General features: G+C 42.1%; 90 protein-coding genes, 3 pseudogenes and 1 riboswitch. Of the genes and pseudogenes, 34 read left to right on the plus strand and 59 right to left on the minus strand.

Going from position 1 to position 105,968, the window contains the following annotated elements; all coding sequences use genetic code 11:
- On the minus strand, positions 1-196 hold a 196-nt coding region (locus tag HWQ36_RS11035; protein ID WP_292701952.1), incomplete at its 3' end, for a hypothetical protein.
- Between the two features lie 64 nt (positions 197-260).
- On the opposite strand from HWQ36_RS11035, the gene HWQ36_RS11040 reads away from it, so the two are divergent.
- A complete protein-coding gene (locus tag HWQ36_RS11040) occupies positions 261-1,427 on the plus strand; it encodes an AI-2E family transporter (RefSeq protein WP_292701954.1) in 1,167 nt (388 codons plus the stop codon).
- A 24-nt stretch (positions 1,428-1,451) separates the two neighbouring features.
- Here HWQ36_RS11040 and HWQ36_RS11045 read toward each other — a convergent pair whose 3' ends face one another.
- Both HWQ36_RS11045 and HWQ36_RS11050 read right to left on the minus strand, forming a co-directional pair.
- Positions 1,452-2,783 carry a serpin family protein gene (locus HWQ36_RS11045; RefSeq protein ID WP_292701956.1) on the minus strand — a complete coding sequence of 444 codons (1,332 nt, stop codon included), beginning with the start codon at positions 2,781-2,783 and terminating at the stop codon, positions 1,452-1,454.
- A gap of 540 nt (positions 2,784-3,323) precedes the next feature.
- Positions 3,324-4,919 (minus strand): S8 family serine peptidase, encoded by a 1,596-nt coding sequence (locus HWQ36_RS11050; protein ID WP_292701959.1) that lies wholly within the window; start codon positions 4,917-4,919, stop codon positions 3,324-3,326.
- A 152-nt stretch (positions 4,920-5,071) separates the two neighbouring features.
- Between HWQ36_RS11050 and rpe the strand changes: the two genes are divergently transcribed.
- The gene (gene rpe, locus HWQ36_RS11055; protein WP_292701961.1) at positions 5,072-5,779 is read left to right on the plus strand and encodes a ribulose-phosphate 3-epimerase; all 708 of its coding nucleotides are present in this window, start codon (positions 5,072-5,074) and stop codon (positions 5,777-5,779) included.
- 420 nt (positions 5,780-6,199) lie between these two features.
- Here rpe and HWQ36_RS11060 read toward each other — a convergent pair whose 3' ends face one another.
- The 4 genes from HWQ36_RS11060 to HWQ36_RS11075 form a co-directional block, all read right to left on the minus strand.
- Positions 6,200-6,385, minus strand: coding sequence for a hypothetical protein (locus HWQ36_RS11060; RefSeq protein ID WP_292701964.1), 186 nt, complete (start codon positions 6,383-6,385; stop codon positions 6,200-6,202).
- A gap of 405 nt (positions 6,386-6,790) precedes the next feature.
- Positions 6,791-7,132, minus strand: a complete 342-nt coding sequence (locus HWQ36_RS11065; protein WP_292701967.1) for a HetP family heterocyst commitment protein — start codon at positions 7,130-7,132, stop codon at positions 6,791-6,793.
- 169 nt (positions 7,133-7,301) lie between these two features.
- Positions 7,302-7,508 (minus strand): hypothetical protein, encoded by a 207-nt coding sequence (locus tag HWQ36_RS11070; RefSeq protein WP_292701970.1) that lies wholly within the window; start codon positions 7,506-7,508, stop codon positions 7,302-7,304.
- Between the two features lie 1,659 nt (positions 7,509-9,167).
- Positions 9,168-11,591: a GH116 family glycosyl hydrolase gene (locus HWQ36_RS11075; RefSeq protein ID WP_292701973.1), complete on the minus strand. Its 2,424-nt coding sequence runs from the start codon at positions 11,589-11,591 to the stop codon at positions 9,168-9,170.
- Positions 11,592-11,979: 388 nt separating this feature from the next.
- Between HWQ36_RS11075 and HWQ36_RS11080 the strand changes: the two genes are divergently transcribed.
- A complete protein-coding gene (locus HWQ36_RS11080; protein WP_292701976.1) occupies positions 11,980-13,212 on the plus strand; it encodes a peptidase in 1,233 nt (410 codons plus the stop codon).
- A gap of 83 nt (positions 13,213-13,295) precedes the next feature.
- On the opposite strand, the gene HWQ36_RS11085 is transcribed toward HWQ36_RS11080, so the two are convergent.
- From HWQ36_RS11085 to HWQ36_RS11110, 6 genes are all read right to left on the minus strand, one after another.
- Positions 13,296-15,332 (minus strand): serine/threonine-protein kinase, encoded by a 2,037-nt coding sequence (locus HWQ36_RS11085; RefSeq protein ID WP_292701979.1) that lies wholly within the window; start codon positions 15,330-15,332, stop codon positions 13,296-13,298.
- A gap of 575 nt (positions 15,333-15,907) precedes the next feature.
- Positions 15,908-16,960 (minus strand): serine/threonine-protein kinase, encoded by a 1,053-nt coding sequence (locus tag HWQ36_RS11090; RefSeq protein ID WP_292701982.1) that lies wholly within the window; start codon positions 16,958-16,960, stop codon positions 15,908-15,910.
- Positions 16,961-17,354: 394 nt separating this feature from the next.
- On the minus strand, positions 17,355-19,589 hold the full coding sequence (locus tag HWQ36_RS11095; RefSeq protein WP_292701985.1) for a glycoside hydrolase: 2,235 nt from the start codon (positions 19,587-19,589) through the stop codon (positions 17,355-17,357).
- Between the two features lie 78 nt (positions 19,590-19,667).
- On the minus strand, positions 19,668-19,898 hold the full coding sequence (locus tag HWQ36_RS11100; protein ID WP_012408256.1) for a NifU family protein: 231 nt from the start codon (positions 19,896-19,898) through the stop codon (positions 19,668-19,670).
- Positions 19,899-20,853: 955 nt separating this feature from the next.
- Positions 20,854-22,647 (minus strand): ATP-binding protein, encoded by a 1,794-nt coding sequence (locus HWQ36_RS11105; protein WP_292701992.1) that lies wholly within the window; start codon positions 22,645-22,647, stop codon positions 20,854-20,856.
- Between the two features lie 172 nt (positions 22,648-22,819).
- Entirely contained in the window at positions 22,820-23,056 is a 237-nt protein-coding gene (locus tag HWQ36_RS11110) for a hypothetical protein (RefSeq protein ID WP_012408258.1), read from the minus strand.
- A gap of 589 nt (positions 23,057-23,645) precedes the next feature.
- Here HWQ36_RS11110 and lepA point away from each other — a divergent pair.
- Positions 23,646-25,457 (plus strand): translation elongation factor 4, encoded by a 1,812-nt coding sequence (gene lepA, locus HWQ36_RS11115; protein WP_292701994.1) that lies wholly within the window; start codon positions 23,646-23,648, stop codon positions 25,455-25,457.
- Positions 25,458-26,437: 980 nt separating this feature from the next.
- Positions 26,438-27,625, plus strand: a complete 1,188-nt coding sequence (locus HWQ36_RS11120) for a glycosyltransferase family 4 protein (protein WP_292701995.1) — start codon at positions 26,438-26,440, stop codon at positions 27,623-27,625.
- Between the two features lie 81 nt (positions 27,626-27,706).
- Here the strand turns inward: HWQ36_RS11120 and HWQ36_RS11125 are convergent, their stop codons facing one another.
- Together HWQ36_RS11125 and HWQ36_RS11130 are read right to left on the minus strand one after the other, a co-directional pair.
- Positions 27,707-28,513 carry a pentapeptide repeat-containing protein gene (locus HWQ36_RS11125; protein ID WP_292701996.1) on the minus strand — a complete coding sequence of 269 codons (807 nt, stop codon included), beginning with the start codon at positions 28,511-28,513 and terminating at the stop codon, positions 27,707-27,709.
- Positions 28,514-28,523: 10 nt separating this feature from the next.
- Positions 28,524-29,165 (minus strand): hypothetical protein, encoded by a 642-nt coding sequence (locus HWQ36_RS11130; RefSeq protein WP_094341021.1) that lies wholly within the window; start codon positions 29,163-29,165, stop codon positions 28,524-28,526.
- A 704-nt stretch (positions 29,166-29,869) separates the two neighbouring features.
- Between HWQ36_RS11130 and HWQ36_RS11135 the strand changes: the two genes are divergently transcribed.
- Complete coding sequence (locus HWQ36_RS11135) at positions 29,870-30,094, plus strand: hypothetical protein (RefSeq protein WP_292702000.1); 225 nt, start codon at positions 29,870-29,872, stop codon at positions 30,092-30,094.
- A gap of 59 nt (positions 30,095-30,153) precedes the next feature.
- On the opposite strand, the pseudogene HWQ36_RS11140 reads toward HWQ36_RS11135, so the two are convergent.
- The 3 genes and pseudogenes from HWQ36_RS11140 to HWQ36_RS11150 all read right to left on the minus strand — a co-directional run bounded on the left by HWQ36_RS11140 (position 30,154) and on the right by HWQ36_RS11150 (position 34,520).
- Positions 30,154-31,450: pseudogene (locus HWQ36_RS11140) on the minus strand (transposase).
- 294 nt (positions 31,451-31,744) lie between these two features.
- Positions 31,745-33,016: a glycosyltransferase gene (locus HWQ36_RS11145; RefSeq protein WP_292702002.1), complete on the minus strand. Its 1,272-nt coding sequence runs from the start codon at positions 33,014-33,016 to the stop codon at positions 31,745-31,747.
- A 161-nt stretch (positions 33,017-33,177) separates the two neighbouring features.
- Positions 33,178-33,392, minus strand: a riboswitch (cyclic di-AMP (ydaO/yuaA leader).
- 234 nt (positions 33,393-33,626) lie between these two features.
- Positions 33,627-34,520 carry an NmrA/HSCARG family protein gene (locus HWQ36_RS11150; protein ID WP_292702004.1) on the minus strand — a complete coding sequence of 298 codons (894 nt, stop codon included), beginning with the start codon at positions 34,518-34,520 and terminating at the stop codon, positions 33,627-33,629.
- A 151-nt stretch (positions 34,521-34,671) separates the two neighbouring features.
- Between HWQ36_RS11150 and HWQ36_RS11155 the strand changes: the two are divergent.
- Positions 34,672-35,568: pseudogene (locus tag HWQ36_RS11155) on the plus strand (LysR family transcriptional regulator).
- Between the two features lie 376 nt (positions 35,569-35,944).
- On the opposite strand, the gene HWQ36_RS11160 reads toward HWQ36_RS11155, so the two are convergent.
- Positions 35,945-37,033, minus strand: a complete 1,089-nt coding sequence (locus HWQ36_RS11160; protein WP_292702006.1) for an aromatic ring-hydroxylating dioxygenase subunit alpha — start codon at positions 37,031-37,033, stop codon at positions 35,945-35,947.
- A 1,638-nt stretch (positions 37,034-38,671) separates the two neighbouring features.
- On the opposite strand from HWQ36_RS11160, the gene HWQ36_RS11165 reads away from it, so the two are divergent.
- On the plus strand, positions 38,672-41,032 hold the full coding sequence (locus tag HWQ36_RS11165; protein WP_292702008.1) for a DNRLRE domain-containing protein: 2,361 nt from the start codon (positions 38,672-38,674) through the stop codon (positions 41,030-41,032).
- A gap of 280 nt (positions 41,033-41,312) precedes the next feature.
- On the opposite strand, the gene HWQ36_RS11170 is transcribed toward HWQ36_RS11165, so the two are convergent.
- Complete coding sequence (locus HWQ36_RS11170) at positions 41,313-42,116, minus strand: SAM-dependent chlorinase/fluorinase (protein WP_292702010.1); 804 nt, start codon at positions 42,114-42,116, stop codon at positions 41,313-41,315.
- 111 nt (positions 42,117-42,227) lie between these two features.
- On the opposite strand from HWQ36_RS11170, the gene HWQ36_RS11175 reads away from it, so the two are divergent.
- Positions 42,228-42,383: a hypothetical protein gene (locus HWQ36_RS11175; RefSeq protein WP_292702013.1), complete on the plus strand. Its 156-nt coding sequence runs from the start codon at positions 42,228-42,230 to the stop codon at positions 42,381-42,383.
- A gap of 269 nt (positions 42,384-42,652) precedes the next feature.
- Here the strand turns inward: HWQ36_RS11175 and HWQ36_RS11180 are convergent, their stop codons facing one another.
- Positions 42,653-44,038: an MFS transporter gene (locus tag HWQ36_RS11180; protein WP_292702173.1), complete on the minus strand. Its 1,386-nt coding sequence runs from the start codon at positions 44,036-44,038 to the stop codon at positions 42,653-42,655.
- Positions 44,039-44,224: 186 nt separating this feature from the next.
- On the opposite strand from HWQ36_RS11180, the gene HWQ36_RS11185 reads away from it, so the two are divergent.
- From HWQ36_RS11185 to HWQ36_RS11205, 5 genes are all read left to right on the plus strand, one after another.
- The gene (locus HWQ36_RS11185; RefSeq protein ID WP_292702016.1) at positions 44,225-44,488 is read left to right on the plus strand and encodes a metal-sensing transcriptional repressor; all 264 of its coding nucleotides are present in this window, start codon (positions 44,225-44,227) and stop codon (positions 44,486-44,488) included.
- Positions 44,489-44,801: 313 nt separating this feature from the next.
- Positions 44,802-45,482, plus strand: a complete 681-nt coding sequence (locus tag HWQ36_RS11190; RefSeq protein ID WP_292702019.1) for a hypothetical protein — start codon at positions 44,802-44,804, stop codon at positions 45,480-45,482.
- A gap of 37 nt (positions 45,483-45,519) precedes the next feature.
- Positions 45,520-45,756: a hypothetical protein gene (locus HWQ36_RS11195; protein ID WP_292702021.1), complete on the plus strand. Its 237-nt coding sequence runs from the start codon at positions 45,520-45,522 to the stop codon at positions 45,754-45,756.
- Complete coding sequence (locus HWQ36_RS11200) at positions 45,729-46,142, plus strand: NAD(P)H-dependent oxidoreductase (RefSeq protein WP_292702023.1); 414 nt, start codon at positions 45,729-45,731, stop codon at positions 46,140-46,142. The genes HWQ36_RS11195 and HWQ36_RS11200 overlap by 28 nt, the downstream gene beginning before the upstream one ends.
- A gap of 3 nt (positions 46,143-46,145) precedes the next feature.
- On the plus strand, positions 46,146-47,006 hold the full coding sequence (locus tag HWQ36_RS11205) for an RNA polymerase sigma-70 factor (RefSeq protein WP_292702026.1): 861 nt from the start codon (positions 46,146-46,148) through the stop codon (positions 47,004-47,006).
- A 105-nt stretch (positions 47,007-47,111) separates the two neighbouring features.
- Here HWQ36_RS11205 and HWQ36_RS11210 read toward each other — a convergent pair whose 3' ends face one another.
- The 4 genes from HWQ36_RS11210 to HWQ36_RS11225 form a co-directional block, all read right to left on the minus strand.
- Positions 47,112-47,861 carry a Uma2 family endonuclease gene (locus HWQ36_RS11210; protein WP_292702029.1) on the minus strand — a complete coding sequence of 250 codons (750 nt, stop codon included), beginning with the start codon at positions 47,859-47,861 and terminating at the stop codon, positions 47,112-47,114.
- A gap of 414 nt (positions 47,862-48,275) precedes the next feature.
- Positions 48,276-50,063: an aspartate--tRNA ligase gene (aspS, locus tag HWQ36_RS11215; protein ID WP_292702031.1), complete on the minus strand. Its 1,788-nt coding sequence runs from the start codon at positions 50,061-50,063 to the stop codon at positions 48,276-48,278.
- A 168-nt stretch (positions 50,064-50,231) separates the two neighbouring features.
- A complete protein-coding gene (locus tag HWQ36_RS11220) occupies positions 50,232-50,384 on the minus strand; it encodes a type II toxin-antitoxin system HicA family toxin (protein WP_292702033.1) in 153 nt (50 codons plus the stop codon).
- Positions 50,385-50,681: 297 nt separating this feature from the next.
- Entirely contained in the window at positions 50,682-50,891 is a 210-nt protein-coding gene (locus tag HWQ36_RS11225) for a type II toxin-antitoxin system HicB family antitoxin (protein WP_292702036.1), read from the minus strand.
- A 142-nt stretch (positions 50,892-51,033) separates the two neighbouring features.
- Here HWQ36_RS11225 and HWQ36_RS11230 point away from each other — a divergent pair, with 142 nt between their 5' ends.
- The 5 genes and pseudogenes from HWQ36_RS11230 (at position 51,034) to HWQ36_RS11250 (ending at position 55,987) form a co-directional block, all read left to right on the plus strand.
- On the plus strand, positions 51,034-51,675 hold the full coding sequence (locus tag HWQ36_RS11230; protein WP_292702039.1) for a type I restriction endonuclease: 642 nt from the start codon (positions 51,034-51,036) through the stop codon (positions 51,673-51,675).
- 264 nt (positions 51,676-51,939) lie between these two features.
- A pseudogene (locus tag HWQ36_RS11235) lies at positions 51,940-52,254 on the plus strand (hypothetical protein); the annotation flags it as partial.
- A gap of 253 nt (positions 52,255-52,507) precedes the next feature.
- Positions 52,508-54,058, plus strand: coding sequence for a C-3',4' desaturase CrtD (gene crtD / locus HWQ36_RS11240; protein WP_292702042.1), 1,551 nt, complete (start codon positions 52,508-52,510; stop codon positions 54,056-54,058).
- A 261-nt stretch (positions 54,059-54,319) separates the two neighbouring features.
- Positions 54,320-55,426, plus strand: a complete 1,107-nt coding sequence (locus HWQ36_RS11245) for a saccharopine dehydrogenase NADP-binding domain-containing protein (protein ID WP_292702045.1) — start codon at positions 54,320-54,322, stop codon at positions 55,424-55,426.
- A gap of 174 nt (positions 55,427-55,600) precedes the next feature.
- Entirely contained in the window at positions 55,601-55,987 is a 387-nt protein-coding gene (locus HWQ36_RS11250; RefSeq protein WP_292702047.1) for a hypothetical protein, read from the plus strand.
- 260 nt (positions 55,988-56,247) lie between these two features.
- Here the strand turns inward: HWQ36_RS11250 and HWQ36_RS11255 are convergent, their stop codons facing one another.
- Positions 56,248-57,546, minus strand: coding sequence for a sodium:proton antiporter (locus HWQ36_RS11255; RefSeq protein ID WP_292702050.1), 1,299 nt, complete (start codon positions 57,544-57,546; stop codon positions 56,248-56,250).
- Positions 57,547-57,972: 426 nt separating this feature from the next.
- On the opposite strand from HWQ36_RS11255, the gene HWQ36_RS11260 reads away from it, so the two are divergent.
- The gene (locus tag HWQ36_RS11260; RefSeq protein ID WP_069069307.1) at positions 57,973-58,242 is read left to right on the plus strand and encodes a hypothetical protein; all 270 of its coding nucleotides are present in this window, start codon (positions 57,973-57,975) and stop codon (positions 58,240-58,242) included.
- Between the two features lie 90 nt (positions 58,243-58,332).
- Here HWQ36_RS11260 and HWQ36_RS11265 read toward each other — a convergent pair whose 3' ends face one another.
- Both HWQ36_RS11265 and HWQ36_RS11270 read right to left on the minus strand, forming a co-directional pair.
- Entirely contained in the window at positions 58,333-59,472 is a 1,140-nt protein-coding gene (locus tag HWQ36_RS11265) for a glycosyltransferase family 4 protein (protein WP_292702057.1), read from the minus strand.
- Positions 59,473-59,550: 78 nt separating this feature from the next.
- A complete protein-coding gene (locus HWQ36_RS11270) occupies positions 59,551-60,720 on the minus strand; it encodes a glycosyltransferase family 4 protein (RefSeq protein WP_292702059.1) in 1,170 nt (389 codons plus the stop codon).
- Positions 60,721-61,368: 648 nt separating this feature from the next.
- Here HWQ36_RS11270 and HWQ36_RS11275 point away from each other — a divergent pair.
- Together HWQ36_RS11275 and HWQ36_RS11280 are read left to right on the plus strand one after the other, a co-directional pair.
- The gene (locus tag HWQ36_RS11275) at positions 61,369-63,666 is read left to right on the plus strand and encodes a hypothetical protein (RefSeq protein WP_292702062.1); all 2,298 of its coding nucleotides are present in this window, start codon (positions 61,369-61,371) and stop codon (positions 63,664-63,666) included.
- 174 nt (positions 63,667-63,840) lie between these two features.
- Positions 63,841-64,179, plus strand: a complete 339-nt coding sequence (locus HWQ36_RS11280) for a DUF2887 domain-containing protein (RefSeq protein WP_292702064.1) — start codon at positions 63,841-63,843, stop codon at positions 64,177-64,179.
- Here HWQ36_RS11280 and HWQ36_RS11285 read toward each other — a convergent pair.
- Positions 64,176-65,054 (minus strand): aspartoacylase, encoded by an 879-nt coding sequence (locus HWQ36_RS11285; RefSeq protein WP_292702067.1) that lies wholly within the window; start codon positions 65,052-65,054, stop codon positions 64,176-64,178. The two genes, HWQ36_RS11280 and HWQ36_RS11285, sit on opposite strands and share 4 nt — an antisense overlap.
- A 220-nt stretch (positions 65,055-65,274) precedes the next feature.
- Between HWQ36_RS11285 and HWQ36_RS11290 the strand changes: the two genes are divergently transcribed.
- Positions 65,275-66,459 carry an AGE family epimerase/isomerase gene (locus tag HWQ36_RS11290; RefSeq protein ID WP_292702176.1) on the plus strand — a complete coding sequence of 395 codons (1,185 nt, stop codon included), beginning with the start codon at positions 65,275-65,277 and terminating at the stop codon, positions 66,457-66,459.
- Positions 66,460-66,824: 365 nt separating this feature from the next.
- Here the strand turns inward: HWQ36_RS11290 and HWQ36_RS11295 are convergent, their stop codons facing one another.
- Positions 66,825-67,178, minus strand: a complete 354-nt coding sequence (locus HWQ36_RS11295) for a Spx/MgsR family RNA polymerase-binding regulatory protein (protein WP_292702070.1) — start codon at positions 67,176-67,178, stop codon at positions 66,825-66,827.
- Positions 67,179-67,321: 143 nt separating this feature from the next.
- On the opposite strand from HWQ36_RS11295, the gene HWQ36_RS11300 reads away from it, so the two are divergent.
- Both HWQ36_RS11300 and HWQ36_RS11305 read left to right on the plus strand, forming a co-directional pair.
- The gene (locus HWQ36_RS11300; protein WP_292702073.1) at positions 67,322-67,834 is read left to right on the plus strand and encodes a hypothetical protein; all 513 of its coding nucleotides are present in this window, start codon (positions 67,322-67,324) and stop codon (positions 67,832-67,834) included.
- A 309-nt stretch (positions 67,835-68,143) separates the two neighbouring features.
- Entirely contained in the window at positions 68,144-68,326 is a 183-nt protein-coding gene (locus HWQ36_RS11305; RefSeq protein WP_041565423.1) for a hypothetical protein, read from the plus strand.
- 227 nt (positions 68,327-68,553) lie between these two features.
- On the opposite strand, the gene HWQ36_RS11310 is transcribed toward HWQ36_RS11305, so the two are convergent.
- From HWQ36_RS11310 to HWQ36_RS11360, 11 genes are all read right to left on the minus strand, one after another.
- Positions 68,554-69,042 carry a hypothetical protein gene (locus HWQ36_RS11310; RefSeq protein WP_292702079.1) on the minus strand — a complete coding sequence of 163 codons (489 nt, stop codon included), beginning with the start codon at positions 69,040-69,042 and terminating at the stop codon, positions 68,554-68,556.
- Between the two features lie 243 nt (positions 69,043-69,285).
- Positions 69,286-69,972 carry a magnesium protoporphyrin IX methyltransferase gene (gene bchM / locus HWQ36_RS11315; RefSeq protein ID WP_292702082.1) on the minus strand — a complete coding sequence of 229 codons (687 nt, stop codon included), beginning with the start codon at positions 69,970-69,972 and terminating at the stop codon, positions 69,286-69,288.
- A 167-nt stretch (positions 69,973-70,139) separates the two neighbouring features.
- Entirely contained in the window at positions 70,140-70,544 is a 405-nt protein-coding gene (locus HWQ36_RS11320; RefSeq protein ID WP_292702085.1) for a DUF4288 domain-containing protein, read from the minus strand.
- Positions 70,522-70,869, minus strand: coding sequence for a DUF5615 family PIN-like protein (locus HWQ36_RS11325; protein WP_292702086.1), 348 nt, complete (start codon positions 70,867-70,869; stop codon positions 70,522-70,524). Before HWQ36_RS11325 ends, HWQ36_RS11320 begins: the two co-directional genes overlap by 23 nt.
- Positions 70,866-71,186, minus strand: coding sequence for a DUF433 domain-containing protein (locus HWQ36_RS11330; protein WP_292702088.1), 321 nt, complete (start codon positions 71,184-71,186; stop codon positions 70,866-70,868). Before HWQ36_RS11330 ends, HWQ36_RS11325 begins: the two co-directional genes overlap by 4 nt.
- 250 nt (positions 71,187-71,436) lie before the next feature.
- Positions 71,437-71,808, minus strand: a complete 372-nt coding sequence (locus tag HWQ36_RS11335) for a hypothetical protein (RefSeq protein WP_292702090.1) — start codon at positions 71,806-71,808, stop codon at positions 71,437-71,439.
- Between the two features lie 3 nt (positions 71,809-71,811).
- Positions 71,812-71,958 carry a hypothetical protein gene (locus HWQ36_RS11340; protein WP_292702092.1) on the minus strand — a complete coding sequence of 49 codons (147 nt, stop codon included), beginning with the start codon at positions 71,956-71,958 and terminating at the stop codon, positions 71,812-71,814.
- Between the two features lie 5 nt (positions 71,959-71,963).
- The gene (locus tag HWQ36_RS11345; protein ID WP_292702095.1) at positions 71,964-74,237 is read right to left on the minus strand and encodes a tetratricopeptide repeat protein; all 2,274 of its coding nucleotides are present in this window, start codon (positions 74,235-74,237) and stop codon (positions 71,964-71,966) included.
- Positions 74,215-74,796, minus strand: coding sequence for an NB-ARC domain-containing protein (locus HWQ36_RS11350; protein WP_292702097.1), 582 nt, complete (start codon positions 74,794-74,796; stop codon positions 74,215-74,217). Before HWQ36_RS11350 ends, HWQ36_RS11345 begins: the two co-directional genes overlap by 23 nt.
- 1 nt (position 74,797) lies before the next feature.
- Positions 74,798-75,154: a hypothetical protein gene (locus HWQ36_RS11355; RefSeq protein ID WP_292702099.1), complete on the minus strand. Its 357-nt coding sequence runs from the start codon at positions 75,152-75,154 to the stop codon at positions 74,798-74,800.
- Positions 75,155-75,297: 143 nt separating this feature from the next.
- Positions 75,298-75,705 carry a hypothetical protein gene (locus tag HWQ36_RS11360; protein WP_292702101.1) on the minus strand — a complete coding sequence of 136 codons (408 nt, stop codon included), beginning with the start codon at positions 75,703-75,705 and terminating at the stop codon, positions 75,298-75,300.
- Positions 75,706-76,051: 346 nt separating this feature from the next.
- Here HWQ36_RS11360 and HWQ36_RS11365 point away from each other — a divergent pair, with 346 nt between their 5' ends.
- Positions 76,052-79,078, plus strand: coding sequence for an SMC family ATPase (locus tag HWQ36_RS11365; RefSeq protein ID WP_292702103.1), 3,027 nt, complete (start codon positions 76,052-76,054; stop codon positions 79,076-79,078).
- Positions 79,079-79,279: 201 nt separating this feature from the next.
- On the opposite strand, the gene HWQ36_RS11370 is transcribed toward HWQ36_RS11365, so the two are convergent.
- The 3 genes from HWQ36_RS11370 to HWQ36_RS11380 all read right to left on the minus strand — a co-directional run bounded on the left by HWQ36_RS11370 (position 79,280) and on the right by HWQ36_RS11380 (position 83,171).
- The gene (locus HWQ36_RS11370; protein ID WP_292702106.1) at positions 79,280-80,758 is read right to left on the minus strand and encodes a peptidoglycan-binding protein; all 1,479 of its coding nucleotides are present in this window, start codon (positions 80,756-80,758) and stop codon (positions 79,280-79,282) included.
- A 116-nt stretch (positions 80,759-80,874) separates the two neighbouring features.
- On the minus strand, positions 80,875-81,414 hold the full coding sequence (locus HWQ36_RS11375) for an SH3 domain-containing protein (protein WP_292702109.1): 540 nt from the start codon (positions 81,412-81,414) through the stop codon (positions 80,875-80,877).
- A gap of 245 nt (positions 81,415-81,659) precedes the next feature.
- Entirely contained in the window at positions 81,660-83,171 is a 1,512-nt protein-coding gene (locus HWQ36_RS11380) for an AAA family ATPase (protein ID WP_292702112.1), read from the minus strand.
- A 657-nt stretch (positions 83,172-83,828) separates the two neighbouring features.
- Between HWQ36_RS11380 and HWQ36_RS11385 the strand changes: the two genes are divergently transcribed.
- Positions 83,829-84,281 (plus strand): hypothetical protein, encoded by a 453-nt coding sequence (locus HWQ36_RS11385; RefSeq protein ID WP_292702114.1) that lies wholly within the window; start codon positions 83,829-83,831, stop codon positions 84,279-84,281.
- A gap of 9 nt (positions 84,282-84,290) precedes the next feature.
- Complete coding sequence (locus HWQ36_RS11390) at positions 84,291-86,372, plus strand: NACHT domain-containing protein (RefSeq protein ID WP_292702117.1); 2,082 nt, start codon at positions 84,291-84,293, stop codon at positions 86,370-86,372.
- A gap of 98 nt (positions 86,373-86,470) precedes the next feature.
- On the opposite strand, the gene HWQ36_RS11395 is transcribed toward HWQ36_RS11390, so the two are convergent.
- The 7 genes from HWQ36_RS11395 to HWQ36_RS11425 all read right to left on the minus strand — a co-directional run bounded on the left by HWQ36_RS11395 (position 86,471) and on the right by HWQ36_RS11425 (position 90,591).
- Positions 86,471-86,992: a DUF177 domain-containing protein gene (locus HWQ36_RS11395; RefSeq protein WP_292702119.1), complete on the minus strand. Its 522-nt coding sequence runs from the start codon at positions 86,990-86,992 to the stop codon at positions 86,471-86,473.
- A 165-nt stretch (positions 86,993-87,157) separates the two neighbouring features.
- On the minus strand, positions 87,158-87,685 hold the full coding sequence (locus HWQ36_RS11400) for a R3H domain-containing nucleic acid-binding protein (protein WP_292702122.1): 528 nt from the start codon (positions 87,683-87,685) through the stop codon (positions 87,158-87,160).
- Positions 87,682-88,833 carry a membrane protein insertase YidC gene (yidC, locus tag HWQ36_RS11405; protein ID WP_292702125.1) on the minus strand — a complete coding sequence of 384 codons (1,152 nt, stop codon included), beginning with the start codon at positions 88,831-88,833 and terminating at the stop codon, positions 87,682-87,684. Before yidC ends, HWQ36_RS11400 begins: the two co-directional genes overlap by 4 nt.
- Before the next feature lie 149 nt (positions 88,834-88,982).
- Positions 88,983-89,375, minus strand: coding sequence for a PH domain-containing protein (locus HWQ36_RS11410; protein ID WP_292702128.1), 393 nt, complete (start codon positions 89,373-89,375; stop codon positions 88,983-88,985).
- A complete protein-coding gene (gene rnpA / locus HWQ36_RS11415; protein WP_292702130.1) occupies positions 89,362-89,784 on the minus strand; it encodes a ribonuclease P protein component in 423 nt (140 codons plus the stop codon). The genes HWQ36_RS11410 and rnpA overlap by 14 nt, the downstream gene beginning before the upstream one ends.
- Before the next feature lie 25 nt (positions 89,785-89,809).
- Positions 89,810-89,944, minus strand: coding sequence for a 50S ribosomal protein L34 (rpmH, locus tag HWQ36_RS11420; protein ID WP_012408291.1), 135 nt, complete (start codon positions 89,942-89,944; stop codon positions 89,810-89,812).
- Positions 89,945-90,078: 134 nt separating this feature from the next.
- Positions 90,079-90,591: a DUF2808 domain-containing protein gene (locus HWQ36_RS11425; RefSeq protein ID WP_292702134.1), complete on the minus strand. Its 513-nt coding sequence runs from the start codon at positions 90,589-90,591 to the stop codon at positions 90,079-90,081.
- Between the two features lie 761 nt (positions 90,592-91,352).
- On the opposite strand from HWQ36_RS11425, the gene HWQ36_RS11430 reads away from it, so the two are divergent.
- The 4 genes from HWQ36_RS11430 to HWQ36_RS11445 all read left to right on the plus strand — a co-directional run bounded on the left by HWQ36_RS11430 (position 91,353) and on the right by HWQ36_RS11445 (position 96,553).
- The gene (locus tag HWQ36_RS11430) at positions 91,353-92,525 is read left to right on the plus strand and encodes a Re/Si-specific NAD(P)(+) transhydrogenase subunit alpha (RefSeq protein ID WP_292702137.1); all 1,173 of its coding nucleotides are present in this window, start codon (positions 91,353-91,355) and stop codon (positions 92,523-92,525) included.
- Positions 92,526-92,644: 119 nt separating this feature from the next.
- Entirely contained in the window at positions 92,645-92,938 is a 294-nt protein-coding gene (locus HWQ36_RS11435; RefSeq protein WP_012408294.1) for an NAD(P) transhydrogenase subunit alpha, read from the plus strand.
- Positions 92,935-94,341 (plus strand): NAD(P)(+) transhydrogenase (Re/Si-specific) subunit beta, encoded by a 1,407-nt coding sequence (locus HWQ36_RS11440; RefSeq protein WP_292702140.1) that lies wholly within the window; start codon positions 92,935-92,937, stop codon positions 94,339-94,341. The genes HWQ36_RS11435 and HWQ36_RS11440 overlap by 4 nt, the downstream gene beginning before the upstream one ends.
- A gap of 208 nt (positions 94,342-94,549) precedes the next feature.
- On the plus strand, positions 94,550-96,553 hold the full coding sequence (locus HWQ36_RS11445; RefSeq protein ID WP_292702143.1) for a pentapeptide repeat-containing protein: 2,004 nt from the start codon (positions 94,550-94,552) through the stop codon (positions 96,551-96,553).
- 12 nt (positions 96,554-96,565) lie between these two features.
- On the opposite strand, the gene HWQ36_RS11450 is transcribed toward HWQ36_RS11445, so the two are convergent.
- The 8 genes from HWQ36_RS11450 to petN form a co-directional block, all read right to left on the minus strand.
- On the minus strand, positions 96,566-96,769 hold the full coding sequence (locus HWQ36_RS11450) for a hypothetical protein (RefSeq protein WP_292702148.1): 204 nt from the start codon (positions 96,767-96,769) through the stop codon (positions 96,566-96,568).
- Entirely contained in the window at positions 96,750-97,199 is a 450-nt protein-coding gene (locus HWQ36_RS11455) for a type II toxin-antitoxin system VapC family toxin (RefSeq protein ID WP_292702151.1), read from the minus strand. The genes HWQ36_RS11450 and HWQ36_RS11455 overlap by 20 nt, the downstream gene beginning before the upstream one ends.
- Positions 97,196-97,474 carry a hypothetical protein gene (locus HWQ36_RS11460; RefSeq protein WP_292702154.1) on the minus strand — a complete coding sequence of 93 codons (279 nt, stop codon included), beginning with the start codon at positions 97,472-97,474 and terminating at the stop codon, positions 97,196-97,198. Before HWQ36_RS11460 ends, HWQ36_RS11455 begins: the two co-directional genes overlap by 4 nt.
- A 10-nt stretch (positions 97,475-97,484) precedes the next feature.
- Complete coding sequence (locus tag HWQ36_RS11465) at positions 97,485-97,745, minus strand: hypothetical protein (RefSeq protein ID WP_292702157.1); 261 nt, start codon at positions 97,743-97,745, stop codon at positions 97,485-97,487.
- A gap of 154 nt (positions 97,746-97,899) precedes the next feature.
- Entirely contained in the window at positions 97,900-98,355 is a 456-nt protein-coding gene (locus HWQ36_RS11470) for a DUF29 domain-containing protein (protein ID WP_229497034.1), read from the minus strand.
- 174 nt (positions 98,356-98,529) lie between these two features.
- On the minus strand, positions 98,530-101,634 hold the full coding sequence (locus HWQ36_RS11475; protein WP_292702161.1) for a GAF domain-containing protein: 3,105 nt from the start codon (positions 101,632-101,634) through the stop codon (positions 98,530-98,532).
- 152 nt (positions 101,635-101,786) lie between these two features.
- Complete coding sequence (locus HWQ36_RS11480; protein ID WP_292702163.1) at positions 101,787-101,948, minus strand: hypothetical protein; 162 nt, start codon at positions 101,946-101,948, stop codon at positions 101,787-101,789.
- A 7-nt stretch (positions 101,949-101,955) separates the two neighbouring features.
- Positions 101,956-102,045: a cytochrome b6-f complex subunit PetN gene (gene petN / locus HWQ36_RS11485; protein WP_017322509.1), complete on the minus strand. Its 90-nt coding sequence runs from the start codon at positions 102,043-102,045 to the stop codon at positions 101,956-101,958.
- A 444-nt stretch (positions 102,046-102,489) separates the two neighbouring features.
- Between petN and HWQ36_RS11490 the strand changes: the two genes are divergently transcribed.
- Together HWQ36_RS11490 and HWQ36_RS11495 are read left to right on the plus strand one after the other, a co-directional pair.
- Positions 102,490-104,376, plus strand: a complete 1,887-nt coding sequence (locus tag HWQ36_RS11490; protein ID WP_292702169.1) for an ATP-binding protein — start codon at positions 102,490-102,492, stop codon at positions 104,374-104,376.
- Positions 104,377-104,406: 30 nt separating this feature from the next.
- Positions 104,407-105,672, plus strand: a complete 1,266-nt coding sequence (locus tag HWQ36_RS11495) for a response regulator (protein ID WP_292702171.1) — start codon at positions 104,407-104,409, stop codon at positions 105,670-105,672.
- Positions 105,673-105,968: the final 296 nt, after the last annotated feature.

A 105,968-nucleotide genomic window follows, 5' to 3' on the forward strand; every position in this document is an offset into this window, starting at 1 on the left:
GCTCCCCTGCTCCCCCGGTTACTGAGCGTAGTCGAAGTATGCTCCCCTGCTCCCCCTGCTCCCCTGCTCCCCTGCTCCCCTGCTCCCCTGCTCCCCACTCCCCACTCCCCATTCCCCACTCCCTATTCTCTTTCGATTCAAAATTCTTCATTGGGGTTAATATAACTCCTAAACTAGAAGGATGAATAAGACTCATATAGTTAGAGATAATAAGCTGTAAAGAAAGATTTAACTTAGTTCTATCCCGCAATTAGCTCAAAATGCAGACACGCAAGCTACTCGACTGGTGGCAAACATTCACACCAATAGCGCGAATCGGGGCGATCGCGTTATTCGTTCCACTGCTAGTTCTAAATGGTTGGGCACTTTCGGTATTTTTCAATTATTTCCATTCTCTCATAGTCATTTTAGTCGGAGCCTCAGTTTTAGCATTTCTGCTCAACTACCCCGTGAGTTGGATGGAACATCATGGTGCTAAACGAGAGCAAGTTGCTATCCTAGTATTTCTCTTGGCTTTATCGATTTTATTGGCGTTGGGGGTAACGCTTGTGCCGTTGGCCCTTACCCAAGCTCAACAACTGGTGGCTCGGTTGCCAGAGTTGATCGACTCTGGACGCTCTCAGCTAATGATATTAAACGAAAAAGCGGAGACTTTTGGCTTACCGATTAACCTCGATGCTCTAGTGGTACAAATCAACGATCGCGTCAAGGGACAATTACAAGCGATCGCTGGACAAGTTTTAAATCTGGCAGTAGTTACAGTCACTAGTCTTCTAGATATCCTCTTGACGATGGTTTTGACTTTCTACCTTTTACAGCATGGGAGTGAACTCTGGGAAAGTTTAGTAGAATGGCTACCCTCTAAATTTCGCGATCCTTTCTCTAAAACAGTCCGCCTGAGCTTTCAAAATTTCTTTATCACCCAGTTGATTTTATCTACCTGCATGGCATCAGCCCTCATTCCTACCTTTTTGTGGCTGAAAGTACCATTTGGACTGCTATTTGGGCTAACTATTGGTCTAATGGCTCTCGTCCCCTTTGGTGGTTCTGTGGGCATCGCTCTGACTACACTATTGGTAGCACTGCAAGATTTCTCAATGGGTGTGAGAGTTTTGATAGCAGCAGTAATCGTACAGCAAATTCTCGAAAACTTAATTGCCCCCCGAATTTTAGGCAGTTTTACTGGTTTAAATCCAGTTTGGATTTTAATTTCAGTTTTAACAGGGGCAAGAATTGGCGGACTTTTGGGTGTAATTGTGGCAGTACCCACAGCTGTTGTGATTAAAACCGCTTTAAGTGCGTTGCGTCCTGGTGGCGAGACAAACGATAGCGGCACGGGAGAGATAACTGTACCCGTTGCAGCCAACGAGTCCTCGAAAGCAAACGCCAAAAACACTCTGAGTATTTCTGAAGCGACATTACCTTAAGGAGGCAGGAGGTTTCCTGCCTCCTCATTGTGGCTCAATGATGGAACCCATAAACAAAACGTTTCCCGTCTGATTATCCCTAATAGCACTAAAAAAGGGACGGTCAACAATCATCTTGAATGGTTCTGGTTCTTGTCTCAAAGATGTTGTTACTATTCCCACAGAAGTAGCCGCAGCCGCTTCGGTGCCTTCTTCATTCACTTCGACAAAAGTTTTATGCTTAACTTGGCTAATGGCAAAATTTTTACCCATGCCAGAAAAATTGGCTTTGCTGCTGAAAGCCTCTTCCATGCCTAAACTTTTCAAGGCATCATTGAGTGTAACTTCGTAATCTGTTTTGAAGCGAGGTAGACGAATAAATCCTTTTTGTTTGTTGAACTGAGTCATCCATTTTTCCCAGTTTTCAATATTCAAGTTCTGATAAAAGGCTTTGAGATTAGAGTTCTGTTTGGGTAGGAAGATATAAAAACTGATTTTCCCATCTTTACCGTAAGGTAAACTAACTGCCTGAAATTGTTCGCTTTCATAGTATTTATAGTCACCTTCTTGTGACATCATTGGGTGTTGCTTTCGTCTGCCAGGTGTTATGTAAAAAGGATATTGAGCAGTTTTACCTTTGTCAAATTCGTTACTCCAATTACCTTTAAAATATATGGCATTAATCAGAAACAACACTTGATCTGGTTCAATACTTTCAACTATTTTAGTTATTTTACCCTTAGTATTTTCTTTTACCCAGTTATTGATAATACTAGATGCGGCGGCATCTTTAAAGTTTAAATTGCTGACTTTAGCTTGATAGAAATCCTGGGTTCTCTTGAGAAAGTCTGGTGCAAAGCTAACATCTTGATTTGCCCAAAGCGAGTTAGCAATACTCAGTTGGACTTTCGCATCTGGATTTTCTAAAAGCTGCTTTAATACCGCCGCGTAAGAAGAGTTGATTTCTGGTAGATTCATTCCCTGTAATTCCAGGGTTTTTGCCATTGCTTGTTGAGTTGAGCCGCTAGCGCCGTTGTAGGTCATGGCTAGAGCGATCGCAACACTCGAAGGTGAGATAAAAACATTATTCTCACCTTTATCATCTTTCAGAACTTCTGAAAAGAGTTTAAAGCCAAACTTATTGCTAGACTCAACTATTCTTGTATCAGGGTTGACTGTTTTTTTTTGCAATGGAGTTTCTGGCTGAGGTAAACTAGATTGGGCCAGGGCACTTTTGTTACTCTCGACTTGAGAACAACCTAATACACTGAATAGAACAACACTTGCAGCTGCCAAAGCATAACGTCTGCCCAGACTTACACCATAACGTCTTTGCAGAAAATTCTCTTTTGCATCACTAAATTTTTGCCGATTCATTCTGCTACCTCACTTGCCAAAGATTCCCGATCTGTGCTGATAAGTTGACGCAGATACTGTGTCAATGATTAACTATTGCATTTGCTTCAATAGAAAATGAGACTGTTACAGTTTTTGTAACAGCAAGTTAATAGCTCAGACTCAGAGGAATTAAACACAACTTATTAAAGCTGCTAATTCTTACTTGAGGCGGCTATGCAGATGAATTATGAAGAATCTCTATTTTGAGGAACTTTTTTATTTATTAATAACAGTATTGTAGACTACCTAAACATAAAATAACTACTCCTACGGGTTTTTATAGATATAGGATTTACATAAAACCACAGGCGGTAGGGGTAATTCATGAATTACCCCTACCTGAAAATTTTTTTTCGGCTATTGTTTTCGGAAGTACTGAGATAGAAGTAACATTTATTAGTTGCATGAAATACAGAACTTTCATAGTGACGCACGCCTATGCGCTCCGATAGGAGAGTGTTGTTCAAATAGATGAAAATCCTGTAAATTGACACAGATAAAAATAGTTGTTACCCTATTTTAATTGATGGGTACACTCCACCAAGCTAAACTATAGGGTTGAGTCGCTTCATTGAGCTTTTGACGAAACTGGACGCGGATTTTGTAATTGCCAGTAGCAGGAATGGGGCAGAAAATATGTTCTACACTATCGATTTGGCTGATTGAAGAGCAAACAGCACCAGCATCAGAATTTTGGGCATCAGCTTTTACTAAGTATAGGTCGAGATTATTTAAGCCGCGATCGCGAAAATTTTCGCCCGCGTCATATTGTTGGTTTTTATTTTTATCGTTGAGTTCTACCAATCGATCCCAACTTAGGGTGACAGCAACAAAACTCCCCTGCTTTAACGGTTTTGCTAACACATAGTCAACAGACGCTCCAACATCAACTTTGTGATAATCCCAACCAATAGCTGACACCGTAGCTGATGGCTGCCATTGACCAGCACTCAATTGCTGATAAGCGCGAAATGTATTTAAATGACCTGCTCCCATTTGAGCATCCAAGGGAATCTTGGGATCTTTATAAGCATCAGAATCTAGCCAGTTTTGATTTTGTTTATCAATTAGCGTCCGGCTCATTCCCAACTGCAAGCCATCGCCACTATCTTGGATTTTGTCTGCTGAATTCAGCAAGACAGCTTTCATTACTTGATGATGCCGAGAATCAATGCTCCAGTGGGGTTGTTTTGTGCGTATCTGTCGGTCAGCAAATTCTTGTAAGAGAGCAACAGTAGCCGTAATTTGAGGCGCTGCAAAACTAGTACCTGTAACCTTGTTCAATTTGCCATCTGGATTCAGCAAAGGAATATTATTCCCAGGAGCAACTAAGCTGATAGCGCGGCGGCCACCAAGATCAAATTCCCTTCCAGCTAGCCTTCCACTCACTCCTTGGTTAGCACCCGCTAGATTAGCCACATCTACTTTGTTAAAAACTCCCCCACGGCGGGATGAAAAAGCCACATTCATTCCGTTAAAATTGTCTGTAGGAATAGGAATACCGCCTTTACCCTGGTTGCCTGCGATCGCATACAAAACATCATGAACACGGCTAGACCAGTCAACACATAAAGTTAGTAAAGCGTTACCGTCTAAAACAGCCTCTGGTCTAGGATCGCGGCTTAAAGGTTCACCAAAGCTAAAATTAATGGCACGAACATCGCCACCATTCTGTAGCGCTATGTGCTGTGCCGATAAACACTCTTCTGGCTGACCCATGCTTTTAGTTGAACCCACCGCAGACGAATACAATCTCGCTCCTGGAGCAATTCCCGGCAAAGCTTTGTCTCGACTTACCATCACACCAGCAACATTGTAAGCGTGGGGGTCAACACCGGTATTAGACTTAGCTGGCCCATTGCGTAAGAATACTCCCGCTAAAGATATGGCGCGATTTTTAGACACCGCCTTATCCCACCCAAACATTCCCGGCCGACCAATTTCCACTTGACCAATAGCAATCTTACGACCGATTAAATTATAAGGAGCTTGGTGTAGCTTCAGAGCATCAATACCGTTAGTTCCCAAAGCAGATTCTAAAGCTGAAGCAATTACCGGCGCACTCAGACAAGAAGCGCTTAATCCCCAAATTATCCAGGTTAGTTTTTTAGTCATTTGTTATTTGTCATTGGTCATTCAATTTTAGATTTTGAATTTTGGATTTGGGATTGAAGGAAAAATCTAAAATCTAAAATCCAAAATTATAAGTCTTGCTCGATGTTTTGTTACAATGCTTACAGACGAAGACGCTTAAAAACCCACTAGCCATGACCCAAAACCTATCTCAAAAGCCCATTGTAATTTCTCCATCTATCCTATCAGCCGATTTTAGTCGTCTTGGTGACGAAATTCGCGCCGTAGACGCAGCCGGAGCAGATTGGATTCATGTTGATGTAATGGACGGTCGTTTTGTACCTAATATTACGATAGGCCCTCTGATTGTGGAGGCGATTCGTCCGATTACAACTAAACCACTGGATGTCCACTTGATGATTGTGGAGCCAGAAAAGTATGTAGAAGGATTTGCTAAGGCGGGTGCTGATATTATCTCCGTACACTGCGAACATAATGCTTCTCCACATCTGCACCGTACCTTGGGGCAAATTAAAGAGCTTGGTAAGAAAGCTGGAGTTGTACTTAATCCTGGTAGTCCTCTAGAGCTAATTGAATATGTTCTAGATTTGTGCGATTTAGTACTGATTATGAGCGTCAACCCTGGTTTTGGTGGTCAAAGCTTTATCCCTGGTGTGTTACCCAAAATCCGCAAGCTGCGTCAAATGTGTGATGAACGCGGTCTTGACCCTTGGATTGAAGTGGATGGAGGGCTGAAGGCAAATAATACTTGGCAAGTTTTGGAAGCTGGAGCTAATGCAATTGTGGCCGGTTCAGCTGTATTTAATACCAAGGATTATGCTGAGGCTATTACATCGATTCGCAACAGCAAGCGTCCTACCCCAGAATTAGCCAAGGTTTAATTCATTATTGGATTAACCATTCTCTACAAAAAATAGGGTGGGCAAATTGCTCACCCTATTTTTATAGCGGTTCTCAATTGCATGAAATACAGACCTAACCCCCAGCCCCTTCCCTACAAGGGAAGGGGAGCAATATTCAAAGCCTCTCTCCTTTTAGGAGAGAGGAATGGAAGAGAGGTCAGAGTGTATTCCATCCAGATGAGAAGCGCTATATTTACACAAAAAAATACTGAAAGCTCTTCAAGTTTTGAACTTCCAGTATTTACTATATAAATTGAAAATTTAGAAAGCATGATAATCCAGGTTGGGAGAACTAGGATTACAATACTTGAAAGAGAAGCGTATGACCTACTAGCTAGTTCCACCAGCCACGACAATGATTTCACCGTAACTTTTCTGTTTCCGTTCCTGTTGTTGGTGTTAAGCGTTTGCTTTATTTAATAAAGCAACACCAACCACAAGATAGGAAGTTTTATAAGCATTACTCGCATCGTCTGCAGTCGATGAAAGCTGTGTAAAATTTGGATTGGGGGAATCCACCTCCCCAAATTCTCTTTGCTCAGACTTCCTCAGAAAAAGAACCACCAGGAGCAACGGTTGCATCATTAGCCTTGGTATAGGAGTTATTTACTCCATAAAATGCTGACTACTTTTGTAATCAGTTTGATTTATTTCATAGTCAGAACTAATCATTGATTTTATTTTTTAAATTAACTTGCTTGCTGTGAATCACCTCTATTTTGGTTGAAATTGTGGTTGTTATTAGTTTACCAATGTCGTCAGTATATATTTGCCATTTTGGCAGATTTTTACAAAAAAATATCAGATTAATCACTACGATCGAAAACCTACCATGCGATCAATTTTAAATTAGCATGGCAGGCTCTCAGATACTCAATCAACTCTAGGGCAGAATCTCTTGATTGCAAATTTTTTTTAATTGACTCCACAGCGTTTCAAGGACATATCTTGAGTTAATGGCGATTTCCTTGATTAATGTTCGTTAATTGGCTATCCCAATTTCTGGTCTAAACTAACACCACGGATTTCTGTTTTTTGTTTTCCAACTACTTCAAGATATGCAGGTCTTGAATCATTCGCCTGTTTCAGCATTTTTAGATTTTCACTTTGCTGTTGTTTTGTTCTGTTAGTTTGAGAGTTTTCTTTCAGCAATCGGTTGTAGGTACGGTACGGAATGTAATGAAGAGGATTATAACCAGTAAAACGTAGCATTAAAACACATGCCCAGGAGTACTTTCCAGCAATAATTGCTTCAACTACTTTGTCAAATTGTTGAGCCTTCACTGTTGTATCTAAGTTACTACTAATACCAGCAATGTCTTGATTCATCATAGTGTTTAATTATCTTGGATGAAGTAAACTAGTTCGGTTTCTGCGATGGTTGGCGTTTCAATTGAGGTTTACAAACTGCACTAACCTTTTTGCAGTTATTGAATCGCTTTCGGGAAATTATCAGCAATTTGGCGATGTTGGATGTTGACGAGGGCTAAAAATCCATCTATCAACAGATGCGTACATAACTTTCCCAAACTCTGATTAGCTCCCGCAGCTTTGAGCGGTAAAGATACAGACTGAAACTTCTCTGCTGTTTGAGCTTTACCTTGGCGCTGTTAAGCAGAGTTTTAGTGATTTTGGCTGATAACTCCCCTATTAAACTAGTTTTGGCAAGAGCTAGCTTGTAGTAGGGATACAAATTATATTGATTCATTGCTGAACTGTCCCCTTGGCTTGAGGTTTCGACTGCATTTGACCTGATGATTCTTTTCATGAACTAACAACAATCAAGTTTTTAACTAAGTTTGTTGGCTGCTCATTCCTAATTATCCAGATTCCTCCGATGAATTGAGGAAACTGTAGCTTTTACTTGTTAGTAAGTGAAAGGTAAAAATTTATCTTTTGTCTTTTCATTTGACTGGTAGGACAAAAGTCTAGGCGTAGCTCTTGGTAGATGCAGTTTTATCCTTTGAAACTTTATTGACTCCTAATTCAATAAATTTTCTCTGTTAAAACGCCTGTATTTCTTACTACTGGTTAATTAAGCAATTTCCGGCAACTTTTCATATTTTTTCGAGTAGTGGAAAAATTTATTTATCTTTGAGCTTTAACAACGTCATTCGTATATATACTATTTTTTGTCGTTGATGTCATCTACTAAGTTAGTAGATTTTTAAGTTAAATTTACTGAATCTATTTCGATACGTACTTGCGGATTGTGCAACTTTTAATTTTGTCCTCCTTTCGCTAATTTCTGAGGGGTGTGACCCCTCATACAATCTCAATTTAAACACTTTATTATTGTCGAGTCGCTAGAAAATACTACCATTAACTATAATGTAAAACAACTTCTAAAAATAGTAACTGCTAAAGACTAAAAAGCGTTTGCAGCCATAGCATTGAGCATATTTTATTAATAAGTTCAATTAGATAATGATATTTATTATTCTGATGTTTCTTGATTTACAAGAACTACATCTTCAACGGATCTAAATAAAATCGCTGTAAACCGATCGTGAATATTTCATGATTATTAGCCAATACGGTTCAGTTAGAGCCAAAACTCTGAAACTGCGTAGGTTCGGTTGAACGAAGTGAAACCCAACAAACCCAGAAAAATGTTGGGTTTCGTTTCTCAACCCAATCTACGATTATTAGCTAGTAATAACAGCTAGCCTAGTTTTGAAAAATAATACTGGGTTAGCATTATAGACAACTAGTTTTAATTATTATCAATTGAATAAAGTAAAACATAGTAGGATGCTTTGAAGAAAAAATATGTAGTAGGTTAAATTTTTAAAATATTAGATTTTCTAATATAGAATATTGCCATTATTCAGCAGTATCTTCTATGTGTCTTTATCTTTAAAAGATTTCTCAAGTAGAGATTACGGATGCTATGGCACTTGGGCTAAATGCTAGTAAAAACCACCAATTGCCATGAGTTTGTTATAAGTACTTTGCTCAACAAGAATACCTCGGTCTAGAACAAAGATATAGTCGGCATAGAGGAGTCTGGAATTCTCTATGCTTCAACTCTTACCATTACTGAAATTTTCCTTTGCTTCCGGAAACACTCGGAAAATAAAATCACAAATTTAAGCTCTGCTTTCTCACATAAAGACAGACTAATTCTGGCAACGCATATACGATAGCAGTTCTCAATTGCATGGAATACAGACTTAAACCCCAGTCCCTTCTCTTGAAGGGAAGGGAAGTACGATTCAAAGCCAATACAGTTCAGTTAAGGCTTTACTCTTTGTCAAGCTGAATTTTTTTAACGAACCGCGAAGACACGAAGAACGCGAAGGAAGAAAAGAAAGAAATGCTTAACTGAACTGTATTGGGGTATGAGAACCGTTTTGATCGCTAATCAATTAATAACTAAGTAAATTCCCCAGACTGCCATTGCCCGTAAGTATGTGCTAGCGCGGAAAGTGCCAGCTGCGGTGATAGCTTCGGGGGTGCGAAATTGTAGACCATTTTCATAAATTTGCTGGACTACAGCCTGTGTTAATCTCAACGCTTCATCTTTCATTCCCATTTGCACAAGAAAAGCCGCTAGCCCAAAGTTTATCCCTGTCCAAACTTCTAGGGGATGAGTAGCTTTAGGGTTTTCTGGTGAACCGTCAGGACGAACACCATTGGCAGCACCAAACTCTCCATTGCAGAATTTCAAAAAGCAGGCATCATAAACAGTTTTCAGGGCAGAAAGGGCGCGATCGCTCGGTACAATATCAGGTAAGTCCAGGAGTCGGGCGTAGAACTGTCCGCACAATTGATCTGCCATGACTACATCGGAGCCACTTTCACTATCAAGTTTGTAGTATTGCCCATTCCAGAGTTTTTCTTGGTAGATAGGAAGGGATTGTTTTAACCAAGTTTCATAAATGGATTTTTGAACCGCCAAGCCGCCAAGATCGCCAAGTTTGTGAGTTAATAGAATATCGCTAATTGCGATCGCAGCCTCTAGCGCTGCTAACCACAATCCACCACAATAGGCGCTGACTCCTTGTAACCGCCAATCATCAAAGGTTTGGTCAGGCGCACCAGAATTTTCAGGAATTCCATCACCATCAAGGTCAAAGGTTTTGAGGTAGTCGAGGGTTTGAACGATCGCATTCCAACAATCTGCTAAGAATTCTACATCGTCAGCACCCGTCAGCATAAAATCGCGGTATACTTGCAAGACAAAATCACTACCTAAATCTTTCCACAAGTTACAGTCTTGATAACTGGTGTAATTGGTTTTCTGCCAGACGTGTTCATTCGGTGCGCCTAAATCGTGGGGTGTTGCACCAGCGACTTTGCGAACTGCAATCGGACTTTCAGCTTTGATTGTCATGTAATAGCCGATGATTCGGGGTGTATCATCACCTTGAGGAATCGCCCGTGCAAATGCCCTCATCACCGACTTCTCCAGTTCGGGAAACAGCATCAGTAGGGCAAAAGAGCCGTATAACCGCACATCTAGACTTTCATACCACCGATAATCTAGGCACTCCAGCACCGCAAACTGACCGATGGGGTCAAGTTCTGATGCTGCACTCCAGAGAGTACCGCCGCTAGTGAGGTCATAAAGCTCATTAAATAGAGCCATTTTAAACCAGTTGGGCAAATCTTCCCGGTCGAGAATGGGTTGTTGCCAAGTTTGAATTTGCGATCGCCAGGTTTGATATTCTTGGAGAGCAGTAGATGCGATCGCCCAAGCATTATTTCCACTTCTATCAAAAAAGTCTGTATATCTGCGATAATAGTCGACTCCGGCGGCAAATTCTGTAATGGGCAAATCCCAAGCGAGGACAAAGGGGATTTCGAGAGTTTCGCCTGGTTGGAGAGTGAAACGAAGTGCGATGCCTGCGGCCGGCGTAGCCATCGCAGCCCCTAACTGTTCACCTTCTGCTAGTGGATTTGCATCTATATAATTGAGCAAAGAACCATCTTTCGCAAAGCTTTGCCACACCTCATCACCAGTTCCTTCAGGATTCCAGCGATTGTGATGAAATACTTCCACTTGGGGATGTTTCAGTGTCGCAATACACCAAGTTCCATCTCCTTCTTGCAAAGCATCACTACCAACCCGACTTAAAAGACAGCCAAACTGTTGTGTATTTTCCACTGTTTGGTTATAGTTTCCTTGACTTTCGCCCCAACGCGGTTGGTATTCATAAACCGGACTACCATCATCACGCACCCGCACTTGGGGAGATTTGAGGGCATTTGTAAACCAGCCCACCATATTTTGCCAAGTGAGCATAATGCTGAGAGTAATTGGTGTATCTGTGGGGTTGTGGGCATTCCAGAGGAATATTGCCACAGGGTAGCTAGTTTCTTGATAATTACCTGCCCAGACTGGGGAAAATTGCTCACAAGTCAACTGTGCTTGGAATACATTTTCATACACAAACCAGCTACGTGGGTATAGCGCGTGATAATTACCTGTTCCCTCTGTGCTGGGAATCGGATACCACTGCCAAGCTTTAAGAGTGCCATCATCAGGCCCTTGGGTAGATAAAGCGTAGGCTTGGGAAGATGTGCCATTGGATTCAAATACACTGAATTGACAAGCAGGGACGTTTTTGAAGGTATGCTCACCGCCGTCGATGTGCCACAGGTTAAAATCTCCCCGTGAAGAACGACCGATGCAACCTGCACCAAAGCCACCTAAAGGCATACCATGCCAAGGACCATCATCGATATTACTTGCGTAGCGAACGGTATAAGGTTTGTCCCAGGCTAAACCGATAGGACGGCTCCAAGTGCAAGAGGGAATTTTCGGAGAAAATTGATTTGTCATCGCCTAATGTTACAGCGTGCAGTCATGTCAATGAAGACTAGCGCGATGTGTGATTTTTCTCAAGGGGCACAACAATATGCCTTCTCGATTTAGTAGTCTGGTAGTATCTGGCTCAGTTTGGCAAAAATATCTCAGCAAAAATCCGAAAAGCAGCAATTTCAGCTTGTAGCTCAGTATATACTTACAAAATTAATATTCACTCTAGTACAGCTTGGTAAAAATATAGCTACCATATCAAACAAGACTTAGGGCAAAATCCTCTTGTTTGAGATGGTAGGCAAAGTTCCACCACAGTGTATTATGAGTCTCAATAGGAATATAAACTTTTCGATTTCAAATTTGTCTATCTGTTAAATACGAAATCATCCGCAAAATTAGGAGCGTAATTATGCTACTAGAAACCAAAAACTATCGCCACAAATTAAGCCGCATTTTAATTTGTTCATTAGGTAGTAGTTTGTTGATCGCGAGCAATGTGCTACCTATAAATGCTTTGGGAAAACCTCAACATTCTCAAGGCTTCATAATTGCCAAATCACCAGATGAGAGACAACCAGAAGCAGTAAAAAAAGGAATTGAGCAACTTCCTGCTTCTCAAGCAACAATATCTCCAAGAAAGAAGACATCTATTGATTCGCCAATACAGACTCGTCCTATGTCTTCTAATACAGAAACTTCCCAGCCAACCTCGAACGCTTCAAATGATGACTCTACTTCTAGACCATCTAGACGTAGGGCTTCTAACTCAAATTCTAATCGTTCCAATAGTAGTGCATCTAGATCGTCTGGGGGTAGCGGTTCTAATTCAAATACTAATCGTTCTAATACTGGCTCCGGGAGAGTTCGCAAGCCAAGTTCTAATGTAGCTAGAAGTGGCAACCAAAATATCGACCGTCCAGCAGTTTCTCAACCTGTGACACCTACTTACAAAGAGATTAACTTTGTAGATGTCGCATTGGGGATTCTGAGTAAGAGTGACTTTCAATCTCAAGGTAGATATTTTCATTTCTATGAGTTTGAAGGTAGAGAAAATCAATTAGTCCAGATGAGGCTTGTTGGTAGTAAAGATACACGCAGATCAAATAACTTGAGTTTAAATCCTTTGTTGTTTCTGCACGATCCTGATGATAATATCATCGTCAAAAAAGGCACTTTAGAAAAAAGCAGTGATGGGGATGATGCCTTCGTTTTTGCGCGGCTGCCTAAAAATGGCATTTACAAAATTGCAGTTACTAGCCGAGATCCCGGTGAGATAGGTCGCTATAGTTTGGCTCTGAGGAATGACAGAGCTAGCTATACTTTAGATGAAGCAGGCCAACTAAGCGCCAATAGCTCAACCTTGAAACAAAATGGAGGCGCTTACAATGTTTCTAATTTCCAAGGAAGAAAAAATCAGCTTGTAAGTATTCGTGTAGATAGTGTTGATGAAGAATTTTCTCCTTACGTAGCTTTGCTAAATTCAAAAGGACAGACGATCGCTATAGATAGAGACAAAGATAAAGCTGGCACGTACAGTTCTTTAATTGACCGAGCTAGGTTGCCTGAAGATGACACTTACTATATAGTTGTTAGTTCCAAAAATCCACAGGAACACGGTAAATATAGATTGACTATCTTCTGATAAAAAAACCTCTCCCTGGTTTTAATACGCAAAATCTGTCCCTTTCCGAGTCGGAGAGGGACATTCTAGTAGGGGAGAGATTTTTACTGAGACAACTGCCAAATCTTAATGGTGTTGTCTTCACTACCACTGACAAGGGTTTTACTATCAGGACTGAAGGCTACGGATGTCACAGTGTTGGTATGCCCTTTAAGGGTGAGAATTTCTTCTCCTGTGGCTGAATTCCAGAGTTTGATGGCGCGATCGCGGCTACCACTAGCAATCATTTTACCATCGGCACTGAAGGCTACGGTTGTGACTGTGTTGGCGTGTCCTGCCAGTGTGCGAATTTCTTTTCCCGTTAGTAGATCCCAAAGTTTGATGGTGCGATCGCGGCTAGCACTGGCTAAAATTTTCCCATCTGGACTAATAGCTACAGATGTTACTGTTTGATAATTTCCCTCTAATGTGCGGATTGAGTACCCTTTTGTGAGATTCCAGATTTTGATCGTCTTGTCAAAACTGCCACTAGCAAGAATCACACTATCGGGACTGATGGCTAGCGATCGCACCCAGAATGTATGCCCTACCAGTGTCCGAATTTGCTCTCCTGTGGCTAAATCCCAAATTTTAATGGTGTTGTCATCACTACCACTTACCAGAGTCTCACTATCAGCGCTGATCGCTAGGGCGCGAACTGAGTCAGAATGCCCTTCTAAAGTCCGAATTTGTTTTCCGGTTGCGAGATTCCAAATTTTGATGGTGCTGTCATCACTACCACTTACCAGAGTTTTACCATCTGGGCTAATTACTACCGTATTCACCTGCCGAGAATAAGCGTTAAGTGACGATATTTCTTTTCCAGTGGCGAGATTCCAAAGTTTGATTGTGCGATCGGCCCCACTGCTGGCAATGGTTTTACCATCGGGGCTGATGGCGACGGATAAAACCGAGTTTTCATGTCCTTGGAGGGTGTTAGCTAAGGAAACCTTACCCAAAGTAATCTTTGACGGTTGACCTAAAAGCACGTCATCTTTGCCAGAATTATTATGCTGACTCAGCCTAGATACTAAACTGGTTTGAATCCGACGAAAATGTTTATACCAAGATTCTTGGAATCCGAACAACAGAATCAAAGCACTTACCAAAATTAAAGTTCTCAGTAAGGGATAACTTTTTGGTAAAGATGGGGCTTGAGTTGCGGGGATTTTTCCAGAGGACTTACCGGCTGGTGGTAGGGCAAGGAGTTGTTTGGGAGTTAAGTCTTTGAGAATTTCATCGGCTGACTGGTAACGTTCATGGATATCTTTTTTTAAAAGCTTGTCGATGACAAAATCCAACTCAGCATTTAATGGACTCCGCAAATATTCCCGCCAATTACTCACCCAGGCGTACCCCGATTCCATCCACAACTGAAAAGGCGAATTTCCCGTTAGCAGATGAAAGCAGGTAGCGCCTAAACCGAACAAGTCACTGGCGGGGAAAGCTTTACCATCTCTAATTTGTTCTAGGGGAGAATAACCATGTGAACCAATGGATGTGCCAGATTTGTGCTGAACTTGTGCGGTGAATTGCTTTGAGGAACCAAAATCAATCAGACTCAATCGCCCATCACTTTTATTGCGGATAATATTTTCTGGTTTGATATCCCGATGAATGACTTTGCGATCGTGGATAAATTTTAAGATGGGCAATAAATCTAGCAAAATAGATTGAATTTCCCTAGCATTATACCCCTTGCGCTGTTGCAACTCCTTTAACAAATTATCGCCATTGATAAACTGCTGCACTAAATATAGGCAGCCGTCTTGCTCAAAGTAAGCTATTAAAGTTGGAATTTGGGGATGTTCCCCAAGGTCTTGTAGTCGCTGTGCTTCTTCGGCAAACAACTCCATCGCCTTTTTTTGCGACCAAGTTCCTTGGAACTTTGGAGCTAATTGCTTGATAACACAACGTTCATTGAGTTTATCGACATCTTCTGATAGATAGGTTCTGCCAAATCCCCCCTCATCTGAAAGGACTCGGATGACACGGAAGCGATTTCTTAAAAGTGACACCAACGGGGTGCTACAACTTTGGCAAAACTTCTTTCCATTGGGATTCAGGGGATTTAGGCAATCGGGATTTAAGCAGCAGATCATTATCTGACAGGCGCGACTGCATAACAAATTAGGCTAAGTTTGCCCCGAACTGTCCCTTAAGAAAATTGACTCTCGCTTACTTGTGGTAGAAAACCCTGTGCTGGGAATTGGGGAATTACTTAATATAGTTAGCGTTTGTAAATAGTAGTTAGTCTTCCTCATCTGTGGAAAACTACGAGAGCCATAAAATTAATTATTCTTCCGATTATATAATAATCTGAATAGAAATATTTTTCTGAACTGCTACCCCTAGTAATTTTGCTTGTATATTGACAAGCGACAATTGACTAAGTATTAAGTGAAACCCTGATTAATTAACCATCACTGACTATCAAATGTAGTCACAATGCTTACTAAATTTGTTTTTTATATTTTAAATTGCCTATGATTAATTGTTAATTTGATACTTTAGCTAAATAAGGCTTCAAAGAAAATCGGACTGAATCCCATCCCTTCTCTACGAGACGCTGCGCGAACAAGAAGTGAGAGGGATAGCCGCAAACCTACTTAGTCCATTACCATTAGTGCCAATGACAAATGACAAATGACAAATGACAAATGACTAATAACCTTGTTTACTTAAGCCTCGCTCTCCATTTCCGAATAGCATTAGCAGTTCTGGCAACTGGTGGCATGTATACATCAGGAGTTTCGTTATAGTTTTCGTATTGTGTAATACTTTTATTATTTAATTTTTGGGTAGTTAGACAGTTAGCTAAAGTCGGCAAATAGCTTTCGTAACTTAAAGCTTTTATTACTTCATCGGCAGTCTTAAACCGATCGTCTAACGTAATTTTCACCATTTTTTCTAAAATTTTGGCGAAACTATCGGTAATATTTACTTCATTTTGCCAGCATATCTCACCAGTATTTGGGTGGTAATCAAATTCTAAAGGACTTTTACCAGTCAACATATAAATACAAGTTACACCCATTGCATAAATATCACTGGCATAAACTGGACGAAGAGAAAACTGTTCTGGTGGCGCAAATCCCCTAGTTCCAATAAAGTTGGTATTTAAAACATGATTGGTAGAGTTTTCACAAGCATCAACTAATTGCTCTTTCACCGCACCAAAATCAATCAGCACTACCCGCCTGTCATACTCACACCGCAATAAATTCTGGGGCTTAATATCCCGATGAATTACATGATGTTTATGAAGATACTGTAATACTGGTAATAATTCCTGTAAAAACTGTTTTACTGAGGCTTCACTTTTGGGCCCACCTCGCCGCACTTCTTGGGCTAAAGTCAAACCCGGTACGTATTCTTGAATTAAAAAAAACTCACCATTCGCCTGAAAGTAGTCTAGCAGCATGGGAATTTGCGAATGACTACCGAGTTGACCTAAAGTTCGTGCTTCTTTTTCAAAACGCGCACATGCCTTTTGCCAACTTTGGGGACTAGTCACTTTCGGGCAAAGCTGTTTAATGACACACAGAGGACTTCCAGGTAATACGGCATTTTTGGCTAAAAAAGTGATGCCAAAACCACCTTTACCTAGAACTTGCAATATTTCATAGCGATCGCGAAATAGCCTCTTAGAAGCACACATCTGACCAAGTTGAGTTTGCTGTGAAATGCTCTCTTGAGAATTCGTTATTTTCTGAGAAAAGCGATTCATTAGTATAGGATATCTGCTCTGAAATGTCTCTAATCTTACGACAAATATTCATTGATAACAGTAACATTACTGGAACTTTGCTAAATCATCACCACTTTTCTGTTAAAAATTCAAAAAGCAAAAATAAACCTCTGTAGAACTAGCGCTTTCAAGGTAACTCCAAAAATCTCTCTTGTCTCTGTGTTACGGGCAGTTTGACGGCAGTTGCTACAAGTCGGGGAACCCGCCCACGCAACTGCTGGGAGCATCCCAAATGTGCAAAAACCTTGATAGCCCTCATCCCCTAACCCCTTCTCCCATCTTTGGGAGAAGGGGAACTAGGTTATGTCTCCCCTCTCCCAAAGATGGGAGAGGGGCTGGGGGTGAGGGAAAAGATTTAAAAACATATTGAGTTCTAAGGCACTTCAATAGGAATCAAAGCATTTTCTGGCAAGTAATTGCAAAAACGCCCTTCATCTGCAAGTACCAAAATCAGACGCAGAGGATAATCTGGCGGAACTTGCAAATCTGCCCACGGTACGGCCAACTCTAAACAATTATTTATTGCTACTTGAGCGCGACTGAAACGGGGATGCCATTGATAATTATCTCCAGCTTCCCGAAACTGAATCGATTGCGTCAGCAAATTAACTTCTAGAAGATGGTGGAAAAGATAATTAAGTGGGGCTGCATCTGGTAAATCTGCCAAAGGAACTGGGCTATTAACCATTGTTTTTTCTGGATAGAACCACAGTAAATTCAATTCTGTGGGAAAATCCCCCCCTGGTGCAACGCCGCCTTTAAAGTCCAGCCGCAAATAGAAATTGAGGTGATCCACCCCATACCAAAGTCGCTGGATGACACTGCTATTGTGCATCGTTCCCCGCGCCCCGCCGATTTCTATGCGTCCAGCTTTGTCCCAATCTTGCTCATCACCCTTACCATCGATAACGGGATGAATAAACCCTTGTGGGGTGTGGCTTCCCTGTGCTTCGTGGATTTCCACTGGTTGCTTGAGATAAGGCGGTACAGGTTCATTTAATGCTTTGTAAATGCCAAACAGGTGTTCTCGAAACAACTGGTCAAAAATGGCATCCTGATTTGAGGAGTGTCCTGCACCAAACCACCAAAACCAGTCTGAACCCTCTGCGGCATACAATGCTTCCCATGCTTCTGGGTTGTTTTCTTCCGTTGCTTCGGGATGGCTTGCGAGCACAAGCCTTGCTTCTGTCAAGTAATCCCAAGCCCGATTTTTGGCGCGATCGCCTATCCAAGTGGTGAAGTTGCCATCCACCCAAGAACCACTATGTAGTTGCCCTCCGGGAATGGTGGCTGTGGCGGGAAATTCTTCGAGAAATTCGGAGACGGTGACGAGTTTGAGGTGGGGTTCATCGCTCAAACTTTGATACAAAGCTTCTAAGAAGGGTTTGCCGTCTTCGGGATAAAATTCCCAGCAATTCTCGCCATCTAAGGCGATGGTAACTAGCCAAGGTTGTTCGCTGTGACTGTCTCTTTGCATTTTGGCGATCGCTTGCAAATGTCCTACTAAGTCTGCTGCTGCCTTTTTTGCTGGCATCGCACTGTAGGTAAAGCCAATCAAATCTGATAATCTGTGGTCACGAAACACAATTGACAAATCACCCTCTGCGGTTTGCAGGCGATAGGGTTGGTACAACAGTTCTGGTTGCTGCACATTCCCCGCCCCATCCCGATGAAAAAAGTGTTTCAGCGTCCATCCCAAGACAGCTTCATCTGAGCATATCCACTTAAATCCTTGGTTAATAATGTGTGGCAGGATCGCCGGACTTACTGACTGTTCCGAAGGCCACAAACCACGAGGTATCTGTCCAAAGCGGTCTTTATAAAAGTTCCAAGCTTTCCGTAAGTGACGGGGAATATCTTCTTCCCACTGAAAGCGCTGCATAGGTAGCGTCATATTGGGCACAGCTACCCGACCGGAGTTAGTATCAGCGAGTAAGGGTAAAATCGGGTGGGTGTAGGGCGTGGTGGTAACTTCTAGCTGCCCCGCCTCCTGCATTTTGCGGTGTTGGGGGATGATGCGGCTGAGGATTTCTCGTTGTTTGGAATAAATGCGCTGGCGATCGCTTAAAGTAAAATTCCGACCCTTTTTTAACCAAGTAGCAATTTCCGGGTCATCCCAAAATAGCGGATCGATCCAAGCCAAATTGTGCCAAGCTAGCAAATCACCATAATCTGGCAATTCCCAATTTGCTAAACACCAAGCTTGCCCCTTCTCCTGCCTTTGCTGATACAACTCGCTATAGCGGGGATGTGGGTCAATCAACGTATGGTGATTGGCATCAAAAAAGTGTTGGATAATAAATTCGCGCTGTTGCTGGGTGAGTTGTTCATCCGGTGTCAAGCAGGCTGTGAGGTAAGGGTCAAAAGCAGTCCCAGCAATATAATCTTCGAGTTGTAATATCAGCGATGGAACTAAATTCACCGTTTGGTGCAACTTAGGATACCGCTCTAAGAGCAATACCAAATCCAAATAATCTTTAGTCCCATGTAAACGTACCCAAGGTAGACGGTATTGCTGACTCGGAGATAGCGAAACCCCACTACCAGGAGATTTGTACAGAGGCTGATGTTGATGCCAGATAAAAGCGATGTAAAGAGGATGGGACATAGCAATAGTTAGGAGTTAAGAATGAGGAGTTAGGAGTTGATTCAAAACTCATAACTCCTAACTCCTAACTCCTAACTTTTACACCACTTGTTCAATTTCCGCAATTTCAGGAATCATTTCCTTCAGGCGGCGCTCAATACCCATTCTCAGGGTCATTGCAGAACTGGGACAAGAACCACAAGCACCTTGCAGGCGCAGTTTTACAACAGGCCCATCAAGTTCTACGAGTTCCACATTGCCGCCATCAGACATGAGATAAGGGCGCATTTCATCTAAGACTGTTTCAACGTTGTCAATTGTGAGTTCCATAGTTTTAGACCTGCTAAGTTAATGGTGGGCATTGGGAATGGGGCATGGGGCATGGGGCATTGAAAAAGAGGCAAGGGAGCAGGGAGCAGGGGGGACAGAAAAGAGTTGGGATTCGACCCCACATGTTGCGCCAGTTTCCCGCTATCCACGAGAACCACTTATAAGAAGTAGGGACTCAGACCCATGTTCTGCTCTGCTCCACGGCAGGAGAAAGGGGTCATTTCCCCCTGCTCCCTGCTCCCTGCCCACTTTCCCCTGCCTCTTCGTTGAATAATAATTATTCCTGTGCCAGATGCGCTATTACTCGTTAACTATTATCCAAAATCTTATTTTCCATTTTGTCTGAACAAAGTTTTCGTGCGACCCTCCTACTTTACTTTAGCTTTTAGGTTCTGCTTTGCAGTCTGACGGAAGACAGGATTTAATGCTCCTAAGTACACGTCACCGTAAAAAGGGGTCAAAAATCTATTATTTTGTAAATTTGAGTAGAGCGGAGCAAAAGCCAACATTTAGGCGTTTGTTGTGTTTTGTTCTTCAACCCAGCCCATAATTATACAATTTTGTGGTCTAGGGACGGAATTCTTTCCAATCTCCCATCCCCAATCTTGTTATCGAACAGAATTCAGAATTCAGTTGGGTATTCTGTATGACTGGCGGATGAATAACCGGCGTTTTTGCACCCCCACCAAATCGTAGATTTGGTGGTCAACAAGACCTGCGCCGGTCTGAATCCCCGACTGATGGTTACTGAGCGTAGCCGAAGTATTTATTCTGACCGGAGGCGGAGCGTCTCCGGCTCCGCTCCTGTTAGCGGATAGCTAGGGTTTAGCCCATTCTGACTTCTGAATTCTTCTTCAATTATTTTATTGAATAATAATTACTAAAAAACTTTAAAATTCAAAACTCCAAACCCAGTATTGGCAATATTCCAGATGACAAATGACCAATGACTAACTCATGACAAGCTAAATGCCCCACTATCGCTAACAGCATTATCTGTTGAGTCGCTATCACTAGACGAAACCATGACTGGCTGTTGATATAGTGGCACTGTAAATGTCACTGTTGAACCAAGTCCTTCACCCAGACTATAAAAATGTACCTCGCCGCCCATTGCTTCCACTAGCTTCTGAGATATTGCCAGTCCTAAACCTGTGCCACCATACTGGCGAGTGCGTGAGCCATCCACCTGAGAAAATAATTGAAACAGTTTATCTTGTTTATCCAAAGAAACACCGATACCAGTGTCTGCCACACGGACTCTCACCATGCCAGGAAATTCCTGACCTTGAAAGTTCGGCTTCGCTTTTTTGAGTACCAAATCGGCGCTGACAGTGACACCACCTTCATGGGTAAATTTGATGGCATTACCTAGCAAATTGAGCATAACTTGTAGCAAGCGTTGGTAGTTGCTTTGGACAATGATTTCATCCGAGGTAGCAGGCATTTGCATCCGAAAGCTGAGATTTCTCGTTTCTGCTTGGGGACGCATGAAACTTTCTACAGCACTGAATAGCTCATCTAGCTTGACTGGAGCGTAAGTTAACTCCATTTTGCCAGCTTCGATTTTGGCAATGTCCAAAATGTCGTTGATGATATTCAGCAGATGTATCGATAAGTGGTGAGCTTCTGCCAAAAACTGGTTTTGTTCTTCTGGGTCATCTGCCATCCCTTCCAAAATCAGCTTCAAGAAGCCAATCATGCCGTTGAGGGGGGTACGAATTTCATGGGATACATTAGCCAGAAACTCGCTTTTTAGACGGGAAGCTTCTTCGGCTTTTTGACGCGCTGCTTCTAATTCTTTATATAAAGTAGCATGTGCGATCGCAGTTCCCAATTGATCTGCTGCTTCTTTTGCTAGTTCTAATTCCGATTCTGTTAATGTATAGCATTCATCTTGCCAATTCAAGGCAACCAATCCATTGGCTTGGTCTTGATAGCAAGTCGCAACCACCAAAGTTTTCTGGCGTGCAGACCCTATATATCCAGGCACTTCCATCACAACTGGTTCTAGGGTTGCCAAAGCCTTAGCAAAGGCTGGCTCAGAAGCTACATCTATTTCTGAGCCTAGTACTGATCTGAGTTCTGGCTGGCGATACTCAGCCTTCACTTTTACTTTTGAGTTAGAGGGCTGATAAGGACAAATAATACAGCGCTCTAGCCGCAGCGCTTTGCCTAAACTGTCAACTGTTTGCTGCCAAATAATATCTAAATCCAATGTCCGGCGAATATTTCTGGTAATCCGATTTACCAGTTTTTGATGTTGCTGCGATCGTAAAGCCAACTCTATTTGGGTGGGTGTTTTGGATGCCACACGCCCTTGTTTTTTGTTGAGTGTCGCTTGCACTAAGCGTCCCATAACTAAAACTGTAGTGGCAGTTGTTCCCAAACTCGGCATAATCGGACTAATCACTAAGTCCAACTCAAATAATTCCTGATGGTAGCTAAACCAACACTGAAACCTTTCTGGCACCAAACTTGTCAAAATTCGGTGCAATCGTTCCACATAATTAACCTTATCCACTGGGACAAAGGTTTGCGTCTGGTTCAGCTCGTCAACTATTTTTTCGGTATTTAATCCCAGGAGTTCGCTGTGCTGCCAATGAAAGGTCAGATAGCGCCCTGCCCCATCTTGCGTATACACCAACTCGGCTCCTAGAGTTGGTAATGAGCCATCAGTTTTACTGGTAATAGATTCCAGATTTTGGGAAAATACATTCGGCAATTGGGAATTGGCAGTAATAGTCATTAATTGAGTTGGATAGACAAAGGATATCCGACCGTAATTTTACTAAAGCTGCTAAAATTTATACATAAATTTTTACAGCTTTTTTGTTTTTATTGAGTATTTCTTGGTGTTCTGAAATCCAGCTTGGCAAACTTCACCTTTTTTAACTTGCATTAACAGATGACTGATGGCATTAATCGTTCCATTCACCGCGAGGAGGAACGGGGGTACGCACAGGGGTGCGCGTCAGTTCGTCATCTCTGAGGATTTCACCACGCAACCACTGGCGAATTGCTACCTCAATCACTTTACTTGGATCATTGGTGAGATGCTGAATTTGCTCTAGTAACTCTGAGTCCAGGCGGACGGCAATTTCTACCTTATCGGCTCGTGTGTTTTCCGCTTCGGTAGTTTTCTCTTGCATATTCATAGGTTTGATATACTCTGAATTGGTTTTGTCTAAAGCTTTGTAAAGTAGTTATATTCATCATTTGGGCTAATTCGCTGAAAAATCTTCAAGGGGACATTTACATAGTTCCCCGAAATAGCACCAAAGTAACAGCTTTAAGTTTCAAATCGCATTTTTCATATAACTGACTAGACAATGGCTCTAGAAGTTTTGCCGATAAATCAGTGATTATGAGTAATTACGGGTCGTAATTGCCCAAGATCACTACATGATCCCTACATATACTTATTTACATTTATTGTACGCTCCTAGCTGTTGAATACTAGCAGTGACAAATAGACTTTCATAATATTCTTAAAAGTCCACCTATTTAGATCGAAAGTTAAAGATGGGGTGAAGAGGGAAGGGGAGGCAGAGGGGCAGGGGGCAGGGGGCAAGGGGGCAAGGGGGCAGAGGGAAAATAATAACTTCTAACTTTTAATTCCTAACTTCAAGCTCCTAACTCCCCACTCCCCATTAAAAGCAAGCAGCGTCTTGGCTAAGAAAGCATTAAAATACATTAAGTAAATTGCTCTTTTAACTTTGGTTGCTGCTAAGGCAAAGATAGTATATGACTGACGTTCCCGCAGTTCGCATTCGCAATTTTTGTATTATTGCTCACATCGACCACGGGAAATCAACCCTCGCCGATCGCTTGCTACAAGCGACTGGCACTGTTGAAGACCGAAAGATGAAGGAACAGTTTCTCGATAACATGGATCTGGAACGGGAGCGCGGCATTACGATTAAGCTGCAAGCTGCCCGGATGAATTACACAGCTAAGGATGGTCAGCAGTATGTGCTGAACCTAATTGATACTCCTGGACACGTGGATTTTTCTTATGAAGTCTCCCGTTCTCTTGTTGCTTGTGAAGGAGCGCTATTGGTGGTAGATGCTTCCCAAGGTGTGGAGGCGCAAACTTTGGCAAATGTCTATTTAGCCTTAGAGAGTAACCTGGAAATTATTCCGGTTTTGAATAAAATTGATTTGCCTGGAGCAGAACCAGAACGGGTAGTTGGCGAAATTGAAGAAATTATTGGTCTAGATTGCAGTGGTGCGATTCTGGCTTCTGCTAAAGAAGGAATTGGGATTGATGAGATTTTAGAAGCAGTTGTCGAGCGGATACCGCCACCGCCTAATACCATAAATGAACGCTTACGCGCGTTAATATTTGATAGCTATTACGACAGTTACCGAGGAGTAATTGTGTATTTCCGGGTGATGGATGGCACTGTCAGAAAAGGCGATCGCATTCATTTAATGGCATCCGGTAAAGAATTTGAAATTGATGAGTTAGGTGTCCTTTCTCCCACTCAAAAGCAAGTTGAAGAACTGCACGCTGGGGAAGTAGGCTATTTGGGAGCGGCAATTAGAGCAGTAGCTGATGCACGGGTGGGCGACACAATTACCCTCAGTAAGGCAAAAGCTGAGTCACCCTTACCAGGTTACGCAGAAGCGAACCCAATGGTTTATTGTGGGATGTTCCCCATTGATGCTGACCAATTTGAAGACTTGCGGGAAGCCTTAGAAAAGCTGGAACTCAACGACGCAGCACTGCACTATGAACCGGAAACTTCTAGCGCGATGGGGTTTGGCTTCCGTTGCGGGTTTTTGGGCTTGCTACACATGGAAATCGTCCAGGAACGCCTAGAGCGCGAGTATAATCTCGATTTAATCATTACAGCCCCCTCGGTAGTTTATAAGGTGATTACTCTCAAAGGAGAGGAACTGTACATTGATAATCCTAGTCGTTTGCCTTCTCCCAACGATCGCGAACGAATTGAAGAACCCTACGTCCAAGTAGAGATGATTACGCCGGAAACTTATGTCGGCAGCTTAATGGAGTTGTCACAAAATCGTCGGGGCATCTTTAAAGATATGAAATATCTCGCCCAAGGACGAACCACACTCACTTACGAACTTCCCTTGGCGGAAGTTGTCACTGACTTTTTCGATCAAATGAAATCGCGATCGCGCGGTTACGCTAGTATGGAATATCACCTCATTGGCTACCGTGAGAATCCCCTAGTGAAGCTGGATATCATGATTAACGGCGATCCTGTGGATTCCTTGGCGATGATTGTGCATCGAGACAAAGCTTACAACGTTGGGCGGGCAATGGCAGAAAAACTCAAGGAACTAATTCCCCGCCATCAATTTAAAGTCCCAATTCAGGCATCTATTGGTAGTAAAGTTATTGCCAGTGAACATATCCCCGCCTTGCGGAAGGATGTGCTAGCCAAATGCTACGGTGGTGACATCAGTCGAAAGAAGAAACTCTTACAGAAGCAAGCAAAAGGTAAAAAGCGGATGAAATCTGTAGGAACTGTGGATGTACCCCAGGAAGCTTTTATGGCGGTATTGCGCTTAGATCAAAGCTGATGGAAAAAAGAATTTAGGAGTAAGAATGGGCTAAACCCTAGCTATCCGCTAACAGAATAATGCCTCCGGCATGGTCTTCGCGTTCAGAATGAATTGAAGTCTGAGTGGCGGATAGCGAGTCTGCAAACGTCTGAATTTGCTCTTTGGCGTTGCTGAATTAAGGGATGATTCTTGTGAGGTGGGCCGAAAAGCCATTGGTGTCAACTTAACGTGAAACCCTCGCAATGACGTTATATTAAGCCTACTCAATTACCAATTAAGTCGTCGGAACCCCACCCCGCTTTTGTCTAGCGACAAAATCTCCCCTCCCCGTGAACGGGGAGGGGATTAAGGGGTGGGGTAAAATTACCGTGGAATAAGCTTTCTGACTTAAGTTGACACCAATGCCGGAAATACCTGACTTTTCACGTTATGTGGAAAAGCTAACGATTAACCTAACCCCCTTCCCTACGTTCGCGTAGCGGCACGAAGTGCGGGAAGGGGGAAAATTTAAAGTCTCTCTCCTTTTAGGCTACGGTGTACACACAAGTCTTTGAGAGTTGCCTCATAGCGTTTAGATCCCCCCTAGCCCTTAAAAAAGGGGGGAATCGGAGTCAAAGTCCCCCTTTTGAAGGGGAGCCACTGCGGTCTTGGGGTCTTCCCAAGTGAAGCAAGTGGCGTGGATTTAGGGGGATCTTCAACGATTTTGGTTTTCTAGAAAGATGTGTCTACACCGTAGCCTAATTGTTCAATGTCGATTAAAGCCTGAGTTACAAAACGGGCACTCAATTATCTTAAATTACGAATTACGAATTACGAATTAGTATCATACCCTGCTTCTTATCGCTAGCATCCAGTCGATAACCTTTGATAAACTTTAACAAAATAACTATTAAAAAATCTAAAAATTTTAGTAAAAGTACTCACTGCATTCGCCAGACTTGTATTTTTAGGTAAATGTAGTTGTTTAGATATTTGTAAAGTGTCGGGGAGTCTAGCAGATGAAGATACTGGTCTTGAGTTGGGAGTTTCCACCAAGGATTGTTGGGGGAATTGCGCGGCACGTAGCGGAGTTGTACCCGGAACTGGTAAAGCTAGGACATGAAATCCACCTGATTACGGCGGAGTTTGGTCATGCATCGATGTATGAGGTGGTTGAAGGAGTAAAGGTACATCGCGTGCCAGTGGCTTATAGTAATGACTTTTTCCACTGGGTAGTGAATCTCAATTTGAGTATGGGAGATCACGGTGGTAAGTTGATCTTGGAGGAAGGGCCCTTTGATTTAATTCATGCCCACGATTGGTTAGTTGGAGATGCTGCGATCGCTCTCAAGCATAATTTTAAAATACCACTAATTGCCACAATTCACGCTACAGAATACGGACGCTACAACGGTATTAACACTGAAATCCAAGGCTATATAAATGGCAAAGAAACCTTGCTGGCTTACAATGCTTGGCGGATTATTGTTTGTAGCGACTATATGCGCCAAGAGGTAAAACGAGCGCTACACAGCCCTTGGAACAAAATTGATGTAATTTATAACGGTATCAGAGCCGAAAAGAAACAGCATCACGTAGATTTTCATGCGCTGGATTTTCGCCGCCAATTTGCTACAGACAACGAGAAAATCGTTTATTACCTCGGTCGCATGACCTACGAAAAGGGTGTACCTATATTACTTAATGCTGCACCCAAAATCCTTTCGGAAATGGGAGGTAATGTTAAATTTGTCATCGTTGGTGGCGGCAATACTGAGCATCTCAAGCGCCAAACCTGGGATTTGGGAATTTGGCATCATTGCTACTTTACAGGTTTTCTCTCTGATGATTACTTAGATAAATTCCAAACTGTTGCAGACTGTGCCGTTTTTCCTAGTCTTTACGAACCTTTTGGAATTGTAGCTTTAGAAAGCTTTGCTTCTCGCGTGCCTGTAGTGGTTTCCGATACAGGTGGTTTTCCCGAAGTGGTGCAACATACCAAAACAGGTATTGTTACTTGGGTGAACAATTCCGACTCTTTAGCTTGGGGAATTTTGGAAGTGTTGAAAAATCCAGGTTATCGCCAATGGCTGGTGGATAACGCTTATGAGGATTTAGAGCGGCGCTTTAGTTGGCCGAAATTAGCTAGGCAAACTCAAGAAGTATATCAGCGAGTCGTGCAAGAGCGATCGCAAATTCCCTGGTAAGGGACTTTTCACACTGGCGATTTCTTCAAGAATAGGACTTAGGCACAAGTAACAACCAACACAATTACCTTTTTTTGTTAACTAATCGTGCTTGGAAGCGTCAGGCATAATTGCCTCCTGAAGATTTACGCCACTGAGGTTAGCTCCCCTCATGTCGGCTCCTCTCAGGTTGGCTCCTCTGAGATTTGCCCCTGCCAAATTCGCGCTTCTAAGGTTAGTCCAACTCAAGTCAGCTTGACTCAAGTCAGCTTCACTTAAGTTAGCCCGCAACAGGTAAGCACCACTGAAGCGAGCCTTATTCAATTTAGCTTTGTATAAGTCAGTTTTATAAAGATAAGCCCCCAGTACTTCTGCTTCATACAAACTTGCTTCGCTGAGGTCAGCCTCAATCAAATTAGCTTCAATGAGGTTGGCAAAAGAGAGATTCGCCCGTATTAGTTTCGCTGCACCTAAATCGGCATCTCTCAAGTTAGCGTCTCTTAAGTCAGTTCCAATTAGATTAGCATGAGCGATCGCAGCGCCTCTAAGATTCGCCTCACTCAAGTCGGCTCCAATCAAATTAGCCTGACTCAAATCTGCCTGGGTAAGGATAGCACCGCTCAAGTTAGCAACACTCAAGTTAGCATCACTCAAGTTAGCTTCAACGAGGAAGGCTTTGCTGAGATTAGCACTACTAAGGTCAGCACCACTGAGGTTTGCTCGCACCAGTAAAGCATTACCCAAATCTACCTTTCTCAAATTTACCCCTTGGAGGTTTGCACCTCTAAGGTTATCCCCTTGCAGATTTGCAGTGCTGAGGTCTGGTTCAATCTGAGGATTTTTCTTTCTCCACTCAATCCATGTCACTGCACCTGCTTTCAGTAAAGCTAGATGCTCTCGATTTGCCATTTTCTCTCCTTTACTCCTGACGACCACCTAGAGGATTTGCTCGACCAGCTACACTTTCAATGGCCGTTAAAGCTCCCGCCGCACCTGCTAGAATATCTCGCTCATGTCCACCTAAGTAAAGCCGTCCAAAACTTCCTACAGCTTGAACCTCAAGGATGTTAATCGATGCTGCTTTCTCAGCTTCATTTGCAGCGAGTGCGGCGTAAGCAGCAGGCTCCACTTCTAATACATATAGCGTTTGCCCTGCTAGTAGTAGCTGTCCCCGTCGCGTGCGATTAATAAGTTGTGTTTGGTAAGCATCAATGTTGCGGATAATCTGGCTAGAAACAACACGCGGTTTCAGACATTCCTCTTTTCGGACTCCCAATGCCGCTAAAATGGCTTGACCAGCAGCCCGCGTTTCGCCTTGGGAGCTAGAATGAACTTCTAATAGTCCGTACAGTCGTTCAACTATCTGTACTCCCGGACGGACAGAGGCAGCTTTCAAGGCTACATCTGTAATTTTATTAATTTCGATACCAGGAGAGATTTCAATCCACAGTGATGTATCCCCTGGTAATGGTAAGAAGCCTTGGGCTACTGTTCCCATATATGCTGCATGTTGAGGTTGCAGGCTGTCGAGAAATACGAAACTGCGTAGTTCTATTCCCAAGATTTTGCTCTCCAGTCATAAGGGTAAAAATTATCTATTGCAATATATAAGTCCTTAACTTGGGTCATTTTTGCCACAAGTTAAGGATGGAAAAATACAAAGTAGAAAAATTTTGCTGTCGATAAATTTTACACCTGAGAAGTATTCTGGCAGTAAAAACCGCCTTGATAATTGTACAAGCTTTATTACGCACAAATCGCTGGCTGCAATGCCTAACTAGTCTTGATTTACTGATAAAGTTGATGTGACAAAAAAGTTTTTAGCTAAACTGAAGCGGGGAAAGTTCACTGAACTTTCCCCGCTATCTTCAAAATGCTGCCCAAACCGCAGCCAATTAAACTGACAATGCTAAAATTTACATATTGACGAATTATACCAGAAGTGGTTTGGCTAGAAACAAGGAAATAAAAGGCTATTCGCTAATTAACTGCGATCGCTGCACCATATTTTTTACCACAATTTGACGAGCGATGTGTGACGACAAGCATCTAGCCTTGGCGATTAGAAATCGCGGCTATACAAACCAAGTCCGCCTGCGCGGACTAACGCAAAAGTAAGGATTTTAAACCCTCGTAGACGGATAAAGCCTTGTGTAGCCGTGATTTCCAGTTGCCCGGCGCAGTAAAATATCACTAAACAGATGCTCTTGAGTAGCGTAAGCAGGAGTAGGTCTTAAATCTTTGTAAGTATAGAGCCTAGAAATATTGCAACAATTAGAAGCCGCTACAAACCTTACTGATATCAGCGAATTGCCTTATGACGAAGTGTTTATAGCTGCTAGCCAGTTTTCTCGCTTTGCTCAACTTTTCAACATCAGTAATGCTTCAACTTGCTATGAATATCTTCAGGATGATGAAGATAAAGAAATTGAACGATGGTCAGAATTTGTTCACATTCCAGATCCTTCAACTGGAATAGCACATAAGTAAGGAAGTAGCAAGGTTCCTGAGTCACCTTGCTACTGGTTGGCTTTATGCTTTGCTGTGAACTACCCAACACCCATCTGAGTACAGATAGGGTGTGGGCTTCCCAATTCACAGGGGATTGCCTCGGACTTCATGGATTTTTTACGTCCTGAAGACTTTGGTCTTACATCCCCTCCAAGGGCAGAAGCGCTAGTTCCTAACGCCCATACTTCTCCTGTCGGAGACGCTACGCGAACGCCTTTGCTCAGTACAAGAAGTCGCAATCCTTCGTTTCTAATATTGATTGCAGCATTAATATCTCTATCATGCTGTTTTTGGCAGTGAGGACAATCCACAAACCTAACTCCCAACGAATCATATCCTTTTTGCAACATTGGGATTGGTAGTAGAGTTTCACTACAAAGTTGAGAAGATGGGAAGAACCTACCTATTTCTTGATAAGTGTGTCCAAATTTCTCTGCTTTGTACTTGAGCATGGTTTGAAACATTCCCCATCCTTGGTCTGATATTGATTTTGCCAAGTTGGGATTTTTAACCATATTCAAAACTTTCAAATCTTCTACACAAATAACTTGGTTTTCGTATGCTATTTTGCGAGATAGCTTGTGTAGAAAATCCTCTCTTACTCTAGCTATTTTACTAGAGGCTCTCGCCACTAAATGTTTAGCTTTGCGACGTTTATTAGATGTTTTGTCCGTCTTCTTAGCTAATTTCTTCTGTTTTCGCTTTTTGTTCTTTTCTAACTTAGCTAGCTGCTTTTTAGGAAGGTCGTACTTTGACCCCTCGGAAGTGATAGCAAAGTTTTTCAATCCCAAATCAACACCAATAGCGTCTCTAATCGCAACTACTGGATGATCATTTTGGTTGAAAAGAATAGATGCGTAGTACCTACCGTCTGCATTTCTGGATATTGTTACAGTCGTGAACTTGGCATCGGGGAGTTCCTTGTGAAACACGGTTTTTATTAACCCCAAATTACCAGGAAACTTAATCACAGAGTCTTCTGTCATCAATTTCACATTCTGAGGATATTGAATCGATTGTTTACCATGCTTAGATTTAAAGTTAGGGAATTTAGCGCGTCCTTCAAAGAAGTTGACAAAAGCACTCTTATTGGTTGAATGTGACTCGTTGCAACACTTGGCTGTATGCAAGTCCTAGCCATTCATATTCCTTTTTCAACTCTGGAAGCAACTTATCCATAGCTGCTTTAGAAAGACCTTTCCCAGTTTCTTTATACACGGTAGTAGTGGCATTGAGCATATAATTCCACAACCATCGAGTATTGCCAAAACATTGAGCTAGGTATGATTCTTGTTCGTCTGTTGGATAAATTCTAACTTTAATTGCTCTATACATGGTGAGCCACTTGCGGTCTTGGCGGTCCCCGTCACGTTAGCGTAGCCTGAGCGACGCAGGAGCGTCTCGCAAAGTGGCGAATCGACCTTACCGTGCTTACTCTTTCATGGTAACATATATTCTAATAGTTGTATTATCTAAAACAAAATATTTTGCTCGTTTCCTCCATGTTCTCTGAGCTAATTTCGCTTACGCTCAATATCGCTCAGAGAACTGTCGTCAACTCACGCGCAATTCATCTCACACTTCCGCTACGCGGTAAGATGTGAGCCTTCTTGCTGTTTAAGGTAAAAATTAAGCTGCAATTCGTGGTCGGGTATTGGGTGCAGTTTGAGACAGCAAACGAGTATAAAGTTGAGTCAGTCGGAATCCGACACTGTACCAACTAAAGGCAATTTCTGTCCGTTGTCGAGCCGCTTCGCCTAACTGGTCGCGCCAAGCTGGGTTGGTAAGAATGCGGTCTATAGCAGCAGCAAAAGCTACTTCATCTTTAGGAGGCGCAAGTAACCCAGTCACTTCTGGTACAACAGTAAACTGCAACCCGCCAACATCACTAGCTACGACTGGTGTCTTACTAGCCATTGCCTCAATAGCAACTAAACCAAAAGGTTCATAGTGGCTGGGGACTACGCAGACATCGGCGGCGGCGTAGTAGAAGGGGAGGGCAGTTTCATCTAGGCGACCAGCAAAGGTTGTACAATTTTCTAATCCGAGTTCAGTCACGATGCTAGCAATGCGATCGCGTTCTATTCCATCACTCTGACCTGGACGGCTACCACCACCAATCACTAGCTGGAGGTTAGCTTCACCCCTTAAACTAGACTTGGCAACGGCTCTTACTAAGGTTTCAATTCCTTTGCGGCGGTCAAAGCGACCAACATAGAGAACCATTTTGGCATCTGGGGCAATTCCCAACTTTTCCCGCGCCGCAGTTCGCTGAATTCCGCCAAATTTGTCAGTATCAGTGCCACAGGGAATCATTTCAATGTTTCCCTTGCTGGAAACTAGTACCCGCATGTGTTTCTGTTCTTGCGGACTGGTTGCAACTACACAATCTATAGTTTCCAAGCAGGCTTTTTCTACAGCTAATCGCTTGGCTGCAATTACGGGAACATCACCAATACTTCTATATTTAACGGCTCCTAAAGAGTGGTAAGTATGTACCTGAATCAGGGGTTGCTGCTTTTTCAATTCCATACCCACCCAAGATGATAACCAGTAGTTGGTATGAATGAGGGAGTAATGGAACCCTTGGCGCTGCTGGAATTGCTGGAATTCTTCGATGAATTCAGGTAGATGCTGGAACAAGTTATCTCGCCCGATAAACTCAGATGGGCCAGCTTTTAACCGAATAGTACGACAGTTTGGGCTATGTTGAGCGATCGCAGCTTGTTCGGGATTACTACGACGAGTGAACATATCCACTTGCCAACCTTGCTGGGCTAAGGCATAACCTACTTGACGCACATAAACATTTTGACCCCCAGCTTCTTCTTGACCAATTTCAACCGCCGGGTCGCCATCAACAGAAATTAGGGCAATGCGATGCTTCTTATTCTGGAACATAGCTGATTTTCACCTCAAGGTAAATAATCCTGCCTCAAACGCCAGAAATCAAGATATTATTATCCTCTCTCAAGGCCGAGGGCAGGCACAACGAACCGCAAAGTTACCAGCCAAAGGACACTGACGAGAACAAGGCATTACTTGTTAAGAATGCTGCTCGTTCAGTCTCTTCTCAATGCCGACGAAGTTAGCTGACGGGCTAGGACTGAGAGATGTCCTTCTTAAGAAAGTTATGAGTTATGAGTTTAGTAACTTTTAACTCCTCACCATTAACTGTTAACTTTCTTCAAAATACGCCCCAGGTTTGGTTCCTCCGCTCCGGTTTCCCCTTTATAAATATTTGTTGGGAATGTAGTGGATTAGGCAGACTGATTTATTTTTCTTTAAAGTTTTATAACCTTTCGTCATCAACTATGTCAAGAGTATGAACAAAAAAATGGTGATGTTAATCACTTCAAAGCGCGTTGTAACTAGCTTTGAAGAATCAAATTGTAGGGGAAAATTGGAGTTGTTGATCAGCTCTCAAGAAGAAAATTACTGATGTTTATTGCTACTTTTTTCAAGTGAAAAATCTATTGTTTGACTCTAAATCAACACCCTATCTACTGTTTTACACAACACTAGAGGCGCTTTCGGCTGGTTTTGCCCAGCCGTGGTCGCGCAGATAGGATTCAAAGTTGATCGGGGCAGGAAAATCACGTTTCAACTGTGCCAAATCCGCGATGTAGCCAACGTTCTCAAACCAGCGATACATGATCGTCACTTCTTCCCCGGCTTGCTGCTCAAACGCTTCAAACGGAATTTGTTGGTAGTTGACAGGTTTGCCCAAGACTCGGCTGAACGCGGCAGCAATTTCTGTCATAGTCATGTCCACACTGGCAACTTCAATTTCGCGCTTCATGAAGTCTGAGGGTCGATCGAACACCTCGGCAACCATTGCCCCGTAATCTTCTTCGGAAAGCTGCTGCAACTTCGTATCGGGATGGAGTGGCTGTGGAAGCGTTCCGGCTTCAACTGTCGATCGCATCATCTTGTAGTTGTAAAAGAAGAACACCGGACGCAGAATCGTGTAGGGCAGACTGAGTGAGCGAATATATTCTTCAACTTGAAACTTACTGTCAAAATGCGGAATGCCCGTGTTGCGTTCGGCGCTACCCACCGAACTGTAGACAAAATGCTCAATGCCCGCCGCGTTTGCCGCGTCAGCGAGTGCCCGGCCATAACGAATTTCGACTTCCGCTCCCTCTCTAAAATCTTGCATTGAGAAAACGCCGTAAACGCCTTGCACAGCGCGATCGAGTGAGGTGCGATCGCTAAAATCTCCCTGTACGAGTTCTGCACCTGCTTGCTGGAGTGCTTGAGCAGCAGGCTTATTTTGATCGCGAACCATTGCGCGAACCTTAAATTTGCCGCGCTGAAGAAGATGACGCGCCACCGTCCCGCCCTGATTGCCGGTGGCTCCTGTTACCAAGATAATTCGTTCTGCATTGATTGGCTGTGTCATCGCTGTTTTCTCACCAATGTTTGTGAATTTGAATTTCATCTTGTCTAAAGAGTAGCTTGTACAGAAAAAAAGAAAAAGTAGCTAAAATTCAAAACACTTGTGCAAAAGATTCAAAGATGCGGTGGCTTCAATGGACAAGCTGAAAAGCCTGATGATTTTTATGCGCTCCGCTCAATGCGGCAGCTTTTCAGAGGCAGCCCGACAGTTAGGCATGGCTCCCTCCGCCGTGAGTCGAGCCGTATTGCGCTTAGAAGATGAATTGGGGGTGCGCTTGCTTCAGAGGACGACGCGCAGTTTGACGCTGACCGAAGAAGGCAAGCGCTTTTATCAACGTTGTCAGCAAATTCTCAACGACTTGGAAGAAGCCGAACTCGAAGTTAAACAATCGCAAGCCATGCCGATCGGAACATTACGGGTGGATCTGAGCTTTACGTTCGGCAAACTGCATATCGCTCCAGTTCTGCTGCAATTTGCCGCCCAATATCCCAAGCTCAAGCTGAACGTTTCGTTTAACGATCGCCTGATCGATCTGATTGAGGAAGGCATTGATGCGACTGTGCGGATTGGCATGAGCAGCGATAGCAGTTTGATCATGCACCACCTGGCAACTGCACGCTATGTTACTTGTGCCTCGCCGCAGTATCTCGCCCAGTATGGTACGCCCACAACGCTCACAGAACTATTGCAGCATCGCTGTGTCAACTTTATCTATCCCCAGACTCGATAAGAGCCGACCTGGAAGTTTGAGCAAGACGGAAAAGCGATCGACCTCGCCGTTGATAGCAATCTGCGATTCGATAACTCAGAAGTTATTTTAGCGGCGGTAATTCAAGGAGCCAGTGTGGTGCAGTTGCCCAAGTTTATTGCCGCAAACGCGATCGCGCGTGGAGACCTCAAACCGATTCTCCAATCCTATGCAACCCGAATTGGATTGCCAATCACAGTGTTGTATCCCCAAAAACGCTATCTCTCGGCTAAAGTGCGGGTCTTTGTTGAATTTATGACAGAATTGGCTGCTGCACTCAAGCAAATTGATGTTGTAGATTGAGAGGATTAAGTGCCTACCGAACTCAGGTTGCCAATAGATCGCCATGATGTAATGAAAAACAACTATCTAAATTATTTCAAAGATCAAAAACGCGAAAGCGAGGGTTTCAGCCTCGCTCTAAAAAGATGTTTGAACGATTGGATGCCGAAACAGAGCTTAAAACCAGTTCTCGTCTGTTGCTCTGTTTTTATCTTGTAACGGACTCGCAAGCCCTAGCCGAAGACATCATCTGAGCTAAATTTAATACTTTTTATAATTGTATACTAATACTTTTCGTTGAGTGGAAGTGGTGGTTGGGCTACGCATAACCACCACTTTGAAGTGTCTGTTCGCACTCAATAGTAAATCTGTATTTGATAACCCGCAACTTGGGTTACTAGTCATTACTCATTGTATCTTGCCATCTCTCACGCTTGGGCTTGCTCTCCACATCGCGCGATCGCGCCTCTTGCCAAGTCCCCCACATTAGAGATTGCTGCCTTTCAACATGGTTAATAAACTGCATGATTGACTGATCTGCTTTGATTGGAGTTTTCAAATCAAACTTAATTGTTTGGACAATCTTGATGTCACCCATGAGAAAGAATTTGCCTGCAATTTTAGTCAGCCATAATACAACTTGATTGGATAACCAACCAAAAAATCCTTTACGTTTCTTAGTAATCAACAGGATTTGACCTTCAGATTTTCCACCTTCGTGGAGGCGGACTGCAAACATCGTATGGACATGGAAGAAATCGGGGCCAAGTGTCACAATACCAATGCTACCGTACCAATAGCAAATACTGTAAGTTATGGCATTTTTGTAGCAAAAACGGAGGAGTTTAATAAAAGATGAATTGTCTTTAATGGGTGTAGTGTTACTAAAGATAATTGCATTTTCGTTCAGTTCCTGTCTTTCAAAAATAATTTCTATTGGCAGTTTGTGGACTGCATTGACATGTTGAGCATCAATCGCATTAATCATCACCACATTGGGGTGACAGTTCATCATAAAGTGAGAATGAATGGCAACATCATACTCTTTTTGCTCCAATTCTGGAATAAAAGGTAGGGGTTGTTGTGGTATTTCTCCAGTCCAAACCCAAATCATGCCGTACTTTTCAGCAGTAGGCCAAGTTTGTAACTTTAGGGAAAGCGGCGTATCTAAACATGGGATATCAATACACATCCCTTCAGCATCAAACTTCCAGTGATGAAAAAAACAACGGAGTGCATTACCCTCAACTTTGCCTTCAGCAAGGTGAGCGCCCATGTGTGGACAGTAGGCATCAAAGGTAGCTACTCTTCTGTCCTTACCACGGTAAATCACTAGTTCTCTGCCCAAAATCGTGACAGGTTTTACTTCACCTACCCGCAGATTTCGAGAGGGTATTACCCAATACCATCCTTCAATAAAACGCTCTGGATTATTGAAAGTTTTAGGTTTACGGGTTGAGCTAAAAGTCTGCGAGTTGAGATTCATTTTTATGGTTTCACTTGAGGTGAAGCAGTTGATCTAGAAGTAACATGCGAACTTAAAAAAAACAGTTACTTTCAGTACCGTGAGAAACAGTCACCCAAGAAACATTCGTGAGATTTTAAAATAAAGTACTTTTTCTCAATAAGTTAAAATACTCAAAAAAGCCTTAATCAGAATAATTCTGATGATATTGCGTTTGTCTAGACGGAGCGAGAATTTTTGAAAAAGAGTCAGGGGATCTCTTAGCTGGGAGCAAGGGGGATAGAAAAGAATGGGGATTCGACCCCACCTGAACAAAAGCCACTTAATGGAAGTGAGGGACTCAGACCCATGTTCCACTCTACTCCACGGCTCTCGATTGGGATCATTTCCCCCAGCTAATAGCCCCCTTCCTCCTGCCTCTTCGCTACGGTGTACACACATCTTTGTAGAAAACCAAAATCGTTGGAGATCCCCCTAAATCCCCCGATAAATTGGGGGACTTTGATTCTAGTTCCCCCTTTTTTTAAGGGGGGTTAGGGGGGATCAAAACGATATGGAATCAGGTGAGCAGACTTATGTGTACACCGTAGCTGCCTCTTCGTGGGAGTATCCACTTTTGGAAGAAACACCGAGCGATTGGAAATCGCGGGCAATCCGCCAAAACGGGATGCTCCCCCTCTTCGTTGAAAGAATTAGTTATTATTATTTTCAGACTGTAATAGAAAGGGTTAACTTAGCTACATAAGTCTTAGATTAATATAAATAAAATATTGCAACAATTTCTATCACTTTGTTGTATTGTTTTGAGAACAATTACTTTTAATAGCGATTTTTTAATGGTTGTAATTTAATTTGTATTGTAACTCATCTCCAAATAATCTGTCTTCAGCATTTTCATGAGATTTAATACAACTTTATACAAAAACACTTGGGATTTAACCTCTAATTAAACCATGTTAGTGATATAATACAGATGTCAAAATAAAATTGACAAATCGAATACTATATTTAGAGTTCAGTTAAAGATTGCTCAAACCTCTACTAGGTTAAAAGCGTTCTCTAATTATTAAGGTGTTCCAAATTTTTATAATCTGGATTGAAAAATCTGCAACAAGTACAATAACAATGGCATTATGGGGCTACTTTTAGTTTGCTAGTTCTAACTGTGAAAAGTAAGCAGGAGCAAATGTCAATATATGCTTTGTATCACTAAATGTTACATTTTTATTAAAGTAATTAACTGACTTAGAATCTCCAATTTTATAAATGCTAATCTTGATTTGGTCAAAAGCTGAATATTAAGCTATCCATTTATAAATAATTTATCAAAACAGAATTCAGGAGTCAGGAGCCAGAATGGGCGTTTAGCCCCTTCTGAATTCTTCTTCAATTTCACGCTAATCAAGTAGCAGTGCTAATTCGTACTGTTGTCTTTCAACGTCCTTATACAAGAGGAAGATAAGGACAAAGGTTAAAAGTAAAGGGTTTTGAGCCATTTTCCCTTTTCTGTAACTTTTACAAAAAATCCAAAGTATTTTTGCTACTTCTATCCTATTTTTAGGCGTGAAAAGTTGGAATTAAGAAGGAGCATTCATCATAGTAATGTTCATTTTGTAAGACTTTTAGCGCTTAATACTTCACATTTTATTGGAGGCTTTCATGCTTTCTTGGATTCGTCATTCTCTATTTACAACTCTTTTATCTGTCGGAGTTTTCCAGAGCCTTCCCGTACAGGCCCAGGACACTCTGATGTTTCATGGCAACCGTCAACGTTATGGCTGGAACAATGCAGAGACAATTCTTACTCCTGTACTCGTTCGCAATGGTGGCTTTAGTAGACTTTGGGACTCACCACGTTTTAACAGTGTAACTATTGGTGGAACCATCTATGCGCCTCATCTCTACGCGACACCCCTCTACGCCGATAATATTTTCATTTCCACAAGTTCTTTCACTGGAACTTTCAACGTTGTATTTGCTGCAACTAATAATGGCGATATCTATGCAGTCAATGCGTTTGCAAATGGTAGCGTTAAGCCTGGTACAGTACTCTGGCACACTAATTTAGGCACACCCGTCATTGTGCCAACCTCCTCGCTTCTTGAAGGCCCAATCCCAATGGGTGTCCTGAGTACCCCAGTAATCGACCGTACAAACTACTCTCCAGGGCGGCTTTATGTTGCTAGCGTTGTTGACAATGGCGCAGGCGGAGAGTGGCGTGTCTTTGCACTCAATCTGAGTAACGGTGCAACTGTTTCTGGTTGGCCGACCACAGGTGTTCCAATTAACAACATTGCATTGAATACAAACAACATTAACAAAAACGGTGGCAACGGGAAAGCAACTTTTGAAGCAGCAACTTTAATGTCACAGCGCGGAGCGCTCAATATTAGTTCCCTTGGCAGTAAGCTTTACGTTCCGTTTGGCGGCTACAATGACACTGCTGCTGGTTGGTTAGTTGCGATCGATACTGTTAAGGCAACGATCCTCAGTGCCTTCTCTGCTGGACAGTCGTCCAGGGAGGTTAACGGTGGTATGTGGGGCGCGGGCGGTGTCAGCATCGATAACGATAAGAATGTTTATGTAACGACAGGGAACAGTAGTCACCCGATTTATGACACTGCTGTTAATACCTGGGGGGAATCACTGCTTAAGTTCGACTCGCCGCTGAGTATGTTGACAGGCACTTACACGCCTTCTGACTATATCGCCTTAGAGATTGGCGATATTGATATCGGTGGTAGTTCTCCTATTGTTATTGACCTGAATCCAGCCACAACAGATGCACCAAAACTGGTTGCCTTCGGCGGCAAACAAGGGACTATTTACTTACTCAATCGGGCATCACTTCCAGGTAGCTTGACTAACCGTTCTGCAACCAGTTCTCCAGAAAAGTCATTACTTGCCTCGTCTATTACTCATCCGTTGAATGTCTTCAGTCCTGATTCCAGTTTGCGTGGGAATGCGGAATATGCAAAGATGCGTAGCACGCCAGCTTATTTTAATAACGGCACTACTGACTATTTGTATGTCTCAGGTGTTAGTAAAACAACTGATAGCGATGGTGGGGCAACAACAAAGAGTGTGCCTCCATCTATCGTGCGACTGCGTATTTCGCCATCTGGTGGTTATAACAATGGAGTTTCAGGGCGTTGGCCTTATCTGATCAACGATTTAAGTAACGATAATCTGCTGTTTCTTTCACCAGGCGCACCAGTAGTTACCAGCAATGGAAGCAATAACCCACTTGTTTGGGTGCTGGCGGCAAATGTGCGACGCTCAGACTCACTGGTAAGTCCTACCACACCTCATCCAATTCTTTATGCTATTGATGGTAAGGATCTTTCTTTGCTTTGGAACAGCGCCAATTCCTGGAATATCTGGAGCGATCAGACGACTTGGAATCAAAACGAGGCGCAACTTCAGGTAGGTGGAAAATATAGCACACCAACTGTTGCACATGGAGCAGTTTTCGTTGGTACTGACCGCATTCAAGCTTTTGGATTGCCTGCTACCAATGCCACAGTGCTAACTCCAACTGCTGACACCTATGTTCGTGATGGAACTTATGCTAATACCAACTTTGGTACTGCTAGTACACTTGAAGTGAAGACCACTTCTAATGCTGGTTTAAATCGCAACGCTTACTTTGCATTCAGCTTTAGCGGAGTCAGCAGCATCAGTCGGGCGACGCTACGCTTATGTGTCAATACGAACGATGGTACGAGGGTGCCGTTAGATGTTTTTACATCGACTCCGCTCTGGTCACAGAATACAATGACCTGGAACAATCAGCCTGGATTTAGCACATCGCCGCTCAATCCCACCTCCATTTTAGTTAATGGAACTCAGTATATCTGGTATGAATTCGATGTTACTAATTATGTACAGATGCAGAGGTCTGCCGGTGCGACAGCAATCAGCTTTGTCTTGCACAGTCAGAATAATGCTGGTACTAATATCAACCTTAAGTCTCGTGAAGCGAGTGTTAATCAACCACAGCTTGCGATCAATCCTTAAATCTGCCCGAAAACGAATTCTCGTTAGCCGGGGTGTTAGAAACTTGAAGTTTCTGTACCTCACCGAAGAAGCGGAGGGGCAGGGGGCAGGGAGCAGGGGGAACAAGCCCTGCCCTGGAGCCGTGGAGCGGAGCGGAACATGGGTATGAAGCCCCGCCCTTCTAGGGCGCTCTTACGCAAACCGAGAGTACAAGCTCCGTCTCGGTTTCCCCTTTGCTCCCTGCCCCCTGCTCCCCTGCCTCTTGTGACCTAAGCAAAGAGTTTTAACCAGTGTGAGTGGTTCAAGTTAGCACAACTTGAAGCGGTTCTTGCCAATCTAAATGCAACTGGGAGTGAGCATTGCCGCTATTAATGGCAATTTCTACCCAGCCGTGACTGCCAACTAAAGCTAGTATCTCTCCCACATTGACATCACTGTAAGTTTGACAACCTGGTATACTCAACTCAGCCGCTTGTACATACCAAGTTTTGCCTTGTACGTAACTGGCTGGAATATTGCTGACTAAATTGCCAAAGTGGTCAATATATTGAATGCAACCCACTACACCATTGCTTGTCTGCTTGCACTCGTCTATATCTAGTTTGACTAAACTTGCTGGATCAATTTCTTGTCCTAGCTGTTTGAGGGAGACACCACTAGCAAGACTAGCTGCCACTGGTGCAAAGATATCTCTACCGTGAAAAGTGTTGCTTGGTTGAGGAGTTCGCCAATAGTTAAGATTTGTAAGTTCGACGGCTGCGATCGCCGGACTTTGACTAAGTACCCCACTAAAGATACCATTATCTGGGCCTACTAGAAACCCTTGAGCAAATTCTACTGCGATCGCTCGTCGCTTGCTTCCCACTCCTGGATCTACTACTGCCAGATACACTGTCCCAACCGGGAAATAGGGATAAGCATTCATTAGGCAAAACCTGGCTGCGGCGATGTTTTGCGGCGGAATTTGGTGCGTTAGGTCTATCACCGTCAATCTGGGGTTGATTTGGGCTATGACTCCCTTCATTATGCCTACATAGATATCGCGATCGCCAAAATCGCTTAGAAAAGTCACGAGTAATTGTTGACCAATCCGCTTATCAGACATATTTTTGCTAAAATATACATTAAGTATTAAAATTCTGTAGCAACAGCTACAAAATATGTGCTATGTTAACAATAGCAGACATAAATTGAAAAATTAAAGAAGGTAATCACTATGAATCAAGTTAGACTACAAAGTGCCAGGAAAGCACGAGAAACCCACAGAGAGAGTATTCAAAAAAGCCTAGAGCATCGCTTACAAGTAGCCAGAGTAAAAGGCGACGAACAACTGATTCGTCAACTGGAAGCTGAAATGAGGTATTCCGGCTAAATTAAGTTTTCATTGTTCTTAGTTTGTTGTGTAACCCGCTACGGCGGGTTTTTTTTGTTCTTATACCAGGGCAAACGCATCTTATTTTCTAATAAAAACTAAAGAAGATTTAAAAATGACATAGATAATTGTAAAAATTGAGAATAGGATAAGAGTACTTCAAATAAAAAAATGCCCAATTGTCATTGCCAGCGAAGCAAAGCAATCGCAAAGACTGGGATTGCTTCTCTACGAGACGCTCCGCGAACGCTTCGTTATCAGTTAATACGCTATCTTCTAGGATGGTGAATATCAACAGAGTAAGAGTGAGAGTGGCGTATCAATTTGTGTTGATGAGGATGAATATGTGGTTCGGATTCTAGTATTGCTTGGTGATGGTTGTGCTGATGATGTTCATCGTGGACATGTGAGTGTTCGTGCCACATATTGTCATGGACCTGTTCATATTCATTTACTGGGAGCTTTAGGGTAAGTTGTACCACAACTAGCAGTGCTAAACTAACCAAGCTGCCATATAGAAATTCACCTTCAGGGAATTTGCTTCCCAGCCATCCAGCCAAAGGATAAGAAATTGCCCACCACAAGTGACTCCAAGCAAAGTGTGCGCCGTAAACACGTCCTTGGACGTCACGGGGAATGCGGTCTGCAATTAATGTCTGAGTGGGTAAGTTTACTAAGTTTTGTCCAAAACCAGCCACTAGCCACAAAACCATCAATACACTCAAAGAAGCGTAATTTGCAGGTAGTAGAGACAAAGTTATCAAAACCGCACCAAACGACACAAAACTTGTTCGGGAAAAGCGTTGACTGATTACACCAAAAGCTACTGCTGAAAGGGTTGCACCGATACCAAAAGCAGCCATTACCCAGCCGTACTGCACATTTCCTAGTTTCAGCGTCCCCTGGACATAGCCAACGGTATTGACTAAAATCTGCGCTCCGGCAATGGATGCAACCAACTGCATGAAGAGTGCGTATCGAATGGGTGCATCACTAAGAAGGCGGGTTGTACCGTCTTTGATGTCTCGCCAGGTTCTACCACTTGTACTTGATGGCTGTTGATTCGGCTCTACTCTTAACTGACCAGGTAAGGTAAAAATCAATACTGCCGCCACAAGGAAAGTTACGGCATCCAAAAAGAAAACTTGTCTTGCACCGATGAAAGCGGCGACGCTGCCAGCGATACCAGGGCCAAGTACTCCTAGTAATTGGTAGGTGGCACTGGAAAGAGCGATCGCACCTGCATAATCATTCTCACCCGTCACTAAAGGAATTGTAGCTTGGTAAGTCGGCGTGAAGAAAGCATTGAAGACGTTAAGAGCAAATATTAGGGCATACACTTGCCACACTTGCGTCACAAAAGGTAACAGACTTACAAGAACCATCCGTACACAATGCGTTGCTACCAGTATCGACTTGCGGTCAACACGGTCAGCTAAAGATCCTGCCAAGGGAGACAGCAAGACAAACGCAGTGATCCGCAACGTCAACGCAAAGGCAATTACAACCGCGCTATTATCTCCAGCTAACTCGAAAGCAAGCAGAGCCAAACCTACCCAAGTCAGCGCATCCCCTAATAAATTGGTGGTTTGAGCCGCGTAAAGCCGCGCAAACACAGGGTTTCTCAAACTGTGAAAGAGATGAAGCCTGTTCATCATAATCCGAGCAGTGTTTTTTAAAGCTAATTTATCCCTATTTTCTAGGGGGATATGTTTGTAACTTTAGTTATAACTTACTTTCAAACATATCCAGTAGGGGGGTATTTAATAATTTGTCATCTTGCCATGCTTTGGAAAAGCTTAAAATGGATGTAGCTTTTATCCTCTGGGGGGGGTATTAACGTGGTTCACTCCCAAAACAGACAAATTCTCAATCGTCTAGCCAGGATTAAGGGGCATATTGAAGGCATCTGTGAAATGGTAGAAGCTGAAAGACCCAGCCCTGACGTGATTTTACAGATTGTGGCGGTTCGTTCTGCCCTCAATAAAGTGGCTCAACTTATGTTGGTAGATTACATAGAGCATCGCCTGATTGAAGCGGCTGAAACTGGAGATTTTGAAACAGAGTTGTCTAATTTTCGTTCGGCTTTGGATTTACTGATCTAAGATGGACTAGAAAACCGGGATAAAAAAATTGAGTTGAAAGACTAAAAACCCTCACAATCACGTATGTATATACATAGAGAAAAGCATTGAAACTACGTCATTCTTCTTGTTCAACCATGTATATTCATCAAATGAATGCTACATACATAATAAGTGGATCTACGAGAAAATAAGCAGTTCCTGTCCGAGCATCTTCTAGGGTTATATAAATTGTTCTAGCTGCTTGTTGGTTTAGTGAATATCGGCTTGTCACAAACCAAGCGCCTCTATCGTCTTGATTATGTAAGCCAATCTATAACTGTGGGCGATCGCCATGACCGAACTACTCGCAATACTTGATCGTTTTCACACTGTGCTAACTCAAACTACCCCTAAAATTGCCAACCGCCTACAGACTGGATTAACCCGTGCTGAAATTGAGGCACAAATCGCTTCACTCTCATGGGAGTTTCCCCAGGATGGTTTCGACCTGTATCAATGGCATAATGGGCTATCTGCCAAGCCAGAAAAGTTGAATTTGGCAGAGAAATTACTCAGGCTCAAAGGAAAATGGCATGGGGAATTATCCGGTCGAGAGAACGAAATGCATCTAAAACTGGAAAATCGCCTCATTGTTGCCAAATTCTTGCCATTAGATTACGCCTTAGCAGGACATCGCCATCTAAAACTTGGCAGATGCTTAATCGATTTGCTGCCATTTTCTATCTTGACTGATGGCAAGGATACGATCTACTGCATGATGCGCTTAGACCGAGAGAAACCCGTCATCTATTGTGCCAACGGTACAAAACTGCCGCCGATGGGAGTGACTGAATCATTTTTATCAACACAGCCTCAATTTAGCCAATTGAGTGATTTAATCACATTTCTGATCGCAGTTTGTCAACAAGGGATTCAATCGATAGCAGCGAGTCAGGAGAGTTTAATAGATGCGATCGATTGTGAACTTAATTCGACGCAGCTTGAACAACTTTACCAACAATGTAAACGCTAAATCGTTGAACCGATCAGAAGTTTATGAGACAACACTTATGAAGCTACTTGAAGTTCAATCCAGTGTACGGTTAGAACAATCAATTTCTCGCACACTCAGTCACGAATTTATTCAAACATGGCAGAACTTCCATTCTGATGGACGCTATAAACAGCGAGATATTGGGATGAATCCTCCTGCTCATCCTACAGAACTGTGGACAACTGCAAACTATATTCCTCCAGATGTCGAACACCAGAGATGGAAATGGTACTTGCTGACTCCGAGCAACTGATTGAGGAGTTGCTGTGGGCAGATCGCCTATTACTCGGTGTGCCCATGTATAACTTTAGTGTTCCATCAACCTTTAAGGTGTATGTGGATAATATCGTTCGAGTTAATCGCACCTTTACGTTTGATCCAACCAGTTTTACCTTTGAAGGACTTGCGATCAACAAAAAGGCATTAGTGATTACTCCGAGTGCCGGAAATTTTACGCCCAATACGCCTCTAGGAAGTATGAATTTTTGTGAAACCTATTTGCGATCGATTTTGGGCTTTATTGGCATTGAAGACATCACAATTATTGCTGTCCCAAATCAGTTTATGCCTGATGAAATTCGGCAACAGAGTATTGAACAGGCACGAGTAAAGCTGATAACGATAGCGGCAACTTGGTAACTTATGAATCGATTAGACCTGTTCAATCAGTATCGATCCCTCCTGTTTGCGATCGCTTATCGAATGCTTGCAAGCGTGACTGAGGCAGAAGATATCGTGCAGGAAGCCTGGATTCGCTGGCAAAGTACTGAAAGTGTAGTGCAGTCTCCCAAAGCGTTTTTATCTAGTACCGTCACTCGTTTGTGTATCGACCATCTTCGATCTGCCCGGATGAAGCGAGAACAATACATAGGAACATGGTTGCCAGAGCCACTGATAACTGAACTAACGGATGTCAAAGACTGTGCTGAATTAGCAGAATCCCTTTCATTCGCATTTCTCATGCTGCTGGAACGCTTATCCCCAGAAGAAAGAGCGGTTTTTCTATTACGCGAAGTTTTCGATTATGACTACGAGGCGATCGCTAAGACTGTAGGCAAAAGTATTCCAAATTGTCGCCAGATTGTTTGTCGCGCCCGTCAGCATCTTGTGCTACGCAGACCGACGATCTCCCCAAATTGCCATGATAAAGACATCTTGGTTGAGCAATTTCTCGACTATTGGAATCACGGCGACGTACAGGGACTCATTGCACTCATGGCAGAAAATGTAACATTCTGGTCAGATGGAGGAGGTAAAGTTGTAGCAGCACAGAAACCATTGTATGGGTGTCTAAAAGTAGCTCGTTTTTTGGTGGCAATTCGACGCAGCCGATTAACACCTACGCTAGTTTCGCAGATTGTAGCAGTCAATGGTCAGCCTGGAGTTATGACTATTGTGGATGAAAAACCCCATAGTACTTTTAGTTTTGAGTTTGTAGGTGATAGAATTCGAGCAATTTATGCAGTGGTTAATCCAAACAAGCTAGCAGCAGTGAAATCATAGTTGAGTCGTTAGGCGGCAGCAGCACAACAACCCTATTGAATCTGACGTAGTTTTGTCGAGTTATCGGTAGAAATTACAGAACTGTTTCTAACCCCACTCTCCACCTCACACTTCTGGCTCAACACCCAAGGCTCGTAACTGTGCTGCCAAGCGTTCAGCCCGTTGCAGAGCAGTTTCTTTAGCTTCTCGCTCAAGTTCAGCTCGTAAGCATTCTTGTTCGGCTCGTTCTGCACCAGTAGGAATTATATTCCCCGTCGCGTCACACCACCTCAGCCAAATATCCCGCTTACCTTCATACGCACCTTCCCACAAACATAAACCTAGCTCAACTTCAGTCAGCCATTGTTCACTCATGAGTATATATTGTCGCCCACGCAACTCGTACATCTGTAGAACTTCACCACCAAGTTGCCGAGTTGGCTCAAAGATAATGTAGTACATTACCCGCATCCTGGCATACTCTAAGATTTTCCGTCCTGTTTCATTGCCTTCTCGATTTGAAACAATTTCAATCACCACCTCTGGCGGTTTACCAAAATCCCAGAAGAAATAAGAGCGATGCCGTCTTTCCCACCAGTTCTCAGCTACTTGTACATCCAGGCTCAAAAATACATCAGGTACAGTTGGCGGTTGCTTGTTACTGGGAAACAACCCCACATTGGCAGCCACGAGAAACCCTTGGGCATTACTTGGCCCGTTCCAAGAACTGTAAAGTGTTTCTGTCAGCAGCCGTTGTTGTTTTTCAGATGGGAGATTATCCAAGGGTTCATCGTCCTCTGTCACCAGATGACTAACATCTGGTAACAAATCTTCTGGTAATAAGCCAGTGTCTGTCAAGATGATAGATTCACTCATAAGAAATTCTGGGGGTAGCAGCTTAATTCTATTTTGACAGCAGCATTAATTTTCTTCATCCTACCAATAGATTTTCTACACTTACTGTTGTCGTCATGGTTGCTACCTGGATAATCGTACTATATTGCGATTGTAAAAAATCCGATATCGATCAATATATAGCAATCCTATATAAATTGTGAGAAATGGAATGAGGACGAACCGCCAAGTACGCCAAGTACGCCAAGGAAAAGAGAATAAAAACAGAATCCCAAAATCTCACGAATGATTTAGGAGTGCTATGGTACTGAAACACTTTCAAGATGATTAATATTAGCTAAGAAAACTTCCATTAAATTGGTTAATGGGGACTGGGAAGATTTGAATGGGGATTTACACCCCAACCAAATCTTACTTAGACAATTTTTTAGTTTGCTAAGACTTTGGTTTATAAGTTGAAGCAACGTGCAATTCTTTCAACTGTTTAGCATCTACACTTGAAGGCGCATCTGTTAACAAACAACGTGCTTGTTGTGTCTTCGGAAAAGCAATGACATCTCGAATAGATTCTTCTCTAGCTAGCAACATTACCAAACGATCTAAACCGTAGGCGATGCCACCATGCGGCGGTGTACCATATTCAAATGCTTCTAAGAGAAAGCCAAATTTACTTTGTGCTTCTTCAGGAGATAAACCAATTGCTTCAAACACTTGCTGTTGAATTTCTCGCTGATAAATTCGCAGACTTCCGCCACCAACTTCTACGCCGTTGAGTACCAAGTCGTAAGCTTGGGCGCGTGCTGTCTTTAAGTCGCTCAAATCATCAGGATGCGGTGCTGTAAATGGGTGGTGTAGTGCTTCTAGACGCTTTTCGTCAGCATTCCACTCGAACATCGGGAAATCTGTAATCCAGAGTAAGTTGATTTTTTCTGGATCGATTAAATCAAACTCTTTAGCGATCGCTTGCCGTAATCTATCTAATGTCTTATTAACTGTAGCAGCTTCCCCTGCCCCAAACAACAGCAGATGTCCAGCTTTTGCACCTGTGCGGCGTAAAATTTCTTGTTTTTGTTCTTCGCTGAGGTTATCTTTAATCGCGCCAATGGTGTCAATTTCGCCATCATCTCTAACACGGATATAAGCTAAACCTTTAGCACCGGCTTCGCTGGCTTCTTTAAATAAGTCACCACCTGGTTTAATGCGGACGTTAGAAATTACATCGTTACCGTTATGAATGGGCAAGATTTTGACGATACCACCATTGGTAACAGTGTCCCGAAAGACTTTGAAACCAGAGTCTTTGACAATATCTGAGACATCAACTAATTCCAAACCATAGCGGGTATCTGGTTTATCACTACCGTAGCGTTCCATCCCCTCAGCGTAAGTCAGACGGGGAAAAGGGCGCTGTAACTCAATACCTTTAACTGTTTTGAAGATATGGCAAACTAAGTTCTCGTTTAGTTCGATAATTTCTTCTTGGGACATGAAGCTCATTTCCATGTCCAACTGGGTAAATTCCGGTTGTCTGTCGGCGCGTAAATCTTCGTCACGAAAGCAACGGGCAATTTGATAATATCTATCTAAGCCGGATACCATCAGCAATTGTTTAAATAGCTGGGGTGATTGCGGCAAAGCATACCACTCACCAGGATTGACGCGACTGGGTAGAACATAATCCCGCGCTCCTTCTGGGGTAGAACGGGTAAGTATTGGGGTTTCGACTTCGATAAAACCTTCCAAATCTTCGAGATAACGCCGCATGGCTTTAACAATTTGATGACGCAGTTGCAAATTTTGCGCCATGCGTTCGCGTCGCAAATCCAAATAACGATATTTCAGCCGCAAGTCTTCCCGCACTGTCTCGGTGTCAGCTACGGAAACTTGGAAAGGTAACTGTTTGCGGACAGCATTCAGGAGTTCAATTTTATCGGCGTAGATTTCCACTTCGCCTGTGGGGATGCGGGTATTTAGCGATTCTTCGGGACGTTGCGTTACTCTACCCGTGATTTCGACAACATATTCATTTCGCAGGGTGTTCGCATATTCGTAAGAATCTGGTGTGCGTTGAGGATCGCTGACAATTTGGACAATTCCAGAGCGATCGCGTAAATCTAAAAATATCACACCACCGTGATCGCGGCGACGGTCTACCCATCCGTAAAAGGTAACTGTTTCTCCAATATGTTCTTTTCGGAGTTCGCCGCAATAATGAGTTCGCATAAGTGTTAGTTCTGTTTGTCTGGGCTAGATTGGCAAGAAAATGTCAAAGCCTTCCCATTATCTAGCATCAATAGTAATTGTAGTAGTTATGGTGAAATAAAAAATGGAATAATCTCACAATATATATAGGAGAATCAATGACACCAGAAGAGTAAGTTTTACCTATTTTTACAATAGCTCACGGAATTCATCACGGCTAATCTGACAGTCACGGAGTATCTGTGCTAACAAACCAGAACCAATTGTTTCACCAGAATGCACCGGAACAACAGTTCGACGGGGACCATCCCAATTTTGCCAAAAGACACAGGATTGGTACAAAAACCCTGTACAAACCTCTTTCCTTGGCGTACTTGGCGTACTTGGTGAACCAGCGCTGTAGGCGGGTTTCCCACCGTAAGCGACTGGTGAACCCGAAGGGCGGTTCGTTATTTCATTATTGGCCTAAGCCAAAATCCCGTATAAAAATAAACTTGCACATTTGCGATGCTCCCGTTCGACGACCATCACTGTGTATCAAAAAATAGTGACTACCTCAGATTCTTGCTACCTCAAAACCTGCTTTTTTTAAAGCTGTAATTACTTCCCGTCCAGTCAAACTCGGTAGCTTGCTCATCCTTAAACAGAAACCCTCTGCACACCGATAAACTCTAATGCTTCGGCGTTTTCTTGTTCAACCTCTAAACAAAGTTTAATAGCTTCTTTAATCCGTTCTATCAGTTCGTCTAGAGATTTGGCTTGGGTGTGACATCCAGCAAGACTAGGCATGGAGGCAACAAAATAACCCTCAGAGTCGCGTTCTATAATGACGTTAAATTCTCTGGTCATCTGGAGGTTGTTGTTTAGTTGGGTAATCTAATTTTAGAGTAGTTGAGTAGCTGCGATCGCCAAAAGAAAGATTTATGCTCAATCAAGGTTTGGCTGTTTTGATGGCTGATATGGATAAGAAGCAACAGGAAAGTGAAAAGCTATGACAAAGACAGCAGCAATTACAGAAGCGATTACCAGCTTAACGAATGCCCATAACCGATTCGGCTTAGTCCGCATTGAAGACGAGCAGTTTTTTCCAGAGTGGTTTGAGGGATTACCTCAAATTACTGAAGCTGAAAAAACCTCCCTGGATGTATTGCGGCGCAGATATCTATATCATCGTGGCGAAGGTGACTTGTTAGAGGGCACAGTGATGTTGTTGGTGGTGTCTCCCTTACTTGCGATCGCAGGATTTTACGATCCTCCCTTTAAAATTGCCGCCGAGTCATCAGTAGAGTTAGTGCTGAATGATGGAGAAGAAATACTGCGTGGAAGGATTGACGTTTTAGTGCTGCAAAATCAGTTGTGGGTCATGGTGTTAGAGTCTAAAAAAACCACCCTTTCGGTTTGGTCAGCTTTGCCACAAGCATTAGCTTATTTAACGGCGAACCCTCATCCTGATAAACCTGTGTTTGGGATGGTGACTAACGGTGACGATATTTTATTTATTAAATTAACACAAACACCTACTCCTCAATACGATCTGTCGCGGGTGTTTGCTTTATTTACCTCTGCTAGAGAGGTCTATGAAATATTGCAAATTCTCAAGCGTATTGGTCAAGCGATTGCTCCTGTATTATGACTGAATAATTAGTAAACAGAACTTGAAGCACCAAAATTAGTGAGTAATGTTGCAAAGTAGACTACTCCTGTTATGAGTTAGACCGCTCCCATAAGTTGTGGAAACACTCCCATAAGTTGTGGAACCACTCCCATAAGTTGTGGAACCGCTCCCATAAGTTGTGGAACCGCTCCCATAAGTTGTGGAACCGCTCCCATAAGTTGTGGAACCGCTCCCGTCACGAGATAGACCGCTACAGTTGCAATGTTAATAACTACAGCTTAAACAAATACTATCAACGAGTTACCCGCGTCTCTCGAACCAGAGAAACCAGGAATTAAAGAATTGTTGACGCAATTGCAAGCAGCAATTGAGGCTGATACAAACTTACCTCAAGAAGATAAAGCTGAAGCATTAGAACAAGTGAAAGCTTTAGCAGAAGCCGGGAAAAATCCCCAAGAAGGTGCGATGCAAAAGGCGGCGAAAACGGCTATAAAGATTTTAAAAGGTACAATTTCTAGTTTACCCAGTGCCACAAAGTTGGTTGAACAATGCAGCAATCTATTGCCGTTGATTTCAACTTTTTTGGGTTTAGGGTAGCGTGTCAAATTAAGACCCGACGAATGGAATAGAGCCTCCAGCACGCCAAGGGCGAACGCGGCTATACAAACAAAGCTAAGAGAAAATTAAGGTTTTTTTTAACCCGCGCAGGCGGGTTTTGCCTGTGTAGACGCGGTTTCTAACCGCCCTTTTATCTGCTTTTATGTACATCGCACCCTTCACCCCCATTCAATATCAGAGATTAAGGTAAAATTATAAGTAAAAATATTAAGAAATTTAAAGAAACTAATCAATGTCCAGCATACCTCTTGACAAAAGTAACTCTCGCGTTATCGTTATCGGTGCAGGAATAGGTGGACTAACTGCTGGAGCATTATTAGCTCATAGAGGTTACAGCGTTTTAATTTTAGATCAAGCCCTTGTACCAGGAGGCTGTGCTTCGACGTTTAAACGCCAGGGATTTACCTTTGATGTGGGTGCAACTCAAGTCGCAGGATTGGAACCAGGGGGAATTCACCACCGCATTTTCTCAGAATTGTCAATAGATTTACCAGAAGCAACGCCTTGCGATCCTGCTTGTGCGGTATATTTACCTGGGGAAAGCACACCGATTAATGTCTGGCGCGACCAAGAGAAATGGCAAGAGGAACGACAAAAACAGTTCCCCGGTAGCGAACCGTTTTGGCAATTGATGGCAACTTTGTTTAATGCCAGTTGGGAATTTCAAGGACGCGACCCGGTGCTACCACCACGTAATTTATGGGATTTGTGGCAACTAGCGCAAGCGGTGCGTCCCAGTACATTAATTACCGTCCCCTTCACTTTATTTACGGTAGGAGATGCTTTACGGTTATGTGGATTGGGAAATGACCAGCGACTGAGAACTTTTTTAGATTTGCAACTAAAGCTATACTCTCAGGTGGATGCAGAGAAAACAGCATTACTTTATGCTGCCACAGCGTTGAGTGTATCCCAACTGCCCCAAGGATTGTTTCACCTCCAGGGAAGTATGCAAGTATTAAGCGATCGCTTGGTACAATCTTTAGAAAGAGATGGCGGCAAGTTGTTGATGCGCCACACTGTAGAAGAAATCAAAGTAGAAAACGGTAAGGCTACTGCTGTTGTAATTAAAAATCAGAAAACTGGCGAAGTCTGGACAGAAGCAGCCAACCACATAGTTAGCAACGTCACCGTGCAAAACTTGGTGCAGTTATTGGGAGAAAAAGCGCCATCTGGATATAAAAACCGGGTGGAAAAATTACCCCAAGCATCGGGTGCGTTTGTGGTGTATTTGGGTGTAGATGCTAGCGCGATTCCGACTGGGTGTCCTCCCCACTTGCAATTTCTGTATGATGCTGATGGCCCAATTGGCGAGAATAATTCCCTATTTGTTTCCGTTAGTCATCCTGGAGACGGCCGCGCACCGGAAGGGAAAGCGACAATTATTGCTTCTTCATTTGTCGATCCTGCACAGTGGTGGCAGACTGAAGATTATGAAGGACTAAAAGAAAAGTTTACCCAAGAAGCGATCGCTCGGCTTGCCCAATACTTCTATCTCAAACCAGAAACGATTATTCATCAAGAAGCGGCAACACCCCGCACTTTTGCTCATTTCACAGCCCGCGATCGCGGTATAGTTGGCGGTGTTGGTCAAAGGATTCCCACCTTTGGCCCCTTTGGATTCGCCAATCGGACACCAATCCAGCATTTGTGGTTAGTTGGTGACTCCACCCATCCCGGCGAAGGTACTGCTGGGGTAAGTTATTCGGCGCTGACAGTAGTCAGGCAAATCGAATCGCAAAAACTTCTCAACTCACATCTTGCACCTAGCCCTAGCGATTAGAAATCGCGGCTATACAAACGAAGTCCGCCTGCGCGGACTAACGCAAAATCAATGTTTTCAACCCGCGCAGGTGGTCACTGAGCTTGCCGAAGTACGGGTTTTGCCTGTGTAGCCGCGACTTCCAGTCGCCTGGTGCAAGATATAAGTCAATTACCAATAATCGAAAAGTCCTCCTTCCTTGGCTGGCAAGTCATACTTATAACCGATGGCAAACAGGACACAAAACTGATGAAATAAGGTTAGTGTTGCTAATCTGGAGTAATGACAGATAGAGTTTTAATTCTTGGTGGACGGGGGCGGATTGGTAGCAGTGTTGCTCAGGATATAGCTACCCATACGCAGGCTAAAATTACAATTACTGGACGTTCTGCGGAGTTTGGTAGGGCTGTTAGCTTGTCTTCAGGAGGACAAGTGCAGTTTTTGGTATTGGACTTGGTAGAGGTTGACAAGTTGCGAGATGCGATCGCAAACTCTAACTTAGTCATCCATTGTGCTGGGCCATTTCACTATCGAGATACTAATGTTCTCGAAACCTGTATTGCTGAAGGCGTTAATTATGTAGATGTCAGCGACCATCGTTCCTATACCAGCAAAGCTCTAAATTTTCATGAACAAGCTGCTGCTGCTGGTGTGACAGCAATTATTAATACTGGCATTTTTCCTGGTATTTCTAACAGCATGGTACGTCAAGGTGTTGAACAATTTGATAAACCAGAAAAGATCCATTTAAGTTATTTAGTTTCGGGTTCTGGTGGTGCTGGCATTACAGTCATGCGGACAACTTTTTTAGGATTGCAGTATCCTTTTGAGGCTTGGATAGATGGAAAATGGGAGATAATCAAGCCTTATAGCGAAAGAGAAATAGTTGAGTTTCCATCCCCATATCAACGCAGTGGAGTTTACTGGTTTGATATGCCAGAAACCTTTACATTGCCCAAGGCTTTCCCATCAGTAAAAACTGTAATTACTAAGTTTGGCTCTGTTCCCGATTTTTACAATCACCTAACTTGGATTGCGGCACACGTTTTCCCTAAATGGTTAATGCAGCGTCGTTACATGATTGAATTTCTGTCTCATGTCAGCCATTCGATGACAGATGTCACTAATAATTTTAGTGGGATTGGGGTAGCAGTTCGTTCAGAAGTTACAGGACAAAAAAATGGTAAAACTGCCGTTTATTGTTCAACTGTAGTGCATGAAAATACAGCGATAGCTTCTGGTTGTGGCACAGGTAGTATTGCCCAATTGTTGCTAGAAGGTAAACTCAAGAAACCAGGTGTTTTTCCTGTGGAAGAAGCACTGCCAACAGATTTATTTGAAGAAGCAATGCAAAGTCGAGGAATTAAAGTTGCTCATAATTGGTTATAAGAGATTTCCAAGAGTGGGCAACATGAGCTTAACTGAACTATAGGTAAAAATTAATATACCCTGCGGTAGAAGGAAGAAATGTACCTAAACACTTAGGATGCCTGTGAGCCTTAAATATTGAATGTATTTATACATGACCAACGGCTCATCAGAGAAAACTAGGAGTGCTATTCCATGCAAAAAATTCTATTAACTTTAAAACAAGCGTTACGTTCAAGCTTTTTAATTGTTTGTTTGATGGTTTCCATCAGCTTGTCAGGTTCATTTCTTTTCGTTCAGCAAGCTAATGCAACTACACTTGAAGAATTGAAACTAATACCTCCAGATTATAAACCAAATTCTGAAGAAGAAATTAATCGCGCTAACGAATATGACCCAGGTGTTGGCGTTCAAGAAGAAGAACGAGAAGAAGCTTATGAGCAAGCGATAAAAGATTCAAAGAATCTTAATACTATAGAGAAGACTTACGAAAGGAATTTGAAGGCTGAACAAGAACAAAATCCCCCAGAAAGTTTTGGTGAAAAAGCTAAAGAAGTTATTGAAAAGGTGACAGGTAAATAGAGAATATAGACCTAACCCTCTCTTTGGAGGCTACGATGTACGCTGTATACACAAGTCTGAAATAGCTTAACCAAGACCCCTCCCTAACCCTCCCCTTATAAAGGGGAAGGAACTAGATTTCTTATTTCCCCCAAAGATATAGCTTTTCCTAATTAAATGAGGTACTTCATAGGCTCCTATCGAAGAGCGGGGAGGGGGTTGGGGGTGGGGTTTTTGTACCTCACTCAACTGGGAACCGCTATAAATAAGGGGGGTAACTTTTATTCAAATTCATCAATTGTGGCGGGAGGAGTAGTCTTTTTATGATTAGCAAAATTGCGCTCATACCACTTCATTAATGGAGTTGAACTAATGCCATGAATAATTACAGAAGCTACAATAGTGGTGTAAGTTATCCAAGCAATTTGTTCGCCAGCTTCACCTTTTAAGCCATTACCAAAAGCATAGGCGAGATAATATAAAGAACCGACACCGCGAATACCAAACCATCCAAATAACCAACGAGTTCCTGGGTGAAGGGTTCGGCGGTGTGAGTCTAGAGGACGTTTACCTATGGTGCTAATCCAAACTCCTACAGGTCTAATTATCAAGAATAATAAAATTATGACTAACAAAGATTGCATAGCATAATTGAGTATTGGCTGTAATAACAATATTGAACCCAATAGTAAAATTGTTCCAACTTCCAGCAGCTTTTCAACTTGCTCAATAAATTCCAACTGTGCTAGCGGTTTTTCAGGATTTCTGTAACTGCGCTGGACAACTAATCCAGCAACAAATACTGCCAAAAATCCATAGCCATTCACCATTTCTGTTAAGGAATAAGTTATAAGAATTGTGCTGATAGCAATAAAATCTTCCATTAACTCATCGGCGGGACGGCGTTTTTGAATTTTCTCTTCAATCCAAACTATAGATTTGGCAACAACAATCCCCATAATAATACCAACTGCGATCGCCCAAATTAAATCAACTGCAATCCACTGTTTAAACCAGTTACTCCAGTTGTCATCTTTTAACGCATGAAGACCAAAATAAACGAAGGGGAAAGCTAAAGCATCATTTAATCCACCTTCAGAAGTTAAACCAAATCTCAACTCATCTTGGTCATTTATATCAGTTAGTTGTACTTCTGATGCTAATACCGGATCGGTAGGTGCAAGAATTGCTCCTAATAAAATTGCTTCTCCCCAATTCATCCCTAAAAACAATTTACCCACAACAGCCAAAGCAAAAATTGAAATTGGCATCAAAAATACAATCAATCGCACCGTAATATCCCAAGACTTCAACCTTAGAGGACGAACAATTCTTAAGCCGCAGCTAAACACAGAAATAATTACTACAAGTTCTGTTATTCTTTTCAGTACTTCAGCATTAAAAACTTCATCTCGACGTAATTGAATCAGTCCAAAGACGTAAGGGCCAAGAACAATACCAACTATTAGGTAGATAATGGCAAAAGAAAGAGGTAGGCGAGCAATCCAACCTGACCCTAATGTTACCATTAGCAAAAGTAGACCAATCACCAATAGGTCAATAATATAGATATCTACCATATAGCGATTTGTATAAAATTAGGCGTTACTTTGTAAGCTTAATTGCAATGCTTTTTTATTAGTATTACCTATAGGCAGATTTTCTGAAATTAAAGATTAGAGATTCAGACGCTTCAAAGTCTCTCTCCAATTCGGCTACGGTGTACGCACAAATCGAAAAACCTGCTCTACTATTAGATTTAATTTGGTAGGGTGCGTTGGGACTAAAGTCCATAACGCACCGAACACAATCGGATGTAGCACGCGAATATTATAGCAGCACAACAGGTGTACTACTATGAGTGGTGTATCTACACTACTTTCTCACCCAGACATCACCATTTTTAGTACAAATATACTATAATGTATATAGCGTCCACAAAGCCTAATGAAATGCCTAACGGCTGTGTGAAAACCTTCTGGAAGATGGATTCAAGGGTTAGTTCGATGATGAAGCATTATATTCTCAACCTCAATCCGACTGCCAAGCATGAATGGGATCGGTGTATTCTACGCGATCCGTTGACTGCCAAACGCCCAGACATTGCTAAACTAATTGCTGAAGCGGTTGGTGCTGATACGGGTAGTTATTTGGTGAGCGTGAATATCGAAGTTCAAGTTTTGCAGCAAGCCGCAGTCCCTCAAGCAGAACAACTCTCGCTGTCGTTTCCAGAGGTGAGTGTGCCGTCACAACCACAACTGCGAGAAGCGGCTTGATGCGATCGCTTGAAACACCTGCATAATTAATAATTATTTGTATATTTGTAGGGGATCTTGGCCAAGATCCCCTAATTCTGCCACAGCATACTAGAATCTTTGAGACAGCAGTTGAGCAATTTGCTGATTAATAGTTGCAACATCAAAACGCCGACTAGCCGAAGTCCTGGCATTATTGGCTATAGTTGCAGTTATTTCCGTCTCCTGAAGACAGGTGATAATCACCTGTGCAAGTTCTTGGGGTTCTCCTGGTGTCACTAAAAAACCATTAAGTCCGTGTTCTACCAATTCCATCACACCCCCAGCTTTTGCCGCAACTACAGGTTTTCCACATAGCATTGCTTCTACAATCACTCTACCAAAGGGTTCTGGAGAAGTAGAAGTATGTGCCACCAAGTCACAAGTTGCCATTAACTGGGGAATATCTGAACGAAATCCTAAAAATTTGACGCGGTTTTCTAGTTCCAAATCAGCAACTTGTTGCTGTAATTGTTTGACATAATCTTGTTCGCCAAATAGTGCATCCCCCACTAAAATTACTGTCACCTCTTGCGGACATTTGGCAATGGCATCAATTAAAATATGCTGTCCTTTCCAAGGTGCAAGACGGCTAAAGTGTCCGACTACAAATTTTCCTTGCAATCCTAACTCTTGCTGCAATTTATTAATTTCAGACTCATTAGTTCGGTAAATTTTTGGATCAAATCCGTTATAGACAACTTCGATGATATCTGAGCGTCCTCCTGCTTGGATAAAAGCTGTTTTACTAGCTTGGGAATTAGCAATTACCAATGAGGCACAACGATTAGCTAAGTTAATCGCAATGCGAAGATTAGTTTGGCTAAAATGTTCTATGGAAAGAATGTCATGTAAATGATAAACCAGAGGACGACGACTAAAAAAACTTGCTAATGCTCCGACAACTAATGCTTTTTGGGTATTGGCATAAATTAAATCGTATTCACGCACTTTTTTAATTACTTTAGTAATCAAAGGTGCAAGTTGTCTCAAACTCTTTAATCCTTGCACCAAACTACTTTCTTTGCGAACTTGGATTGTTTGAGTTGTGAGAACTTCTACTGGGATATGATTTTGCTCTAGTAAATCTTTAAATGCCCCATCTGCGAATAAACCTACTAAAGCGCGATGGGAGTATGGTTTAGCAATATCTATTAAACATAATTCTGCACCGCCTGGTTTACCACTTTGGTCTAGGAAAAAAATTCTCATAAAACTTCCTTGTAATACAATACGGTTCAGACGCGATAAATCGCGTCTCTACAAAGCAATTTTCGCGTCTCTATTTCATTAATTTAATAGAACATTCCGTACTTGCTGGGCGATTTGATTCCAGTCATAATGTGTAACAGCATAATGGCGACAGGATTCTCGTGAAGGTATGGGGATGTTTCCCAGTAGTGCTTGTTCTAATTTTTCGGCAATAGCTGATGCTTCGATGGAAGTAGTAATTAAATCGGGTGAAAATTCTGTTAGAATTTCTGGCATTCCCCCAACTGGGGTACATAAAACAGGAGTACCACACGCTAAAGATTCGACTATTACTAATCCAAATCCTTCAAAAGATTGACTAGGCATTATAGTCAATTCCGCAGCTTGATAAGCTATAGGTAATTGCTCATCAGGGAGAAACCCTAAAAATTTAACGTTGTCATCTAATCCTAATTCTGTAGCCTGTTGTTGTAGTGCAGCTTGGATGTGACCACGACCTGCGATCGCTAGCCAAACATCTGGTATTCTGGGCTTAATTATAGCCAAAGCCTGCAATAATTTGTCAACCCCCGTTCGATGTACTAAGCGGCGCGATGTAAATATTATCCGGCGATTATTTGGCCAGCATAGCTGTTTACAAGCATCTTGGCGTGATAAATTTGGTTGAAAGCAATTAATATCAACTCCACCAGGAATAATATTAATTTTGCTCCACGGTACTTGATATTTTTGATGTAAAATATTGCCAAATGCTTTGCTTAAAACAATGAAGCGATCGCAGCGATTATAAGTATTCTTTTCTATTAGCTGATGCTTAATCAAAAGACTGAGGTTCTTATTAACTACCTCTTGCTGACTCTCAGAAGCCCAAGGGCCATGAAAGTTAAAAGTAACTGGTACTCCCTTTGGTAAAATATCTAAAATAGGAAAGCTATACAATGCAAAGTGGAGATTAATAGCATCTGGTTTGTTTGTTCTGGTTTTCTGAAAGTTAGTGCGAATAGACCATAATCTTTGCCAAATAGCACTATCAGGAGAAGCTAAATTAGTCAGCTTAATCGGCGAATTTACTTCAGTTTCTGGTAGACCTACTCCACACAATTCAATCTGGTCTTTATTTGCTGCTAATTTATGAGTTAATTCATAAACATACCTTTCCAATCCTCCGGGAGTTTTGGGAAACCAGCCTAATCCCAATGTGAGAATAGATGCAGATGATAAAGCTAAATTTTCTGGTTTATTTTTCACTAATATGTCTCCTATAAATATATTAAAACAGTAGGGATGTACCTGACTTTTCACGTCATGTGGAAAAGCCTACGAAAAACCTAACCCCCTAACCCCCTTCCCGATGCGGGAAGGGGGAAAATTCAAAGTCTCTCTCCTAGAAGGAGAGAGATTTAGAGAGAGGTTTTCCAGATACCGTGAAAAGTCAAAGATATACAACTGTAAGTCCCTACAGTATGTTCCAAAGATGAATCAATAGAATTTCTAAATCCACATTCCCAATAAGACTTTTATATAGAACACCAATTTATAAACTATTTATATGTCAACGTCAACAATGGATAAAAGCTTGTGTTTTTATTAACTACATAATACAGACTAAGATATATATGATACTTCTCAATTGACAAAGGTAAATACTAGGTAGAGAGAGCCAAAAATAACTATCAATTAATAATTAGAGAAATATAATGTATTAATGTTTACCGTTTTTACCTACCAACAAGTAGCCATTGATACCTTAAATAAAGTTTTAGAGATATTGGCTGAAAAATAATAAAATGATTTTTGTAAAGATAATGTAAAACTATCGCTTATTTATAATAATTATATTTTTTACTGATTTTGCAAAAAATGATTGTATATAAATAATTAAAAGCTGAAAAATATATGAGAAATAAATTAATGACGAAGTTAGAAGAACTCCGTCACAAGCTTAATCAGCACATCAAAAAATTATCTAAACTTAGATATCTACAAAGAAGTAAAACTTTCAACTTTTTACTCAGTCTGACTGTTGGAGTCATTGTTACTACCCTTGGAATTACAACAGACTGGGCAACAACGGAAACACCCACTATTACATACAAAACATCGGGGACAAGTAATTCTATTGGCAATACAAATCTGCTGGTACAAAACAATACTGAAACACCCACACTTACATACAAAACATCGTGGATAGGTAACACCATTGGCAGTGGAAATCTGCGAATACAAAACAATATTGAGGCAATGTATGTTGCTCCTGATGGCACAGTTTATACCAACAGCCATTGGGATGAGGCAGGAATGGAGGCAGCTATATATAAAGATGGTAAGGTTATTGGTGCTATTGGGGATACTCACGGCTGGAGTCGTGGAGGTGGCATCGCTGTAACAGCAAATAGTAAATATATTTACCTTGCCATGACTCAGGGATCGAAGGGCAAAACTGATGAAGATTATCCTCCTGAAAGTACAACTTGGCATTGCGTTAGACGCTATGACTTATCGGGAAAACCTGCACCGTTTCCTAATGGGCGTGGCTGGGATAAAAGTATGTTAATTACCAGTACTAAAAGTGAAGTCACTGGATTAGCAACAGTAGGAAGCGAGTTGTATGTGAGTGATTTTGCTGCTAACCGCATTCGTGTCTATGATACTGATACGATGAAGGAAGTACGCAGTTTTACCTTTGCCAATCCAGGTGCAATAACTGTTGATTCACAAAAAAATCTGTGGATTATTCAAAGTAAAAATGGTAGTAAACCTGCTAAAATTTTACATTATTCCCAGAGTGGAAAGCAATTGCCCCAACAGATTGCAGATATCGTTGAACCAACTGCGATCGCAATTAATCATCAAAGTAAGCTGTTAGTAGCAGAAAATGGCCCGCGTCAGCAAATATTGATTTATGACATCAAAGATCAGCCAGTGCAGGTGGGTAGTTTTGGTTCTAAGGGTGGTATCTATACAGGAGTTGCTGGTGAAGTTCAAGATTTGAAACTTTACGGGCTTACCGGAGTCGGTGCAGACGCTTCAGGTAATATCTATATAAATAGTAATGGTTTCAACAAATCGGGAACAGATTTGCGGAAATTTTCGCCATCGGGAAAACTAATATGGCGATCGCTAGGATTAATATTCGTCGATAATGCAGATGCCGATCCCAAAACTGATGGTGTAGATTTATTCACCAAACAAGAACACTATCTCATGGATTACAGTAAGCCTGCTGGTAAGCAATGGACTTACAAAGCCTATACCTTAAATCCTTTCAAATATCCTCAAGATCCCCGTCTGCATACATCACCCGATGGAACCTTTGTTCGCCGCATCCAAGGAAAGCCGTTTTTGTTCCTCACAGATATGTATAACAGCTTCCTGCAAATATATCGTTTTAATCCAGGCACAGATGGGAAAGTTGCCATTCCAGCCGGAATGTTTGTCGGTAGTAATGGCGCAGATAAACCATTTCTCGCCGGAAATTGGCCACCATATCAACCACAAAAAGGTGAGTGGATCTGGCGCGATCGCAACGGTAATGGCAAATTTGAAAATAACGAATATGATACCAGCAAAGATTATCCCTATATCGGCGGCTGGTGGGTAGACAGCAAAGGAGATGTTTGGAAAGCTTTGCGAACAGAAGATGGAATTCGCCACTATCCTTTACAAGGAATAGATGCCAAAGGCAACCCCATCTACAACTATAGTTCGATGGAAAAGCAAACTACTCCCAGCATATTTAAAGACTTGCGGCGGATCGAATATTTCCCCGAAACAGATACTATGTATTTGTCAGGCTTCACAGTAGATCATCCTGCATTCGGTGATGATACTGGAGTTGTTGGATCTGAAATTGCCCGTTTTGACAATTGGAGTAAAGGTAATCGTACTCCCCGTTGGCGAATTGTGATTCCTTATGACACCACCGGCAAACGCGAAGTGTCTACAGCAGCCATGAGTGTGGCGGGAGATCGTGTATTTGCAGTGACAGTCAAAACCGCAGAGGTATATGTCTACAATGCCAAGACGGGAGCGCAAGTACAACAGTTAAAACCAGGCCCAGAAGTTGGCAGCGAAAGCGGCTGGATTGATATACCTTATGGTATCCGCGCATTTCTTTGTTCAAATGGCGAGTATCTGGTATTTGTAGAAGAAAATTGGAAAGGAAAAGTGATTATGTATCGGCTGGCGAGTTAAGTATTTACAGTAGTTACAACATAGCCTTGATTCTAAGCTTAACCAAGCCGCAGATCCCCGACTTTGTAAAAGTTGTCGGGGATCTTGTTTCTGCACGTTTGATTCAGGATTGCTGCTATATGTACAAGAATATGTGATTAAATGTATCGCAGATTTAATCACATAGAATGCTCCATGCGTCGAGACTCAATTTTTTACAAACTGTTTCAACAATCCCCCACTCTCTTATTTGAACTATTGACAAATCCTCCAACAAATGCAAATGCTTATCAATTTGATTCGGTAGCTGTCAAAGAACCCAAATTTGAAATTGACGGGGTATTTCTCCTACCAGAAAGCGAGACTCCAGGAGTTGTATATTTTTGTGAGGAGCGGCTTGGAGAACTGTCTGAGGAAATTCGCTCCTCAATTTCTGGTTTATCTTTGCCTGTACTCGAAGAATTGAGCGATGCATTGCTTGATTTTACTACTTTGGCTGATTTGCAATCTTGGTTAGAAGGGCGAATAAATTAAACTACCTCTTCTTGCTTTTGACTTAAATACATTGCAATTCCTTTTTCGTAGTAAGCTGCTTCATTAATAAAAATAGGATAAACAGTAGACTCTCCCTCATAAAAAATGTCTTTTCCTTCAAAAGTCAGAAACATTGGCTCGCCTGGATTCAAAGGTTCATAATCCTTAAACTGAAGCTGGGGGTGAATCATGGCTTGAATCTCTCCGCTATCGCTTCTAGGATAATCGATAGATCCAATGTATTGATAGAGTGTAAGCGTGCTGTTTATCTGCGAAATATTCCCCTGGTTGTACCCTTCAAAATAATCTAAAACTGCATAAATAAGCTGTTCTGTTTCCTGAAATAATTCAGCGTTTAAAATATTCTGAGCCACAGCACCAACTTCTATAACAAAACCCAATTCACACAAAGAACGGAGAAATCCACCTTCTCTAGATTGTTGATTAACAAAAACCTTTACCATCGGATTTATAGAACTCAAATGAGCGCCTAACCGAAGTAATAAAGGATGCATATCACAAAAAATCAGACTTAACCCCATGTTGGCAGTTGTGCTGTGCAAATCAACAATTACATCTACAAAGGGCTGATTTTGCGGTTGCAGTATTTGTTGAATTGCTTTTGCCCGCGTATCTTCATAACTTGAGAGTTGGGGATTTTGTAAACCTTGATTAGTGAAGCAACGATTTAAATCCTTGTCAATGTATCGTTTGCCTTCTTCAATAGCTTTAAGATTGCCAAGTAATGGCAGAGTTTCAAAACTTTCCCTGTTGATTAAATTTGGATACTGCTGAAACTTTTTGACTAGATGTACTCCTGTTAACTCATTACCGTGGTTTCCTCCAACGATCGCAACTTGTTTAATCTGACTCATAACAACCTCACTGGCTCCCCTACGGTTATTGAGAATGGTGCAAGATACAAGATAGAAGTATAACTGCTGCTAGCTAAATCTTGTAAAAGACTGACGCGATGTCTACGACGGCTACGCCTACGCTCCATGTTCGAGCCAAAATGTGATAACTGTTAAGCTGTTAGCTTTAGCACAAAAAGGGTGGAAATTTATGGAGTATAATTTTCAAGCGATGCCTCCGATGGTCACTGAGCGCAGCCGAAGTGCGGGCTACGCCTACGCTGAACTTTACAAAAATGCCCTCCTCAACGATGTCCTACCATTTTGGGAAAAATATTCTCTCGATTGGCAGCAAGGCGGCTATTTCACTTGCATAGACCGTCACGGCAAAATTTATGATACAGACAAATTCATCTGGCTGCAAAACCGCCAGATGTGGACTTTTTCTATGCTTTACAACCAGCTAGAAAAACGCGAAAACTGGTTGAAAATTGCTAGCAATGGCGCTAATTTTCTCGCCCAACATGGCAGAGATAGTGATGGTAACTGGTACTTTGCCCTCACCCGTGAAGGAAAACCACTGGTTGAGCCTTACAATATCTTCTCTGATTGCTTTGCAGCGATGGCATTTAGTAAATATGCACTCGCTGGCGGCGAAGAATGGGCAAAAGATGTGGCAATGCAGGCTTATAACAACGTTTTACGCCGCAAAGATAACCCAAAAGGCAAATATAATAAAACCTATCCCGGCACACGCCCGATGAAATCATTGGCTGTACCGATGATTTTAGCCAACCTGACTCTAGAAATGGAATGGCTGCTACCAAAAGAAACCCTAGAAAATGTCTTAGCTGAGACTCAGGGCGAAGTGATGACCGATTTTCTCGACCCAGAACGGGGACTAATGTACGAAAACGTTGCCCCTGACGGTTCCCACATAGATTGTTTTGAGGGACGGCTGATTAACCCTGGTCATGGTATTGAAGCTATGTGGTTTATTATGGATATCGCCCACCGGAAAAACGACACCAAAACTATTAACCAAGCTGTTGATGTGGTGCTAAATATCCTGAATTTTGCTTGGGATAGCGAGTACGGCGGATTGTATTACTTTATGGATGCAGACGGACATCCCCCACAACAATTGGAATGGGATCAAAAGCTGTGGTGGGTTCACCTAGAGTCTTTGGTTGCATTAGCAATGGGCTATCGCCTGACCGGGCGTGAGGTATGTTGGGAATGGTATGAAAAGATGCACGATTATACCTGGTCACACTTTGCCGATTCAGAGTTCGGTGAGTGGTTTGGCTATCTCAATCGGCGTGGGGAAGTATTGTTAAACCTCAAAGGTGGCAAATGGAAAGGATGTTTTCATGTACCGCGTGCATTGTATCTTTGCTGGCAGCAGTTTGAGGCATTAAAGTAATTCGTAATTAAGTTTTGCAATGGGGATTTTAACCCCACCGCAAAATTTGTCGCTTGTTAGAAGCGAGGGACTTAGACCCCTCAAAAATGTTAAAGTAAGTTTAGCTATCTCAACAAGCAGATTTCTCTATCTAAACACTTAGCTATGATTTGTTTGAATTGAAAGTTTATTTGAAGTAAACGTATTTCATAAAAATCTATATAACTAGCTAACTATAATATGCTGTAAATCAAGAGTTAAAGCCACTATCACAGTACGGCGGAAATAAACAGACCATTTGAAATGTCTAAAACCCTTACGCAACGGTAATTACGAATTACGAATTACGAATTACGAATTACGCGAAGCGATACTAGCCATCTGAATTAAAGCTTTAATTTTGTTTTAATTACTGCCTCATCTCTAAAGCCTACTAACACTGCTGTTCCATCTTTGACGAAAAGTGGGCGTTTTAGCAGCATTGTATCGTTAGCAAATGCATCAATCCACTGTTTATCAGTCCAAGTCTTCTTTTCATCTCCTAAAGCTCGATAAGATTGACCGGAGGTATTTCGCATGGGAGCAGAACCCAAAGACTTCATCCAGTTTTGGATCATCTCACTCTTGGGCGGAGTTTCTTTAGTATTTATGAATTCATATTCAATGCTATTGCTTTGGAGCCACATCAGAGCTTTTTTGCAAGTGCCGCAGTTAGGAATTCCGTAAACTTGAATGGACATAAAGTAGTTAAGCAATAATCACCATTTTTATCCATAATATAGTTTATGTAACCCTTATTTTCAGTTTTTTGAAAGTTTAGATTTTACTTATTGTGGGTGCAGAGAGTTTTTGAGAGTTTTGAACAGCATGGAAGAGTATAGCAATGCTTGACTTAACAAAAATCCAATTGATAGCTCAATCCTATTCTCCTCAAGAACTCTTTGCTGCTTTAATTTGGCAGCGTCGATTTAATCAGTTTGATGGGGAACAGGTGATTACTGACCTTTGTGGCCACACAGATTTATGGGCAAGCTTTCTATTTACAAAACCAATATTTGCACCAGATGAAACAGGTCTAAGCTTTGGTGGAGTTATCGATACTCTCTTGGCAATGGCAAACTATCGTCCCATGCCTGAGACTAGCATCATCCATTTTGTTGCCTATCCTGCCGATACGCTCTACATCCTCAGTGAAAACCAAGACACAAAGGTGTCTAAGCTTTTGGACTTAGGCAAAAAGTGGCACGCTGATTCCGTAGAAATAACAGATGGCACGAATGAGGAGTATTCTTTAAAGCTTCAGCGCCGATTGAGAACTCGATTACAAGGGGCACTATGGGGTAATAATGTTCAACACGACTGTGATGCAGTTATTGTTACCTATTGGTGGGATTGAATCAGGATACTGATTCATGAGTGTTTTTAAGCTTTGTATAAAGAGTGTAGACTAGCTGCTGGAATCAGGCTTTTCTCGGCAAAGTTATATCGATAGCTGTTCAATAACATACATAATAGCCAACAGAAAATAAGGAAAATCTATTATGGTATACGCATAATCTGGAGCTTTAATAGCATTAGTATCTCTGTATTCGTTAAGCACGTACAATTTAGGTCGGTTATTACCCATATTAGTCTGATTATTATTAGTCAGAATGTAGTGGTGCAATATATTGCACTCTTACAAAGCTAAACACAGAGGTAAACTATGTTTCCTTTTTGGGGTAATCCTTGTTATGGAAGCGAACCCATTTCGCACAAAGCTAGTTTAGAGCGGAAATTAAAATTCTTGATTTGGATACGAGATGATTTAGAGTCCAAATTGGCTGGCATTAATGCTTCTATTGATACCATTCGGCAGCAAATAGAACGCTCAGACTCAGCTACTTAGAATTTAGTTCTTGCTGACATTTGTACTTAAGCCGATTGTAACTCTTTTGTGACTGGGCGCTGTACATGGACAAAATCTGGGTTAAGGTCTTTGTACAACGCTCTGTTACAAAGGAGCGCACAAAAAAAGAGGCAGTCTTGAAAAACGAAGCCCAGTTTTTTAAACTCGTGTTTATTATTTAGTCATTGGTCATTGGTCATTAGTTAATAACAAAGGACAAATGACAATTAGACATCAAAATGATATGATACGGCCCCTTCTTCGTTCACCTTAAAGTTTGCATTGAATTCTTTAGCTTTTTCGTCTAAATATTGTCTGGCATGGGCTGCGGGTAGTTGTGACTGCATTGCAAAGCCTAAAACAGTTACACGCCCATGATTTTCTTGTATCATCTCATAAAAAATCGATTGCAGGCGATCGCTAACTTGTTGATTAAGCGCCTTTTTCTCTTGCCGACTTTGACGGTATAATCCCAATGCTAACCATGTGCCCAGTGTTAGGCTAGGAACGCCAAAAATTAGGTGTTCTACCGCAGTATTATCAATTACAGGGGTATCTGTTGGTGCTGCGAACTCAATCGAGCCATCCCAGGCTAATGGTAGCGTGATTGATTTTTCCATAGTCGTTTTATTAAATACCTCTGCTGCTGATAGCATTACAAACATGAATCCGAATGTCAGTAGCCAACCGGCGGCCAATTTTTCAGCAGTTTTCATAGTTCCACTTCAAATTTGAACTTTGCTAGCGATTTTAACCTGACTTTCGTAAAGGTTCTACTATATCAATCTACTCCCGGCGACGGTTTTTAGCTTTTGTAACGAAATTTTTGCCTACCTTGCTAGTGGTAGCCTGTCAAGAAACAACCAACAGGTAAGGCTTGTTCGTAGTTTGCGCTGTCTTCGCTAAAGTGCAAACTACGAACCTATCAAATGAAATTTGACACACTAATAATATTTATCTTACTTGCGTGTAGCTTCCAGTAGGCGAGAAAAATAGAAGCGAGTCTTCGTCATCGCCTTTCGTTGCAATGAAAAGCCATTACTTTCTAAAATTTTCACTACATCAGCCTCACGATGCAAATATGCACGAGTCGCTTTACTTGGCCCGGGAAAGAAACTGCCAATTTTCTTGAGTATACTCAGGGCACAGGTCTTTGGCGCAAAACTGAGAATTATCCGTGACTGTGCTAAAGAACAGAGATGAGATATCATCTCATCGGCTTTTTCTTGGGGGTAGTGAATGAGAACATCCAAGCAAATAACGGTATGGTAACTACCGCTCAACGATTCCAAGTCCTGCACGGCAAAAGTGGGATTTTCTTCATTTCCCAAGGTAAGCTTTGCTCTATCCTTGCCTTCTTCCACCATTTTTTCAGAAATATCGGTGGCATAGACTTTCGCACCATCTACCGCCAGAGGAATGCTGAGACTACCGACACCACACCCAGCATCGCAGATTGATAGCTCTGGTAAATTGTTATCAGCCTTCAGCCAGCCGAGAACTGTATCCACGGTTTGCTGGTGTCCGTTGCGGATGTCTAGTTGAACTTTGTTGACTTCGCCATCGCCATAGATTCGCTTCCAACGGTCAAAGCCTGTGGAATTGAAATACTCACGAACAATCGTTTTATCGTCGGCTACGTTCATAAACTCTGATTTTTAGGGGTTCCCAATGCTTAAAATTATCATTGATAGGAACCCATAAGAGCGGTCTTCCAGATTTTTCTAGATGATGGTTTGCCTATATGCGAGGATACTTATATGCATAGAGAAGTTAGAGTAGCGATCGCTGACGATGAGAGAATGCGTAAATCCTAAAGTTGCTCTTTAGACAATAATGGCTCGAATGACTGATAAGCGTCATAATTCCGAAAATGTCGAGCATATAAATCAACAATATCCTCAGATGAATTAAAGTCATCATACAAAAGTGAATTTACGTCTACTACTTGCTGCAAAGACCAAGTAATAGTTTCTCCATTTTCACTTATATAGCTTACAGTTTCATTGTTACCATAATTCAAAGCCTTTGCTTTTGCTTCCTCTAAAGAAGTGGCTTTAATCAAAACAAAGCTTTCTTGGTACAAAGGTTGATAATCAGGTTTATCTGAAGATGATTTGTAGAGAATTATAGCAATGTAGAAGGATTCTACTTGATTTGCATTTTTCATTCTCATCCCATGTTCTCCACGAGTCTTACAAAGGTAAGTATTGAACACGATTACTTAATTCTTCAAGATAGGCAGTTTTAGCAATAATTTCTAAATCACGAACACAATCGCCAACAGTAACTCTGAGTTTATGGGCATAAATAACACCAGCAAAATTTATTTGTTTGTCTTGACGATGGTTGGCTTCAGCTAGAAAATCGTCATCTTGGGAAAACAAAACACGCTCAAGTTCTGTTGCACGGTCAAGTATAAGAGGATCAGGAAAGCTAGTCCGCCCATCTTCTTGTACTGTTAATACATCTACACCCCGAATCCGTAATCCATCTGTAATTCCTCGATGGACATTTTCATCAAGATAAAGAGCAACGCTCATTTAATTAATCCTTCTGCACGGAGTCTTTTTGCTAATGCAGATTCTCCTGTTTCTAAACGTAATCTTTCTGCATACTCAAAACGTTGCTGCATATCAGTATCAATTTCTTCTTTATGTTCCCAATAATAAGCTAAAGCCGAATAAATCTGGCTCATACTCAAATGTGGATATTGAAAATGTAATTCTTCTGGACTCCAACCATAAGCATGAATGGAAGTAATTAATTCGACAACTTTCATAGATGTTCCTTTAATGAAAGGAACATTGCTTTCATCAACTAGAATATGTTTGTATTCAGTAGTTGTTGTTTGAGTCATAATTATTGTTGATTTATCTAAGTTGCATGATTTATATAAAATTATATCAATTTAGAATGATTCTGCTTGATCTGCACTTTCAGTTTTCATCCCATATTCTCCAAAGCTACTTTTTAAATCTACATCAAAACCCACGATAAGAGAATGCGTAAATCCTAAAGTTGCTCCTTAGACAATAATGGCTCGAATGACTGATAAGCGTCATAATTCCGAAAATGTCTAGTAGATAAATCAACAATATCTTCCAAACCTACAGTTTGGCTTCATCAAATATAATGCTACGACGGGCAAAATATTTATGAATATTAATATGCACAAATAAATCTTTGAGTTCTTCGGCGATCTCTTGGGGTGGATTTCCTGATAAAGCTATGCTGATTAAACGTTCTGCTGTGGGAATTTCTCCACAGTCAATTCCAAGAGTTGCAGCACTACGATGTAACACTGAACGTGTGGGTTCTGCTTCAAGATTACTTACTATTAATTCTGCTGCTAATCGTTCTTTTTCAAATGCTTGTCTGGATAATTGTAAGGCTAAAGCAGAGTCACCTCTGAGTTTAGCAATCTGTGCCATTTCCGCAAAATCCATTGCTTGTTTATGTAAGTCTTGAATATCGTTCATTTTTTAATGACAAAACTCAACAACCACAATATATGCTGGTAGATTTCCCTCAACAGAAATTACTTGCTCAAGTTTTTGTTTAGCTCTAGCTTTTATTTTTTTATTTTTTACCTCTATAAAGCCTCTTCTCTGCACCTCTGGGTGAGACAAAAAAATTACCGCCGAAACCAACTGTGTACCCAACGCCACAACCGACGCAACCAACCCCAAAACCCACGACGGGAGGCTACAGGCGTTTTTGGTTGAGAAAAACGCTCAATTGCATTGTTGCAAAGTTGCACGTTATCATCAAGTCCCATCGCCTGAAATAGTTCACGGGCATTGCGATAAGCACCCAGCGCGTCTGATTCTCGATTGACGTTTCCTAATGACAGACCTAAATTAAACCATGCGCTCGCTTCAGAATTGCGATCGCCTATTTCCCTAGCTATCTCCAAAGACTGCTGGCAAAATTCAATTGCCCGTTGGTACTCTCCCAGAAAGTTGTAAGCAGCACCCAAATTACCTAAGGATTTGCCTTCAGAATTGCGATCGCCTATTTCCCTAGCTATTTCCAAAGACTGCTGGTGGAAATCAATCGCTCCTTGGTACTGTCCCTGAGAGAAGTAAGCAGCACCCAAATTAGCTAAGGATTTGCCTTCTGTATTGCGATCGCCTATCTCCCTAGCTATCTCTAAAGACTGCTGGTAGAACTCAATCGCTCCTTGGTACTGTTCCAGGGAGAAGTAAGCAGCACCTAAATTAGCTAAGGATTTGCCTTCTGTATTGCGATCGCCTATCTCCCTAGCTATCTCTAAAGACTGCTGGTAAAATTCAATCGCCTGTTGGTACTGCCCCAAGTCTAAGTAAACATTACCCAAATTAGCTAAAGATAAGCCTTCAGTATTGTGATCGCCGATTTCCGTAGCTATATCCAAAGACTGCTGGTGGAAATCTATCGCTTGTTGGTAATGCCCCAGAGATAAGTAAGCAACACCCAAATTCATTAAGGATAAGCTTTCAGAATTGCGATCGCCGATTTCCGTAGCTATATCCAAAGACTGCTGGTAGAAATCTATCGCCTGTTGGTACTGCCCCAGAGATAAGTAAGCATTACCCAAGTTCATTAAGGATAAGCCTTCTGTTTTGTGATCGCCTATTTCCCTGGCAATGTCCAAAGACTGCTGGAAGAAATCTATCGCCTGTTGGTACTGCCCCTGATAATTGTAAGCATTACCCAAGTTCATTAAGGATAAGCCTTCAGTATTGCGATCGCCTATCTCTCTAGCTATATCCAAAGACTGCTCTAAGAACTCTATCGCCTGTTGGTACTGCCCCAGGTAGTTGTAAGTATTACCCAAATTCATTAAGGATAAACCTTCAGTATTGCGATCGCCAATTTCCCTAGCTATTTCCAAAGACTGCTGGTAAAACTTAATCGCTTGTTGGTATTGCCCCTGATATAAATAAGCAAGACCCAAATTCATTAAGGATAAACCTTCAGTATTGCGATCGCTTATTTCCCTAGCTATATCCAAAGACTGCTGCAAGAACTCTATCGCCTGTTGGTACTGCCCCAGAGATAAATAAGCAAGACCCAAGTTATTGAGAGCAGCCCGATAATTCCAGTTTTCTCTCTCGTCAGTTTTTTGCCAAGCTTTTATCAACTGCCCGTATAAGTCAACTAGATCGGTGTAATAGCCCCGTAAGGTCAAAAAATTATTGCAGAACAGAATGCTATCAAATGCCGAATTATACTTTTCTAGCTGATACCAGTGATAGAAAATTTCTAGATATTCTTTGATATCTTCTTTAGTTTGCCAATGTTCTTGTTTAAGATTTAAACCGTAGTAATCAATAGCTCGTTGATGCGCCTCGGTCTGATCGCCAGCCTTATACCGCACATATTCCAACACCACTGGCTGAAACTCAAACCGCCGCTTACCATTAAGTTTTTCCGACAACAGAGAACGCTTAACAAGATTCCTCAGTTCTCCCTCAATCTCTGTTTCTGAACTTCCAGGCAAAACTGCCACTGCTGCTGTACTTTCAACAGCACCACGATAAACACTGATATTGAGGAATAAAGCCTTTTGCAATTGATTCAACCGTTCAAAACTGGCATCCAACACCAACACCATCCCTACATTTTCCCGGCGATGCACACCTACCACTTGGGGATCTGTCAACAACTGCCGCAAATTCCCTAAGCCTAAATCTGTTAATCGTCTTAAATCCGGGTCTTGGGGGTATTCTTCTTTTAATAAATCTGCTACCAATTTCAACAGCAAAGGATGCCCATCTACCAATTCGACAAAATCCCCTAAATACCCGCGAATGCCTAATGCAGTTAACAGTGCTACCCCTTCTGCGACTTGCAAACCTTTCAGGGGTAGCCACTCAAAGCCTTTTAATTCTGGTCTTTCCCTAGTGGTTACTATTACCGCCATATTCCACCCAAGCATTGAAAAAGTCGCCGTAGAATTGACTTCCCCACTGTCTATCTGGCTGTAATAAACTCTCCAGGTTGTCAATGATGAGTAAATATTGCCCAGATTGTAGACACTTAACTAGCGCCTGTATTAACTGCGCTTCTTCTTCTGGAACCCGAAAGCCAAATTCACTGAGGACTTGGCGGGCTAAATCGCTAAAACCTGCCCCATAACTAACATCTGCCCAAAATCTCTTAGGGAAACCCTCAATTTCGTTGTAAATTTTAGCTGCCAGCATCGATTTACCTGTGCCACCGATGCCTTCTATGCCAATTAGGAATGTATTTTTATCAGTTAACCATTGCTGTATTTGGGCAATTTCTGTTTTCCGTCCCTGCCAGTAAGCCAAACTTTTCTGGGGGTTGCCTGCTTTGAGAACCCCTGGCGATTCTGGTTTGGAGATTTGTTGCGATCGCTCTAGGAATGGTCTTATATCAGCAACAATAATCTGAACCTGCTCTGTATTTAACTGCCCTACTTGAGTTACTTTACTGTCACCATAGGCAGTGAGATTCATTTCAATGTTGTTCGAGTTCCTGGGGCTGGGTTCCTCTGCCATTGCTCACAGTAGGTAAAATTTTTGCTTGATATTGCGGCTGTGAACTCGGCCGTTCATGTTTGGAACTCGGCCGTTCGTGTTCGGAACTCGGCCGTTCGTGTTCGGAACTCGGCCGTTCGTGTTCGGAACTCGGAAGTTCATGTTCGGAACTCGGCCGTTCATGTTCAGAACTCGGCCGTTCGTGTTCGGAACTCGGCCGTTCGTGTTCGGAACTCGGCCGTTCGTGTTCGGAACTCGGAAGTTCGTGTTCAGAACTCGGCCGTTCATGTTCAGAACTCGAAACATCAAAATTTGTAGGGTAGACAGTATTCTGCATTGGTGTCAACTTAATGTGAAATCGGCGGTTATAAACCGCGTCTACACAGGCAAAACCCACCTTCGTGGGTTAAAAAACCTTAATTTTCTCTTAGCCCACGGAGGTGGGCTTTGTTTGTGTAGCCGCGAATTCTATTCGCTCAATTAAAAAGTCACTTGGTTTGCGTCAATCTTCCCGACTTGCTTAACCGTACTTTGGTCGTAAGCATTAGCACTCACTTGAATATTGTCTCCGGGTTTGTCAGTCGATGCTTGCAAAATCTTAGCTATTTCCTCTGCAAGTGCTGTATCTGCTTCTAAAATCTTCTTGAGTTGTACTCGCAAACTTGCTTGCAAATCTTCATCCTCTGGCTTTTGCGCCACATCCGTTGCTGCTTCGTTCGCTGCTTCCTTAGCCTCTACTTTGGGATGTAACTTAGCCCAAATAGCTTTGGCTTTATTCCAAACATCCTCACCTACTTTTTGAGATGCCCCTTCTACGGCTTTATTACCCACATTTAACAGAAATGGCAGACAGGGAGCGAGAAATTTAACAAGTAGAGCTATATCCATTGGTTTATGATGTCCATCTCAGGCATCTACCTTTTTACTGAGTATATTAACGCTTTTTCCCCTATCACCTTGATTCTTTTTCTTTGACGCGAAATTTAGCCCATCTTCTATGAATGTTTTATCTCAGACGATAGGGAGAAATAACGATAAGCTTCTACGGAAGTTTCATTTTTCTCTAAAGACAGCAAAACTTTTTTATGCAACAAGAAAATTTTACTCATCCTATTGTTAATTTTTGTAAATTTGAAGTCTTCAAGACTAGAAACCTGATATCTAGATAGCTAAACTAACAAACAGTGCATCTGTACTGTTAATTATTAAAAGTAGATGTGGCGCTATAGCCTGAATGATCCCAGTACAACTTATCCTCAAAAACTTTCTTAGTTACCGTGATGCAACTTTAGATTTTCGTGGTTTGCATACGGCTTGTATTTCGGGTTCCAATGGTGCGGGTAAATCTTCGCTTCTGGAAGCAATCACTTGGGCAATTTGGGGTGAAAGCCGTGCCACTGCTGAAGATGATGTCATCTATTCTGGCGCGAAAGAAGTTCGGGTTGATTTTACTTTCCAAAGTAACCAGCAAAAATATCGGGTGATTCGTACCCGAATTCGGGGAGGTACTAGCGTTTTGGAATTTCAAATAGAAATCCCATCTGGGTTTCGCTCACTTACTGGCAAAGGGGTAAGAGCAACCCAAGATTTGATTTTAGAACACATTAAGCTCGATTACGATACTTTTATTAACTCTGCCTACTTACGTCAAGGTCGTGCAGATGAATTCATGCTCAAGCGCCCGACGGAACGCAAAGAAATTTTAGCGGAGTTGTTGAAACTCAATCAGTACGATGATTTGGAAGAACGGGCAAAGGAATCTTCTCGGCAGTTCAAAGCACGGGCAGTAGAGTTAGAGCGTTCTTTAGAGTCGATTAAAATTCAGCTGCAACAACGTGAGACAACCGAAGCGCAAAGAGTGGAGTTAGAAGCCGAACTCAATCAACTGCAACAGGTGCAAGCTTTTGATAATATTCAATTACAAAGTTTGCAAGTTATCCAGCACCAGCGCCAAAACTGGGAACAACAACTCAGCTTTGTAAAGCAGCAATACCAAAATCTTACCCAAGATTGCGATCGCCTCCAACAAGAACAATCGGCTATTGGCTCTCAGTTATCAGATTTAGAAAAAATATTACACCAAGAAGCTGAAATTAAAGCTGGATACGCCCAATATCAAAGTCTCCAATCTCAAGAAGAAGCCTTTGCTGCCAAATTTGAAGAATACACCCGCGCTGGGCAAACTCGCCAACAAAAGCAACAACAGCTTACCAAACAAATTCACGAAATCGAACGGCAACTGCAACAAGCCCAAGCGCAGTTAGAAGCTTTGCAGCAACAAGAACGAGATATTCAACAAACTCTAACTAAATCAGGTGAAGTCGAAGCTGCTTTGGCACAACTAACCGCAGCCCGCCACCATGTTATTCGCTTAGATGAACTGCAAATGCAAGTGACTCCGTTGTTGCAACAACGAGCAATTTTACAAAGCCAACTCGATCGCACTCATGCTGGTTTAGTAGCGCGACTCGAACAACTCCAAAGTACTGAGAACCAATTGCAACGCCAGCAGCGCCGCCAACCGCAACTGCAACAAGCGGTGATGGATGTGGCAATCCAGATTGAGGAACTGGAGAAAAAGCGGGTTTATCTGCAACGAGTCCAGGAAAAAGGGCATGAAAGGCGACACTTTATCGAACGTCTGCAAGCTCATCAACGGGATTATGAAAAGCTAGTGGGGGAATTAGAGCAGAAATTACAAATGCTCCAAAATCCTGAAGCACTTTGTCCATTGTGCGAACGCCCTTTAGATGAACATCATTGGAGTCGGGTGGTGGAAAAAACCCAGGCTGAGTTAGAGGATACTCAAGGGCAGTTTTGGGTAGTCCGGGAACAAATGGCTGTGTCTGACAGAGAAATTCAGGTACTTAGGCAGGAATATCGCGAAATTTCTCAACAATTAGCGAGTTACGATGGTTTACACGAACAGCGAGGACAGTTGGCGGCACAGTTAGAAGCTACAACTGATGTCCAACAACAGTTACAACAAATTGCTGCTGAAAAACAACATTTGGAGCGATCGCTCCAAGCTGGTGATTACGCTCCCGATAAACAAGCCGAACTCCGGCAGCTAGACCAATATCTGCAACAAGCTAATTATAATGAACAAGATCACGCCCTCGCCCGCAGCGAAGTTGAGCGGTGGCGATGGGCAGAAATTAAACTCCAGCAGATTAAAGATGCTACTAAGCGACAAGCGCAACTATTAGCCCGAAAACCAGAATTACAATCCCAAATTGCTCAATTACAAGTCAGAATCCAGCAGGATCAGACTGATTCTGAATGTGCTAAACAGATTGCGGCTCTTGAACGTCACATTACCGAAATTGGCTACAGTTCCGAGCAGCACAATAATTTACGTGTGGCTGTTCGCCAAGCTCAATCTTGGCATTTGCGGTATCAACAACTGCTATCTGCCCAGCAGCAGTATCCGCAACTCCAGACGAGATTGCAAGAGTTAGAGGAATCCAGAAGCGCCAGAGTAACCGAGCGGCAAAAACTCGGCGCACAAATCGAAAGTATAATCCAGCAATTACAAGCAACAGCTAACCCATCTGCCCAAATTCAAGCTTTAGAACAGCAGTTAGGAATACGCAGACGGCAACTTGATGAGCAAATAGCCAAGTTGGGGCGTTTAGAACAGTTAGCGCATCAATTGGAAACGCTGCAAATTCAGTATGAACAACAGCAGCAGCAATTACAATCTTGTAAGCAGGAATACCGTGTTTACCAGGAATTAGCGCAAGCTTTTGGTAAAAATGGCATCCAAGCACTGATGATTGAAAATGTGTTACCACAACTGGAAGCCGAGACAAATCAACTACTTTCGCGGTTGAGTGGCAATCAGTTTCATGTCCAATTTATTACTCAAAAAGCTGGACGCAGTGCTAAATCAACCAAGAAAAATGCCAAGTTGATAGACACCTTAGATATTTTAATCGCCGATTCTAGAGGAACGCGATCTTATGAAACTTACTCTGGTGGAGAAGCCTTTAGAATTAACTTTGCCATCCGTTTAGCCCTGGCAAAATTATTAGCACAACGGGCGGGAGCGGCGTTGCAATTGTTGATTGTGGATGAAGGTTTTGGTACACAGGATGCCGAAGGATGCGATCGCTTAATTGCAGCGATTAATGCGATCGCTTCCGATTTTGCCTGCATTCTCACTGTTACCCACATGCCCCACCTCAAAGAAGCCTTCCAAGCCCGAATTGAGGTGAATAAAACTCAAGAAGGTTCGCAGTTGAGCTTGTCAATTTAATTACGAATTACGAATTACGAATTACGAATTAATTAAATTTTACCCGTGCAATCGCTTCCGATTTTGCCTGCATTCTCACTGTTACCCACATGCCCCACCTCAAAGAAGCCTTCCAAGCCCGAATTGAGGTGAATAAAACTCAAGAAGGTTCGCAGTTGAGCTTGTCAATTTAATTACGAATTACGAATTACGAATTACGAATTAATTAAATTTTACCCTTGCATCCAAACCATAAGAGCGGAGCATTTTCGTTAGGGTTTCGGCTTGTGCGCGATCGCTAAATGCTCCAGCATTCACATAATCCCCTAGATGGGATTGCTCTGTAACCGCATTGGGTATATATTGTTGCACCTTACTCAGAGTATCGTTACTCGAAATTGGCACTATTACTCTGTAAGGATTACTAGCAACTAATGTGTTGCCATTAGTCCCAGGTACAGCATAGGCATTGGCAGGAGGTAATACATAGCGATTATTCTCAGGTGTCGCATAGCCAGTATTAACAGGTACTAGATAGCGATTATTATTCTCAGGTAATATATAACCATTCGCCTCAGCAGAACTGACCTCAGTAGAGTTATTCAACCCTAATGCTTGCCAAGTTTGCACATCGACATTTCCAGTAACATTAAGTCGAGAATATTGCTGGAATGAAATCACAGATTCTCTGGTGTAATCGCTGAAAAAGCCATCAGGATTGGTATTAGAGAAACCCAACTGCGATAAACGCTCTTGAACTAATGCGACATTATCTCCGCGATCGCCTACAGTCAGATAATCTCTGCTCGGTTGTTGAGTAATAGATCCACCTGTGAATGCTCTACGCACTGCATCTAAAACTTGAGCATTGGCAATGCCATCAACCGGTAAGCGATAATTTCGCTGGAATTTGATGACAGCATCTCTAGTCATTGGGCCAATATTCCCAGTAGGAGTAGTATTAAAATAACCTAACTGCTGCAAACGCCCTTGTAGTTCTCTGACTTGTTGAGTCGAGAGACTCGATCTGGCCTGAGTCGGAGACGAACCTAGTAGTGCATTCCAAGTTTGTCGATTTACAATTCCGTTAGCAGCTATGCGATAATTTCGCTGGAATTTGATGACAGCATTTCTAGTCATTGGGCCAAACTTTCCATTGGCATTGGCATTCAAGTAGCCTAACTGCCGCAGACGTTGTTGTAGCCTTGTGACGGCCGCACCAGTTTTGCCTTGAGAGAGAACAGGATATTGACCACTCTGGGTTGGGCTGCCCCTACGCAATGCACCACTGGTATTCCGACTTTGACATGCTCGCTGTAAGGTTTGTCGCGTATTAATACCTACAACCCCATCAGCAGGTATTCTGTTCGCTTGCTGAAATTTGATGACAGCGTTTTGAGTCAAACTTGCAAATTTACCACTGACTGGGCCGTTAAAGTAGCCTAACTTTTTTAAACACCTCTGGCTACTCGTAACTTCCGGCCCATTACTTCCGATTTTCTGAAGTGCTAAAGCTTGCCCAGCTATACTCAGAAGCCCCGTAATTATTGCCACAGACAAAAGACGCATCGCCGTACCGCTAGATAACTTTTTCCAATTCAAAAATTTGAAATTAGCTGCGGTAGGAACAACCTTGACGCTTCCAGATGCCTCATAGAGTGAGGCCAGCTTGGTTAAATAGCTATCTACCCCTGTTTTCACTTGCTTTTTTTCAAGTTATGACCATACATGATTATACTAATTTCTCTGTGTCATGTTTGTTATTTGTATGATTATTTACAAGTAATTTTCCAGAACAGGCTTGAATTATGGAATTATTATTGCTCTGTTTTTTGTGTATCCTCTGGTTTTTCAGGCTTTTGTTCATCAATTTTTTCAGTATTACCTGCTTTCACCCAACCTTCTTGTTCGCTACCCTCCAAACGGATCTTTTGCCAAGCTTTATCGTCGCTTTCTGACAAAATAATAATTTTTTGATTAAAACTAACCCCACCAATTTTTTCAGCTTCTTGATTTGGTTGCGATCGCAAACTCAAGCCTTCAGCCCAATTAACACGCCCTCGGTAAGCTCCCGATGGTAATGGTTTTGTAACCTTTGGTGATTCTGTGGGAGTAGGAGTTGAGCTTGGAGACGATTTAGTAGATGTCCCAGGTGTCAGGCTGGGTTTAGCTCCTCCAGGCTCAGTTCTTTTTGGAGCTTGGGCTTTCACCAAGGGACTATCGTTAGAATAAACAGGTTTGGCAGGAGGTATGCCGGTGCGATTCATGAAATAGAGTGCAATTGCAGCGCCGCCACCTATTAGAACAGCGATCGCTAAGAAAAACCCAAGTATAAATTTTGTTAAGCCAGACAACATAGTTAAAACCTGATCGCCAGTGGTAAATAGTCAATAGTCAATAGTAATTCATGATTCACTGTTGACCATTGACTAGCAATTATTAGGGACTTCCAAATAAAAAAATATCCAACTATTTATTGTGGGGTGGGCATCTTACCCGCCCAGTAACTAAAGGCGGGCAAGATGCCCACCCCACAAGATTGGATAATTTATTTCTTGTCAGTCCCTTAACTAACTCATTATTGTAGCTACTGTTGAAGCGTTCACGTAGTGCGCCGGAGGCGTTCACTTAAAGGATTATGTTTCGATGCTAAACGCGCTCTCCCAGCCGCCGCCCATTCTTGGAGTTGCTGAATTTGCTCTACGGCAGTTCGCGCTAGGGGGATGATCTGACTGGCTGCTTCTAAAATGTCGTCAGTAGCAAAGTCGCGGTTTTGGCTAAATCCAATATGCATTGCTTCAATTAAAGTCTGCTCAATTTCTGCTCCAGAAAAATCGGGCGTTTCATAAGCTAACCTTTCGATGTCATAACTTTTCAAGTTATGGGGGCGCAATCGGGATAAATGAACATCATAAATTGCTTTTCTCTCTTCTTGGGTGGGCAATCCCACAAAGAAAATTTCATCAAATCGCCCCTTACGAAGCATTTCCGGCGGTAGGGCTTGGATGTCGTTGGCGGTGGCAACGACAAACACGGGGGAGCTTTTTTCGGCTAGCCAGTTAATAAAAGTACCAAACACCCGGCTGGCTGTTCCTGCATCACCTTTGCTACCAATTCCGGCAAAGGCTTTATCTATTTCATCAATCCACAAAATACAGGGAGCGAGAGCTTCGGCTACTTGGATCATTTGGCGAGTCCGAGATTCTGATTCACCCACCAAACCACCAAATAGCCTGCCCACATCCAGACGTAGCAAGGGTAAATGCCAGTGATGAGCGATCGCTTTTGCTGTTAACGATTTCCCAGTTCCCTGAATACCCACCAACATTAAACCACGGGGGTGCGGTAATCCGTACTGTCGCGCCTTATCAGTAAATGAGCCTCCCCGACGAATCAGCCAGTCTTTGAGGTTATCGAGTCCGCCGATATCAGAAATTTGCTCAGTGGCAGGGTAGAAGTCCAGGATTTGGGTTTGGCGGATAGTTTGGCGCTTTTCTTCCAAAACGAGATCCACGTCTTCTGGCTGCAATTCGCCGTGAGTTGCGATCGCTTTTGCTAAAACCCGGCGAATCCGTTCCATTGAAAGCCCTTGACAAGATCGCACTAAGTCATCTAAAACTTGGCCAGAAAGGGAATTACTAGTACTTTGTAGTAAGCGTTCCACCTCAGTTTTAATTTCTGGGGCGGCGGGTAAGGGAAACTCGACGACTGTCAAAACTTCGGTTAAATCGTCAGGAATGGCGATTCGCGGTGACAGTAGGACAATATTTTTTGGTTGCGACTTGAGGAGTCGGGCGAGATTGCGGAGTTTGCGAGCGATCGCTACATCATCTAAAAAGCGATGATAATCTCGGAGAATCAAAACTGCTGGTGCGGAGGCTGGTAATTTTTCGATAAATTCTAAAGCTTGTAGGGGGTTACGTCGCCCAAAGCCAACATCATTGGGGTTTCCCTGGTAGCCATCGACAAAATCCCAAGTATACACTGGGCGATTACCCTGGTTGGTTGCTTCTTCCCGGATAGCTGCTTCTACCCGTTCTTCCTCATAAGTGGGAATATAAATCAAGGGGTAGCGGGCACGTAGCAGCAGTTTAAACTCTTCACGGAAGTTCATATATAGCTGTGGTTATTTGTTCTTCTCTCATTGTTCAGGTTTGTACTGTGTCTCACAACTAAAAACGAATATATCTCTCGTTACGTGGCTATACCAAGCAATGAAACTTGAAGAAGCTCTGCTTAAATAAAAGTTGAAGCAAAGCCGCAAAGCTTGCATCCACAGGTGAAAACTGGGAATAAGCGGAATTTACTTACAAAGAAAGGCAGAGGGCAGAAGGAAATAAGTATGAATAAAAACTTGAGTTCTAAGTATGAAGCCCAGTTAAAAAAGAAGAATTGTATCGAGATGCGTAGCGCGAGATACAAAGCGTCCAAGATCAATTCCACGTTTTTGAACCTGGATTCCCTTCTGCCTTCTTAACATCAGTAAATGTAGTAATTGGCTTACTATACAGCACTTTGCAAGTAAATGAAGTACACCCTTCTCTTGCTTGGGGCTACGGTGAATTACCCCCCTTAATCCCCCCTTAGAAAGGGGGGAAAAAGAAATCTAGTTCCCTCCCCTTTACATACGGGGAGGGTTAGGGTGGAGTATTTTTTTACCTCACCAACTCGCAATCTGCTATATACGTAAAATTTTTTAATATTCGGGAAAGTTGTCTACTCAATCTGAAGTAGAGCTTAAATTAAATTATGTCTTTCCTAAGCAAATAAAATGGCAGAAAATAACTCACAGCCCAAAAACCCTGGAGGAATGTCCCTCAACATTGGTGGTGGTCAATTTTCAGGTGTTCAAGTTGGACAAGCTGCTGGCGACATAACCCAAAATCAGCAAAATACTCAGGGTGGGGCTGAGAAAGAATTGACCTTAACTGAGGTTGCGGAATTAATGGCACAAATTGAATCCATATTTCGTAATTCAGATTTACCAGAAGACCAAAAGAAACAAGCACTGAAACATCTGGATTATGCAACCGACGCAGTTAATGAAAAAGAACCAGACAAAGACACTGCGGCAACAAGTTTGCAAAAAGCTAGTAAAGTCCTCAAAGAAGCGAACGAAACGTTTAATGCAGGGCAAGGGATTTGGCAAAAATTAGAGCCAATTGCTAAACAATTAGCTCCTTGGTTAGGAGTTGCAGCTAAAAGTATTTTGTTTTTTACATAAAAAAAGGTTATGAATCAAAATCTTAATATTGATGGTGCTTTGATTCGGGAAGCTCAAATTGGACAGGCTGGACGAGACTTGCACCAAATTCAGTACCTAACTGTGAATGAAAGCTTCAGCCTAGCTAAACTAATAGGTCACAGGCAGGTAAAACCTCCTTCAGGGAAAGAGGAGTACCGTTTCCGAGAAGTTTTACTTAATAAAGTCAAACAGTATTGGATTAAAGGCGTACTAGAAAAATCTTTGTATACCAAAAGTCTAATTGATCTGGGACTGGAAGAACGATTAGACGCAGTAAAGCGCCCATCTAACATTGTCCAAGAAATTCCTAATGAGTCTGGGCAAACTTTACCTGAAGGGAAAAGTGTTTCTGATGTCTTCAATCAGATGGGAAAAGGACGAACCTTATTGATTTTAGGAGAACCCGGCGCGGGTAAAACGATCACTCTCCTGAAGCTGGCACAAGAATTAATTGCTCGTACCGAAAAAGATTTGAGCCAACCTATTCCAGTAGTGCTGAACTTATCTTCTTGGGGAAATAAACAGCAAACAATTGCTGATTGGTTGATTGAGGAATTGAATAGTACATATCAAATTTCTAAAGCGCTTGGTAAAGTCTGGATTGAAGATCAACAACTATTACTGCTGCTAGATGGCTTAGATGAGGTGAAAATTGAGCGTCGGGAAACCTGCATTCAAGCCATCAACAAATTCATGCAAGAACATGGGCTGATTGAGATTGTGGTGACAAGCCGTATCCGAGATTATGAAGCTCTCTCCACTCGTTTACAATTGCAAGGTGCTATCTGCATCCAATCTCTGACATTTCAGCAAGTTAAACAATATTTAGATAGGGCTGGTGAACAACTTGAAGCAGTAAAAACATTGCTTCAAGAAGACACTACGTTGCAAGAGTTAGCCAAGTCTCCCCTGACTTTAAGCGTCATGACTTTCGCTTATAAAGGTAATAAACTTGAAGATTTACCTAATACAGGTTCTAAAGAAGAACGCCGAAAGCACCTGTTTGATGCTTATATTGAACGGATGTTTAAGCGTCGTAAATATGAACCAAGATACTCAAAAGTGCAAGCAATACGCTGGCTAATTTGGCTAGCACAGCAGATGTTTCAAAAGTCTCAAACGGTCTTTCTTATTGAAAGAATACAGCCTACCTGGTTGTCAAATAGATTCCAAAAAACACTTTATACATTTGGAAATTACCTATTTCTAGTAATAATTAGTGGGTTAATCGGCCATTTAATAAGTAAATCAATAAACGGAGTGTATCTTGGTGTAATTACTGGTGTAATAACTGTATGTTTGAGTACTACAGAAATAAAACCAGTTGAAACTTTGAGATGGTCTTGGCAAGAAGCCAGAAAGTTTCTGAAGGATGGACTACTACGGGGATTACCTTTGGGGCTGATTGTAGGGCTGGGTTTTAAGCTAGTTACCGCTCCATTTGATCTCCAAACTGGGCTGCGATTAGGGTTAGTATATGGGCTAATTGGTGGACTGATTTTAGGGTTGTTAGGTGGACTGAGAGGCCCAGAGATAGAGATAAGAACAATTCCTAACCAAGGGATTTGGAACTCAGCTAGGAATGCCGGAATAATAGGATTGATTGGTGGATTCCTCGGATTGATTGGCGGATTAATTGGTGGACAAATCTTCGCAAAATCAGGATGGCTGCAATTGGGTTTAGTATTTGGGCTGGTATTTGGGCTTGTGTTTGGGGGTGGTCAAGCCTTCCTACAACATTTCACCTTACGCCTGATTCTTTACACCAAAAATTGCATACCTCGAAATTATGTCCACTTTCTTGATTATGCTACTGAACACATCTTTGTGCAAAAAGTTGGAGGTAGTTACATTTTTATCCATCGAATGCTGCTGGAGCATTTTGCCCAAATGGAGCCAGCATTTATTGAACCAACTTCACAACCAATTAATCAGTCTACTAATAGAAACATTCCATCTCAAACTCCAGTTGAAAATAATATAGGATGTACCAATTGTAGTTGCAGTAATCCAGCTACTTTCAACTTGTGTACCAAATGTGGGAGACGATTAATTAAACCACTTATCTGAGATTAAACTAAGTATGATTGCTATATAAAACAATAAGCCTGTGTAGACAGGCTTAGTTCGTGCAGCCGCAGACTTAAGTCTGACGAATTACCAAATTGCTATCCCGGAAGTTGCTTTTTCAGTGCTTCCAGAGAAGCCCAACGGTTATCAACTGGAGTTTCAGGAATATCATCAGAATTATCTATGGTACTACTTACAGGAATACCTGGACAATTGCGATCGCACAATTGGCGCTGAGGTACTGCCAAGCACATCTGCTCATACAACCATTCGTTGGGATGAAAATAACCATCGGGTGGCAGAGTTTCAAGCAACTCTTCCATAATCACTTCCCGCTCTAGGGGCAAGTCATTTACTTGATTTGCAGTTTCGTCTAACCAGATGATTTCTTTGGTATCAAGCCCTAAGCGGCGATTGTATTGCTGCAAGCAGCGATTGCAGGTACAAGTAATAATTGTTTCTGCCTGAGCGGATACTTCCAGATAACTGCCATGATGCTCCACGCGCACATGACCGCGAACTGGTGTTAACGTTTCCAGACCAGGCAGAAATTCCTCAATTTGAACTTCCTCTGTCCGCTCCGGGGCTTTGGTTAGCTGCGGAATATAAATTGCGTCCATAGGATTTGTGAGACATCCTCACGAAAATTAATGGTCATTATCAGCAATAATACTGATACTACATCTTTATTTTAGCTTTTAGGAACAAGATAAATTTTGAAATTATCTAGTGATGAGCTTCATTAACTCCTAACTCTTGTACAGACGCGATTAATCGCGTCTCTCCTAACCACTAACTTCTTCCAACGAAGCTGGCCGCACAACCAGATGACGATGCGGCTCTTTACCACGACTAAAGGTTTCCAAATCTCCAAATTCCTTCAAGAAGGTATGGATTTGTCGCCTTTCAGCAGAACTGAGGGATTTGATTTCCACTTCTCTACCAGAAAAGCGCACTTCATCGGCTGCGGCTTCTGCTAATGTGCGAATTTCGGCTTCTCTTTTGACCCGGTAGCCATTCAATTCAATGGTGTAAGAGGCTTGTTCCTCTGGGGGTTGGCTCAGGTTTAAAACCGAATTTGCTAGATACTGAACTGCGTCTAGCACAGAACCATCAGTACCAATTAATACCTGGATTTGTTCTGTCGTCAAATTAGTTTGATCGATTGTCAACCAGTAATTATCTGGTTCTGGGGAATCGCTGTCTTGAGATTGGGTAGTTTCTAAATGACCCTGAATCTCAGCAGGTACTCCAGTGAGTTCCAGCAGGGTTTTTAACCACTGCTGACCTCGCTGCATCGAAATGTTGCTCATGATCCCCCTGTAGCCTTTTTCTTAGAACTTTTCGGTTCAAAAGGCAATGCTTTTTGTTCGATGACTGTTGTTTCTTTCTCTTGGGTTTCTACAATTTTTTGCAGTTCTTCTGGTAGAGGTTCGCGGGAGAGAAGATAAGTTTGTGCAGTTTGGAAAATGTTACCAATCACCATATACATCAGCACCCCAGCTGGTAGGGGGAAGAACAAAAACATCCCAGAAAATATGACTGGAGTGATTTTGTTAACTGTATCTTGCTGCGGATTGCCACCACTGGAATTTTGCCCAGAAAGCATTTGGCTAACATAAAGGCTGATTCCAAAGAAGACAATCATGGCGACAATATCCCAGTGGATTGTGCCATCTGGATCTTGTGCGCCAACTCTGCCTAAAGCATCAATGAATAGAAAGCCTTTTTCTGCTGCTAGTCCAGGAATTGTTCCTTGAATGCTAACTTCTCCTGGTTGCAAGGCTTCTACATTGCCATCAGCATCAATTTTTATCCGATCTTCGCCTTTGGTGACTTTCCAATCAGGAATTAGCTTATTTTCTGGGTGTTCTGCTAAGAGTACCTGAAATGGTTTGCCTTCAACAGTCTGATATTGGATCTTAGTTTGTTCTCCCACAGCTAGTTTGTTACCACTGGGAAGGATTGCAGCTACTTTAACGTGTTCCCCATCCGCAACATAAATATTTTGGGGAGCAGTAGCAAAGGCTTGGGGTTGAATTTGCTCGATTTGTTCTGCGGGAAGGATTTGCAGGTTAACGCTGTAGTTTGCACTTGCAAAAGGCGAACCCCGCAAAGTAGCAAACAGCGCTAATAAGACCGGCATTTGTACTAGTAACGGAAAACAGCCTGCCAAGGGGTTGCCAAATTCTTTTTGGACATTGACCATTTCCTCTTGCTGCTTTTGCGGTTCATCCTTATAGCGCTCTTTAATTTCTGCCATCCGCTTCTGCATCAGAGGTTGTACAATTCGCATCTTCCGCATGTTGCGAATTGAGCCAGCACTCAGGGGATAGAGCGCGAAGCGGACTATCAATGTCAAAGCAACGATCGCCAATCCGTAGCTAGGCACTATACCATAGAAAAAATCTATGATTGGCAGCATCACGTTGTTCGAGAGAAAGCCGATACCAAAATCCATTATTCTGAATTCAACCTGAGGTACTGTAAACTGACTGAATCTAATTTATCTAAATCATAAATTATGTGCGACTACCCTTCGCTACGGATAGCCGCACATTCAAATGGGAATTGGGAATTGGGCATTGCTTCCCCTGCTTCCCCTGCTCATCACTTGTTAGCAGCCACGGTATATTCGGGGTTTTTCGCAGCAATTCTTTCATTAATGTAGTCATAGACTTCCCGAAATTTGGGAATTGCACGCAATTCGAGACGACTGCCGTTTTTTAGGGTTAGTACCATATCTCCCCACAAGCCAATGCCACGGGGGATTGTGACAACTTTGACTATTTCTGAGTAAATTATGTCAGTGCGATCGCGCCCCTGCCAACCTCCGATTACGGTAACTCGGCGGTCGGTGATGCGGAAACGCAGCCACAATGCTCTGACAATTGCCCCGACTGTTAAGGGTATCCCAACAATGGTTAGCCCAATTATCAGGTTGACAATTAAATCCCCAATATGGGGGCCACCTTCATAATAAACATCTTCACGAATTCCCATCGAACACCTCAGCTTGTGCCAACAACTGCTCTAATTCTTGCAGAAATTGTGGGCTTACGCACTTAGATTCTGCTGCTGTGGGTTTGACAATGAACACTAATCGCCATCCTGGTGATAATTTTGGCAGCAGATTATATAAAGCAGAAGTAATTTGGCGTTTGATTCGGTTGCGAACCACTGCCCTTTTGCTGACTTTTGTGCTTATGGAAATGCCAATGCGGATGCTGGCAAGATGCACAGGGTCACTTGGTTGTGTAGTTTGAGTGGCAGTGTCCAAAGAAGGTTTTCTTGAACACAAAGGCTTTAAAGCTCTCAATGTTAAATGAGAGCCATTGCGCCGAATTCCTTCCCGGAAAACTGCCTGAAAATCTTTGCGCGATTTTAGTCGATTTGCTTTAGGCAAAGCCACAGATGCTCTTTTAGCTAAATATGCCCTAAACGCTCAAACGGTGACGGCCCTTTTTTCTCCTAGCTCTAATTACGTTTCTACCATCTGGTGTCCGCATTCTGGCGCGAAAACCAGAGGTTCTTTTTCTCTTACGGCTAGTACCGCCTAGTGTTCTTTTCATACTGTTCTCCTCTTAGGTGATTTTTATAAAAACTCACAATCTCTGATTGTATCACTTTTTTAGTGAATTGGGAATTGGGCATTGGTTCTTCTCCCTGATCTCCCTCATCTCCCTTTGCTCTCCACTTCCCACTCTTAATTGAAGCTCAAAATCCATGTTCCCAGGTAACGCAGTAGTGGCACATCACCAGGGGAAAGTACTTGACAGCGAAAATAGAAAACTCCACCGAAGGCTGGGTTTTTCACGTTAGATAAGACTACCTCAACTGCACTACCTGCTGGTACTGGCTCTTGGGGAAAAATATTAATCAGCTTACCTTCTTTGTCCCACTTCACCTCAGAAAGCGGAACCGCTTTGCCTTTGACTCGGACTTCAATTTTTTTCTGGTCAAAAGTTCCTTTGTAATAATCAGGGTAAGTAATGGCAAATTGACCAACTGCTAATTTCATTTTTTGGGCTGGAATCCTTAATATGTATCGATCCCAACCATTAGCTTGCCCACCAAAATCTAATCTAAAAGGCAGCTGATTTTCGGCTTTTACGCCGCTAAACAGCGTAAATCCAGGTAAACTTTGTGCCCAAGTTAGGGCTGGAAATCCAGTCACTAGACAGCTAGTCACGGCTAAAGCGGAAAGTAAACGTCGCATAATTGAGCTTCCTCTACCAAAAAATAAATCTGTTATCTAAAATAACCGTGTGTTAGTATTCGTTACTAAAGTTTACTACTCACTTCCTGACAATTGACGTTCAGTAACAACAAAAAGTGCCATCCTCCCTGATGTTTGGACGGCAGTAAAATTGCTTAGTTATAGATATTACATAGAATTAATTTAATTCATTACCCTTATAGAGTGCTGATTTGATGGCTAAATTGGTCAAATTTTGAACTCAATAGAAACACAGTTGGGATTGGATTGTGTTTCTAAATATGTATAAGTGTATCTAAATTTGAGAATTTTGTTATAAAAATTGAGGTGTGGCATCAGCGATCGCCAGTTAACTTGGGCTAAATTGATTAAAATAAGTTGGAATCGAAGTCGTAATCATTAAAATTTGATTGGGAATTTATCAAGCTTTCAAAATTCGGTCAATATTACTCTATAAGAAAGGAATACCAAAATTTCTCAATCCCGAAAATAAGTTGAAGATAAAGATGCAAAATTTGGGAATCAATTTAGGATGTGCAATACATAACCCTGTTTGCAACTATCTAAAAATATGACATCTGCGAGCGGCAAAGTCAGGCTTTGCCTGGATAGCTAAGAGTGGGAGAGGAAAGTTTCAAGGTTCAATCTACAAGTAAAAGTCATGGTTGATGTTCCTGCCTAAGTACTATGAATGCGGGATATCCCTTATCTAGACAATCGCTTACTTGGCAGAGATTAGGTATTTATCTTCAGGAGATTTCATGAGAATAGCAGTTGCTAAAGAAATTGAAGTTTGTGAACGTCGTGTGGCATTAATTCCTGACACCGTTGCTCGATTGGTAAAACAAGGTTTGGAAGTTTGGGTAGAAACAGGTGCAGGAGAGCGATCTTTTTTCAGCGATCCTGACTATGAAGCCGCAGGAGCCACGATAATCAGCGATACTGCCAAATTATGGGGCGAAACAGATATTCTGCTGAAAGTCAGCCCACCACAAGAACGAGAAGATGGACGTTCAGAAGTTGATTTGTTGAAGGAAGGGGCTGTATTAGTCAGTTTCCTCAATCCTTTAGGAAATCCTGTTGTGGCACAGCAACTAGCAAATCGGAAAGTCACAGCCTTGAGTATGGAGATGATTCCCCGTACCACCAGGGCGCAAAGTATGGATGCTTTGTCCTCGCAAGCTTCATTAGCAGGTTACAAGGCAGTATTAATTGCGGCAGCCGCATTACCGAAATATTTCCCAATGTTAACCACAGCCGCCGGGACGATCGCTCCAGCGAAAGTATTTATTATGGGTGCTGGTGTCGCCGGTTTGCAAGCGATCGCCACAGCTAGACGTTTGGGAGCAGTGGTAGAAGCCTTTGATATCCGTCCCGCCGTTAAAGAAGAAGTGCAAAGCTTAGGGGCAAAATTCGTTGAAGTCAAATTAGAAGAAGAAACCGTCGCTGCTGGCGGTTACGCCAAAGAAATTTCTGAGGCTAGCAAACAACGAACCCAAGAAGTTGTCGCCGAACACATCAAAAATTCTGATGTGGTGATTACCACCGCTCAAGTACCTGGAAGACAAGCACCACGGCTCGTTACAGAAGAAATGGTGGCACAAATGAAACCAGGTTCAGTAATTGTGGATTTAGCTGCTGAACAGGGTGGTAACTGCGCCTGTACTGAACCAGGTAAAGATATTGTGTGGAACGGTGTGACAATTATCGGCCCCATCAATCTCCCATCATCAATGCCAATTCACGCCAGCCAATTGTATGCCAAGAACGTTACGTCATTGATGCAACTGCTAATTAAAGACAAAGCTTTACAGGTAGACTTTAGCGACGACATCGTTGATGCGGCTTGCGTTACCCACGCTGGTGAAATTCGCAATCAACGAGTGCGCGATGCGCTACAAGCTTTGAATACTCAACAACCGGCGGTTAATTAGGGACTAGGAATTTTAGATTTTAGATTTTGGATTTTAGATTGGAATTCAATCCAAAATTGTCAATCCAAAATCCAAAATTGAATCGCCTAATGCCAATTTATACAAGGAGTTTTGATTTCATGACAGAGGCATTACTTGCTGCTTTGTTTGTATTTGTGTTGGCATCTTTTATCGGCTTTGAAGTCATCAACAAAATCCCACCGACTCTACACACACCCTTAATGTCAGGCTCAAACGCGATTTCTGGCATTGCGGTACTTGGAGCAATAGTTGCTGCTGGTGCGAGAGATACAAGTGTATCCGTAATTCTCGGTTTGATTGCTGTAGTATTAGCAACAATCAACGTTGTGGGTGGTTTTTTAGTGACAGACAGAATGTTGCAAATGTTCAAGAAGAAGGAGATTAAGGCGTGAGCGACTTTTTACCAACTGGCATTCAGCTGACGTACTTAGTCGCTGCATCGTTATTCATTCTGGGCTTGAAAAAGCTGGGATCACCTGCTACTGCGAGAAACGGTAATATTGTAGCGGCTGTGGGGATGCTACTGGCGATCGCAGCGACAATGCTCGATCAGCATGTGTTGAACTACGAGATGATATTGTTGGGCTTGGCTATAGGATCGTTGATTGGTGCGATCGTTGCCTACAAAGTCCAAATGACCGAAATGCCCCAAATGGTGGGTTTACTCAACGGCTTGGGCGGTGCAGCTTCGGCATTAGTCGCCGTTGCCGAATTCTGGCGGTTATTAGATAGTTCGCAGGCGATACCGCTAGATGTGAACATTTCTATGTTATTGGACGTGTTAATTGGTGGTGTTACCTTTACAGGTAGTTTTCTCGCCTTTGCCAAATTGCAAGGTTTAATTAGCGGTTCCCCGATTACATTTCCATTCCAGCAACCATTTAACCTCTTGCTTCTGGGTGCTTATTTGGTAGGTAGTGCCTATTTAATCATCACACCAGATAGCTTACCCATATTCTTGGGAGTGGTTGGCGTTTCATTAGTGCTGGGTGTGATGTTCGTCATCCCCATTGGTGGCGGCGATATGCCGGTGGTAATCTCGCTGTTGAACTCATTGTCAGGTGTGGCGGCGGCGGCAGCTGGTTTCGTGGTGATGAACAATATGTTAATCATCGCTGGTGCTTTGGTAGGAGCCTCCGGGTTAATCCTCACCGAAATTATGTGTAAGGCAATGAACCGCTCCCTATTTAGTGTGCTGTTCAGCGCTTTTGGTACAGGTTCTAGTTCTGGTGGTGCTGCTGCTAGTGGTGGTGCAACCGATCAAACCGTCCGCAGTATCGATCCTGAAGAAGGGGCGATGATGTTGGGTTATGCCCGTTCTGTGGTGATTGTGCCTGGTTATGGTATGGCAGTTGCCCAAGCACAACACAGTGTGCGGGAATTGTCAGATCAGTTAGAAAAAATGGGCGTTGATGTCAAGTATGCCATTCACCCCGTTGCTGGGAGAATGCCGGGGCACATGAATGTGTTACTTGCAGAGGCAAATGTGCCTTATACCCAGTTGTACGACATGGATGATATTAATCCCCAGTTTGAGCAAGCAGATGTGGCTTTAATAATTGGGGCAAATGATGTGGTAAATCCGGCGGCGCGGAGTGATAAAAATAGCCCGATTTATGGGATGCCGATTTTGGAAGTAGATCGGGCGAAGCAGACGATTGTAATTAAGCGCGGGATGAGTACGGGTTTTGCCGGTGTAGATAATGAGTTGTTCTACAAGGATAAAACTACGATGCTTTTTGGTAGCGCTAAGGATATGGTGGCGAAGTTGGTTTCGGAAGTGAAGCAACTTTAACGAACCGAGAAGGAACGGAGGGCGCGAAGTAAAGAAAGAATTAGAGAGTTTATTTGCCTTGGGGGTGTGATATTCCCAGGGCAAGTTTTTTTGTTGGGGAATTACCTCATGCAAAGAAGACTTTAAGAACTGTGAGTGTTGGCTGTTAATCTAAGCTCGAATTTGGGAAATTTATAAATATAGGCACAATATAGTTAGCGATAAATTTATGAATAGCTCTAACTCAGAAGTAACTTTAGAATCTTTGGCATTGCGGATTTCACAGTTAGAACTGGAACAGGATCTCCGACGAAAAAATATTGCTTGGCTAAAACAGTATTTTGATGAATTTAAACAAGAATTTAACAATAGGACTGAATTAGAGCAGATTGAAATCATACAACAAGATATCGCATCTTTAATTACACAAGTCGCAAAAGTACAACAGCCCCTCAATCATCTGTCTAATATTAGTGAAAATTTAGATAATAGTGAGGTATCAATTGAGGAAGCGAATTTAGATTATCCTGAAGTAGTGAATCATGTTTTTGAAATGGTTGAGCAGCAAGAAAGTCAAGCAGATTTGGTAAAACCAGTTATTAATTATGAAAGTAAGCAAAAGGAGGAAATTGATGTAGCCAAGGAAGAGATAGAAAATAGCGCTGTTTTTAGGGATTTAGAATTTAAGATTGAGAGGACAATGTGGCTAGTTAACATAATTTATGCAGCACAGGAAGACAGCCATAACTTCCCTATTGATGCAGAAGAATTTTGGCGGCTGTATAAATTAGGAAAACGTGATTTTAACGGAATTAATCTGGCTGGAGTCAATTTGAGTGGAACAGGTTTAGCAGATGGGGTTAACCTAAGTCAAGCAAATTTGACAAATGCTAATCTAACTAATGTCAAGTGGAGTAAAGTCAATTTGAGTGGTGCAAATCTTCGAGGAGCAAATAGCAGCAAAGGCAACTTTTCTCAGGCCAATTTGAGTGAAGCTGATTTAAGTTTTGCAATCCTAACTCATGTCGATCTTAGTTCTGCTAACATAATTCGTGCAAACTTCCAAGGAGCAGATATCAGTGAAGCTAACTTATCTCATGCCAATTTGACTGAAGCTAAATTAAATGAAGCATACCTTCACAAAACACAACTTAAGTCAGCAAATTTAGAGAAAGCAACACTTATAAAAACTAATCTTAGTAAAGCTGATTTAAATGGAGCATATTTACGGGAAGCGAACTTAAGCGAAGCTAATCTCAGTAGTTCTCAACTCTATGGAGGAGTCAATCTCAGTATGGCTAATCTGCAAGGGGTAAATTTAAGTGGAGCAAATATGAGACAAGCGAAGCTCATGAGAGCAGACCTAAGTAATGCTAATATGAGTCAAGTCAATTTACTAGAAGCGAACTTAGAAGGAGCAAAGCTTCAAGGAACAAATCTAAATTATAGCTTTTACGACTCAACAACTATCTTCCCCACAGAATTTGATGCTGCTGCAAGTGGGGCTTATTTAATTGCTCCTGGCTCATCGCTAAATAATGCTAACTTGGCAGGTGTAAACTTAAGTGATGTGAATTTATCTGAAGCAGATTTACAAGGAGCAGACTTAAGTGAAGCGAATTTAGAAGGAGCTAACTTAAGTAACGCTAACTTGAGTGATGCAAAACTCACTAAGGCTAATTTAAAAAATGCAAAGTTCAGTTATGCAAATATGAATAAAGTCCACTTAAGTGGAGCCAATTTGACAAACTTAAGTATGGTTGCTGCTAATTTAGAAGGAGCTAACTTAAGTCAAACAAATCTTAGTAATGCAAATTTAACTGCTACAAATCTGAGTGGAGCAAATCTAATACAGTCAAGGTTGTATGGAGCTATACTAACTGCCGTAGACCTCAGTCAAGCAAATCTTAGTGGTGCTACGGTATCCGATGGCGGTGGTGTTTCTGGTTTGAATTTAGCGGGTGCTAACTTAACAGGTGCTAATCTGACAGCAGTACGCCTTCTTGGGAACCTCTCAGGAGCAAATTTTACCTCCGCAAATCTCAGAGCAGCAAAGCTTGAGAATGCTAACCTCAGTGAGGCAAACTTCTCTTTAGCAGATTTAAGTGGAGTGAATCTGAAAGATACAAAGTTAGAAAAAGCCAACTTAAAAGATGCAAATATGAGTGGAGCAGATTTATACCGTGCAACTCTAGCTGGTGCAATTATGCCAGATGGTACAATCCACGATTAGACTTTGATGCATTTAACCAAAAGAGCGATCGCCTGCAAAATCTCCAGTGTGCGATCGCTCTCTTTTTCCTCTGCGTTCTCTGCGCCTCTGCGGTTGGTTAAAAAGAGCGATCGCTTGCAAAATCTCTATTGTGCGTAGGCGAAGCCAGCCCTTGGCGAAGCCTCTTGTAGAGAAGGCATTGCTCTTGACAATATAATTAAGACTGCGGTGTAACATTGCGCGGATTAACAACTACAATCGCAGAAAAACGTTTAAAGTCATCAATATTAAATGTAAGGAGATGTGTAATCTGGTGCGTTATCATCGCTGCAACTAAGCGTGTATCATGCACCTGTTTTCCCATGACTTGATATTTAACAATTAGACATTCCCACTCACCAAAAATTGCAGGTGTATCAAGGTGTAGTATAAATATCTTCTTGAGTTTCTCAGTTTCTTCTAATGCTTGAGCCGTGGATAAACCTAAACCATTACTATTAATTGGTCTTGTAGCAACAGCCCAAAACTCAATGATATTCTGTGGAATTATATATAATAATTCCACTTGCCTCTTGAGCATCAAGATGGCTCTTTGAGTATCAAAGTGCATTGGGCTATTCTTTTGTACCAAACGCAGCAAAATATTAGTATCCACCAAATAGCTCATAACATTTCATCTTCTCTGGTGTAAATACTCTCTCGACTAATCGCTGCATCTGAAAGTGCTGGCGCTAAAGAAAAAGCAGGACTATTTATTAAATCTGTTAATATAGCTTCCCATTCTTCCTGAGTTGATACTTGATAAAAAAAACTTTCTTCATGGCTGGCTAAACTGTTTTCAATCAGAGATGCAAGATAAGCTTCTACCGATAAACCTTGTGCAGCAGCTTCAGCAATGAGACGAGCCTCTATTTCTGGTTTCAATTGCAACTGTATGGTCATTTGTTGTCTCCTAATTCCCTGAGTTGTAGAAGCCTTCATCTGGATAATGGCAAAAGTTTTCTCCCTCTAAGTCAGAGAATATATCTAATTCACTACCAGGTGCATAATCTGCAATAGCTGTCACTGCCGCTAGTGTTAATTGGCGTTTTTGCTCATCTTTGGTAAGTGAGTTTTTTTCTTGAAGAACCAATTGCAGGGCTGACTCAGCTATCTTCAGGCGATCGCTTATGCTCAGGTTTGGGAGTGCTTGGAGAATTTCTTTAGTTTCCATATTAATTTATAGAGCAACTTATATTACTAATGCTAGTGAAATTATAATAAGCGATCGCCTGAAAAATCTCCACAGTGCGTAGGCGTTCGCGTAGCGTCTCGTAGAGAAGCCCGCCAAAGGCATTGCCTGCAAAATCTCTACTCTGTGATTATGATTAATTTGGAAAAAAATCAGAATCTAAGGTTTCATCAACAGAAAAAGGATAGTCTTTAGGAAAAATAGACAGAGGAAGCCCTGTTTCAATAGATGCTTCTTTTCTAGCGTGTTGGTAACAACTGTCAAAAACTTCCGTGTAATAGTATTTTAAGCTAGGACTATCTACAAATGCTTCTTGTAATCTTTGACGATGTTCATAGATTGTATATAACCAGCTATTAGATCGGTTCTGGGGTTGAAATTTGTATTTGAGAAGGTGCATTAAAAGCACTCTAAGATTACTCCTTAAAGCATTTTTATCACTTCTACCCATACTTTCAATTTCTTCAATTAAATTTTCTAACTCTAATTCTAAAAATTTTTTGTTTTTTAATAAATCAACAGTGTGTTCTAACCACAAATGATAATCTTGTGCATAGAGACTATTGGTTTTAGGAACAGATTGATTGCTCATAATCTTCTCCTTTATGGATATATAATTTTAACATTACTTCTTTTATTTCAGAATGTGCGTTAGCGTAGCTTACGGCTGATATCGCATTTTTCTTTGCGCCTCCGCATCAGACAAAAAAGCGTAAAGATATGCGTAGTGTTACCTAGAAAATGCTACCGCAGGCATCGCTAACCCCTAAATTGTCCGTTTTATCGGGATTTCTATCCAGAACTCACAGCCTTTACCCGGTTCAGAAACACACTTGATATTACCGCCGTGTTTTTCCACAATAATTTGGTAACTAATAGATAACCCTAAGCCAGTACCTTGTCCAGGTTGTTTGGTAGTAAAGAAAGGTTCAAAAATGCGCGATCGCATCATCTCTGGAATCCCACAACCATTGTCAGCGATACAAATCCGAATAGTATTTTCTTCAATGACTTCTGTACGAATCAAAATTTTAGGATTATCAATTATTTTTCCTGCTTTTTCTGAGTTTTCCAGTGCATCGATCGCGTTGTTGAGAATATTCATAAATACCTGATTCATCTGGGCTGCATAGCAGACTACTAGAGGCAATTCACCATATTGTTTAACTACCTCAATGGCAAAAGAATTAGTCTGTGATTGCAGTCGATGTTGTAAAATGAGCAACGTACTATTGATGCCTTCATGAAGATCAACGGGTTTTATTCCTGCTTCATCAAGTCGGGAAAAAATTCGTAACGACAAAACTAGTTGAGAGATCCGCTCTGCCCCCATCTTCATTGAAATTAGAATTTTGGGCAAGTCATCACTAATAAAATCCAAATCCAGTACTGCTGCTTGCTTTTGAATTTCCCCTGTTGCCTTAGGATACTGTTTCTGATACAGGCGCAGTAATTTAAATAAATTTTCGGTATGTTCCTTAACATAAGTCATGTTGCCGTAAATAAAACTAATCGGGTTGTTAATTTCATGTGCTATACCAGCAACTAACTGCCCTAAACCTGCCATTTTTTCACTTTGAATCAACTGGCTCTGAGTGTCCTGTAATTCTTTGAGAGTCTGGGTAATTTCTTCTTTTTGACGTTGAGTTTGTTCGAGTAATTCCGCTTGCTGAAGTCCTACCCCTAACTGAGTACCAATCTGCATCAGCAAATCTACCTCATCTTCTTGCCAATCACGGGGTTTGATATTTTGATAAGCTGCTAATAATCCCCAGAGTTTCTCACCTTGAAAAATCGTCACAATGATGTATGCCCTAGCCTGCATTAGCTCAATTAGGGCAATATAAGGAATAGAATAATCAGTGCTGTAAATATCCTTAATAACAAGAGTTTTAGCATTAGCAAAATCTCCGCCTTGGGTTTCTTGCAAGTAATTACTTGCGTAGGCGTAGCCCGTCGTAGACATCGCAGCTACAATTTTCTTTACTGGTGTCCAACCTTGGGCTAAAGACTCAGCAACAAATTCGCCACTCCAATCAGCCCGGAATCGATAGATTGTCACTCGATCAACTTCCAATAACCGCCGGACTTCTTCTGTGCTGGTGGCAAAGATGGTATGAATATCAAGAGACTGGCGAATTTTCTCCACTGTTGTGGCTAATGCTTTCTCTCTTTCGGCCGCTTTAGCAAGTTTTTGCGCCTGCACCTGCATCTGTTTTAATGACTCGGCTTGCTGTAATGCTACTCCCAATTGAACGCCGACTTGCGCCAATAAGTTGATTTCCTCATCTTGCCAATAACGGGGCTGGGAGTTTTGATAAGCTACTAGCAATCCCCACAACTTCTCGCCCTGAGAAATTGGTACAAAAGCTTCATTCCGTGCATACTTACCCGCTTTCTTTTTTTGGACAAGAACGCCTTCTGTTACTGGCTGCGGCTTAACCATTGGTATCCAGCCATCAACAATGGAATCGGCGACAAACTCGCCACTCCAATCAGGATAAAAGCGGTAAATTGCAACTCGTTCCACTTCTAATAGCCGCCGGACTTCTTGAGTAGTGGTTTTAAAGATGGCTTCAATTTCCAAAGACTGACGAATTTTTTCTACGGTGTTCGCCAACGCCCTTTGTCTTTGGGCAGCTTTGCTGATCTCTGCTGCTTGGATTTGCATTTGTTGAATAAATTCTGCTTGCTGCAAAGCCACACCTAATTGCGTGCCCACTTGGGTAAGCAAGTAAACCTCATCTTTTTGCCAATCACGGGTTCCAGAGTTCTGGTACACTGCTAGCAAGCCCCAGAGTTTCTGACCGTGGTAAATGGCAATGATTACATAAGCTCTTGCCTGATAAATTTCTAAAATTTTAATGTAGCAGTCGCTAAAGCCGGAATTGTAAATATCATTACAAATCCGGTATACTTCAGAACTGGTAAAGCTACCACCTTCGGTATCTTGTAAGTAGGTGTCAGCAATTGGGGGTTTAGCTAAATCTTTGGCGCTACATTCACTGACATTTTCACTCAATTCCGGCCGATGCAATTGTTCATTGATGAGGGAAATCCAACCCTCTGCCACTGATTCAAACACGAATTCACCACTCCAATCGGGATTGAAGCGATAAATAGCCACGCGGTCAGCATTTAGCAGCTGCCTAAGTTCTCCGGTAGTTGTGTGGAAAATGCTTTTTAAGTCTAGAGACTGACGAATTTTCTCAATAGTGATGGCTATGGTTTTCTGCCATTGGGCTGCTTTTTCTCTGGCTATTGCTTGTGCTAGCTGTGCCGATTGGAGTTTTACTTGTTCGAGGTAATCTGCTTGTTGCAAAGCAACTCCTAGATGTTCAGCAATGAGTTGCACAAACTCAATTTCTGATGCTTCCCATTGGCGAGGACTACTACACTGATGAATACACAGCAATCCCCATAAATCTTTACCTTTCATCAAGGCGGCAGCTATATTGGCACGAACTTGGAATCTTTCTAGCATCTGGACGTGACAATCACTGACACTAGCTTCATATATATCAGCCATTACTTTGAGGCAACCGTGCTGATATAATTCTGCAAACTCCACAGCAAAGCAGTGGTCGTGCAGTTTAGCTGCTAGTACCGAACCCCATTCTGCTCCCACATCTTCATAGATAAATTCTCCTTCCCATCCCAAATCGGGATAAAAACGAAACACACTAACCCGATCGCTTTTCAGAAGCTGACGAACTTCAGTGACTGTAATTTTGAAGATAGTTTCGATGTCTAGAGACTCACGGATGCGGGCAATAACTCCAGACAAGGCTTTTTGTTGCTCATTCTGACGCAGGGAGAATGTCACATCTGAATTTGGTTCTATGGGTTGAATAGTAGAGGAGTTTTCCATTCCCAGTGGGACTTTAAATATTGAAAATCTTCTATCTCATGATTCCCGTTGCGATCGCAAAGGTAACAGTTATTTCCTTAGAATGCCAAAAAACAATGTAGGGACACGATATTATCGTGTCCCTACAAGAACATTTTTCAACCACGAAAAAATTATCGCCGCTTGGGAGTGGCGCTGCGGCTGGTGCGTTTCTCTTCATCTCGGCGACGGCGATCGCGCCAATCTGCCACGGTTAAATAACCAATACCACCAGTGACTACTACGAGCAGCACTATGGCTACTAAAGTTAAAATACTCAAAAATGGACTTTCCACAATGCCTCTACAGTCCGTTACGTCCCCAAACTACCATTGCAATTGACCAAGTGAACACAACTAACAGCGCTACCCAACCTAGTGTCAAAATCTCCATAGTCCCGCTTTTCAAATAATTACAACAGGTTTCTAATATTTATCATACAGGGATTGGGCAGGCTGAGATTTTTTTTATAAATTACATTGTAACTTGGGCGGGCGATGTCTACGATGGGCTATTCGGCATCGCAAAGGACACATCACCTTTCTTGGTAAACTAGTACCGCAAGGCGTAATTCGTAATTCGTAATTCGTAATTCGTAATAGAGCCTCCGGCACGCTCCGCGGTTTTCATGCCCAAAGGGCTGTACGTAATTCGTAATTACCATTGTGTAAGGGTTTTAGACATTTTATAAGAGTGGCTTATTTACTTGTTCTGTACTAGTACTTCAAGCATTAATAAAAATGAATGTAAAAAAATAGCGATCGCGCTTTCCCACTTGAAAGTTTGGGAATACTAGGGTTACGGGTATATATTCCAAATCTAGCAACCCCTAGTATCATGCCAACATTTTTCAACTATCCTTTCCACTCCAACGGTTTTATTCCCCACGGACATTGTTATCTCTGGCAAACTGGATTAGTTTGGCTCCACATTATTTCTGATGCCACGATCGCTCTGGCATATTATTCTATTCCCTTCCTACTGATTTACTTTATTTCCAAGCGCAAAGACGTGCCTTTTAATGGAGTTTTTTTGTTATTTGGTGCTTTTATCATTGCCTGTGGTACTGGACACTTAATGGATATTTGGACGCTTTGGTATCCAGACTATTGGATTGCAGGTGGTCTGAAAGCTTTAACTGCCATTATTTCTATATACACGGCATTTGCGTTATTTTATCTCATGCCTCAAGCTCTGACACTACCCAGCCCAGCGCAGTTAGAAGCGATTAATCAAGTCCTTTCAACAGAAATTGTCGAGCGCAAACGCATTGAGAAAGAACTACGCCTTGCAGAAGAAGTCGCTCAAAACTCCAGCCAAGCCAAGAGTGAATTTCTCGCTAATATGAGTCATGAACTACGCACACCTCTTAACGGCATCCTGGGCTATACACAAATTCTCCAACGCACAGAATCTTTAAGTGAAAAAGGACGCAAAGGACTCAGCATTATTTATCAATGTGGTTCTCATCTTTTAACCTTAATTAATGATGTTCTGGATCTCTCCAAGATCGAAGCCCGGAAGTTGGAATTGTATCCTGTTGATTTCTACTTGCCTGCCTTTATAGATAGCGTGACTGAAATTTGCCGCATCAGGGCAGAACAAAAAGTCATCGCATTTCACATTGAACTCGATCCTAATTTACCAACGGGTATTCATGCTGATGAAAAACGCTTGCGGCAAGTACTGATTAACTTACTTAGTAATGCCATGAAATTTACTCATCAAGGCAGTGTCACTTTCAAAGCTCAGGTTATCGATCAAGAATCAACTGCTAATGGAAAAACTAACTACAAAATTCGCTTTGAGGTAGTAGATACTGGCACTGGTATAACCCCTGACCAAGCTGAGAAAATCTTCCAGCCCTTTGAGCAAGTAGGGAGTCAGAAACGACAATCTGAAGGTACAGGCTTAGGATTAGCAATCAGCCAAAAAATTGTTTTGTTGATGGGTGGTCAAATTCAGGTGCAAAGTGAATTTGGCAAAGGTAGCACTTTCTGGTTTGAGGCAAAATTATCAGAATCTAAAGACTGGGCAAAGGTTTCTAGAGTAGTTGAGCAGGGAACTATTATTGGTTATCAAGGACAAAAGCGTACCATTTTAATTGCGGATGATAAATGGGAAAACCGATCGGTAATTGTAAATTTACTAGAGCCGATTGGGTTTACTGTTGTAGAAGCTAATAATGGTCAGGAAGGATGGGTACAGTCTATAGCTCACAAACCAGACATGATTATCACTGATTTGGTGATGCCGATATTGGATGGATTTGAGTTGATCGAACGTTTGCGTCAGTCTGGGGCATTTAAAGAGATTCCGATTATTGCTTCGTCAGCAAGTGTGTTTGCAGCCGACCAGCACAAGAGTATTGATGTAGGTGCAGATGCCTTTTTACCAAAGCCGATAGAAGCTGAAAATCTACTGGAAATGCTTCGACAGTTTTTGCAACTAGAATGGGTTTTTGAGGTTAAGGCAGACACGCTCAAAAAAATATCTAAAGATGGTTTGAATTCACAAAATGAGATGATTCATCCTAGTAAAGAGGTTTTGCAAGAGTTACTCGAACTAGCACAAGATGGCGATATTCAAAATATTTTAGAACTAGCTGAACAACTTTCTGCATCTGATGAACAGCTAAACATTTTTTTTCAGCAACTCATGCAGCTTGCTAGTAATTTCCAACTCAAGCGTTTGGAAACTTTTATTGAACAATACATCAATTAATTTCAGTTAAATTCCCATTTTCAATTCATCATGATCAAACCCCCAAATAACGGATTTATTTTAATTGTGGATGATAATCCGACAAATTTATCTGTCCTGTGTGCAGCACTTACTAGCGAGGGTTTTCGTTTCCGCGTTGCAGTCGATGGAGAAACTGCGATCGCTCAGGCTGAACGCAATCAACCAGAGTTGATTTTGCTGGATGTCCAAATGCCCGGTATTGATGGATTTGAAACTTGTCGTCGTCTCAAAGCCAATCCTGTCACCCAAAATATTCCGATTATTTTCACCACCGCCTTAGCGGATACGGAAAGCAAAACGAAGGGATTTTCTCTTGGCGCGGTAGATTATATCCCTAAACCGTTTGCACAAGAGGAAGTCATTGCTAGAGTGCGCGTACATTTAGAACTCAAACAATTGACTGAATCTTTGGAACAACAAGTTAGCGATCGCACCAAGGCTTTGCAACAAGCCCAAGTCCAACTGGTACAACAAGAAAAACTATCAACACTCGGAGAGTTAATCGCTGGTATTGGTCATGAAATCAACAACCCCATCAGTTTTATTTCCAGCAACATTCCACCCTTGAAAGAATATATTGCAGGAGTAACCGAATTACTCCTACTGTATGAACAAGAGTATCCCAATCCAACAGTTAAAATTAACACTGCTATTGAGGACTTGGATCTGAATTTCGTTCTCGAAGATATGGGAAAAATTGTGAACTCACTTCAGCTAGGAAGTGAACGAATTCAGAACCTTTCTAATTCACTCCGTAACTTCTCTCGCTCAGATAGTGATGCAAAAATACCTGCCGATTTGCACCAAGGACTAGATAGTACACTAATGATTTTGCAACATCGCCTCAAGGCTAATGGCGAGCGTCCTGGTATTGAAGTTATTAAAAGTTATGGTGTATTACCAGAAGTAAATTGCTATTTAGGGCAGATGAATCAAGTATTTATGAACATTCTGGCAAATGCAATTGATGCTCTTGATGAAGCTATAATGGCAGGCAAAATGAGCAATCTAATTGCTCAGATTAAAATTGCCACAGAAATAGATTCTGAAAAATTGGTTGTAATTCGGATTGCTGACAATGGAATTGGTATTCCTGAACGGCTGAAAAAACACTTGTTTGAGCCGTTGTTTACTACAAAAAACGTTGGTAAAGGCACTGGACTTGGCTTGTCGATCGCTTATGAAATAGTTGTAGAGAAACACAAAGGTATATTAGATGTAAATTCTCAACCAGGTATAGGAACCGAGTTTATCATCAAAATTCCCATACAATAGCAGCATTTAATTAATTACAAAGTTAGTCTAGGATTTATCATACTGGAAATCAGGAAAAATTTTCCCAATAGCCAATCCCTAATTTCTATATAGAGTGAACCCAACTTTAGATCCTCAATTAATGGCAGAACGCATAGAATCTCTAAAGGCTGGAATAGTTGGAGGTTTATCTGTGTGTTTTGCTTTTGTACTTTTCAGTCTCTTGAATACTCAGGGTTAGCGCGTCTCAAACCCTATTGACAGAGGGATTATGGCAGAGGGTCTGAGTTTGGGAGAGCCGCAGCCAAAACAGAAAC

It is taken from the genome of Nostoc sp. NMS2, from assembly GCF_017115105.1.
Taxonomy (GTDB): Bacteria; Cyanobacteriota; Cyanobacteriia; order Cyanobacteriales; family Nostocaceae; genus Nostoc.

Excerpts from the sequence above, each read along its gene's own strand:
- HWQ36_RS11040 (WP_292701954.1), top strand. The coding sequence starts at position 261 with ATGCAGACACGCAAGCTACTCGACTGGTGGCAAACATTCACACCAATA.
- HWQ36_RS11045 (WP_292701956.1), bottom strand. The coding sequence starts at position 2,783 with ATGAATCGGCAAAAATTTAGTGATGCAAAAGAGAATTTTCTGCAAAGA.
- HWQ36_RS11050 (WP_292701959.1), bottom strand. The coding sequence starts at position 4,919 with ATGACTAAAAAACTAACCTGGATAATTTGGGGATTAAGCGCTTCTTGT.
- rpe (WP_292701961.1), top strand. The coding sequence starts at position 5,072 with ATGACCCAAAACCTATCTCAAAAGCCCATTGTAATTTCTCCATCTATC.
- HWQ36_RS11060 (WP_292701964.1), bottom strand. The coding sequence starts at position 6,385 with ATGATGCAACCGTTGCTCCTGGTGGTTCTTTTTCTGAGGAAGTCTGAG.
- HWQ36_RS11065 (WP_292701967.1), bottom strand. The coding sequence starts at position 7,132 with ATGATGAATCAAGACATTGCTGGTATTAGTAGTAACTTAGATACAACA.
- HWQ36_RS11070 (WP_292701970.1), bottom strand. The coding sequence starts at position 7,508 with ATGAATCAATATAATTTGTATCCCTACTACAAGCTAGCTCTTGCCAAA.
- HWQ36_RS11075 (WP_292701973.1), bottom strand. The coding sequence starts at position 11,591 with ATGACAAATCAATTTTCTCCGAAAATTCCCTCTTGCACTTGGAGCCGT.
- HWQ36_RS11080 (WP_292701976.1), top strand. The coding sequence starts at position 11,980 with ATGCTACTAGAAACCAAAAACTATCGCCACAAATTAAGCCGCATTTTA.
- HWQ36_RS11085 (WP_292701979.1), bottom strand. The coding sequence starts at position 15,332 with ATGATCTGCTGCTTAAATCCCGATTGCCTAAATCCCCTGAATCCCAAT.
- HWQ36_RS11090 (WP_292701982.1), bottom strand. The coding sequence starts at position 16,960 with ATGAATCGCTTTTCTCAGAAAATAACGAATTCTCAAGAGAGCATTTCA.
- HWQ36_RS11095 (WP_292701985.1), bottom strand. The coding sequence starts at position 19,589 with ATGTCCCATCCTCTTTACATCGCTTTTATCTGGCATCAACATCAGCCT.
- HWQ36_RS11100 (WP_012408256.1), bottom strand. The coding sequence starts at position 19,898 with ATGGAACTCACAATTGACAACGTTGAAACAGTCTTAGATGAAATGCGC.
- HWQ36_RS11105 (WP_292701992.1), bottom strand. The coding sequence starts at position 22,647 with ATGACTATTACTGCCAATTCCCAATTGCCGAATGTATTTTCCCAAAAT.
- HWQ36_RS11110 (WP_012408258.1), bottom strand. The coding sequence starts at position 23,056 with ATGAATATGCAAGAGAAAACTACCGAAGCGGAAAACACACGAGCCGAT.
- lepA (WP_292701994.1), top strand. The coding sequence starts at position 23,646 with ATGACTGACGTTCCCGCAGTTCGCATTCGCAATTTTTGTATTATTGCT.
- HWQ36_RS11120 (WP_292701995.1), top strand. The coding sequence starts at position 26,438 with ATGAAGATACTGGTCTTGAGTTGGGAGTTTCCACCAAGGATTGTTGGG.
- HWQ36_RS11125 (WP_292701996.1), bottom strand. The coding sequence starts at position 28,513 with ATGGCAAATCGAGAGCATCTAGCTTTACTGAAAGCAGGTGCAGTGACA.
- HWQ36_RS11145 (WP_292702002.1), bottom strand. The coding sequence starts at position 33,016 with ATGTTCCAGAATAAGAAGCATCGCATTGCCCTAATTTCTGTTGATGGC.
- HWQ36_RS11150 (WP_292702004.1), bottom strand. The coding sequence starts at position 34,520 with ATGACACAGCCAATCAATGCAGAACGAATTATCTTGGTAACAGGAGCC.
- HWQ36_RS11160 (WP_292702006.1), bottom strand. The coding sequence starts at position 37,033 with ATGAATCTCAACTCGCAGACTTTTAGCTCAACCCGTAAACCTAAAACT.
- HWQ36_RS11165 (WP_292702008.1), top strand. The coding sequence starts at position 38,672 with ATGCTTTCTTGGATTCGTCATTCTCTATTTACAACTCTTTTATCTGTC.
- HWQ36_RS11170 (WP_292702010.1), bottom strand. The coding sequence starts at position 42,116 with ATGTCTGATAAGCGGATTGGTCAACAATTACTCGTGACTTTTCTAAGC.
- HWQ36_RS11175 (WP_292702013.1), top strand. The coding sequence starts at position 42,228 with ATGAATCAAGTTAGACTACAAAGTGCCAGGAAAGCACGAGAAACCCAC.
- HWQ36_RS11180 (WP_292702173.1), bottom strand. The coding sequence starts at position 44,038 with ATGAACAGGCTTCATCTCTTTCACAGTTTGAGAAACCCTGTGTTTGCG.
- HWQ36_RS11190 (WP_292702019.1), top strand. The coding sequence starts at position 44,802 with ATGACCGAACTACTCGCAATACTTGATCGTTTTCACACTGTGCTAACT.
- HWQ36_RS11195 (WP_292702021.1), top strand. The coding sequence starts at position 45,520 with ATGAAGCTACTTGAAGTTCAATCCAGTGTACGGTTAGAACAATCAATT.
- HWQ36_RS11200 (WP_292702023.1), top strand. The coding sequence starts at position 45,729 with ATGGTACTTGCTGACTCCGAGCAACTGATTGAGGAGTTGCTGTGGGCA.
- HWQ36_RS11205 (WP_292702026.1), top strand. The coding sequence starts at position 46,146 with ATGAATCGATTAGACCTGTTCAATCAGTATCGATCCCTCCTGTTTGCG.
- HWQ36_RS11210 (WP_292702029.1), bottom strand. The coding sequence starts at position 47,861 with ATGAGTGAATCTATCATCTTGACAGACACTGGCTTATTACCAGAAGAT.
- aspS (WP_292702031.1), bottom strand. The coding sequence starts at position 50,063 with ATGCGAACTCATTATTGCGGCGAACTCCGAAAAGAACATATTGGAGAA.
- HWQ36_RS11225 (WP_292702036.1), bottom strand. The coding sequence starts at position 50,891 with ATGACCAGAGAATTTAACGTCATTATAGAACGCGACTCTGAGGGTTAT.
- HWQ36_RS11230 (WP_292702039.1), top strand. The coding sequence starts at position 51,034 with ATGACAAAGACAGCAGCAATTACAGAAGCGATTACCAGCTTAACGAAT.
- crtD (WP_292702042.1), top strand. The coding sequence starts at position 52,508 with ATGTCCAGCATACCTCTTGACAAAAGTAACTCTCGCGTTATCGTTATC.
- HWQ36_RS11245 (WP_292702045.1), top strand. The coding sequence starts at position 54,320 with ATGACAGATAGAGTTTTAATTCTTGGTGGACGGGGGCGGATTGGTAGC.
- HWQ36_RS11250 (WP_292702047.1), top strand. The coding sequence starts at position 55,601 with ATGCAAAAAATTCTATTAACTTTAAAACAAGCGTTACGTTCAAGCTTT.
- HWQ36_RS11255 (WP_292702050.1), bottom strand. The coding sequence starts at position 57,546 with ATGGTAGATATCTATATTATTGACCTATTGGTGATTGGTCTACTTTTG.
- HWQ36_RS11260 (WP_069069307.1), top strand. The coding sequence starts at position 57,973 with ATGATGAAGCATTATATTCTCAACCTCAATCCGACTGCCAAGCATGAA.
- HWQ36_RS11265 (WP_292702057.1), bottom strand. The coding sequence starts at position 59,472 with ATGAGAATTTTTTTCCTAGACCAAAGTGGTAAACCAGGCGGTGCAGAA.
- HWQ36_RS11275 (WP_292702062.1), top strand. The coding sequence starts at position 61,369 with ATGAGAAATAAATTAATGACGAAGTTAGAAGAACTCCGTCACAAGCTT.
- HWQ36_RS11280 (WP_292702064.1), top strand. The coding sequence starts at position 63,841 with ATGCGTCGAGACTCAATTTTTTACAAACTGTTTCAACAATCCCCCACT.
- HWQ36_RS11285 (WP_292702067.1), bottom strand. The coding sequence starts at position 65,054 with ATGAGTCAGATTAAACAAGTTGCGATCGTTGGAGGAAACCACGGTAAT.
- HWQ36_RS11290 (WP_292702176.1), top strand. The coding sequence starts at position 65,275 with ATGGTCACTGAGCGCAGCCGAAGTGCGGGCTACGCCTACGCTGAACTT.
- HWQ36_RS11295 (WP_292702070.1), bottom strand. The coding sequence starts at position 67,178 with ATGTCCATTCAAGTTTACGGAATTCCTAACTGCGGCACTTGCAAAAAA.
- HWQ36_RS11300 (WP_292702073.1), top strand. The coding sequence starts at position 67,322 with ATGCTTGACTTAACAAAAATCCAATTGATAGCTCAATCCTATTCTCCT.
- HWQ36_RS11305 (WP_041565423.1), top strand. The coding sequence starts at position 68,144 with ATGTTTCCTTTTTGGGGTAATCCTTGTTATGGAAGCGAACCCATTTCG.
- HWQ36_RS11310 (WP_292702079.1), bottom strand. The coding sequence starts at position 69,042 with ATGAAAACTGCTGAAAAATTGGCCGCCGGTTGGCTACTGACATTCGGA.
- bchM (WP_292702082.1), bottom strand. The coding sequence starts at position 69,972 with ATGAACGTAGCCGACGATAAAACGATTGTTCGTGAGTATTTCAATTCC.
- HWQ36_RS11325 (WP_292702086.1), bottom strand. The coding sequence starts at position 70,869 with ATGAGCGTTGCTCTTTATCTTGATGAAAATGTCCATCGAGGAATTACA.
- HWQ36_RS11330 (WP_292702088.1), bottom strand. The coding sequence starts at position 71,186 with ATGACTCAAACAACAACTACTGAATACAAACATATTCTAGTTGATGAA.
- HWQ36_RS11335 (WP_292702090.1), bottom strand. The coding sequence starts at position 71,808 with ATGAACGATATTCAAGACTTACATAAACAAGCAATGGATTTTGCGGAA.
- HWQ36_RS11345 (WP_292702095.1), bottom strand. The coding sequence starts at position 74,237 with ATGGCGGTAATAGTAACCACTAGGGAAAGACCAGAATTAAAAGGCTTT.
- HWQ36_RS11350 (WP_292702097.1), bottom strand. The coding sequence starts at position 74,796 with ATGAATCTCACTGCCTATGGTGACAGTAAAGTAACTCAAGTAGGGCAG.
- HWQ36_RS11355 (WP_292702099.1), bottom strand. The coding sequence starts at position 75,154 with ATGCAGAATACTGTCTACCCTACAAATTTTGATGTTTCGAGTTCTGAA.
- HWQ36_RS11360 (WP_292702101.1), bottom strand. The coding sequence starts at position 75,705 with ATGGATATAGCTCTACTTGTTAAATTTCTCGCTCCCTGTCTGCCATTT.
- HWQ36_RS11365 (WP_292702103.1), top strand. The coding sequence starts at position 76,052 with ATGATCCCAGTACAACTTATCCTCAAAAACTTTCTTAGTTACCGTGAT.
- HWQ36_RS11375 (WP_292702109.1), bottom strand. The coding sequence starts at position 81,414 with ATGTTGTCTGGCTTAACAAAATTTATACTTGGGTTTTTCTTAGCGATC.
- HWQ36_RS11380 (WP_292702112.1), bottom strand. The coding sequence starts at position 83,171 with ATGAACTTCCGTGAAGAGTTTAAACTGCTGCTACGTGCCCGCTACCCC.
- HWQ36_RS11385 (WP_292702114.1), top strand. The coding sequence starts at position 83,829 with ATGGCAGAAAATAACTCACAGCCCAAAAACCCTGGAGGAATGTCCCTC.
- HWQ36_RS11390 (WP_292702117.1), top strand. The coding sequence starts at position 84,291 with ATGAATCAAAATCTTAATATTGATGGTGCTTTGATTCGGGAAGCTCAA.
- HWQ36_RS11395 (WP_292702119.1), bottom strand. The coding sequence starts at position 86,992 with ATGGACGCAATTTATATTCCGCAGCTAACCAAAGCCCCGGAGCGGACA.
- HWQ36_RS11400 (WP_292702122.1), bottom strand. The coding sequence starts at position 87,685 with ATGAGCAACATTTCGATGCAGCGAGGTCAGCAGTGGTTAAAAACCCTG.
- yidC (WP_292702125.1), bottom strand. The coding sequence starts at position 88,833 with ATGGATTTTGGTATCGGCTTTCTCTCGAACAACGTGATGCTGCCAATC.
- HWQ36_RS11410 (WP_292702128.1), bottom strand. The coding sequence starts at position 89,375 with ATGGGAATTCGTGAAGATGTTTATTATGAAGGTGGCCCCCATATTGGG.
- rpmH (WP_012408291.1), bottom strand. The coding sequence starts at position 89,944 with ATGAAAAGAACACTAGGCGGTACTAGCCGTAAGAGAAAAAGAACCTCT.
- HWQ36_RS11425 (WP_292702134.1), bottom strand. The coding sequence starts at position 90,591 with ATGCGACGTTTACTTTCCGCTTTAGCCGTGACTAGCTGTCTAGTGACT.
- HWQ36_RS11430 (WP_292702137.1), top strand. The coding sequence starts at position 91,353 with ATGAGAATAGCAGTTGCTAAAGAAATTGAAGTTTGTGAACGTCGTGTG.
- HWQ36_RS11435 (WP_012408294.1), top strand. The coding sequence starts at position 92,645 with ATGACAGAGGCATTACTTGCTGCTTTGTTTGTATTTGTGTTGGCATCT.
- HWQ36_RS11445 (WP_292702143.1), top strand. The coding sequence starts at position 94,550 with ATGAATAGCTCTAACTCAGAAGTAACTTTAGAATCTTTGGCATTGCGG.
- HWQ36_RS11450 (WP_292702148.1), bottom strand. The coding sequence starts at position 96,769 with ATGTTACACCGCAGTCTTAATTATATTGTCAAGAGCAATGCCTTCTCT.
- HWQ36_RS11455 (WP_292702151.1), bottom strand. The coding sequence starts at position 97,199 with ATGAGCTATTTGGTGGATACTAATATTTTGCTGCGTTTGGTACAAAAG.
- HWQ36_RS11460 (WP_292702154.1), bottom strand. The coding sequence starts at position 97,474 with ATGACCATACAGTTGCAATTGAAACCAGAAATAGAGGCTCGTCTCATT.
- HWQ36_RS11465 (WP_292702157.1), bottom strand. The coding sequence starts at position 97,745 with ATGGAAACTAAAGAAATTCTCCAAGCACTCCCAAACCTGAGCATAAGC.
- HWQ36_RS11470 (WP_229497034.1), bottom strand. The coding sequence starts at position 98,355 with ATGAGCAATCAATCTGTTCCTAAAACCAATAGTCTCTATGCACAAGAT.
- HWQ36_RS11475 (WP_292702161.1), bottom strand. The coding sequence starts at position 101,634 with ATGGAAAACTCCTCTACTATTCAACCCATAGAACCAAATTCAGATGTG.
- petN (WP_017322509.1), bottom strand. The coding sequence starts at position 102,045 with ATGGAGATTTTGACACTAGGTTGGGTAGCGCTGTTAGTTGTGTTCACT.
- HWQ36_RS11490 (WP_292702169.1), top strand. The coding sequence starts at position 102,490 with ATGCCAACATTTTTCAACTATCCTTTCCACTCCAACGGTTTTATTCCC.
- HWQ36_RS11495 (WP_292702171.1), top strand. The coding sequence starts at position 104,407 with ATGATCAAACCCCCAAATAACGGATTTATTTTAATTGTGGATGATAAT.